Here is a 113,341-nt window from a genome sequence, read left to right as displayed (position 1 = left end):
AGCGGCGGATCTCCGGCAGGTCGTACGCCACCCGCTTGGCCTCGGGAAAGTTCGGCGGCCAGTCGCCGGCGTCCGGGTCGTGCCAGGCGTGCCAGGCCAGGAAGGCGATCTTCGAGGGCCGGAAGCCGTAGCGCAGCACGTGGAAGAGCGTGAAGTCGTGCAGCGCGTACGGGCCGATCTTCGACTCCGTCGACTGCATCTCCTCGCCCGGGACCAGTTCCGGGCTGATCTCGGTGTCGAGGATCGCGGCGAGCGTCCGGCCGGTCTCCTCGCCGAACTGGTCGCTGCTGATGACCCAGCGGATCAGATGCTGGATCAGCGTCTTCGGCACACCGGAGTTGACGTTGTAGTGGCTCATCTGGTCGCCGACGCCGTACGTCGACCAGCCGAGCGCCAGCTCCGAGAGGTCACCGGTGCCGAGCACGATGCCGCCGCGCTGGTTGGCCAGCCGGAACAGGTAGTCCGTGCGCAGACCCGCCTGCACGTTCTCGAAGGTGACGTCGTACACCGGCTCCCCGGAGGCGAACGGGTGGCCCATCTCCTGCAGCATCAGCCGCGCGGTCGGTGTGATGTCCAGCTCGGCGGCGGTGACCCCGAGCGACTCCATCAGCTTGTGCGCGTTGTCCTTGGTGTGGTCGCTGGTGGCGAAGCCGGGCAGGGTCCAGGCCAGGATGTCGCTGCGCGGGCGGCCCGCGCGGTCCATCGCGCGGGCGGCGACGATCAGGGCGTGCGTGGAGTCCAGGCCGCCGGACACCCCGATGACCACCTTGGGGCCGCCGATCGCCCCCAGCCGCTGCTGGAGGCCCTCGACCTGGATGTTGTACGCCTCGTAGCAGTCCTGGGCGAGGCGGTCGGCGTCGGCCGGGACGAACGGGAGACGTTCGAGGCGGCGGCGCAGGCCCAGGTCGGTGAGGGGCGGGTCGAGTTCGAAGGCGACGGTCCGGAAGTCGTCGGTGCGCGCCTTGTGCGTACGGCGGTTGTCGTCGAACGTCCCCATCCGCTGCCGCTCCTGCCGCAGCAGGTCGAGGTCCACGTCGGCCACCGCGTAGCTGTCGCCGAGCGGGAACCGCTCGGTCTCGGCCAGCAGCGCGCCGTTCTCGTAGACCATCGCCTGGCCGTCCCAGGACAGGTCGGTGGTCGACTCGCCGAGACCGGCCGCCGCGTAGACGTACGCGGCCAGGCAGCGGGAGGACGCCGAGCGGCACAGCAGCTTGCGGTCTTCCGCCCGGCCCACCGTGATCGGGCTGCCCGAGAGGTTGACGAGGACGGTCGCGCCGGCGAGGGCGGCCTCCGCGCTGGGCGGCACCGGCACCCACATGTCCTCGCAGATCTCGGCGTGCAGCACCAGACCGGGCACGTCCCCGGCCGCGAACAGCAGGTCCACGCCGAACGGCACGCTCTCGCCGTCGAGCCGGAGCGACCCGCCGCGCTCGTCGGCGCCGTCGCCGATCTGCCGGCGCTCGTAGAACTCCCGGTAGTTCGGCGGGTACGACTTGGGCACGGCACCGAGGATCCGGCCGCGGTGCACGACGACCGCGCAGTTGTAGACGCGGTTGCGGTGGCGCAGCGGGGCGCCGACGACCAGGACCGGCAGCAGGTCCGCCGACCCGGCCACCACCTCCTGGAGCGCCTCCTCGACCTGGTCCAGCAGCACGTCCTGGAGGAGCAGGTCCTCGATGGAATAGCCGCACAGCGCCATCTCCGGGAAGACGGCCACGGCGACGCCCTCCTCGGCGCACCGGCGCGCGTGGCGCAGGACCGCTTCGGCGTTGGCGTGCGGGTCCGCGATGACGGTGTGACCCGTGCACGCGGCAACCCGTGCGAAGCCATGCTGATAGATCGACCAGAAGTTCAACGGAGGCACGCGCCCAGTGTAATCGTCAGAGCGACACGATGGGGGGTGCGGGGGTGCGTGCCGTGCCCGCGGACGACGGAGGGGCGTGGGGTGCACGCACCCCACGCCCCTCCTACCGGGTCAGCGGATCAGTGACGCCGGTACGACTGGACGTAGCCGTTCGCGGGCGAACCCACGCCGGTGACGTCGTCGTAACCCTTCACCGCGGACAGCGAGCTGTCCTTGCCGAGGCTGCGGACCGAGGTCGCGAGGCCGTCGGCGGCGTCGAATCCGTTCACGAAGTCGATCCGGGCGACCGCCAGGCCGGAGCCCGTCGGGTTGTCCGTGACGTCGTGGAAGACACCGTTCTTGCCGTACTTCGCGTAGATCGCCGGGTTGGCGAAGCCGAGCGCCTTGCCGCCGCGCGCCTCCTGGGCCAGGGCCTGGACCGCCGCGATCACCGGAGCGGCCAGCGAGGTGCCGCCGATGCGGTACTGGCTGTACCGCTCGGTGCCGTCGGGGAAGGTCTGGGTCTGGCCGACCAGGAAGCCGGTGTTCGGGTCGGCGATGGCCGCGATGTCCGGGACGACGCGGTTGCCGGCGGCGTTGTTGGCCGTGGCGAGCGTCTTCGGGACGACGTTCTTCTGGTAGTACGGCTGCGGCACGGTCTTGCTGGTGCCGCCGCCCGCGCCCGAGGTGTACGCGCCGGGGAAGTTCGTCCAGCTCTTGCCGTCGGCCGACAGGGTCGCCTTCTCGGTGCCCCAGCCGGTCTCCCACTGGTACTTGTCGCCCTTGCCGACGGCCAGCGAGGTACCGCCGACCGCGGTCACCCAGGAGGAGTTGGCGGGGGTGTCGACCTGCTTCACACCGGTGTTGGCGACCTCGTCGCCGTTGTCACCGGAGGAGAAGTAGAAGCCGATGCCCTGCACCGCGCCGAGCTGGAACACCTGGTCGTAGGCGGCCAGGAGGTCCGGCGTCTGGTTGGCCTCGATGTCGCCCCACGAGTTGGAGACGATGTCGGCCAGGTGACCGTCGACGATCTTGCTGAGCGAGTCCAGCAGGTCGTCGTCGTAGCAGGACGCGGCGCCCACGTACGTGACGTCGGCGGCCGGGGCGACCGCGTGCACGGCCTCGACGTCGAGGGTCTCCTCGCCGTACCAGCCGGCCGCGCCGCACTCCTCGGTCTTGGTGTAGTTCTTCGGCAGCACCTGGTGGAGCTGGCCGGTCTTCCAGGCCGCGTCACCGTTCTTCACCGCGTACTTGCCCGCGTCGAAGGCGATGGTCGGCGAGGCGTACGCGTCGGTGATGGCGATGCGCACGTGCTTGCCGGTGTAGCCGCCGGCGCCGTAGGCGGAGCGCAGCTGCTTGCCGGTGTAGCCCTTGATCGCGTACGGGACCTTCTGGCCGTACGCGTCCGGCAGCGTGCTCGCGATCTTCGAGCCGTAGTACGAGGAGAACGGCCCGGAGTTCTTGAACACGGCGTCCGGCGGCGGAAGCTGGTCCTTGTGGTGCGCCTTGTGCGGGGCGTTGTCGAGACCCGTGACGGTCAGGACGGCACCCTGCAGGCCGGCCGGCGCGGACGCGGTCGTCGCCGGGGCACGGTAGGTCTTCGAGCCCTTGGCGAAGTTGTGGAACTGGGTGCCGAACGCCTTCTCGGCGGCGGCCACGTCACCGGAGACGGCGACGTAGTGCGAGGTGACCTCGGTGACCGTCAGGCCGGCCGACTTCAGCCAGGACTTGACGGCGGCCACCTGGGCCTTGGTGGCCCCGAAGCGGGCCTGCGCCTTCTTGGCGCTCAGGAACTTGCCGTACAGCGGCGAGTTCGGGTCGGACACGGCCTTGGCGTAGGCCGACAGACCGGCCGCGTCCCGTCCCGCCAGATATACCCGGGCCTTGACCTGGGCGTCGTTCGAGGTGGCACCCTTGTCCGCCTTGGCGGTGGCCCAAGCGGGCCTGGTGCCCTTCAGCGCGTCACGGGCCGGGCCGTCCGCGGCGTGCGCCGTGGGTATGCCCAGCGCCAGCGCGCCGGCGATCATGGGCAGCGTCGCTGCCATGCTCACGCCGGCGCGCACCTTGGCGCGGTTGGATCTCATAGAACCCCCTGCGATGCGGTTCGCATGCACGTAGTGGCTGGTACGTCGTGGAGGTGCGCACCAGACCCGCGGCGGTTCGGGCCGGTGAATGGATCACACGACGATGGCCACTCTTGCGATGAACCGTTCATGCCAGGGGAACGCGAAGGTCAAGAGAAGCTCAAAGAACCTTCATTCAGGGCGATTTGAGGTTTTTACGATGAGAATCCTGATGATGACGCTATGAACGCGGCTGTGCGCCACGCTCCTTGAGCATTCCGGCCATCAGCTCGATCTCCGACCGCTGCGCCTCGACCATGCCCTGCGCGAGCCGCTTCTCCACCCCGACCGTGCACTTGGCGGCACAGCCCTGGGCCATGTGCACACCGCCCTTGTGATGGTCCGTCATGAGCTGGAGGTAGAAGACCTCCGCCTGCTTCCCGTCGAGCGTGCCGAGCTTCTTCAGCTCGGAGTTGGTCGCCATCCCCGGCATCAGCGCCCCGTCCTTGCCGGCGGGCATGTCACCCATGCCCATCCAGGTCATCGGCGGGTCGGCGGACACCTTCGGCAGCCCCCACAGGTCCAGCCAGCCCAGCAGCATGCCGCGCTGGTTGGCCTGGGTCTGCGCGATGTCGTAGGCGAGGCGGCGCACCTCCTCGTTCTTCGTGCGGTCCCGCACGATGTACGACATCTCGACGGCCTGCTGGTGGTGGACGGCCATGTCCCGCGCGAACCCGGCGTCGGCGGAGTCGGCCGCCGGCGTCGCCGGGCCGGTCCCGCCGGTGTCCTCGGCCACCGCGTAGGTGATGGCGCCGGCCGCGACGAGCACCGCCGCGGCCGCGCCGGCCGCCCAGCCGACGTGCTGCCGCCTCACTTCATCGCCCCACCGGTGCAGGAGGCGCCCGGCTCGGGCGTCTGCTTGCCCTGCACGTACGTGGCGAAGAACTTGTCCACCTCGGGGTCGCTCGCGCTCTTCACGGTCACCTGGTGGCCCCACGCGGACAGGATGATCGGCGCGGCCTGGTTCTCGTACGGGCTCATCAGCGAGTACGGCGTCTTCTTCACCTTCGCCGCGAGCGCGCCGACGTCCGCCTTGGCGGCCTTGCCGGTGTACGTCACCCAGACCGCGCCGTGCTCCAGCGCGTGCACGGCGTTCTCGTCCTGAACCGGGTCCGTGTAGACGTCGCCGTTGCAGTTGAGCCACATCGGGTTGTGGTTGCCGCCGACCGGCGGGTGCATCGGGTACGACACCTTGCTGGTGACGTGCGTCCGCGACAGCTTCCCGGACCAGGTCCGCACCCCGTCCGGGCCGGTGGTGAAGTGCCCCGAGTCCCCGGCGTTCTTGGCGTCCCCGCTCGCCGCCGAGTCCTTCTTGCCGGACTGCGACTTCACCAGCACCACACCGCCGACGGCGAGGCCGGCGACGACCACCACGCTGGCGGCGACGGTGAGCACCCGGTTGCGGCGCGCGCGGGCCTGCTCGGCGCGCCGCATCTCCTCGATGCGTGCCTTGCGCGCGGCGCTGCTGTTCTTGGCGGAACCCATGAGGCGTGTCCTTCTGGGGAAAGGGGCGTGGACGATGGGGCTCGCCGATCGTAGTGCGCCCGCGGTCCCGTTCCGCAGCGAGGGCACGTGAACCGAATAATTTGAACGCGCGATGCGCATTACCTACCCTCGTGACATGCGGCTGCTGCGCTCCACCGACCTGGCCCTTCGGGTCCTCATGCGACTCACCGTCGCCGACGCGACCAGCCCCACGACACGTCAGGTCGCGGGGGACATGGACGTGCCCTACACCCACGCGGCCAAGGTCGTCGCCGAACTCCAGCACATGGGGCTGGTCGACGCCCGCCGCGGCCGGGGCGGCGGCCTGAGTCTGACCGAAAAGGGTCGCACGGCGTCGGTGGGCGCCGTGGTGCGCGCCTTCGAGGGCGACGGCGACGTCGTCGACTGCGAGGGCGCCGGCCAGGGCGTCGCACCCTGCCCGCTGAACACGGGCTGCCGGCTGCGGGGCGCGCTGCGCCGGGCCCAGGAGGCGTTCTACGCGGCGCTGGACCCGGTGACGGTGCAGGACATCGTCGTCGACCCGACGGCTCCGCTGCTGCTGGAGATCGGCCGGGCGCCGCAGCCCCTGTGACGGAGCCCCCCGTGGCAGGGGGAGCGGGCGCCGTACCCGGTGACACGGAAGGGCGCCCCGCCGGACCGGTGGGGTCCCGCGGGGCGCCCTTCGCGCTCGTCCGGGTCAGGCGGCGGAGGCGAGCCAGAGGTCCGGTCCGAACACCTCGTAGTGGATGTCGGCGGGGGCCACACCCTTCTCGACGAGCTGGGCGCGCACCGCGCGCATGAAGGGCAGCGGACCGCAGAGGTAGGCGTGCGTTCCGGCCGGGACGTCGACGTCCGTCAGGTCGACCAGGCCGGGCCGCCCGGCACCCACCGTGTCCTCGTCGTACCGCTCGTAGAAGAAGACCGGCTCGGCGTCGGGCAGCTTCGCCGTGTACGCCTCGTGGTCGGAGCGCAGGGCGTGCGCGGCGGGGGAGCGGTCGGCGTGCACCACGGTCACCGGGGCCCGGTGCCCGGTGAGGGCGAGCTGCTCCAGCATGGCGATCATCGGGGTGACGCCGATACCGGCGGAGGCGAGCAGCAGCGGCGCCTCGGTGTCCTCCAGGACCAGGTCGCCGTAGGGGGCGGAGAGCTGGAGCACGTCACCCTCGCGCACGTGGGCGTGCAGGTGGTTGGAGACCTCGCCGTCGGGCGCGGTGCCGTCGCCGGTCACCCGCTTGACGGCGAACTGCCGCTCCGGCGAGCCGGGGGCCGCGGTCAGGCTGTACTGGCGGATCTGCCGGGCGCCGTCCGCGAGGGTGACACGGACCGAGACGTACTGGCCGGCGCGGTAGCCGGGCACCGGGCCGTCGTCCGCCGGCCGGAGCCGGAAGCTCGCGACGTCGGCGGTCTCCTCGGTCCGCTCGACGACCTTCCACGCGCGCCAGCCGCGCTGCTCGCTCCGCGCGTAGAGCCGCCTCTCGATGGCGATGAGGGCGTTGGCCATCAGCCAGTAGACGTCGGTCCAGGCGGCGGCGACCTCGGGTGTGACCGCGTCGCCCAGGATCTCGGCGATGGCGGCGAACAGGTGCTCGTGTACGACCGGGTACTGCTCCGGGACGATGCCCAGCGAGGCGTGCTTGTGGGCGATGCGCTCGAGCATCGCGTCGGGCCGCTGCCCGGGGTCGTCCACGAGGTGGGTGGCGAAGGCGGCGATGGAGCCCGCCAGGGCCTGCTTCTGGATGCCGGCGGCCTGGTTGCCGCGGTTGAACAGATCCCGCAGCAGTTCCGGGTGGGCCTCGAACAGCCGGGCGTAGAAGCGCTCGGTGATCTCGCCGATGGCGGCGCCGACGGCGGGCAGGGTGGCGCGGACGGTGGCTGCTGACTGCTCGGACAGCATCAGGACTCCTCGATGGGCTCGATCGCTTCGACTCGCTCGATCGCTCGGCTGATCAGAACGCTAGTTAAACTTGCATCTGAGATGCAAATTAAAGGCCCGTGGTGTCGGTCACGCCCGCGGGGCACCGGTCATGGAAGGGGACCGGCCATTACGGATGCCGCCCCGGGCAGGCAAGATGGGCGGCAGCGCGGTACACCTGCCGTATGTGAGGCGTTCAGGCCGAGGACGCCCGGGCGATCAAGGTCCGCAACGCACGTGAAACGGTGTTGTGGTGTGATGCTCAGGTGCCCGACCGCCTGCCCCCGCGATGCGGGAACCCGGGCGGCCTGACCAGCAAGGATGGGGAAGCGGAAGATGGACAAGCAGCAGGAGTTCGTGCTCCGGACGTTGGAGGAGCGCGACATCCGGTTCGTACGCCTGTGGTTCACGGACGTGCTGGGCTTCCTGAAGTCCGTGGCCGTGGCTCCGGCCGAGCTGGAGCAGGCCTTCGACGAGGGCATCGGCTTCGACGGCTCCGCCATCGAGGGCTTCGCCCGGGTCTACGAGTCCGACATGATCGCCAAGCCGGACCCCTCCACCTTCCAGATCCTGCCCTGGCGCGCCGAGGCCCCCGGCACCGCCCGGATGTTCTGCGACATCCTGATGCCCGACGGCTCCCCGTCCTTCGCCGACCCGCGCTACGTCCTCAAGCGCGCCCTGGCCAAGACCTCCGACCTGGGCTTCACCTTCTACACGCACCCCGAGATCGAGTTCTACCTGCTCAAGGACAAGCCCGTCGACGGCTCCCGGCCGACCCCGGCCGACAACTCGGGCTACTTCGACCACACCCCGCAGAACGTGGGCATGGACTTCCGCCGGCAGGCGATCACCATGCTGGAGTCGATGGGCATCTCGGTGGAGTTCTCCCACCACGAGGGCGCCCCCGGCCAGCAGGAGATCGACCTGCGCTACGCCGACGCCCTGTCCACGGCGGACAACATCATGACGTTCCGCCTGGTCATGAAGCAGGTGGCGCTGGAGCAGGGGGTCCAGGCGACCTTCATGCCGAAGCCGTTCTCGGAGTTCCCCGGCTCCGGCATGCACACCCACCTGTCCCTCTTCGAGGGCGACCGCAACGCGTTCTACGAGTCGGGCGCCGAGTACCAGCTCTCCAAGGTCGGCCGCTCCTTCATCGCGGGCCTGCTGCGGCACGCGGCGGAGATCTCCGCGGTCACCAACCAGTGGGTGAACTCCTACAAGCGCATCTGGGGCGGCTCGGAGCGCACGGCGGGCGCCGGCGGCGAGGCCCCCTCCTACATCTGCTGGGGCCACAACAACCGCTCCGCCCTGGTCCGCGTGCCCATGTACAAGCCCGGCAAGACCGGCTCCGCGCGCGTGGAGGTCCGCTCCCTGGACTCCGGCACCAACCCCTACCTGGCGTACGCCGTGCTCCTGGCGGCGGGTCTGAAGGGCATCGAGGAGGGCTACGAGCTCCCGCCGGGCGCCGAGGACGACGTCTGGGCCCTGTCCAACGCCGAGCGCCGCGCGATGGGCATCGAGCCCCTCCCGCAGAACCTCGGCGAGGCCCTGACCCTCATGGAGAGCAGCGACCTGGTCGCCGAGACCCTCGGCGAGCACGTCTTCGACTTCTTCCTGCGCAACAAGAAGTCGGAGTGGGAGGAGTACCGGTCCGAGGTGACGGCGTTCGAGCTGCGGAAGAACCTGCCGGTGCTGTAAGGGCGGATCATCGCCGATTCGTGGGGCCGACGGTCGCGGACCGTCGGCCCCTTGTTTCTGCGGTCGGACGAGCTCTACCAGTAGGTCAGATCGGCCAGTAGGTCGCAGTGCGGGTCGTCCGGGGCTGGGCGCCGGTACTGCTCCTCCCCGATGAGGGAGGGCAGGGAGGCGAGGAGGGCGGTCGTCGGCGTCCCGGTCAACCGGATGTCGACCCCGATGATGCCCGGCTGGTCGGGGCGCTGCACGTACAGGCGGATCAGGCCGTCGCCGCGCATGAGGAAGCCGATCAGGAAAGGGTTCTCGTCGTCTCCGGGATCGGAGAGGGCGCGTACGGCGGTGAGCGCCTCGCCTTGCTCGGTCTCCGGAGTCGGGGTGATCTCCTGCGGACGAAGGCGGATGAGCGTCATCCCCATGACCTCGTCGACGTCGCTGCTGCTGTAGATCTGGGGCCCGGTCAGGACGGTGCGCAGCAGGCCGGGGATGTAGTACGGCGTCACCGAGTCGTGGGGGATCTCGTACAGGAAGCTCATGGCGTGCTCGTCCTTCCCGGCGCGAACGGCGATCCGTACGGCGCCGGGGGCGGGGAGGACACCGCGCAGATGGCAGTAGTCGGCGATGGGGGCGTTCAGGTAGTACAGCAGCAGGCGGGTGACGTCTGCCTGCTGCTCGCGGTCTTCGGGGTCTGTCACGGATCCATCCATGCGGGGCCGCTCCTCGTCGTGCGCAGGAGTGGGCGGGAAAGGTTCACCATTTCGTCCGGTGGTGGCGGGCCCACGCATTCACCAGGCTCGTCGTCTCGGCCCGGGACAGGCCCATGCGGCGGGCCACCTCCATGCGTTCCTCCCATTTGCGTATCGGGCGCAGGGCCACGTACCGGAATCCCGTGCAGAACCCGGTGAAGGTGATGAGGAGTACGGCGCCCCAGAGGTCCAGCCAGGCGATGTCGCGGGCCGGGTCGCCGGCCTTCCCGGCCGACCAGCCGATGGTGGCGCACAGCAGGACCGACGCGGCGGTGACGATGAACGCCCACAGGACGTAGAGGAAGTTGAGCATCCTGTCGAGGTGGGCGCGGAGCATCCGGTAGATCCGCACCGCACTGCGTACCGCGACCCTTCGCGGTGCCGGGATCTCGGCCCCGGTCCGGTGCGCCACGGCGCTCTCGCGGATCTCGTCCGCGAACATCAGGCGCAGCTTCTGCTTCTCCGCGGCCGCGGTCCGCTGTGTCCTCGCCGCCTCGACCGCGCTCACCAGCAGGATGGCGCCGAGCAGGGAACACAGGATCGCCGCGTAGTCCTGGGACATGCGCAGCTCGTGCGGGTCGCTGGTGATCAGATGAACGATCCGGCTCGACATCGACTCACCCTCCCCTGAGCGCGCCGTGCCGAGCGTATCCTCCCGGCGCGGCAGAGGGCGGTCGCTGCCGGTGGACGGGAAATCACTGTTCCGGCTCCGGGGCCCGGTGATAGACAGCCGCAGTGGAAAACAATCTGGAGTTCTCCGGCCTGCTGCGGCTGATCGACGAACGGTCGGCGGCCTTCCGGGCCGCGGTCGCCGCCGCGCCCGGCCTCGACGCGCGGGTTCCCTCCTGCCCCGAGTGGACGCTGTTCGACCTGGTGCAGCACCTGGGCGGGGGAGACCGCTTCTGGGCAGCCGTCGTCGGCGCGGGTCCGGCCGACGCGCCCCCGGCCGAGGCCGTCGCCGAGCGGGCGGCCGTCGCCTGCGGCGCCGCCGTGGCCGCGCCGCTCGAGCGCGAGGCCCTGCTGGTCTGGCTGGCCGAGTCGACGGAGCTGCTGCTGAGCGCGCTGCGCGAGGCGGGCCCGGACCGCGGCTGCTGGACGTGGTGGGGGACCTCGCAGTCGCCGCGGACCTCCGGCGGCGTCGCCCGGCACCGGGTCCAGGAGTCCGCGGTGCACACCTACGACGTCCAGCTCACCCTGGGCGCCCCGCGGCCGCTGCCGGACGAGGTGGCCCTCGACGGTGCCGAGGAGTTCCTGTCCTCCTGCTGCGCGACGACCAGCGCCTGGCCGCACAAGCCCGCCGTCTTCGACTTCCACGCCACCGAGGGCCGCTCCTGGCGCCTCGCGACCGACGGTGACGGCGCACGGTTCACCCGCCTGCCCGCCACCGGCGCGGACCCGGAGACGGCCGGCGTCTCCGTCCGGGGCACGGCCGGTGAGCTGGTCCTCTACTTCTACGACCGGATCCCGGCCGACTCCCTGCGGATCGACGGGGACGCCGGCCTCCTCGACCTGCTCCGGGCCTGGGAGCCGGAGGACTAGGGAACTCCCGCAGGCAGGTCAGCAGTTGACGGGCGGGTTGCCGGAGGCGACCCGGCAGAAGTCCGCTCCGGGCCCACCGTCGACCAAGCCGGCGTTCGGGCCCACGAACAGGGAGTCGCCGCCGTCGCCGCCGAGGATCCTCCCGCTCGACGTGGTGCCCGAGTTGGCCGTGACGGAGTCACCGCCGGCGCCACCGTCGACGGTGCCGGCGACGACGCCGTTGACGGCGATGTAGTCGCTCCCGCCCAGGCCGTTGACGCTGTCGCCCGGGGCGAGGGCACCGCAGCTGATGTAGTCGGAACCGGCCGTACCGTTGACGGTCGTGCCGGACACGGGAACGCCGTTGACCGTGCACGACGTCAGGGCCTGAGCGGGCGTCGCGGTCAGGGCGAGGGGGGCGGCCGCGAGGGCGGCGGCGCAGAGCGTGCGCATCACGTGTCTGATCATGCAATGAATGGGTTCACGGGGGCCGCATGATCGCAATCCGGCACGGCCGGTGACGCCACCGTCCGGGGCGGTCCGCCGCCCGGACGGGCCACCGGTGGCCGGTGGCCCGTCGCGCGGGTCATCTGCCCCGGGCCCCCTGCGCGGGGCGCTGCCGGTGCCGGGAGATGCGCTGGCGCGGCGGCCGGGTCAGGGTGACCTGCTGAACCAGTTGCTGGAAGCAGGTCAGGGCGGCGAGGGCCGGCAGGACGGCCGCGGCCACCCCGGTGAAGGACCGTTCGGCCTCGGCCACGCAGAGCGTCATCGCGACGGAGGAGAACAGCAGCACCACGCACCAGGAGTGCAGGGCGCGCCGCCGGTGCAGCGCGGTCCGCAGGATGGAGAGCGAGGCCACCATCCAGGGGCCGTAGACGAGCAGCGGCCACCAGTGCAGCGGGCCGCTCCGGGTCCTGGCCGCGATGTGCTGGAGCGGCGCGTAGGCGGCCAGGCCGCCGAACACGCTCACCATCGCCACGATGGCGGCGGCGAGCGCCGCGATCAGGAAGCTGACCGTCTGCAGCCACGTGAAGCGCAGCAGTCTGCGCGTGCGCACCTTCCGGTGCCCGACGGGATGGCGCCGGATGGGCGGCAGTTCGCTGGTGATCCGCGCAAGGTTCTCCATCGGGTCGCCGGGGCCGCGCTCGGTGCCGTACGGCGGCTCGGCCCCGGTGCCGTACGACGGCTCACCTCCGTAGGCCGGCTCGCTCCCGTAGGCCGGCTCGGCCGCGAACGGCGGCTCCGTTTCGTACGACGGCTCGGCCCCGTACAACGGCTGTCCCCCGTAGGCCGGTTCGCCTCCGTACGCGGTCCCGGTGCCGTACGTCGGGTCGCCCCCGTACACGGTGCCCGAGCCGTAGGCCGGTTCACCCCCGTACGCGGTCCCCGTGCCGTAGGCCGGTTCGGCCCCGTACCCCGCCCCCGTGCCGTACACCGGCTCGGTGCCGTAGGGCTGTCCGTTGCGCGGGGGCGGCACGGGGGCCGCGTGCTGGGCCGCCTGCGTGCTCGCGGCGTCCTGCAGCAGATAGGTGAGTTCCTCGACCGGGTCCCAGCTCTCCTCCAGGGGGGCCGTCGAATAGAAATCCGCGTATTCGTTGTTCACGGAAAAAGACCCGCCCCCGTCAGCCGGCCGCGTGGCAGCCGGAGCGTCCCTGGTCGTTCCGGCGCAGACCGAGGTCCCCCTGGGCCGCATCGCGTACCCTCAAGCGCCTTGCTTTCGTCATATTCCGCTAACGCGGCCGAACTCCTCCGGATGCGCGGCATTCGAGTGAGTCTGATCCGGACGGAGCAGTGGCGACGTCATTTCTGATGAAGAGTCGAATACTCCGTTAAAAAGGCGTTCAACGCGAGAATACGGGGGACAGACCCGCCGTCAGCAGGCGCCGCGGGGTGCCGGTCCCGTCCGCCGGGACCGTGTAGAGGTCGGCCCCGTAGTCGCCCGGCAGCGCGTACACCACCGTGTGGTCGTCCCGCCACAGCGCCTGGTCGTCCACGCTCCGGGTCTCCGCCAGCGGCGTCTCGCGCATCGTGCGCAGGTCCAGGACGTACAGGCGCCAGGGGGCGTCCTTGGGCAGGCCCCTGACCCGCTTCTTGTAGGCGACGCGGGTGCCGTCGGGGGAGAGGGACGGGCACTCGACGTCGGTGTGCAGGGTGGTGACCGTGCGCGCGCGGAGATCGCCGCGCACCAGACGGGTGCTGCCGCCCGTCGCCAGCGTCGCGTAGAACGTGCGGTCGTCGGCGGCGAACGTCACGCCCCAGAAGTTGACGTCGGCCGCCCGGTAGGGGTGCCCGTCCTTGACGATCCGGAAGGACTCCAGGGTCGGGATCAGCCTGCCGGTACGGGTGTCGACGATCGCCGCCCGGGTGGAGAAGTCGGTGCCCGCGTACGAGTCGCCGCCCACGAACGCCGTCCAGGCGGCGAAGTGCCCGGTGGGGGAGACCCGGGCCCGCGAGGGGATGCCGGGCACGTCGTAGCGCGCCCGTTCCTTCAGGCGCGCGTCCAGGATCAGCGCGCGGTAGGTGTCCGAGACCGGGCCGTGCACGGCCTGCAGACAGACCCCGGTGCCTGCGGCGGCGTGGAAGCGCAGGCACTTGACGCCCGAGGCGGTGCGCGGTCCGGCCGGGTCGGCGGCCGGGACCGTGGTCAGCTCGTCGCGGTGCGGGCCCCACGCCATGTTGCGGAAGACCATCCGGCCGTGGCCGGTCAGCGTCACCGGGCCCGGTGCGACCGCGGGGCCGCCGGCCTGCGCGTGGTCGCGGCGGTCCGCGCGCGCCGACGCGTGGAGCACGGACGCCAGGGCGACCGCGGCCAGCACCGCGACGGCCGTGAGCAGGATCAGGACGCGGGTACGTGCGGTCATGCGGTCGTGGTGCCTTCCGGTGTGCCCGGGACGCGGGGGGTGCCGCCGGGACGCAGGGTGAGGGAGAACGCCGCGCACCCGGCCAGCGCGACCGTGGCGCCGGCCAGTGCCGCGCGGTCGCCCCACACCGTCCAGGCCGCGCCGAACAGCAGCGAGCAGGCGAAGCGGGCCAGCGCCTGCCCGGTCTGCACCACGGCCAGGCCCGAGGAGCGCAGCGCCTCCGGTACGCCGTCCGAGGCCGCCGCCATCAGCACCCCGTCGGTGGCCGCGTAGAAGGCGCCGTGCAGGGCCAGGACGAGGTACGGCAGGGCGGTCCCGTGCCAGGAGGTGAGCAGCAGGACGTAGCACAGGAGCAGAGCCGCGTGGCCGGCCAGGAAGACCGCCCAGCGGCCCACCCGGTCCGCCAGCCGGCCCAGCCCCGTCGCCAGCAGCAGGAACGCGGCGGCGGTGCCGAGCGGCAGCAGCGCGAACCAGCGGTCGGGCACGCCGAGACGGCGCTGCAGCAGCAGGTAGACGAAGGAGTCGCCGACCGTGGCCAGGCCGAGCAGCAGCGCGCAGACGGTGACGCGGCGCAGGTCGCGGCGGCGCAGCAGGGCCAGCGCCGCGCGCACCGTGGGACGTTGGGCCGCGGCCGGGGCCGCTCCCGCGGGGCCGTCCGGCACGAACAGTACGAGCACCAGCACGCCGGTCACCGCCACGCAGAAGCTGACCGTGAACACCGCGTCGTAGCCGTCCACCGTGGCCCGCAGGATCAGGAAGGCCGCCAGCGGGCCGAGCAGGGCGCCGGCGGTGTCCATCGCGCGGTGCACCCCGAACGCCCGGCCGCGGGTCTCCGGTGTGCTGGACAGCGAGATCAGCGCGTCCCGGGGAGCGGTGCGCAGCCCCTTGCCGGTGCGGTCGGCGGCCAGGACGATCCCGATCGGGGTGAGCGAGTGCGCCACCAGCAGCAGGGGCTTGCACAGCGCCGAGACGCCGTAGCCCAGTCCCGCCACCCACTTGTGCCGGCCGCCGCCCCGGTCGGCCAGGTGACCGCCCACCAGCCGTACGAGGGCGGAGAAGCCGTTGTGGATGCCGTCGAGCAGTCCGAAGCCCAGCGGGGACAGGCCGAGCCCGGACACCAGGTACAGCGGCAGCACCGCCGTGACCATCTCGGACGACACGTCGGTGACCAGGCTGACCGTGCCGAGGGCGAGCACCGTGGGGGCCACCGCGGCACGGCGCCGCCCGGCCACCGGCCGGACGGCGCCTTCCGCGGACGCCGGCGTACCGGCGCGGCTGTCCGCTACGTACACGTCAGGACGCCCAGACGCCGGTGATGTCCTTGGCGGAGGCCGCGTTGCCCGCGTGCGTGCTCAGGCCCTGGGTGTCCTCCAGGGTGCGCAGCAGGTCGTAGTGGTTGTAGGTGGTGGCGGACGAGGCCCCGGGGGTGACCGGCTGTCCGTACAGGACCGTCGGGATGCGGTTGCCGCTGAGCCGGTTGTCCTCGTCGAAGGTGACGACGAGCAGGCTGTTGTGGGTCTTGGCCCAGGTCGCGTACGCGCCCAGGTTGTTCTGCAGCCAGGTGTCACCCGTCGACACCGAGCAGTCGTGCATGTCGCTGCACAGGTTGGGGATCACGAACGAGATCTGGGGCAGGGCCGAGTAGTCCGCCGGGAACTGCGCGAAGGTCCTGGCGCTCGACGTCGGTACGTTGCTGAAGCCGAACCACGGGTTGTGCTTGCGCGCGTACTTGCCGCTGCTGCACGTGGTCGAACCCTGGCTCGGCAGCGTCTCGTTGTAGCTGGCCCAGCTCCGGCCGGCGGCGATCGTCTCCGAGGCCAGGTTCGGCGCGGACGAGAAGCCCGGGGTGTAGCAGCTGTCGTCCGTGACGCCCTGCGTCGAACCGGAGAACAGGGCGAAGTAGTTGGGCTGGCTCGGGTGGGTCTCGCCGTACGCCTGGCTCAGGTTGGCGCCGCCGGACTTGAGCGAGTTGATGTACGGGGCGCTGGAGGAGCCGATGACCTGGCTGTAGGCGTGGTTCTCGAAGACCACGACGACCACGTGGTCCGGGCTCGGCACGGCGCCCGCGGCATGCGCGGACTCACCGCCGAGCCCGGTCCACAGACCGATCGCGGCCGCGGCGAGAGCGGTCACCGAGGCCACGAGCGTACGGGCACGGCGGTACACGGGACTGCCGGACACATCAACCTCCGGTAGGGGGTGCGGGGCTGGCGGTGCGGACAGAGCATGCACACGCCAATATGCCCGTGGCCCACGGGCCCGAACCCCGCGGATGAAGAGCGGGTGAACTGCTGGGTGCCGCCCTCGTCGGCGCGGGCACCGGGGCCGTCCGCATCAGGCGGGGCCGGCCCCTGTGCGGTTAGGCTCGGCGCAGGACGAGGTGGACTGATCGCAGGGGAGGCCGGGCATGACGCCGGGGCGCAGAAGCAGTACCTTCACGCGGCTGCTGCGGCACGGCTTCACCGATCCGTCCGACGCCGAGCGGCTGCTGGACAGCGGCGAGCTGGCGGCGGTGCGCGACGACCCGGTGCTGCTGGAGGCCCTCGGCGCCACCGCCGATCCCGACCTCGCCCTGCACGGACTGGTCCGGCTCCTGGAGGCGCAGCCCGCCCCGACCGCCCGCCGCGAGCTGCTGGACACCCTGACCGCGTCCAAGCCGCTGCGCGACCGCCTGCTCGGCGTCCTCGGCGCCTCCGCCGCCCTCGCCGACCACCTCGCCCGGCACGCCGGCGACTGGCAGGCCCTGGTCACCTACGAGCCCCGGGACCTGCACCGAGGGGTGGAGGAGTTCGAGCGGGGCCTCGCGGAGGCCACCGACCCCGTCTCCCTCCGGGTGGCCTACCGCCGCTGTCTGCTCTCCATCGCCGCCCGGGACGTCTGCGGCACCATCGACGTCGCCGACACCGCCGCCGAGCTGGCCGACCTCGCCACCGCCACCCTGCGCGCCGCCCTGTCCCAGGCCCGCAAGGACGCCCCCGGGGACGCCGCCGCCTGCCGCCTCGCGGTGATCGCGATGGGCAAGTGCGGCGGACACGAGCTGAACTACGTCTCCGACGTGGACGTGATCTTCGTGGCCGAGGCGGCCGACGGCGCGGACGAGGACAAGGCGCTCAGATCCGCCACCAAGCTCGCCTCGCACATGATGCGGATCTGCTCGGAGACCACCGTCGAGGGCTCCATCTGGCCCGTCGACGCCAACCTCCGCCCCGAGGGCCGCAACGGCCCCCTGGTGCGCACCCTCAGCAGCCACCTCGCCTACTACCAGCGCTGGGCCAAGACCTGGGAGTTCCAGGCGCTGCTCAAGGCCCGCCCGGTCGCCGGCGACGCCGAGCTGGGCAAGGCCTACACCGACGCCCTCGGCCCCCTGGTCTGGCAGGCCGCCGAGCGGGAGAACTTCGTCGCCGACGTGCAGCGCATGCGCCGCCGCGTCATCGAGAACATCCCCGCCGCCGAGCTCGACCGCCAGCTCAAGCTCGGCCCGGGCGGGCTGCGGGACGTCGAGTTCGCCGTACAGCTGCTGCAGCTCGTGCACGGCCGCACCGACGCCACCCTGCGCAGCGGCACCACCCTGGACGCGCTGCGGGCCCTCGCCTCCGGCGGCTACGTGGGCCGCGAGGACGCCGCCCGCCTCGACGAGGCCTACCGCTTCCTGCGCTCCATGGAGCACCGCATCCAGCTCTACCGGCTGCGCCGCACCCATCTCGTCCCCGAGGCGGAGGCCGACCTGCGCCGCCTCGGCCGCTCACTGGGCCTGCGCACCGACCCGGTGACCGGCCTGCGGCGCGAGTGGAAGCGGCACTCCGGCGTCGTACGTCGGCTGCACGAGAAGCTCTTCTACCGCCCGCTGCTCGACGCGGTCGCCCAGCTCGCGCCCGGCGAGGCCCGGCTCAGCGCCGAGGCGGCCCGCGAGCGCATGGTCGCCCTCGGCTACGCCGACCCGGCCGCCGCCCTGCGCCACCTGGAGGCCCTCGCCTCCGGAGTGACCCGCAAGGCGGCCATCCAGCGCACCCTGCTGCCCGTCCTGCTCGGCTGGTTCGCCGACTCCGCCGACCCGGACGCCGGCCTGCTCAACTTCCGCAAGGTCTCCGACGCGCTCGGCAAGACCCCCTGGTACCTGCGGCTGCTGCGGGACGAGGGCGCGGCCGCCGAGAACCTGGCCCGCGTCCTGTCGGCCGGCCGCCTCGCCCCCGACCTGCTGATGCGCGCCCCCGAGGCGGTGGCGCTGCTCGGCGACGGCGACCGCGGCGGCGGCCTGGAGCCCCGCGAGCGCGGCCAGCTCGAGCAGGAGGTGCTCGCCGCCGTGCGCCGCGCGGAGAACGCCGCCCAGGGCGTCACCGCGGCCCGCGGCGTCCGCCGCCGCGAGCTGTTCCGCACGGCCGCCGCGGACATCGTCGGCTCCTACGGCACCGAGACCAGCGCCGCCGAGGCCGACCAGGGCGCCCTGGTGGACCGGGTCGGCGCCGCCGTCTCCGACCTGACCGCCGCCACCCTGGCCGGCACCCTGCGCGCGGTGGTCCGCGAGGGCTGGGGCGACACCCTGCCGACCCGGTTCGCGATCATCGCCATGGGCCGCTTCGGCGGGAACGAGCTGGGCTACGGCTCCGACGCCGACGTGCTGTTCGTGCACGAGCCGCGGGACGGCGTCGACGAGCAGGAGGCCGCGGCGGCCGCCAACAAGGTCGTCGCCGAGATGCGCCGGCTGCTGCAGCTCCCCAGCGCCGACCCGCCGCTGCTCATCGACGCCGGGCTGCGCCCCGAGGGCAAGTCCGGGCCGCTGGTGCGCACCCTGAAGTCGTACGAGGCCTACTACCGCCGCTGGTCGCTGGTCTGGGAGTCGCAGGCGCTGCTGCGGGCCGAGCCGGTCGCCGGGGACGCCGATCTCGGCCGCCGCTTCACCGAGCTGATCGACCCGCTGCGCCATCCGCAGGCGGGGCTCGGCGAGGACGAGGTCCGCGAGATCCGCCGGCTCAAGGCCCGCATGGAGTCCGAGCGGCTCCCGCGCGGCGCCGACCCCAAGCTGCACACCAAGCTCGGTCCCGGCGGCCTCTCCGACGTGGAGTGGACCGTGCAACTGCTCCAGCTCCGGTACGGCGCGCGCGAGCCCGGTCTGCGCACCACCCGCACCCGCGCGGCCCTGGCCGCCGCCCAGGAGGCCGGGCTGCTCTCCGCCGAGGACACCGCCGTGCTGGACGAGGCGTGGGTGCTGGCCACCCGGGTGCGCAACGCGGTCATGCTGGTCCGGGGCCGGGCCGGGGACACCTTCCCCACCGAGCCGCGCGAACTGGCCGCCGTCGGGCGCTACCTCGGCTACGGCTCCGGTCATGCCGGGGACATGCTGGACGCGTACCGCCGCACCACCCGCAGGGCGCGCACGGTCGTGGAGCAGCAGTTCTACGCGGACGGTGCCTGAGCCCGCGCCGCGGTCCGCGAGGGCACCAGCCTCGGCAGCGCGTACGGCAGGCCGCCGTACCAGAGCCGGGCCACCGTGAAGCCGAAGGCCAGGCAGACCGCCCCGCCCACCGCGTCCAGCCAGAAGTGGTTGGCGGTGGCGACGATCACCAGCAGGGTCGCCGCCGGGTACACCAGTCCCAGCACCCGGACCCAGGGCACCGACGCCAGCGCGAAGACCGTCAGGCCGCACCACAGCGACCAGCCGATGTGCATCGACGGCATCGCCGCGTACTGGTTCGACATGTGCTTCAGGTCGCCCGAGGCCATCGAACCCCAGGTGTGGTGCGCCGAGACCGTGTCGACGAAGCGGCCGCCGTTCATCAGCCGGGGCGGGGCCAGCGGGAACAGGTAGTAGCCGGCCAGGGCCGCACCCGTGGTCGCGAACAGCGTCAGCCGGGTCGCCGCGTAGCGCCCGGGATGCCAGTGGTAGAGCCACACCAGGACCGCGATGGTGATCACGAAGTGCAGCGTGGCGTAGTAGTAGTTCATCCCGACGATCAGCCAAGTCACCGCATTGGCGGCATGGTTGACGGACTGCTCGACGGCGACGCCCGCCTGGTGCTCGGCCCGCCAGACCCAGTCGGCGTTGCGCAGCGCCTTCGCCCGCTGCTCCGGGACCGCGTTGCGGATCATGGAGTACGTCCAGTAACTCACCGCGATCAGCAGGATCTCGAACCAGAGCCGGGGCCGGCGCGGGCTGCGCAGGCGGTGCAGACGGCCCCGACTGTCCTCGCCCGTGACGGCCCGCGGAACGGCCACCTCCTCGCGACCTTCCGGCTCTGTCACGGTCGAGTCACTCATAGCCACGCAGTCTGCCAGAAAAGACTTCTCCGACAGATCATCCCAAGCCCGGTTCCGGGCCGCACGTCCTACGGCGCGCGCCCGGCTCCCGTCCGCGGTCCCGGGCGGGCCGTCACGCGTGCCCGCACCGGCTCAGCCGCGGGCGCGGTCCCCCGGGGCGGAGGCGGTCGAACCGCGCACCACCAGCTCCGGCATGAACACGAACTCGCTGTGCGGCGCGGGCGTCCCGCCGATGTCCTCCAGCAGCGTGCGCACGGCCGCCTGCCCCATCGCCGGGACGGGCTTGCGGACCGTGGTCAGCGGCGGGTCGGTGAACGCGATCAGCGGGGAGTCGTCGAAGCCCACCACCGAGATGTCCCGCGGCACCTCCAGGCCGAGCTGCCGGGCGGCCCGTATGGCGCCGAGCGCCATCATGTCGCTCGCGCAGACCACCGCCGTGCAGTCCCGCCCGATCAGTGCCGTCGCGGCCGCCTGGCCACCCTCCAGCGTGTACAGCGAGTGCTGGATCAGCTCGGTCTCCACCGTCTGCGCGGCGAGTCCCAGCTGCTCCTGCACCGCCCGTACGAAGCCCTCGATCTTGCGCTGCACCGGTACGAACCGCTTCGGGCCGAGCGCCAGCCCGATCCGGGTGTGCCCCAGCGACGCCAGGTGCGTCACCGCCAGCGACATCGCGGCCCGGTCGTCCGGCGAGATGAACGGCGCCTCGACCTTCGGCGAGAACCCGTCCACCAGCACGAACGGGACGCCCTGCGCCCGCAGCCGCTCGTAGCGCTGCATGTCGGCGGTGGTGTCCGCGTGCAGCCCCGAGACGTAGATGATCCCCGCCACCCCGCGGTCCACGAGCATCTCGGTCAGCTCGTCCTCCGTCGACCCGCCCGGGGTCTGGGTGGCGAGCACCGGGGTGTAGCCCTGCCGGGTGAGGGCCTGGCCGATGACCTGGGCCAGGGCCGGGAATATCGGGTTCTCCAGCTCGGGGGTGATCAGCCCCACGAGCCCCTCGCTGCGCTGGCGCAGCCGCACCGGGCGCTCGTAGCCGAGCACGTCCAGCGCGGCCAGCACGGACTGGCGGGTGGTGGCCGCGACGCCCGGCTTGCCGTTGAGAACGCGGCTGACGGTCGCTTCGCTCACCCCCGCCTGCGCAGCGATGTCCGCAAGCCTTGTGGTCACGGCACCGGACTGTACCGGCCGGACCCCGCCTTGCACACCGACGGGACGCCGTGCGCGGGCGGCCGAACGGCCTGCCGGGGATTGCTGCCTCATCGCGCTCCTCGTCCTTCGCGGTCCCTTGTGAGGTCCTTGTCGAGCCGGTGTCCGCTCGCAAGGGGATGATTCCGGCGACGGAGGCGGATGGCAAGGCCTTGCAGAGTCTTGCACAAGTGTCCGTCAACCCGTGTACCGGCGGCGAAACAGGGTTTCGGTGGGATCTAGCGCAGGTCACGGCGAGGTAACCGTCGTGTTCTCTTGCACTTTTTTGCTGCAAGGTCTTTCGCGGGGCTTACATCGCTGTTACGTTCCTGGTCGCCCGGCCGCGGCAACGGCGCAGTCGGCAAGACAGCAGGGCCGGCGGACGGGACCGCCCCTGCATCACACGGGCTTTAACCCTCAAGGAGAACTCATGCGGCGTGGCATAGCGGCCTCCGCGCTGGTGGCGTCCCTCGCCCTGGCGGCGACGGCGTGCGGCGGTGGCGACAGCGACAGCAAGTCGGACGGCCCGGTCACCATCACCTGGTGGGACACCTCCAACGCCACCAACGAGGCACCGACGTACAAGGCCTTGGTCCAGCAGTTCGAGGCCGCCAACAAGGACGTCAAGGTCAAGTACGTCAACGTGCCCTTCGACCAGGCGCAGAACAAGTTCGACACCGCGGCCGGGTCCAAGGGTGCCCCGGACCTGCTGCGCTCCGAGGTCGGCTGGACCCCGGCCTTCGCCAAGAAGGGCTACTTCCTGCCGCTGGACGGCACCGAGGCCCTCGCCGACCAGGCCAAGTTCGAGCCGAACCTGATCAAGCAGGCCCAGTACGAGGGCAAGACCTACGGCGTGCCGCTGGTCACCGACACCCTCGCCCTGGTCTACAACAAGGCCCTCTTCAAGAAGGCCGGCATCACCGAGGCCCCCAAGACCTGGGACGAGCTGAAGTCCGACGCCGCCAAGGTCCAGGCCAAGGCGGGCGTGAGCGGCTACTGGGGCTCCACCCAGGCCTACTACGCCCAGTCCTTCCTGTACGGCGAGGGCACCGACACCGTCGACGCCGCCGCCAAGAAGGTCACGGTGAACTCGGCCGCCGCCAAGAAGGCCTACGGCACCTGGCTGAGCCTGTTCTCCGGCAAGGGTCTGCACAAGGCCGACACCACCGCCGACGCCTACGCCCACATCCAGGACGCGTTCGTCAACGGCAAGGTCGCCGCGATCATCCAGGGCCCCTGGGAGATCACGAACTTCTACAAGGGCAGCGCCTTCAAGGACAAGTCCAACCTCGGCATCGCCACCGTCCCGGCCGGCTCGGCCGGCAAGGCGGGCGCTCCGACCGGCGGCCACAACCTCTCGGTCTACGCCGGCTCCGACAAGGCCCACCAGGCCGCGGCGCTGAAGTTCGTGAAGTTCATGACCTCGGCGAAGTCCCAGGAGACCATCGCCCTGAAGAACTCCACCCTGCCGACCCGCGGTGACGCCTACACCGCCCAGGTCAAGGCCGACCCCGGCATCGCCGGCTACCAGGGCGTCCTCTCCGCCGCCCAGCCCCGCCCGGCGCTGCCCGAGTACAGCTCCCTGTGGGGTCCGCTGGACACCGAGCTGCCCAAGATCGCGGGTGGCAAGGAGTCGCTGGACAAGGGCCTGAGCAACGCCGAGCTGGCCGTCGCCAAGCTGGTGCCCGACTTCAGCAAGTGAGCCCGAGTGGCCGCCGGATCCTCTCCTGAAAGGGGGGGAGGGATCCGGTGGCCACCGCCCTGTGCCCGGCCCAACCCTGATCTTCCAGAAGGTGTCGAACCATGACAGTCGCCATCGACCGCGCGACCGGCAAGCGCCGCGGTGACCGCGCGCCTCGGCCCGGGCTGGGCCGGCGCATCAAGAGTGGCTACCAGAAACACTGGTACGCGTACGCGATGATCGCCCCGGTGGCGGTCGTGCTGGGCGCGCTGGTGATCTACCCGCTGGTGTACGGCCTGTACCTGACGCTCACCGACGCCAACAGCCTGAACACCGCCCGCACCATCGGCGTCAACCACATCGACGCCACCTACAAGTTCATCGGGCTCGACAACTACAAGGACATCCTGTTCGGCCCGACGGCGTACGACCGCTTCTGGTCGCACTTCATCTGGACGATCGCCTGGACCGCCCTCTGTGTCGCGCTGCACTACTGCATCGGCCTGGGCCTCGCCCTGCTGCTCAACCAGAAGCTGCGCGGCCGCACCTTCTACCGGCTGATCCTCATCCTGCCGTGGGCCGTGCCCACCTTCGTCACCGTCTTCGGCTGGCGCTTCATGCTCGCCGACGGGGGCATCATCAACTCGGCGCTCGACGCGCTGCACCTGCCGGCCCCGCTGTGGCTCGAGGACACCTTCTGGCAGCGCTTCGCCGCCATCATGGTCAACACCTGGTGCGGTGTGCCCTTCATGATGGTCTCCCTGCTCGGCGGCCTGCAGTCCATCGACTCCTCGCTCTACGAGGCGGCCGAGATGGACGGCGCGAACGCCTGGCAGCGCTTCCGGTACGTCACCCTGCCGGGCCTGCGGTCGGTCAGCTCCACCGTCGTGCTGCTGGGCATCATCTGGACGTTCAACCAGTTCGCGGTCATCTTCCTGCTCTTCGGCAACACGGCGCCGGACGCACAGATCCTCGTCACCTGGGCCTACTACCTGGGCTTCGGACAGCAGCCGCGTGACTTCGCGCAGTCGGCCGCCTACGGCATCCTGCTGCTGGCCATCCTGATCGTCTTCACCTCGTTCTACCGCCGCTGGCTGAACCGCAACGAGCAGCAGCTCGCGATCTGAGGCAGGAGTCCCCATGAGCACCACGACACCTCCCGAGGCCACCGCCCAGAAGCCGGTGACCCCCCAGGTCCTGGAGGCCCTGAACCGCGGCCCGGCGTCCCGCAAGGGCAAGCGCCGCCCGCTGGCCTCCCTGGCCTCCCACGGCATCCTCACCGTCGCGAGCCTGATCGCCCTGTTCCCGATCGCCTGGCTGATCTTCCTCTCCCTCGGCCCGGACAAGGACGACTACCTGCACCCGGGCGGCATCTGGCACAAGATGACGTTCAGCAACTACTCGTTCGTCCTGCAGCACACCGGCTTCTTCGACTGGATGAAGAGCTCGCTGATCGTCTCGCTGGGCACCACCGTCGTCGGCGTCTTCGTCGCGGCCACCACCGGCTACGCCGTGTCCCGGATGCGCTTCCCCGGCTACAAGAAGTTCATGTGGGTGCTGCTGGTCACCCAGATGTTCCCGATCGCCGTGCTCATCGTGCCGATGTACCAGATCCTCTCGGACCTGCAGCTCATCGACAGCTACCTCGGCCTGATCCTGGTCTACTGCTCGACCGCGGTGCCCTACAGCGCCTGGCTGCTCAAGGGCTACTTCGACACGATCCCGTTCGAGATCGACGAGGCGGGACGGGTCGACGGCCTCACCCCGTTCGGCACCTTCTTCCGGCTGATCCTGCCGCTCGCCAAGCCGGGCCTGGCGGTCGCCGCCTTCTACAACTTCATCACCGCGTTCGGTGAGGTCGCCTTCGCCTCGACGTTCATGCTCGACGACAGCAAGTACACCTTCGCCGTCGGTCTGCAGAGCTTCGTCAGCGAGCACGACGCCCAGCGCAACCTCATGGCGGCCACCGCCGTGCTGGTCGCGATACCCGTGTCCGCGTTCTTCTACCTCGTGCAGAAGAACCTCGTCACCGGCCTCACCGCCGGCGGCACCAAGGGCTGACGCCCGCCGGAGGAATGCTCCCGCGCGCCGCAGTGCGCGCGGGTAGGCGGCCGCGGTGTCCATCCGACCCCGCCGGCACCGCGGCCGCCTCGCAAGCACCGGTCCCCGCCGCCGTACACACGCCCATCACTGACCCTTCCCTTCGTGCCCGGCCCCGCCCGGGCGGGGGGACCCCCACCGCATCAAGGACGCCATGAGCCAGCAGAATTCTGCAGCCCCGGCCACCGACTCCGCCGTCGCCACCGTCGCCGCCAGCCGTGACTGGTGGCGGGACGCGGTCATCTACCAGGTCTACCCGCGCAGCTTCGCCGACAGCAACGGCGACGGCATGGGCGACCTGGAGGGCGTGCGCTCCCGCCTCCCGTACCTGCGCGACCTCGGTGTCGACGCCGTGTGGCTCAGCCCCTTCTACGCCTCCCCGCAGGCGGACGCCGGCTACGACGTCGCGGACTACCGCGCCGTCGACCCCATGTTCGGCAACCTGCTCGACGCCGACGCACTGATCCGCGACGCCCGCGGGCTGGGCCTGCGGGTCATCGTCGACCTGGTCCCCAACCACTCCTCCGACCAGCACGAGTGGTTCAAGCGCGCTCTCGCCGAGGGCCCCGGCTCCCCGCTGCGCGAGCGCTACCACTTCCGCCCCGGCAAGGGCACGGACGGCGAACTGCCGCCCAACGACTGGGAGTCCATCTTCGGCGGCCCGGCGTGGACCCGGGTGACCGAGCCGGACGGCACCCCGGGCGAGTGGTACCTGCACCTGTTCGCCCCCGAGCAGCCGGACTTCAACTGGGAGCACCCGGCCGTCGGCGACGAGTTCCGCTCCATCCTGCGCTTCTGGCTGGACATGGGCGTGGACGGCTTCCGCATCGACGTGGCCCACGGTCTGGTGAAGGCCGACGGCCTGCCCGACCTCGGCTCCCACGACCAGCTGAAGCTGCTGGGCAACGATGTCATGCCGTTCTTCGACCAGGACGGCGTGCACGAGATCTACCGCCAGTGGCGCACCGTCCTCGACGAGTACGCGGGCGAGCGGATCTTCGTCGCCGAGGCGTGGACGCCGACCGTCGAGCGCACCGCCAACTACGTCCGCCCGGACGAGCTGCACCAGGCGTTCAACTTCCAGTACCTGGGCACCGAGTGGGACGCGGCGGAGCTGCGCACGGTCATCGACCGCACCCTGGAGGCGATGCGCCCGGTCGGCGCCCCGGCCACCTGGGTCCTGTCCAACCACGACGTCACCCGGCACGCCACCCGCTTCGCCAACCCGCCCGGCCTCGGCACCCAGATCCGCACCGCCGGCGACCGCGACCTCGGCCTGCGCCGGGCCCGCGCGGCCTCCCTGCTGATGCTCGCCCTGCCCGGCTCGGCGTACATCTACCAGGGCGAGGAACTGGGCCTGCCGGACGTGGTGGACCTCCCCGACGAGGTGCGCCAGGACCCCGCGTACTTCCGGGGCGCCGGCCAGGACGGCTTCCGCGACGGCTGCCGGGTGCCGATCCCGTGGACCCGCGAGGGCTCCAGCTACGGCTTCGGCGACGGCGGGAGCTGGCTGCCGCAGCCGGCTAGCTGGGCCGAGCTGAGCGTGGAGGCGCAGACCGGCGTGGCCGGTTCGACGCTGGAGCTGTACCGCTCCGCGCTCGGCCTGCGCCGCTCCCACCCCGGTCTGGGCGCGGGCGAGGCGGTGGAGTGGCTGCGGGCCCCGGAGGGCGTGGTGGCCTTCCGGCGCGGCGAGTTCGTGTGCGTCGCCAACACCACCGGCGAGTCGGTGACCATGCCGGCGTACGGCCGGGTCCTGCTCGCCAGCGGTGAGGTGACCGAGGCGGGCGGCGAGGCCAAGGTGCCGGCGGACACCACCGTCTGGTGGACCGCGGCGGACTGACGCCCCCGCTGAAATTTCTTGCATCAACTTCACACCGGCCCGCTGCCTTTCAGGCAGCGGGCCTTTAACATCTGCGTCACCGCAAGTTTGCTGAAACATTTCAGCAAGCGCCATCGGCGGTACCCCACACCCTTCGATGAAGAAGGAACCCCACATGGCACGCAGAACCCTCTCCGGCGCGGTCGCCCTCACGGCCGCCGCCCTTGTCATGACCCCGACGAGCGCACAGGCCTCCCCGCCCGGCACCAAGGACGTCACGGCGGTGCTCTTCGAGTGGAACTACGCCTCGGTGGCCCGCGAGTGCACCAGCACGCTCGGCCCCGCCGGCTACGGCTACGTCCAGGTCTCCCCGCCCGCCGAGCACATACAGGGCTCGCAGTGGTGGACCTCGTACCAGCCCGTCAGCTACAAGATCGCAGGCCGCCTCGGTGACCGCTCCGCGTTCCAGAACATGGTGAACACCTGCCACTCGGCGGGCGTGAAGGTCGTCGTCGACACGGTGATCAACCACATGTCGGCGGGCAGCGGCACCGGCACCGGCGGCTCGTCGTACACGAAGTACAACTACCCGGGCCTGTACTCGTCCTACGACTTCGACGACTGCACCTCCCAGGTCAGCAACTACCAGGACCGCTGGAACGTCCAGCACTGCGAACTGGTCGGCCTGGCCGACCTCGACACCGGCGAGGAGTACGTCCGCAAGGCCATCGCCGGTTACATGAACGACCTGCTCACCCTGGGCGTCGACGGCTTCCGCATCGACGCGGCCAAGCACATCGACAGCGCCGATCTCGCCAACATCAAGTCGCGGCTGACGAACCCCGGGGCCTACTGGAAGCAGGAGGTCATCTACGGCGCGGGCGAGGCCGTCCAGCCCACCGAGTACACCGGCAACGGGGACGTCCAGGAGTTCCGCTACGCCTACGACCTCAAGCGGGTCTTCAACAACGAGAAGCTGGCCTACCTCACCAACTACGGCGAGGGCTGGGGCTACCTGAGCAGCTCCAAGGCCGGCGTCTTCGTCGACAACCACGACACCGAGCGCAACGGCTCCACCCTCAACTACAAGAGCGGCGCCAACTACACCCTGGCCAACGTCTTCATGCTGGCCTGGCCCTACGGCGCCCCCGACATCAACTCCGGCTACGAGTGGTCCGACGCGGACGCCGGCCCGCCCAACGGCGGCCAGGTGAACGCGTGCTGGCAGGACGGCTGGAAGTGCCAGCACAAGTGGGCCGAGATCGTCGGCATGGTCCCCTTCCGCAACGCCACCCGGGGCCAGTCGGTCACCAACTGGTGGGACAACGGCAACAACGCGATCGCCTTCGGCCGGGGCAGCAAGGGCTACGTGGCCATCAACCACGAGTCCTCCTCGCTGACCCGCACCTACCAGACCTCGCTGCCCGCGGGCACCTACTGCAACGTCCAGAACAACACCACGGTGACGGTGAACTCCAGCGGCCAGTTCTCGGCCACCCTCGGTTCGAACACGGCCCTGGCCATCTACGCCGGCAAGTCGAGCTGCTGACGCGATGAGGCCCGTGCCGCCGCCCCCCCCGGCGGCACGGGCCAACTCGGTTGAAATTGCTTACCGATGCTTTCAAGCCTCTTGCTGCAACCCTTTCGCGGGCGATACGGTCGCGCGGGCGCCCGGCATCGGAGCCGAGCCGCGGCGTGGGGTCGGACCCAGAAGAGCCGTAATCGCTAGGAGTTCCCGCCTGTGATACCGAGATGGCCGGCGCCCTCGAGGCGTCGTACCCCGTACCGGCGGAGGGCCGCGGTCGTGACCGCCGCCGCTCTCGCCGCCGCCCTCGTGCAGCCGCTGTCCGCCCACGCGGACACGCCGCCCGCGCCCCCTTCGGACGCCGCTCTCGCCGCCCAGGCCGCACGGCACGACGACACGCGCGAGCAGTTCTACTTCGTCATGCCGGACCGTTTCGCCAACGGGGACACCTCCAACGACAGGGGCGGCCTCACCGGCTCGCGCCTGAGCACCGGCTACGACCCCACCGACAAGGGGTTCTACCAGGGCGGTGACCTCAAGGGCCTGACCAAGCGGCTCGACTACATCAAGGGACTCGGCACCACCTCCATCTGGATGGCGCCGATCTTCAAGAACCGCCCCGTGCAGGGGACCGGCGACAACGCCTCGGCCGGCTACCACGGTTACTGGATCACCGACTTCACCCAGGTCGACCCGCACTTCGGGACCAACAAGGACCTGTCGACCCTCATCTCCAAGGCGCACGCCAAGGGCATGAAGGTCTTCTTCGACGTCATCACCAACCACACCGCGGACGTCGTGGACTACCAGGAGAAGTCCTACGGCTACCTGTCCAAGGGCGCCTTCCCGTACCTGACGAGGGACGGCAGGCCCTTCGACGACAGCGACTACGCCGGCGGCACGAAGAAGTTCCCGGCCACCGACGCCGGCTCCTTCCCGTACACGCCGCGGGTCACCAGCCGGAGCAAGGTCCCGGCCTGGCTCAACGACCCGACGATGTACCACAACCGGGGCGACTCGACCTATGCCGGCGAGTCCACCACCTACGGCGACTTCTCCGGCCTCGACGACCTGTGGACCGAACGTCCCGAGGTCGTGAAGGGCATGGAGAAGATCTACCAGCGGTGGGTCGGCGACTACGGCATCGACGGTTTCCGCATCGACACCGTCAAGCACGTCGACATGGACTTCTGGACGCAGTGGGCGACCGCGCTGGACACCTATGCGGCCGCGCACGGGCGGAAGAACTTCTTCATGTTCGGCGAGGTCTACTCCGCCGACACCTCCGTCACCTCCCCGTACGTCACCCAGGGCCGGCTGGACGCCACCCTCGACTTCCCCTTCCAGGACGCGGCCCGCGCCTACGCCTCCCAGGGCGGCAGCGCGCAGAAGCTGGCGGGCGTCTTCGGTGACGACTACAAGTACACGTCCGGCAAGGCCAACGCGTACGAGCAGGTCACCTTCCTCGGCAACCACGACATGGGCCGCATCGGGTACTTCCTCAAGCAGGACAACCCCAAGGCCACCGACGCCGAGATCCTCCAGAAGGACAAGCTCGCCAACGAGCTGATGTTCCTCAGCCGCGGCAACCCGGTCGTCTACTACGGCGACGAGCAGGGCTTCACCGGCGCCGGCGGCGACAAGGACGCCCGCCAGACGATGTTCGCCTCGAAGGTCGCCGACTACCTCGACGACGACGAGATCGGCACCGACCGCACCCACGCGAGCGACGCCTACGACACCCGGGCCCCGCTGTACCGGCAGATCGCCGCGCTCGCGAAGCTCCGCAGGACCGACCCGGCGCTCACCGACGGGGTCCAGACCGAGCGCTACGCCGCCGACGGCGCCGGGATCTACGCGTTCACCCGCACCGACGCGAAGACCGGCCAGGAATACGTCGTCGCCCTCAACAACGCCGGCGAGGCGAAGACGGCGACCTTCGCGACCGGTTCGGCCGGCATGTCCTACCGGGGCCTCTACGGGGCCGGCGACACCCGCTCCTCCGACGCGGACCGCAGGCTCACCGTCACCGTCCCGGCCGGCACCGCCGTCGTCTACAAGGCCGCGGGCACCCTCGCCAAGCCCGCCACCGAGCCGACGATCACCCTGCAGGCACCGGCCGCCGGCGCCACCGGGACCGTCGAGCCGAGCGCGGACGTCGAGGGCGGGCGGCTCAACCGCGTCGTCTTCGCCGCCCAGGTCGGCAACGGCAAGTGGCGCATGCTCGGGTCCGCCGACCACGCCCCCTACAAGGTCACCCAGGCCATCGGCGAGGACGTGCCGGCCGGCACCGCCCTGCGCTACAAGGCGGTCGTGATCGACTCGGCCGGGCACACCGCGAGCGCCACGGCGAGCAGCACCACCGGCACCCCGGCGGCCCCCGAGGTCCCCACCGCCTCCTCCCGCGACTACGCGGTCGTCCACTACAAGCGCACGGACGGCGACTACGCCGACTGGGGCCTGTACGCCTGGGGCGACCTCGCCGACGGGGAGGCGACGAACTGGCCCGCCAGCCACCCCTTCGTCGGCCGCGACGCCTACGGCGCCTTCGCCTACGTCAAGCTCAAGCCCGGTGCCTCCAACGTCGGCTTCCTGGTCATCGACAAGGACGGCAACAAGGACGTCTCCGCCGACCGGTCCATCGACGTCACCAGGACGGGTGAGGTCTGGATCGAGCAGGGCAAGGACGGCGTGCAGACCGAGAAGCCCGACTACCCGGCCCAGGACACCGCCAAGGCGGTCCTGCACTACCACCGCGCCGACGGCGACTACGACGGCTGGGGCCTGCACGTCTGGACGGGCGCCGCGAACCCCACCGACTGGTCGAACCCCCTGAAGCCGGTGAAGACTGATGCCTATGGCGCGGTCTTCGAGGTACCGCTCACCGAGGGTGCCACCAGCCTCAGCTACATCATCCACAAGGGCGACGACAAGGATCTCCCGACCGACCAGTCCCTGGACCTCAAGGCCGACGGGCACGAGGTGTGGCTGTTGAACGGCCAGGTGCAGTACCTCCTGCCGCAGCCCGCGGGCAGCGCGGCCGCCCTCGACCTGACCACCTCCAAGGCGATCTGGATCGACCGGGACACCGTCGCCTGGAACGGCGTCGACGGTGCCGCCTCCACCCAGCTCCTGTACTCCCCGGACGGCTCCATCGCCGTCAAGGACGGCGCGCTGACCAGCGACGACGAGCACTGGCTGCGCCTGACCAAGACGGCGCTCACCGACGCCCAGAAGGCGAAGTTCCCGCACCTGAGGAACTACACCGCCTGGTCCGTCGACCCGCGTGACCGGGACCGGGTGCGCGCCGCCCTGAACGGGCAGCTCGTGGCCTCGCAGCGGGCCGCCAACGGCGCCGTGCTGGCCGCGACCGGCGTGCAGATCGCCGGGGTGCTGGACGACGTCTACGACGCCACCGGCGCCAGGCTCGGACCGGTGTTCCACGACGGCAGGCCCACGCTCGCCGTCTGGGCGCCCACCGCCCACTCCGTGCGGCTCGAACTGGACGGCCGCACGGTGCCCATGCACCGCAGCGCGGCCACCGGCGTCTGGTCCGTCACCGGCCCGGCGTCCTGGAAGGGCAAGCCCTACCGGTACGTCGTGAAGGTGTGGGCGCCCAGCGTCCGCAAGATGGTCACCAACAAGGTCACCGACCCCTACTCGGTCGCCCTCACCGCCGACTCCGAGCGCAGCCTCGTCGTCGACCTGAACGACCGGGCCCTGGCGCCCGGCGGCTGGTCGGGCCTGCGCAAGCCCACGGCCGTGCCGCTGAAGGACGCGCAGATCCAGGAGCTGCACATCCGGGACTACTCGGTCGCCGACAAGACCGTCCCGGCCAAGGACCAGGGCACCTACCTGGCCTTCACCGACAAGAACAGCGACGGCTCCAGGCACCTGCGCGCGCTGGCGAAGTCCGGCACCTCGTACGTGCACCTGCTGCCGGCCTTCGACATCGCCACCATCCCCGAGAAGAAGGCCGACCGCGCGAGCACCGACTGCGACCTGGCCTCCTACCCGGCCGACTCCGACAAGCAGCAGGAGTGCGTGGCGAAGACCGCCGCCAAGGACGCCTACAACTGGGGCTACGACCCCTACCACTACACGGTCCCCGAGGGCTCGTACGCCACCGACCCCGACGGCACCGCCCGTACGGTCCAGTTCCGGAAGATGGTGCAGGCGCTCAACCAGGACGGCCTCCGGGTCGTCATGGACGTCGTCTACAACCACACGGCCGCCAGCGGCCAGGCCGACACCAGCGTGCTGGACCGCATCGTGCCCGGCTACTACCAGCGGCTCCTCGCCGACGGCTCGGTCGCCAACAGCACCTGCTGCGCCAACACCGCGACCGAGAACGCGATGATGGGCAAGCTGGTCGTGGACTCGATCGTCACCTGGGCCAAGGAGTACAAGGTCGACGGCTTCCGCTTCGACCTCATGGGCCACCACCCGAAGGCCAACATCCTCGCGGTCCGCAAGGCCCTCGACGCGCTGACCCTGAAGAAGGACGGCGTCGACGGCAAGAAGATCATCCTGTACGGGGAGGGCTGGAACTTCGGCGAGGTCGCGGACGACGCGCGCTTCGTGCAGGCCACGCAGAAGAACATGGCCGGCACCGGCATCGCCACCTTCTCCGACCGGGCCCGTGACGCGGTGCGCGGCGGCAGCCCCTTCGACTCCGACCCCGGCGTCCAGGGCTTCGCGTCCGGGCTGTACACCGACCCCAACTCCTCCACCGCCAACGGCACCGAGGCGGAGCAGAAGGCCCGGCTGCTGCACTACCAGGACCTGATCAAGGTCGGTCTGAGCGGCAACCTCGCCAAGTACCGGTTCACCGACTCGGCCGGCAAGGAGGTCACCGGCGCCGAGATCGACTACAACGGCGCCCCGGCCGGTTACGCGGACGCGCCCGGCGACGCCCTCGCCTACGTGGACGCGCACGACAACGAGTCGCTGTTCGACGCCCTGACCTACAAGCTCCCCAAGGACACCTCCGCGTCCGACCGGGCCCGCATGCAGGTCCTGGCGATGGCCACGGCCGCCCTCTCGCAGGGGCCGGCGCTCTCCCAGGCGGGCACCGACCTGCTGCGCTCGAAGTCGCTGGACCGCAACTCCTTCGACAGCGGCGACTGGTTCAACGCCATCCACTGGAACTGCGCCGACGGCAACGGCTTCGGGCGCGGACTGCCCATGGCGGCCGACAACGAGTCCAAGTGGCCGTACGCCAGGCCGCTGCTGAGCACGGTGAAGGTGGGCTGCCCGCAGATCACCGGCGCCTCGGCCGCCTACCGGGACCTGCTGCGCATCCGTACCTCGGAGAAGGCCTTCTCCCTCGGCACGGCCGCGCGGGTGCAGGACCGGCTGTCCTTCCCGCTGTCGGGCAAGGACGAGACGCCCGGCGTGATCACCATGCGACTCGGTGACCTGGTCGTGGTCTTCAACGCCACCCCGCAGCGCCAGGAGCAGCGGATCGGCGCCCTCGCCGGTACGCACTTCCGGCTCCACCCGGTGCAGGCGACGGGCACCGACCCGGTGGTGAAGTCCGCCTCCTACGCGGCCGGTTCGGGCACGTTCACCGTCCCGGCGCGGACCGTGGCGGTGTTCAGCCGAGGCGCGTGACCTGAGCGACGGCCGGTGCCCCGGCCAGGGCTCAAGAGGGGCGGACCGTGCACACGGTCCGCCCCTCGCCTCATCGTGAGCGCCCCCGGTCCCGTCGCTTCAGGGCGCGGACGGCGACGTCGTAGGCCATGCTGCCGAGCACCAGCGCGACCAGCGGCCAGACGACGGGGGAGTCGGCGGGGATTCCGCCCTGGAGCAGCACCCCGCTGAGAGTGCCGGCCCCGACCACGCCCGTGCCGACGGGTGGACGGAAGCTGGGCACGGGGAAGTGGATGCGCACTTCCTTGCGGGGCCGCTGGTCATCGTTGTGCTGAGGCGGGGCCGCGTCGGTGAGGCCCGCGCGCTTGGGGGACATGGTTCCTCCTGCTGGCGGTCGAGGGTCAGGTCAGCCTGCCGCCGGGCGCTTTCGTGTGGCTGTCGGCGGCGAAGGGTCGCGCTGACGCGTCGCCGGCCTCGGCGGCAGCCGTGGTCCCGGGGAGCCGCTGGACCCCTCGTTCCGGCTATTTGCCGATTACTGAGGGTGCTGATGTGCTGATGTTCGGTAATATGTGCCCTCGCTCGCGCGGGCAGCGACAGCCGATCGTCAGTGAATCGGCAGCGCCACTGCATACACATGGCAGCGTCAGGTCCTCCCGACGCGACGTTCCATGCCTGGGGGGCAGGAGGAGGGGAACGCGCGTGGAAATCCGTATTCTGGGCTCGGTCGAGGCACGGGGGCCCGACGGGACCATCTCCATGCGGGGGAAGACGGCGGCATTACTGGGAGTGCTCGCACTGCAGTCCCCGCGACCGGTGGAGAAGCAGCGGCTGCACGACATCATCTGGTCGGGTCAGGGGCGGCTCAACGTCGTCGAGGGCAAAGTACGGGTGGTGCGCGACAAGCTAGGGCTCGGCACGAACGAGGTCATCAGCACGCGGGGTTCCGCCTACCAACTCGAGGCTGACACCGACATTCAGCGCTTCCACGACCTGGTGCGACTCGCGGAGAACCACAGCGCGGCCGCGGAGCTGCGCAGCGCGGCCGAGACCTACGCACGGGCACTTGAACTGTGGCGGGGAGACATACTGCCCGAGCTGACCGATGAGCTCATTCGCAGTGAGATCACTGCCCTGGAACACCAGCGTCGCGCTACGCACCTGCGGCGGATGCGAACACTTCTGGACCTGGGCGCGCACGGTGAGGTGCTGGGCGCCGCGGAACAACTGCTCGTGGAGGACCCCTACTGGGAGGAGGTCCTTCACCTCAAGGTCCAGGCGCTATACCAGGTCCGAGGGAGCCACGCAGCCTCCGCGTTGATGCGGCAGTTCGGCGAAGACCTGGCCGAACAGGGGCTCGACCCGTCCCCGGAGTGGAAGGCACTGGCCTTACGAGTCCTCAATCACGAGCTACCGGTCGTGCCCTCGGTCGCACAAGGACCGTATACCGGCCCGTCCGAACCGGTGTCGACGACCATGCCCGGCGGCGGTCTGCCGCTCGACAACATCCCACCGGCGACGTACGCGAAGTTCGTCATGAGAGAGCGGGTCTGGGCACGCCTCGAGGAGGCCGTCGGCCAAGGGCTGCCCGTGATCAGCCTGATCGGCATCGGAGGGTCCGGGAAGTCCACGATCGCGCGTGAGTTCGCGGTGCGGCAACTTTACGAAGCTTCACGGTTCAAGGGTGCCGTCTGGATCTCGGACGGGGAGCAGGCCGGCTCGACCACCCTGAGCAAGGTGCTCGACACCATTGCGCTGACTGCGGACTACTCCGGCCTGATCGCTCTGGAACTGACGCAGAAGAAGCTCCAGGTGCGCCGTCTGTTGCGGCGTGTCCCGGTGCTGCTCATCGTGGACAATCACGAGACCATCGAAGATCCGGAACTCGACGAATGGCTGCTCACAGTTCCGGAGCCGAGCAAGGTGCTGGTGACCAGCATCACGCACGCGAGCGCCCTGAGCGCGCACGCCTTTCAGGTCGAGATGACGGGGCTGACGGCAGAGGAGGCTGACGACTTCTACGCGCAGTGTCTCAACCGCATCGGATTACACGACCTTCTCGGCAAGCGCAAGGAACTCGACAATCTGTGGCGGGTCGCTCAGGGTAATCCGCGGCTCATCGAATGGGGCATCGGACAGGTCAAGCGCCGTGGCCGCTCGCTGGGCGAGGTGGCCGAGGAGATCGGCAACGCACCCGGCGGTGATCGCAGCGGCGACGTTGTCCTGCGTGACCTGTTCCGGGAGAGCTGGACGTCTCTGAGCGTGCCCGCCCGGCGCGTCCTCGGCACACTCGCCTGTTTCCCGTACGGCGCGGAGCGCGAGACGCTGCGCCAGGTGTCCGGCTGCAGCGGCAATCTGGAAGACGCACTGGCCGAACTCACCGACTACTGCTTCGTCTCCCGTCAGGTGAACAACGGCTGCACGGAACCGCACTACGTCGCCTACCCCTTAGCGGCCAATAGGCTAGCCACACTCCAGAGCCCGCCGATGACCGCCATCAGGGAACGCTGGTTGAGCTACTTCGTCGAACTCACCCGCGCTATCGGCTTCTGTCCGGACGACGTCGGCCGACTACGACGGTTGGACGTACCCGGCCGCCGTCAGAACATGGAGTTCGCCCTGACGTGGGCGGCTGAGCACCAATGCAGCCAAGAAGTGATCGACATCGCTAAGGGCGCCCGCTACTACTACTACGTACGTGGTCTGTGGGCGACTCAACCGGACATCCACATGCTGCGTGCGGAAGCCGCCCGGGATATCGCGGACCCGGCGGAGGAGTTCGACGCGCTCGTCTACCACCTGAACATCGCCGCCAAGCAGGAGAACCAGGCCCGGGCCCAATCGCTGCTGCCCCGCGTACAGGAACTGTTGAGAGAACATCCCGACCGCCTCAATGAGAGGAAAGTCGGCGAGTACCGGCACGCGATGGCCCTTCACCTGCTCGCGCAGTACCGGTTTGTCGAAGCCGAACGGCATTGGCGTGCCAACCTTTTGAGCCCGGAGGCGCTCGGTCCGGCGAATTACAGCGCCAACCTGCGCTGGCTTGCCGTCTGCCTGGCACGCACGGGCACCCGCAGCGAGGAAGCGCTCGACCTGTTCGAGCGGGCGCGGGCACACGCACGGTGCCACGGTTACCGGCGAGCGGAACTGCTTGTCGACCTGCAGGTCGCCGAACTGCGCCTGGCCATGGACAGCAGCCCGGAAGTCACCAGGGAAGTCCTCGGCGATCTCGATGAGCGGACCGCGCAACTCGACCACATCGCGGACCAGCGCTACCAGGCCGACCACAAATGGTTGCTTGGCCAGGCCCACCACCGACTGGAGAACTTTCGTGCGGCTGGCGCCCTCCTCCGGCAAGCGGCTGATCTCTACAGCAAGATCGGTCTCGTCGAACGTGCCGCCCAAGCTCGGTCCCTGGAAGTCACCTGCACAACTCCCCCAAGGAGGCAGTCGTGAGAATGCTGCGGGATCCGGATGCCACCCAACGTGAGATCGTCGGGCATCTACGCACCACTGAACACCTGCTGGCTCAGGTGGCCACCCTGCTGTCCGGTCATGACTGCGACGCAGAAATCATTCCGATGCCTGATCTCGGGCTGCCGCACAATGTGCGCAGGATCCACGGGGGCTTCTTCACGGGCGCCTACTATCGGTGGGAAACTACGGTGCCCTTGGTTCCGGTCGATGCCACCGTCAACCTGTGCGGTGTAACGCTCTTCCGGATTGAGGACGACTTCGCCGACGAGCAGGATTTCCGGCAGCGTGTGGAGGCGGCCCGGACCGTTCTGGTCGAGAAGTCCAGTTATGTCTGGAACTTCACAACCGGTAATCACTTCGTGATACTCGCGGAGAACCGCACTCCGGGGGTGTTGCCGCAAGGGCGCTACCTGGTCCTCCACGCGTCTGCTGCGGAGTTCAAGAACCAGTACAACGGTCTGTACCCCGCCCTCGGGAACTGGTACCACGACGAAGTGCGCGTCCTCTCCGGGAAAAACGGCCGGTACCTGCGGTATCTGAGTGGAAAAGCCGCCGAACGCTTCGCGCACATGGTCGCGATGATCGAGCATTACCAACATGAACGGCAACGAATGTGCGCGGCTCTGATTCTGGGCGCGGAAGCCAGGATCACGGAGGAGGTCTGCTCCGTCCTTCACTACGGGATGCCGGACACGTCGTCCGTCGCCATCGGCTGTCAGTGGCTGCCCGACGACGAGCCGCGGTCCCTTCTGCTCACCCGCCCTGGCGCCCCGCTCTACCTGATTCGCGCCGAGACGGGCGGCGCCAACCGGACCAGTACGTCGAACGGCCCCGTGACGCTGACGCCGCACGGCCTAGGTGTCCGGGCTCTGGAACCGCTGGAGCTTGCCTACGGCGACGACCACCTCGTCCTGGGCGGCCGGCGTCTGTCGCTGGACCAGTCCCTCGCCGGACAGGATTTCGTCGCCATCCGGGACTTCGACCGGGACACCGACCTGCCACGGATCTTCGGCGACTGTCCGGGCTCTGTGGAGGCGGAGCTTCACCAGGTGTACTCCTACCACCGCACCCAAGAGGAACGATGAACACGCTCGATCCCCAAGCCCAGGCACTCCTCGACGCGGCGGCGGCCAGTGGTCTGCCGCCCGTACATACACTGCCGCACCAAGAAGCGCGAGAGAGGATGCGAGCCGCCTTCATCCAGGGCGAACCCGAACCCATCCACAAGACCGAAGACCTGCGCATCCCCGCCGAACACGGCGCCATCTCAGCGCGTCTGTACCGTCCCGCCCCCGCTGAGCCTCTGCCGCTCGTGCTCTTCTTCCACGGTGGCGGCTGGACCGTCAACGACCTCGACACACACGACAGACTCTGCTCCCTGCTGGCCAACGGATCGCACAGCGCCGTCCTCGCCGTCGACTACCGGCGCGCACCTGAGCACAAATATCCCGCCGCCGCAGACGACGCGTGGACCGCCCTTCTGTGGGCGGTCGGCAGCCATCATCAATTGGCTGTGGACCCCGGCAGGATCGCGGTGGCCGGTGACAGCTCGGGAGGGACCCTCGCCGCGGCGCTGGCACTGCGCGCTCGTGACCAGGGCGGTCCCGCGCTGACCCAGCAAGTCTTGTTCTACCCCGTCACCGACTACCTCGATCCGCCGACGGCCTCGTACGTCTCGTGCGCGACCGGCTACTCGCTCAATCTCCCCTTCATGCAGTGGTCGTGGCGCAATTACTTGCCGGCGACCTGGTCCCGGGACGACGCCCACTTGTTTCCGCTTCGCGCCCCCAGCCTGGTGGGTCTGCCGCCGGCGCTCGTGCTCACCGCCGAGTTCGACCCTCTGCGAGACGAGGGCATCGCCTACGCCAAACGACTCGAGGCGGCGGGAGTGCCAACGGATCACTGGCATTTCGCCGACCAGATGCACGGTTTCGCCATGCAGACCAGGGCCATCGCGCGGGCGAGGGAGGCGGTCGGGGACGTGGCGGCCCACCTCGCCGAAGGCTTCCAGGCGAAGCTGGGGGACCACTCATGACCGCTCGTCCGCTCACTGTGGTGCGTCACGCCCCCACGGAGTCCAACGGCGCTCACGTCTTCATGGGCAGCAGGGATGTGCCGGCGACGGCGGAGGGGCTCCAGTTGGCTGCAGCCGGCTCGGCCGAATTCAGCGCACTGGGCTGCACATCGATCTTCGCCTCGCCGCTGCAGCGGGCCTCGGCGACGGCGCGTGCGCTCTTCCCCGATGCACACGTCCGAACGGACGCCAGACTCGCCGAACGGGATCTCGGAGAGTGGGCCGGCCAGTCCCAGGAGCGGGTGCGAGCCGACTATCCCGCGGCGTTCCTCGACAACGGCGTCCTGGACCCGCGTTTTACCCCGCCCGGCGGTGAGGACCTGGCCGCATTCGAGAGGCGCATCCGCTCCTTCCTCGGAGACATGGGCTCCAGTCAGGACAGCAGTCCCGCCGCGGTGAGCCACAACGGATGGATCCGGACGGCTATGTACGTCCTGGGTCGCATCGCTGTCGAGGAGATCTTCACCGAGGGAGTTCCCTTCCTGCAGCCGATCCATCTCGATCTGCGCCCCCTCATGGCCGGTCGGATTCCATCGTCATGAGAAAGGAGATGGCCGCCTACGAGCGCGGCCACCATTCACCGCAACCGCTCTACCAGGCGCATCAGGCCTGTCGGCGAGCTGAGTTCCGTGTTCTCCGCCTTGTGGCCGGCTCGGTGCGGACCGGATCACACAGCTGGCACCTGCTGCAGGACCGTCTCGCCCGTACCTCGTCGATCGGTCTCGACCTGGAGATGAGGTCTTGGTTCTACAGCCGCACGTTGCCCCGCTGCGGTGACCTGCTGTGCGTTTTCCCGGACGTCACCATGCACTACCCGCTGAACATCCGGGTCGGCGCGGAGGTCTTCATCAACCGAGGGGTGAACATCACCGCGCCAGCTCCGGTCACCCTCGGTGACCACTGCCTCATCGGTCCCTACACCGTCATCAACAGTGGTAACCATAGGTTCGCGGACGCCAAGCGGCGCATTCGCGACCAGGGGCACGACCTGGCACCGATCACCATCGGCAGGGATGTCTGGCTAGGTGCGCATGTCACCGTCCTGGCCGGGACGAGGGTCGGTGAAGGGGCGGTGGTCGGGGCCGGTGCCGTGGTTACCCGTGACATACCAGCTCACAGTGTGGCCGTGGGAGTGCCGGCACGCGTGATCGGACACAGGTCGTAAGGTGAGGCCGACGCCTTGGAACAGGAGTGCTCATGCCGCAGATCACCGTCGACTACTCCCACACCATGGAGGCCGCCTTCGACCGCGCCGGCTTCGCGCGGGAGCTGCACGAGGCGACCGCCGGGATCGCGGCGGCGAAGCCGGAGGCCTGCAAGACGCAGTTCCGGCCGAGCGCGTACACGGTGTTCGGCACCGAGGACCCGACGGCACAGCGGGACGCCGTCGTGCACGTGACCATCGGGCTCCTCGCCGGCCGCAGCGACGAGACGAAGGCACGGCTCACCGAGGCCGTGCTGGAACTGCTCCAGAAGTACGTCGGCGAGGCGGACCTGAGCGTGCACGGGTCCGCCGAGATCCGCGACCTGGACGCGTCCTACCGGAAGTTCGACCGGTAGGCGTCTAGGAAGCCAGGGCGATGAGCCGGCCGACGAGCTCCGCGAAGGGGCCGTCGGCCGGCTCGTTCCGTACCATCGAGCGCAGCAGCAGCGCCATGTCCGGGTCGTGGGCGGCGCTGACCGCGGCCAGGGCCGCGAAGTCGTGCACGAGCTGGACCTCCAGTTCGGCACGCGGGACGCGCCGGCCGTCCAGCCAGATCAGTGCCGTCGACTCGGCCAGCGAGATCCAGCTCCGGACGACCAGTTCCAGGCGCGGGGGAGCGTCGGTGACGCCCAGGTGCGCGAGCATCTGCTCGTAGGCGGCCTGGCGCACCGAGTCGATCAGCGCGTTGGTGGTGGAGGAGCCGACCGCCGGGCCGCCGCGCATCAGCGCCGAGAAGCCGGGCCCGTGCTCGTCCACGAAGTCGAAGTAGCGGCGCATCACCCGCAGCAGCCGGGCCCCGAGCGGGCCTTCGTGCGGCTCGGCGAAGCGACTCGCCAGATCCTCCGAGGCACGCTTCAACGCGGCCTCGTACAGGCTGAGTTTGCCGGGGAAGTAGTGGTAGACCAGCGGGCGCGAGATGCCCGCGGCGGCCGCTATCTCGTCGATGGAGACCTCGTCCGGCGAACGCCTGCTGAACAGGTCCAGGGCGACACCGATCAGCTGCTGCCGCCGCTCCTCCACGCCCATCCTGCGGCGAACCCCGGTAGTCATACGAACACCTTACCGATCGAATTCGGCCGTCGGCGTTCACATGTCGAGCACCAGCCGGTCGCTCCTGGCCCGCGACACACAGATCAGCATCGAGTCGGCACGCTCCGCGTCCGTCAGCAGCTCGTCCCGGTGATCCACCTCGCCCTCCACGACCCGCTGTTGGCAGGTTCCGCAGAAGCCCTGCTCGCAGGAGTAGGCGGTGTCCGGCAGTTCGCTCCGCACGGCGGCCAGCACGGAGGAGCCGGCCGGGACCGTCAACGTCCGCCCGCTGCGCCGCAGCTCCAGCTCGAACCCGGTGTCCCCCGCGGCGGACGTGACGGCGGCGAACCGCTCCAGGTGCAGCGTGGCACCCTCCGGCAGCCGTGCCTCCACGGCGGCCGTCAGCCCCTCGGGCCCGCAGCAGTACACGGCCGTGCCCTCGGGCAGACGGGCGAACAGCGCGTCCAGGTCCGGGCGCCCGTCCTCGTCCTCCGCGACGAGTGTCAGCCGGTCACCGGCCAGTTCCCGCACCTGCTCCAGATACGGCATCGAGGCCCGGGTCCGCCCGCCGTACAGCAGCCGCCACTCGGTGCCGTCCGGCAGGGCGCGCAGCATCGGCAGGATCGGCGTGATGCCGATACCGCCCGCGACGAACACGTACGAGGGCGCTGGGCGGAGCGGGAAGCGGTTCCGGGGCCCGCGCACCTCCAGTTCCATCCCCTCGGCGAGCTGCTCGTGCACCTCGCGCGAGCCGCCCCGCCCGTCCGCCACCAGCCGGGTGGCCAGCGTGTACGAGGAGGTGTCCGCCGGGTCGCCGCACAGCGAGTACTGCCGCACCAGCCCCGACGGCAGCACCAGGTCCAGATGCGCGCCGGGCTCCCAGCGCGGCAGGCCGGGGCCCTCCAGGCGGAGTTGCACGACCCCCTCGGCGATCGTCTCCAGCCCGGTGAGCAGCGGCCGCCGGGTCCGGGCACGCGGGCGGCCGGAGACGGGCGGGTCCAGGGCGGGCAGCGGCCACAGCGGTGAGGCCCGCACCCGGCGGCGCAGCGCCCGCCGGGTCAGCAGGGCGGCGCCCGCGACCAGTGCGACGGTCAGCGGCTTCGGCATCACGACCCGTCCTTCCGTGCGGCCGACGCGGCGGGGGAGGCGGCCAGGTAGGCGACGGCCTGGGCCGTGGAGCCCTCCTGCGAGGGATGGTAGGAGCGGCTGAGATAGCGGGGGATGGAACGCAGCATGGCACCGGTGGTGGGCAGCGTGCCGCGCCGGCCGCTGCGGTGGAACTCCGCGAAGGTGGCCCGGCCGTCCACGAGGGTGGGGTCGTTCTCCATGAAGAAGCGCGCCCCCCGCTGCCAGAGGAACACCAGGGCGCCGAAGGCCGCCGCCCAGGTGCGCGCCCGGCGCCGGTAGCCGCCGTCCAGGTGCTGGAAGAGGTCGAAAGCCACCGAGCGGTGCTCGACCTCCTCGGCACCGTGCCAGCGCAGCAGGTCCAGCATGGTCGGATCGGCGCCCCGCCGGTCCAGTTCAGCGGCGTTGAGCACCCAGTCGCCGAGGAAGGCCGTGTAGTGCTCGATGGCCGCGATGAGCGCGACCCGCTCCAGCAGCCACCACCGGCGCGCCCGGCCCGGCGGCAGGGTGCGGTCTCCGAGCAGCTTCTCGAAGAACCAGTCGACCTGCGCGGTGTACGGGGTCGGGTCGAGCCCCTGCTCCCTGAGGTGCGGCAGGACCTCGTCGTGGGCCTGGGAGTGCATGGCCTCCTGCCCGATGAAGCCGATGACGTCCTCGCGGAGCCGGTCGTCCCGGATCAGCGGCAGCACCTGCTTGTACACGTGCACGAACCACCGCTCACCCGCGGGCAAGAGCAGGTGCAGCACGTTGATGGTGTGCGTGGTGAACGGGTCGCCGGGCACCCAGTGCAGCGGTGTGTCCTTCCAGGAGAAGGACACGTCGCGGGCCTTGAGCGGTATCCGCTCGGACTCCACCGGCCGGGCCTGCTTGTTGGACATGGCGTCAATGTACTGACGGGTAGGCCCGCTGAGAACCCCTCTGCGCCGCCTTGTTGACGCCAGTGTCAGCTAGACCCGTGGCGCACGTCCGGCTAGCGCAGTCCGCCGATCGTCCTGCCGTCCTTCAGTGTCCCCTTCAGATCGGCCCGCGTGCCCTGACCGGCCTTGACCGCCATCAGCGGCCCCTGGCCGGCCGCGGTGATCCCGCCGCTCGCCCGGATCCCGGTGACGTCCGGGCCACCCGCGGCCAGCAGGTACCAGTCCCCGGTCCTCGCCTTCCACAGCACCCCGGCCAGCACCTGCGAATCCCGGGGACCGCAGGCCGCCACGTCGGCGCCCTTGGCGACGACCGCCCCGGCGGTCCCGCCCGGCGTCCGGAACTGGGCCAGCGCGGCCGTGCCGCCGCCGCGCCAGGTCTCCGCCCTGGTGCACGCCCACTGGCCCGCACCGCTGCCGTCGGGCAGCGGCTGCTGGGCGAACCCCCAGGCGTTGACGCCGCGCACCCCCACCGAGCGCTGCGTGGCCAGCGAGCAGGCGAACGGCGCCCAGGTCCGCAGCCCCTCGGTCCCGGCCGCCTCGGCGGGGGCGCCCGGACGCCCTGCGGTGAGATGGGCGGGCACCAGCTCGCCCAGATCGGTGTGGAGCTGGTCGCCCGAGGGGCCGGTGAGCTGGAGCACGTTCCACGAGGTGCAACTGCCGGTCCGCAGGGCCGGGCTGGCCAGCGGCGCGGTGACACCGTCGGTGACGGGCAGCGGCAGCGGGGCCGCGTCCGGCTTCATCAGGTCCCGCTGGGCGGCCCTGCGCACCCAGGGAGCGGTCAGATAGCGCACGTTGCCGTCGGAGCGGCCCAGCACCAGCGCGCTCGCCTCCGTGCCGGTCGCGCCGTCGACCCGGGCGAAGTCCAGGGCCGCGCCCACCGTGCCGTCCCTGGGCTCGGCGTAGCGGGCGATGCGCAGGCCGTCGTAGAGGATCACCACGCGCGCGCTGTCCACGTCGCCCGCGTACAGCAGCTGGGGCGGCCCCGCCGGGCCGCCGGTCTGGGTGCCCGGGGTCGCCGAGACGCGGACCGTCTCGCCGGGCCGGGCCCAGACGGCGAGGGCGCGGCGCAGCAGCGCCCGGTCGCCGGTGAGCGTGCCCCGCGCCGGCCACACGGAGAAGTCGGTGCGGGCGGCGGACCGCCAGGCGGCCGGGGCGATCCGGACCAGCTTGCCGGGGTCCAGGGCCGCCTCGGCCGCCGGGTTCCCGGCGTAGAGCGGTGCGGCGGCGCCGTCGGGGCCCCAGCCGCCGCCCGGCAGGGTCACCAGCGCCCCGCACACCGCGAGCGCGGCCGCCGCGGCGAGCGCCGCCTTGGAGTGCTGGCGGCGGCGCACCAGGTCGGTGGGCCGGGCCTGCAGCGAGCAGGGGTCGAACTCCGGGGAGCAGAGCAGGGCGTCCTGCGCGGGCACCCCGTTGGCCTCGGAGAGCGCCGCCTCGGGCCGGACGACCCCGGCGGACGTGAGGATCCCGCGGACGCCGGAGTCCGGCAGCCGCTCCAGGCCGCGCAGCACGTACACGGCGCGGGCCGGACCGGACAGCACGGACAGCCGCTGCTCCAGGGCGAGTTCGTCGGCCCCGCCGGAACGTGGGAACAGCCGCAGGCCCCACACGCGGGGGAGCAGCGGGGGCGGTGACGGCCACGGACGGCCCCGGCGGGTACGGGCGGCCGCCAGCGCGGTGCGCACGACCTCCTGGCGGACGAACGCGTACCCCGGGTCGCCGTCCCGGCCCGCGGACTGGGCGGGGATCACGGACTTGCGCCGGCGGCCCCGGGGCAGGGCGCGCTGGACGAGGGCGTGTGCCGTCAGCACCCGGCGGCCGCGGCCGAGGTCGGGTGGCAGGACCAGGTAGGCGAGCCGGACCAGCCGCGGGTAGTGCTCGACGAGCGCGGCCTCGGCCTGGTCGACGCCGACGTCCCGACCGGCGGCGGTTTTCGAGTGACGGTGGGCTACATCCTGTGACTGCACATCCCGGTGAACGAGCGAGCCGTCCGCAGGTCACCGCCGGGCGGGCGGCTCACACCGGGCGGCTCACCCCTCCGGTTCGACCAGCAGGCGGGCGTAGTTGGCCATCGACCGCTGGTAGCGGGGCAGATGCGGGGCGAGGGCGCCGAGCACCAGGGACAGGCCCTCGCGGTCGCGGCCCAGGCTGGACAGGCACAGGGCGAGGCAGGCCCGCACCGCGTCGTCCAACTCGTCCGAGGGGGCGTCGAGTTCGGGGGTGAGCAGGGCGACGCCCTCCGCGGCCCGCCCGGTGTTGCGCAGCGAGCTGGAGAGCTGGATCCGCGCCCGGCGGCCCTTGTAGCCGTCGAGGCCACGCGCCAGCGCCTCCCGGTACAGCGGTACCGCCCGGTCCGAGTGGCCGGTGGAGTCCCAGGCGCAGGCCTGCTCGAACGGGCCGAGCGCGCTGCCCTCCGGCAGCTCGGCCACGAGTTTGTCGATCAGGTCGCGGAACTCCTGCGCGCGCTCCTCCGGATAGTCGTCGAAGGAGGCCCAGGCGGCGGTCACGCGGTCTTCCCAGTCTTGGTTCACCGGGTCACCCTCGCACACCTGTGCCCGCCACCGCCGTGGATTTGAGCGCACCGCGCCCCGCGCCCGTATCCGTTGGACGGGGTCCCGTCCAGGGGCTCCACGCGGCATGCTGGGGCGTACCAGGACCGGAGGAACGATGAGGTTGACACGTGCGGTGCTCGGCGCCGCGGCCGTACTGGCGCTGGCGGGCTGCGGTGCGGGCGGGGAGGGCGAGAAGGTGCCGCCCACCGCGTCCGGCAGTCTGGAGAGCCTGGCCGCCGAGGTGCGATGCAAGCCGAACATGCAGACCGACGCCGACGAGATCCGCCAGGCGATCTGCCGCAACGGCGACGGGAAGTTCATCCTCGCCACCTTCGCCACCGACCGCGGCCAGCGCGAGTGGATCAACGACGCCAAGGACTACGGCGGCCACTACCTCGTCGGCCGCAAGTGGGTCGCCGTCGGGGACGACGGCGTCGTCCAGGCGCTGCGCGGCACGCTCGGCGGTGACGTGGAGACCGGCACGGACCACCACGCGCACAGCGGCTGAGCCGCCGCGCGGACACGGCGAAGGCCGGTGGCGGGAGGGACCCGCCACCGGCCTTCTGCCGTTCGTGCGTCTCAGAAGATCACGCGCAGTTCTGGCCGCGGTTGACGCAGTTGGCGATCTTGTTGGCCAGTCCGCCGGTGGTGACGCTGATGAAGTCGTCGTGGTCGGTGGCGGCCTTGTGCAACTGCTCGGGGAAGCCGTCCACCGCGTAGGCGTTCTTCACCTGGCCGTTCTGCACGGTCGGCGGGGTGATGTTGTACACGAGGCGCATCGTGAGCTGCGGAATGGCCTTGAAGCCGTTCTGGCAGTTCCCGTTGGCATCGGCGAAGGCCACGTGCGTGCGGTGGTTGGCGCTGTCGACGTTCTGCCCGTCCCAGCAGCTCTGGAAGGCGAACGTGCGCACCACCTTGCTGCCCTGCGGGCAGATCGGGTACTGCGTGGTCAGCTGCACCTTGTTCTCGAAGCCGGTGCAGCTCCAGTGCGCGTTGGCGTTGGCCAGACCGTTGGTGGTGGTCTTGGCGTCACCGGTGATGATCCGCAGGAACTGCGGCATCGCGACGACCTTGGAGGTGGGGCTGCCCACGTACTTGATCTGGGCCTGCGCCGGCACCAGGATCTTGCCGACGTTGCCCTCCTTGCCACCGCCGTCCGCGTTCTGGTCGAAGTCCTGCGAACCGTCCTGGATCCGGACCACGGGCCAGTAGTACGACGACAGGTCGTTCCTGTTCTGGCAGCTCGTGCCGCCCTGGAGGAACGTGTTGTTGCTGGAGAACGCGTTGACCTTCTGGTTGCCGACGTAGTCGTGCAGGTGGTGGGCGCCGTTGGTCACGCCGGGCGCCACGATCACGTTGTCGGTGTTGTGGTTCTTGTTCGCGTTCACCCCGCAGCGCGTGGTGAACGTGCCGGTCGACGCGTTGCCGGACCTGCGGGGCTTGGCCCGCACGTTCGCCTGCACCTTGGTGATGTCGACGAAGTCGGCCGCGGCCGGGCCGTTGCCGGCCTGCCCGCCGTTGTTCTGCTGCTGGCCGCCCTGCTGCTGACCGCCTTGCTGCTGACCGCCGTTCTGCTGCTGGCCGCCCTGCTGCTGGCCGCCTTGCTGCTGTTGCCCGCCCTGCTGCTGGCCGCCGTTCTGCTGCTGACCGCCCTGCTGCTGTTGACCGCCGTTCTGCTGCTGTCCGCCGGTGGTCTGGTTGGCGTTCTGGGCCGTGCAGGTGGCCAAGGTGTTCAGGTCGCCGGGCGCGGTCCCGCCGACGCGGGTGATCTCCAGCCTGATCCGGTCCAGGATGGCCTTGCGCCGGTCCTGGAGCGGCTGCAGGATCGAGTTCTGGACGAAGCTCGTGTCTCTGGCCTGCGCGTCCCGCGTGGTCGCCAGACGCTGGTAGGCGTCGGTGATCTGGCGGTCGAGGTTGGACAGCTCGCCGGCGACCTCGCCCCGGGCCTGGTTCGGCACGTTGGTCAGCTTCTGGCCCACGTCCGGACAGGAGATCGTCGCGACCTGCGCCGTCGCGGCCTTCGTCTGGTTGCCTCCCCACGACTGGTGGTTCGACTCGTGCGCCGAGGCGTAGAAGTTCGCCCAGATCAGCCCGCCCCCACCGAGCGCTAGGGCCGCCGATGCGGCAATGGCCTTGGTGGCCAGCGGCGTACGGCGTTTTCGTGTGTTGCGTCCCATGGAACTCCTCTGACTTCCTTGCGGGGCAGCATCGAGGCGCCCGACAGGAGTGAAGCGGCGTCCTTCCATACGGACGCCGCCCCGGAGGTGTTCAGCCGTCTGTCGAACCGGTCGGCGGAACGCCGTGCGTCACAGGCCTCAAATGGCCCTTGACCAGCGTTAGTTGAGTTTCGAATCAGCGGCCGCGGTCGAGGTACGCCAGCACCGCCAGGACGCGCCGATTGTCATCGTCCGACACCTCGAGGCCCAGTTTGGTGAAGATGTTGGAGGTGTGTTTGGCGATGGCCCGTTCCGTCACCACGAGCTGCCCGGCGATCGCCGCGTTCGAGCGGCCCTGCGCCATCAGCTCCAGCACCTCCAGCTCGCGCGGGGTGAGATGCCCGAGCGGCCGGTCGTCGGCCGCCCGCCGGGACAGCAGCTGCTGGATCACCTGCGGGTCCATCGCCGTACCGCCGGCGGCCACCCGCCGTACCGCGTCCACGAACTGGTCGGCGTCGAAGACCCGGTCCTTCAGCAGATAGCCCACCGCGCCGCTGCCGTCGGCCAGCAGCTCACGCGCGTAGAGCTGCTCGACGTGCTGGGACAGGACCAGCACCGGCAGCCCGGGCCGCTCCCGCCGGGCCCGCAGCGCGCACTGCAGGCCCTCGTCGGTGTGCGTGGGCGGCAGACGCACGTCGACGACGGCGACGTCCGGCTTCAGCTCCGCGAGGGCGCGGTCGAGTTCGGGCCCGGACTCGACGGCCGCCACGATCTCGAAGCCGTAGGCCTCCAGCAGCCGGACCAGTCCGTCGCGCAGCAGGAAGAGGTCTTCGGCTAGGACAACGCGCACGGCAGCTCCATGGTGACCAGGGTGGGACCGCCGGCGGGACTGCTGACGGCCAGGACGCCGTCGAATGTACCCAGCCGCCGCTCCACCCCGGCCAGCCCGGACCCCGCGCCGATCACCGCGCCGCCCCTGCCGTTGTCGGTGACCGTGATCCGCAGCATCCCGTCGGCGTGGTGCAGGTCGACCCAGAGCCGGTCCGCACCGGAGTGCTTGACGGCGTTGGTGAGCACCTCGCTGACCGCGAAGTAGGCGGCGGACTCCACCGGCGCGTCCGGCCGGCCGGACAGCTCCACGGCCACCTCGCCCGGCACCGGCAGCCGCAGCGCCAACGCCCGCACCGCGTCCCCGAGTCCGCGCTCGGCCAGCACCGGCGGATGGATGCCCCGCACCAGGTCGCGCAGTTCCTCCAGGGCCTCCACGGAGTTGCGCCGGGCCTGGGTGAGGAGCCGTCTGGCCTGCTCCGGGTCCTTGTCGAGCAGCATCTCGACGGTCCCGAGATCCATGCCCATCGCGACCAGCCGGGCCTGGGCGCCGTCGTGCAGGTCCCGTTCGATGCGGCGCAGTTCGGCGGCCGAGGTGTCCACGGCGTCGCGCCGGGTCTCGGTCAGCACCCGGACCCGCTCGGTGAGTTCGCCCCGGTCCGCGCCGAGGACGTTCCGGGTGAGGCGGAAGTGGGCGGTCAGCAGCCGCGGGGCGAGGTGGTAGGCGGCGACCAGCAGGACCGCCGCGGTGGCGGCGGCGCCGAGCGCGCTCGGCTGGTCGGTGACCGGTACGAAGCCGTACCAGTAGGTCCCGCCGGACGCCAGCACCCGCCACAGCCCGGCGGCGGCGGCGAAGCCCTCGAACGGATAGAGGCACAGCACCGCGGGCAGCAGCGCCGTGGCGAACCCCGCCGTCATGTCCACCGGCAGCCACAGCAGGTCCCGCCGCACCTGGCGGTCCCGGAGCATCGTGAAGGTGCGCGTCCAGGGGTTGGCGCCGGCGGGCACGGGCCGGTACGCCGCCGGGATCGGCACCCCGCCCCACTCGGCCGCGAGCCGGCGCCGGGTGTCCGCGACGTTCCGCACCCCACCGAGGATCCAGGGGGTCGTGACGATGCCGATGCCGATCGGTACGAGCGCGATGGAGACGAGGCTCAGCGTGAGACACAGCACCGCGACGGGCAGCGCCGTCACGGCCAGTACGAGCCCCCGTACGGCGGCGAGTGCGGCGTCCCGTGCCCGCGCGCGCACCGCGCCGCCCTTCGTGTCGGTAGTCATGCGGCCAGTCTGGCCGAGCCCCGGGCGGCGGTCACTCGCCCGGAGCCCCGGTCAGGGGGTGGTGCCAGGTACACCCCGGGCCGCCGCGAGCACCTTTTCCTCCACCCGCGGATCCACCCCCACCGAGGTCCGGTCGGGCCGCTGCGGTGCGGTGCCCCCGATGTCGGTCAGCCACCGCCAGGTGTCCGCCACGGTCTCGCCCGCGGAACGGCACACCAGACCCGTGGCCAGGGCCCGGGAGACGTCCGAGCGGTGCACGGCGTCGTACATCTCGCCGTCCGGCGGCACCCACACCGGCAGCCCGGTCCACGGCTCGATCCCGGCGTCCAGGATCAACCGCGGTTCGGTCCAGCACAGTTCGGCGTCCGCGCCGGTCACCCGGACGCAGGCCTCGAGCAGCTCGCCCATGGTGGCCGTACCCGGCGGGCCGACCAGGTCGTAGGGGCCGCTCAGCGACCGCTCCACCGCCCCGAGCAGCCAGCCGGCGAGGTCGCGTACGTCGATGTACTGCACGGCCAGATCACGCGGCCCCGGCGCGAGGACCGGGCCGCCGCGGGCGATCCGGTTCAGCCACCAGGGCAGCCGGCCCACGTTCTCGTACGGGCCGAGGATCAGCCCCGCCCGGACCAGCAGCGAGTCCCCGGCGCCGAAGGCCTCCACGGCCGCGAGTTCGCCGCCCCGCTTGTCCCGCGCGTAGTCGGTCGCCCCGGCGTCGGCGGCGGCGCCCTCGACCAGCGGGGCGTCCTCGCGGGCTCCCCCGGGCCAGGGCCAGGCGTACACGGACCGGCTGGAGACGTAGACGTACCGGCCGGCGCGGCCGCGCAGCAGCCGCGCCGCGTCCCGGACCGCGACGGGCGCGGCCGACCAGGTGTCGACCACCGCGTCCCAGGTGCCGTCGTCGCCGGCGAGGGCGGCGAGCCCGTCGGGCGCGGTGCGGTCGCCGTGCAGGGACCGCACCCCCGCGGGCGGCGCGTGCCGTCCCCGGTGGAAGACGGTCACCTCCCAGCCGCGCGCGAGCGCGGCCTCCACGACGGTCCTGCCCACGAACTCCGTACCGCCCAGCACCAGAAGTCTCATGCCGGTGAGGGTGCCCGGTACCGGCCCGGGGAGGGAAGGGCTGTCTGCCGAGGGCAGACGGCCCGGCTCAGTCCCCGGTCGGCGGGGTGTACTTGTAGCCGACCCGGCGCACCGTCTGGATCGACCGGCGGTGCCGCTCGCCCAGCTTCCGGCGCAGCCGGGCGATGTGGACGTCGACGGTACGGCCGTCGCCGACGTGGCCGTAGCCCCACACCGTGGTCACGAGCCGGTCGCGGGTGTGCACCTGGTTCGGGTGCGCCACTAGATGGGCCAGCAGCTCGAACTCCAGGTAGGTGAGGTCGAGTTCGCGGCCGTCGACACTGACGGTGCGCTGTACGGCGTCGATCCGCACCAGCGGGTCGCCGCCCGTCCCGGCCGCCGGTCCGTCCGCCGCCCCGGGGCCGTCCGGCAGTGTGACCGGCAGGAACGGCGGCCGCTGGTCGGCGGGGACCAGCACCAGGTAGCCGACCATGGGCGGCTGTCCGGGGAGGCTGGGCAGGGTGTGCTGCGGCGCGGGCAGCCAGGTGGCGCCCGGCGGCAGGAAGTCCGCGACGTCCACGACCTCGTCCCGGTCGACGGCCCGCAGCCGGTGCCGGGAGCCGCTCTGGGAGGGGGCGGGAAGGGTGGCGGTGGAGAGGGAACGAGTGGTCGCCATGAGAGGTCAGCTCTTTCGCGCGAGGAGTTCGTCGGAAGGTGCGGCGGCCGCGATTCGTGGTCGGGCGCGCCGGGAGACGTACGTCGTTCCGCGCTGGCCGAAGGCCTGGGTGTACGGCTTTAGAGGGCCCGCGCGTTCGCCGCGCGGCAACACACCCGGTCGAAGTCGTGGTGCTGACGGGAGGGCCAGAACGGCTCGAGGTCGTGACGACCCGTCGCGGTGAGGTTCTGGAGGCTGGCCATGACCCCATTGAAGCAGACGCGGGCCCCCGGCAGGACCCCTCTCTCACAGCTTGGACGCCGCCCGGCCCGGAGCGGAGCCCGCGCGCGTGACCGGGGACGCCGAAGGGGCGCCCGCCGTCCCGGCGGGCGCCCCTTCGGGGAAGCGGTGCGGATCAGACCTGGCCGGCCTTCTCCAGCGCGGAGCAGCAGGTGTCCACCAGCAGGCGGGTCACCACGTACGGGTCCACGTTGGCGTTCGGGCGGCGGTCCTCGATGTAGCCCTTGCCGTCCTTCTCGACCTGCCACGGGATGCGGACCGAGGCGCCGCGGTCGGACACGCCGTACGAGTACTCGTTCCACGGGGCGGTCTCGTGCAGGCCGGTGAGGCGGTCGTCGATGCCGGCGCCGTAGTTCTTGACGTGGTCCAGCGGCTTGGAGCCCTCACCGAGCGACTCGCACGCGGTGATGATCGCGTCGTAGCCCTCGCGCATCGCCTTGGTGGAGAAGTTGGTGTGCGCGCCGGCGCCGTTCCAGTCGCCCTTGACCGGCTTGGGGTCCAGGGTCGCGGAGACGCCGAAGTCCTCGGCGGTGCGGTACAGCAGCCAGCGGGCCACCCAGAGCTGGTCGGAGACCTCCAGCGGGGCGAGCGGGCCGACCTGGAACTCCCACTGGCCGGGCATGACCTCGGCGTTGATGCCGGAGATGCCCAGGCCCGCCTTCAGGCAGTTCTCCAGGTGCGCCTCGACCACGTCACGGCCGAAGATCTCGTCGGCGCCGACACCGCAGTAGTAGCCGCCCTGCGGGGCCGGGAAGCCGTTCTCCGGGAAGCCGAGCGGGCGGGTGCCGTCGAAGAAGGTGTACTCCTGCTCGATGCCGAAGATCGGCTCCTGCGCGGCGTACCGCCCGGCGACCTCGGCCAGCGCGGCACGGGTGTTGGACCGGTGCGGGGTCATGTCGATGTCGAGGACCTCGCACAGCACGAGGATGTCGTCGCCGCCGCGGATCGGGTCCGGGCAGGTGAAGACCGGCTTGAGCACGCGGTCGGAGGAGTGGCCCTCGGCCTGGTTGGTGGAGGAGCCGTCGAAGCCCCAGATCGGCAGCGACTCGAGACCGGCCTGGGCACCCGTGATGATCTTCGTCTTGGAACGCAGCTTGGCCGTCGGCTCGGTGCCGTCGATCCAGATGTACTCAGCCTTGAAGGTCACGGGGCAACATCCTTCGGGGGTGGGTCGGGCGCACTCGCGGGTGCTCGCGGCGCTGCGGCACCGGAGCACCGCGTCGATCTGCCCGGCAGCCTGTCAACAGGCGATTTCCCGCCCATTGCTCGAATGTGAACCCCGTGTTACCCGGTCGTTCTGTGTCCGGACTCACGCTGTGAGGCGGCGCGCGGTTGCGTACGACGGGGTGCCGGCGAAACGGCGGCGGGCCGCGACGCGCCGGCCGGGCCGGGTACGCCGCCTGTTCCTCCTGCACCCGGCTCCTGCTCCGCCGGGTGCAAGGCGGCGTACCCGTCGCCCTGCCGGTGCCGTCGCGGCCCGCCCCTCACCGGCCGGCCCTCACCCCACCTTCTCGATGAGCGCGCGGCGGATGAGGAACTTGCCCGGCTCCCGGACCTGTTCGAAGGCGGCGTTGTTCAGCAGCGCGCAACTGCCGGAGACCGAGGTGACCTTCACCGTCGTGGACTTGTTGTTGTCCAGGTTGGTGACCTTCAGGGTCGTGCCGGCCGGGAACTGGTTGCTGGACGCGGCCGGCGCGCCGCCCTCACCGGAGAGCGTGACGGTCGAGCCCTTGCACACCTGCTGGCCCGAGGCCGCGGCCCCGCCGGCGTCGTTCCCGCCGGCCGCCGGGGCCGAGGGCTGCGCGGACTGCTGCGCCCCGCCGGCCTGTGCGCCGGCGCCCTGCTGCGCGCCGGCCCCCTGCTGCCCGTCGCCCTGCTGGCCGCCCTGCGCCGCCTGGGAGTCCTGAGCCGACTCCCCAACGGTGCATCCGGCGGCCTTCTGCTGGACCTCGATCTGCTTGATGACCGCCTCGCGGTTGGCGATCCGGGCCGCCGACTGCGCGTCCGGGTTCGCCTTCTGGTCCGCGATGAACTTGTCGTTGTTGCCGTGGGCCGTGGCCAGCCCCTGGCAGACCGTCGAGTCCCCGGCGGACAGCGTCCGGGCGTTCTGCGGGCTCTGTGCGGCGTTCGAGGTGGACGCCAGCGCGAAGGCTCCGCCGCCCGCCACCGCCGCGGCGCTGACGAGCAGCGCGAGCTTCTTCTTCGTGCCGAGAGTTCTCCTGCGCGACATGCGCGCCTCCTGAAGAGGTAGGGGAGCGTACGCCGCTATGTACGAGATCCCGAACAGGGTTACTCAGCGGTCACCGGGATTCCTCCAAGTAACCTGCGTCACAGCGTGGTTGGGCCTCGTTCAGCTCCTGCTCCGGGACACCGCCTCCCGCACGGCCTCCTCGGAGCGGCCCACCAGGGCGGTCCCGTCGTCCGCCGTGATGATCGGCCGCTGGATCAGCTTCGGGTGCTCGGCCAGGGCCGTGATCCACCGGTCCCGCGTGCTCTCGTCCCGCGCCCAGTCCTTCAGCCCCAGCTCCTTGGCGTCGGCCTCCTGGGTGCGGGTGATGTCCCACGGCTCCAGCCCGAGCCGGCCGAGCACGGCCCTGATCTCGTCCTCGCTCGGCACGTCCTCCAGATAGCGGCGGACGGTGTAGTCGGCCCCCTCGGTGTCGAGCAGGCCGATGGCGCCGCGGCACTTGGAACAGGCCGGGTTGATCCAGATCTCCATGCGGCACACCGTACGCGAGAAACGGGCCGGCACCCGCTCCGGGGGCGGCCTCGGAGCGGCGAGTCTGTTCGAATTTCCGATGCCTCACCAGCACCTCCCGAACCTGCCGTGACGTAGCGGCAACTCCCTTCTTCACCTGCGTATTTGAGGCTCGTTCGGGCTGCCTGAATGTCAGTGCCCGGCAGTAGAATGGGAGCAGTGTTCGAGGGAGTCGCCGGAGGCCTTCCGGTGGATGCCCTGACCGCGACAGGAGGATGCCCGTGCCCGCTGCCGCCCTGAAGTCCAAGCCGCTGCCGACCCAGTCCACCGCCAAGCGCTCCGTCCGGCTCGACTCGCCCTACGCACCGATGGAGAAGCGCCCGCTGCCGGCCGGGCGGCCCCGCGAGTGGTACGTCAGCCACAACCGGCGCCTGAAGGCCATGCGCCTCGCCATAGCCATGCTCGACACCGGCGTCTACCTGCCGAACCAGGCCCACGACGAGGCGATCCGCGGCACCGCCGAGCGGATCGGCGTGCACCCGCCGTCGGCCACGACGTGCCACATGGTGCGGGCGCTGATGCGATACACCCGGTGAGAACAGGTTCCGGGTGCCCCGGGCCGGCGCGGGGCACCCGGACCGTCAGGCCGAGAGCTCCCGCTCCAGCGGGGTGCGGAACCGCGGGGTGACCCTCGTCGTGCCCAGCCACCCCCGCAGCCGCTCCGCCTCGGTCGCCACCGCCGGCTCCGCCTCCCGGCGGACGCCGGCGTCCGGAATCCGCCAGGCGATCCGGCCGTCCGCGCGCTGGGCCCAGCCGCCCACCACCCGGCCGTTCCACCACACGGTCGGGCCCACGTTGCCGCTGCGGTCGAAGAGCTCCGGGCGCAGCGCCTCGGACAGGTACCAGTCGCGCCGCTGCCAGGCCATGGCCGTCGGGTCCAGCGCCGGCAGCAGGGCCGCCCAGGGGCGCTCGGGAGCCGCCACCGGGTCCACGTCACCGGCCGCCACGAACCCCGTGCCCTCCTCCAGGGCGACCTCGTGTGCGCCGATCGCGGCCAGGGCGCGGCGGACCTCCGTCACCCGCCAGCCGGTCCACCACTTCAGGTCCGCCTCCGTCGCGGGCCCGCAGGCCCGCAGCCAGCGCTCCAGCAGGCCGGCCTGAGCCGCCGCCGGGTCCAGCTCCGGGTGCGGCGGGGCGGGCGCCCAGCGGAACTGGCTGGACGTCCAGGAGCCGAGCGGACGGCCCCGGACCACCTTGCCCTCCACGCCGAGCACCCGCAGCAGACGCGAGGAGACCGTGTGGACCCCCTCGTAGCTCTTGCCCGCCGCGTACACGAACTGCTCGCGCAGCCGCGGCTCGTCCGCCGTCAGCTCCGCCGCCGTCGCCTGCCCGCGCCGGCCCAGCGCCGCCAGCGCGGACGCCTCCACCTCCGCCAGCCACGCGGCGTCCGGGGCCCCCGCCTTCGCCATGTCCTTGACCAGCGAGGCGCGTTCCCGCGCGGCCACCGTGAGCCCCGTCGACGCGTGCACCACGGCGGTCAGCTCCGCGGGGAACACGAACACCGTGTGCCGCATGCCGTGCATACGGACCAGCGTCCGGTCCTCGTACAGCGCCCGTTCCGTCTCCGGCACCGCCTTCGCCGCGTCGGCGAGCCGCGTCGCCACCGCCAGGTACACCGTCGCCGGGTCCGTGCCGTGCAGGGCCACCAGGGCGGCGGCCACCTCCTCCGGGGCCGCCGCCCGCGCCGCGTCCGCGAGGCGGTGGCGCAGCGCCAGCCGCGCCCACCGCTCCGCCGTACCGATGTGCCGCCGTCCGTCGCCCATGCCGGCCTCCCCGTCGCTCGCCGTGCCGTACCCAGCATGCCCGCCGAAACCACCGGCGGACGCCGTCCGGCGCCCGTGGGTCAGCCGTACCGCTCCATCAGCCCGCCCACGTAGGCCGTCAGCCGCTCGCCCAGCACCTCGGGCGTCAGATCGGTGCGGCCCAGCTCGCGCCAGGGCCCGGCCAGCTTCGCCGCGTCGGGGGAGTAGGCCAGCGCGTCGAGCAGCCGCCAGTACAGATGGTCCGGGCCGTCCGCCAGACCGTGGCCGCCGTGCCGCTCGTAGCGGTCCCGGAAGGCCAGCCCGTGCCCGGGGCCGTGCAGCAGCGCCAGCGCCGTGGAGCAGTGGGCGACGTCCAGGTCGGCCGGCCCCCACGAGGTCTCCACCCAGTCGACGACCCCGCTCACCCGGAGCCCGTCCCCGGCCCCGGTGAACAGCACGTTGCCGGGGTGGTAGTCCCGGTGCAGGAACCGCCCCCGGTACGGCGGAGGGTCGCGCCGGATGACGTCCACCGCGCGCTCCCACAACGCGCCCCCCGGCGTACGCACCTGCCCGGGCGAGGTCCACGCCTGGTACGGACGCGGCCGCTCCGCCGGCTCGACCGCGTGGATGCGGACCAGCTGGGCGGCGAGCAGGTCCAGCCGCCGGTCCAGGAACTCCCCGTCCTCGTCGTCCACCCGCACCAGACCCGGCATCCGGGTCATCAGCAGGCTGGGGTGGTCGCAGTGCTCCGCGGTGGCGTCGACGCCGACCAGGGCCGGGGCCGGAACGCCCTCCTGCCCGGCGAGCAGACCGAGCACCGCCGCCTCCCGGGACAGCAGCCCCGGGGCGTGCCGCCGGAAGAACGGCCGCACGAACGTGCGCAGCACCAGTTCCTCCCCGTCGTCCAGCGTGAGTGCCCGCATCTGCGCGGACCAGCCCCCGGACAGCGGACGGGAGTCCACGACCCCGCGGCCCGGCGGCAGCCGCCCGGCCACCCAGTCCCGGGTCGCCGCCCAGGCACCGTCCCCGAGACCGCCCAGCAGCGCGGCCGCCAGGGCGCGCCGGTCCCCGGGGTGGTCCTGGAGCCACAGCCCCAACCGGTGCCCGGCGTCCGGGAGTTCGAGCCTGGTGTAGTGGGCGCGTGCCGACAGCGCGTCCTGCACCGCCTCCGTCACCTCCGGCGGGATCACGTCGTCCGTGCCCGGTACGGCGAGCACCGCCCGCCCCGCGAACGCGCGCAGCACCTCCAGCGCCGGGGAGGTACGCCAGCTTCCGGGCCTGCGGATGACCGTGCTGAACCGCCGGCTGCCGTCACCGAAGGGCTCGTCCCAGGCCTCCGGCGCGTACACGGCGGGCGCGCACAGGCCCACCGCCACGACCCGGCGCGCGTAGTGGCGGACCAGATCCGCGACCGTCTGCCCGCTCATGCTGAACCCCACCAGCACCAGCGGATCGTCCGCCGGGGCGTGCGCGTCGATCACCGCGACCGCCTGCGCGAACCGCCGCCGCAGGCTCGACTCCGCGAGCGCGCCGGTGCTCTCACCGTGCCCGGAGAAGTCGAAGGCCAGGGCGTGCGCGCCGCGGCCGGCGAACTCGGCGAGCAGCGGCAGCAGCCGTTCCTTGCTGCCGTTCCCCGCGCCGTGCAGGAGCACGGCCGTCACCCGTCCGGGTGGACCGGCGCTCACCCCGCTGATCCGCTCACCGTCGCACGCGTACCCGAAGTCCTTGTACTCGCCTTCGAACGCGGGGAGTTCGCCCATGCACGCCATTCACTCACACGCGCCGGACCGCGCGGAAAACGAGGTGCGCGGCGGGATGCGGCCTCCCTACCCTGAACAAACGGCGCGAAGCCGACACCCGCCCCCGCTCACCTCATGGAGGAGGTCCGTCATGCGTGGCATCGTCAGCACCGGGACCGTCGTCCTGGTGATCCTCGGATTCGGGAACCACACCTGGTGGCTCGCCGCCGGCGTGCTGCTCTACCTGTACGCGAAGTACGGACGGGGCGCGCCCGCCGCACCCCCGCCGGCCGGCGCGGGCCCGGCGCCCGACTCCTACCGGGCGTACCGCGAGCGCCGTGACCGCCAGGCCAAGTGGGAGCGCCGCTACCGTCGCGAGCGCCCCTTCGAGACCCGTCGCCAGGCGCGCGAGAAGAGCAGGTGAGCCGAGGCGTGCCCGGTCGTCACAGACCGGGCGCGCCCCACACCGGGAACCACCGGCCGAGATCCGGCTCGATCCGCAGATCACTCGAGAGCGCCGCCTTCACCCGCAGCTCCAGCGCGCTGTCCCGGCGCTCGGCGGTGCCGGGGAGCGGGGCGAAGGGGAAGAAGGTGCCCCGCTTGTACAGGTAGACGAGGGCCAGCCGCCGGCCGGTGCCGTTCGTGAAGGTGGTCAGTGAGCACAGCAGCTGGGGGCCGAAGCCGTTGGCCTCCAGGGAGGTGTTCACCGCGTGCAGGTCGTTGACCAGCTCGGGGAGCTGCTCGGGCGGCCGGCGGGAGATCAGCCAGGAGTAGCCGTAGCCGTCCTGGGTGAGCTCCACCGGGTTCCCCGACCGGCCGGCGTCCGCGTCGAGCAGTTCCTGGATCTCGCGGTGGGTCTGCTCGAAGGCCGCGCCCTCGACCGTGGCGAAGCACACCGCGCCGACGCCGGCCGGCGTGAACCCGGCCGCCGCCTCGAGCGTGATCGCGGCCGAGGGCAGCGCGAACAGCCGGTCCAGGTCGGGTGCGACCGGTTTCGTGCGGCCGAGCAGGATGTCCAGCAGCCCCATGCTCAGCCCGCCTTGCCCGGAGCGGCCGCCTCGCCCAGCTCCGCGGAGATCCGCCCGAGCTGGTCGAGCCGCTGCTGCAGGGTCGGGTGGGTGGAGAAGAACCGCTCGATGCCGGGCTCCTTGCCGGTCGCCGGGGTGAAGTAGAAGGCGTTGAAGGCCTGCGCCGTGCGCAGGTCCTCGGTCGGGATCCGGGCGATGTCCCCGGAGACCTTGGTGAGTGCCGACGCCAGCGCCGAGGGCCGGCCGGTCAGGTGCGCGGCGGCCCGGTCGGCCGCCAGTTCCCGGTACCTCGACAGTGCCCGGATCAGCAGGAAGCTGATCGCGTACACGGCCGCGGAGACGGCCATCACGGCGGCGAAGACGGCGGCCGTGTTCTGGTCCCTGCGGCCGCCGCCGAGCACCTGCGAGTAGAAGGCGAACCGCACGATCAGTCCCGCGATCACGCCGAGGAACGACGCGATGGTGATCACGGCGACGTCCTTGTGCGCCACGTGCGACAGCTCGTGCGCGAGCACGCCCTCCAGCTCGGCGGGCTCCAGCCGGCGCAGCAGCCCGGTGGTCACGCAGACCACGGCGTGGTCGGGGCTGCGCCCGGTCGCGAACGCGTTCGGCATGCCCATCTCGGAGACGGCGATCACCGGTTTCGGCATGTCCGCGATCGCGCACAGCCGGTCGACCACGGCGTGCAGTTCGGGATACTCCTCCCGCTCCACGACCCGCCCGCGCATGGCGAACATCGCGATCCGGTCGGAGAACCAGAACTGCGCGACGAACATCGCCCCGACCACCACGACGACCAGCAGCCAGGACTTCAGCAACACGATCAACGCGGCGACGAAGGCCACGTACAGCAGTCCGAGCAGGAACAGCGTGACCGACATCCGCACGGTCAGCCGCCGATCGCTCCGGAAGCGGCTCTGCATCTTGCACCACCCCACGGTCAGGCACTCGTCCCGCTGTCCAGTGTGCACCTGCGGGTACCCCTGCGGGGGACCCTGGACGGGCCGTTCACCGGGAGTGACGGACTAGGTCGTGTCCGCGAAGTCACGCCTGCGTCGCGGCGCCCGGCACGCACTCTCGCCGCACCGGCCGGAAGCCCGAGTACACCCGGCACGAGGGCATCCGGCCGGCACGCCGAGAGCACGCACCGGACGCCGCAACGCCCGCCCTGCGGGCGAACGACGCGACTTTGCGGACACGACCTAGTACGGCGAGTGCATCTGCGCGTAGCCGAGCAGGACGATCACCGCGGCGACGCAGCCGAGGACCACGGCCGTCGATATCCACGAGGACCGGCGCGGCGCCGTGCGCTCCGGGTCGGCACGGAAGGGCGCCGGGTCCGGCGGGTTCTCCTTCCAGCGGGCGGCGAGCATCCGGGCGCGGGCCGAAGGCTCTTTGTGCTCAGCCGAGTTCGCCCACTTGTGATCGAACTCTTTCTCCCAGTCGTGCTGTTCGGACATCCCCGTTCAACCTCTCTCGTCGGACAGAGCCAGGGCGATGATCTCCCGAGAATAGGAGCCGTGGGAAGCGGCAAAGGTTGCCCAGGATGCTGGGTGACCAGCGGACGGCTAGCATCGAGAGGAGAAGCCGCACTGCGGGCTGCGTCATGGTGACACCCCGCTACGACATTCGTGCGGCCCCCTACGACCGCGCCGGACTCTCGCTCCGAGGCCGCGGCCATCCGACTCGTGCCCGGAAAGCCGCACGAGGGGTGGAAGGAAGGTGGATCCATGAAAGCACATCGCGCGAGGCGTCTCGCCGCAGTGTCCGCCGTCGGCGTCCTGATGGCAGGCGGAGCCGTCGCAACCTCGGCGGCCGGCGCATCGGCGGCCACCCCGAGCCACGTCACGCAGGTCAGCACCAACCGGGGCTGCGACTGGTGGGGCAACTGCTTCGACCGCTTCAACCGCTTCGACCGGGGCGACTTCTTCCGCAACAACTTCAACAACGGCGGAGTACCGGTCGTCATCGTCGTGGTGAGCTGACAGACGGCACGGCGGAGGGCCGCCACCCGGACACGTTCCGGGTGGCGGCCCTCCGCACGGGACCCCCGGGACCTCCCGGTCCCGGGGGCACCTGTCACACGTCGAAGTACAGCTCGAACTCGTGCGGGTGCGGACGGAGCTGCAGCGGCGCGATCTCGTTCGTGCGCTTGTAGTCGATCCACGTCTCGATCAGGTCCGGCGTGAAGACGTCGCCCTGGAGCAGGAACTCGTGGTCGGCCTCGAGGCGGTCGAGAACGGCGCCGAGCGAGGTCGGGACCTGGGCCACGTTGGCGTGCTCCTCGGGAGCCAGCTCGTAGAGGTCCTTGTCGATCGGCTCGGCCGGCTCGATCTTGTTCTTGATGCCGTCCAGGCCCGCGAGCAGCAGCGCGGAGAACGCCAGGTACGGGTTGCCGGAGGAGTCCGGGGCGCGGAACTCGACGCGCTTGGCCTTCGGGTTCGAGCCGGTGATCGGGATACGCATCGCGGCGGAGCGGTTGCGCTGCGAGTACACCAGGTTGATCGGCGCCTCGAAGCCCGGCACCAGGCGGTGGTAGGAGTTCACCGTCGGGTTGGTGAAGGCCAGCAGCGACGGGGCGTGCTTGAGGATGCCGCCGATGTAGTAGCGGGCCGTGTCCGACAGGCCCGCGTAACCGGCCTCGTCGTAGAACAGCGGGTCGCCGTTGCTCCAGAGCGACTGGTGCACGTGCATGCCCGAGCCGTTGTCACCGAAGATCGGCTTCGGCATGAAGGTCGCGGTCTTGCCGTTCTTCCAGGCCACGTTCTTCACGATGTACTTGAAGAGCATGAGGTCGTCGGCGGCGGCGAGCAGCGTGTTGAACTTGTAGTTGATCTCGGCCTGGCCGGCGGTGCCCACCTCGTGGTGCTGGCGCTCGACCTTCAGGCCGGACCGCTCCAGCTCCAGGGAGATCTCGGCGCGCAGGTCGGCGAAGTGGTCGACCGGCGGGACCGGGAAGTAGCCGCCCTTGTAGCGGACCTTGTAACCACGGTTGTTCTCCATGGCGCCGGTGTTCCAGGCACCCGCCTCGGAGTCGATGTGGTAGAAGGACTCGTTCGCGCCCGTCGCGAAGCGGACGGAGTCGAAGACGTAGAACTCGGCCTCGGGACCGAAGTACGCGGTGTCCGCGATACCGGTCGACGCGAGGTAGGCCTCGGCCTTCTTCGCCACGTTGCGCGGGTCACGGGAGTACTGCTCGCCCGTGATCGGGTCGTGGATGAAGAAGTTGATGTTGAGCGTCTTGTCCCGGCGGAAGGGGTCGACGCGCGCGGTGGACAGGTCGGGACGCAGGGACATGTCCGACTCGTGGATGGCCTGGAAACCGCGGATCGACGACCCGTCGAAGGCCTGCTCGTCGTCGGGGTCGAACGCCTCGGCGGGCAACGTGAAGTGCTGCATGACGCCCGGCAGGTCGCAGAACCGGACGTCGACGAACTTGACGTCCTCGTCCGCGATGAACTTCTTGGCCTCGTCGGCGTTCTGGAACATCCAGCTCCTCCTACTCCCGACCATCCCGCCGGGGTGGTAGATCGTTCGTGCGGCCCGTGCGGTGGCACACGCTGCCCTCGACCCTAGGGACGGGTGATTTCTCGGGCGTGACCCATTTGTTTCGCAGAAGTTAACCGGCTACCCCACCACCCTAGCCCCGACACACCCCTGTGCGCCCTGCCCGAATCCGGGCGCAGTACCGTGGACGGGTGGACAACAGGCAAGCAATGGGATCGTGGCTCTCCGGGCCGCGCGCGGCGCTGGAAGACGCCGGCGCCGACTTCGGATACCGGGGCGAGCAGCTCGGACTGCCCGAGGAGGGGCCGAACTCGATCGCCCGGCCCGGCAGGCGCCTGGGCGCGCTGGCCGTGGACTGGGGTCTGAGCGTCTTGATCGCATACGGCCTGATCACGCACGGCGACAGCCCCGCGACCAGCAACTGGGCCCTGCTCGTCTTCTTCGTGATGAGCGTCCTGACCGTCGGCACGATCGGCTTCACGCCCGGCAAACGCCTCTTCGGCATCCGGGTCGTGGCCCTGGAGACCGGCACCGTGCACCCGGGGCGCGCGCTGCTGCGCTCGGTGCTGCTCTGCCTCGCGGTCCCCGCGCTGATCTGGGACCGGGACGGCCGCGGCCTGCACGACCGGCTCGCCAGGACCGTCGAGGTCCGCCTGTAGCGCCCGCGTCACGCCGTCACGTCGGCGGCGGCACGCCGTCACGACGAAGGGGGCGCCCGGACCAGGTCCGGGCGCCCCCTTTCTCGTACGAGGAGTTCTAGCGGGCCTTGGGGCCGCCCTTCGGCATCCGCATGCCCTTCGGCATCGGGCCCTTGGGCAGCGGCATGTTGCTCATCAGGTCGCCGAGGGCGCGCAGCCGGTCGTTGGTGGCCGTGACCTGCGGGCCGGTCAGCACGCGCGGGTACTTCAGCAGGGTCGTGCGCAGCTTCTTCAGCTCGACCTGGCCCTCGCCGGTACCGACGATCACGTCGTGCACCGGGACGTCCGCGACGATGCGGTTCATCTTCTTCTTCTCGGCGGCCAGCAGGACCTTCACCCGGTTCGGGTTGCCCTCCGCGACCAGCACGATGCCCGCCTTGCCGACCGCCCGGTGCACCACGTCCTGGCTGCGGTTCATCGCCACCGCCGGAGTCGTCGTCCAGCCCCGGCCGATGTTGTCCAGCACGGCCGCGGCGGCGCCCGGCTGGCCCTCCATCTGCCCGAAGGCGGCCCGCTCGGCCCGGCGGCCGAACACGATCGCCGTGGCCAGGAATCCGAGCAGCAGGCCCAGGACGCCCAGGTAGTACGGGTGGCCGATCAAGAAACCGATCGCGAGGAAGACACCGAAGGTGCCGATACCGACAGCCGCGAGTACAAGACCGAGCTTCTTGTCGGCCTTGCGGGTCATCTTGTACGTGAGGGCGATCTGCTTCAGTCGCCCTGCGTTCGCGGCGTCCGCCGCGTTTTCCTTCCTCGCCATGCCACGAAGTCTACGTGGCCCCGGGAGCGCCCACGACGGCAGTGCCCGCGGGGAAGGAGGTTCAGGGGCGGCCGGCGGCCTGCTCGAGCACGCGCTGCGCCTCGAACCGGTCCTTGGCGCGGCGGCGGTCCTCCAGGACGGAGTTCCAGGCGTTGCGGCGGGCGGTGCGCTGCCCACTGCTCATGAGCAGGGACTCGACGGCGCGGAGCGCGTCGGTGAAGGACGGAATGGGTGTGGCGCGAACGGGCGCGGCCTGCATGATCGGTGTCCCCTTCGTCACTGGTGGGATACGGGGCGTGATAACAGAGTCACTGATTGGTGTTACCAGGGCGTGACCGGCCGGTCAAACGCCCGTGAAGCCTCGGTGTGGAACCCCGGAACGCCGACGCGGCCCCGGCGACGCCCTCATCAGCGAGGACGGCCGGGACCGCGTCGACTCGGCCATTACTGGCCAGTAGTAACTTGTGCGTGAATTCACACGCTCGGCTCACATGGCCTGGGCGGCGATGTAGGAGCCCCGCTTCTCGACGGCCATCTGGTACAGGCGCCCCGCGCGGTACGACGACCGCACCAGCGGGCCGGACATCACGCCGGAGAAGCCGATCTGCTCGGCCTCCTCCTTGAGCTCCACGAACTCGTGCGGCTTCACCCAGCGCTCCACCGGGTGGTGGCGCACGGAGGGGCGCAGGTACTGGGTGATGGTGACCAGCTCGCAGCCGGCGTCGTGGAGCTGCTTCAGCGCCTCGCCGACCTCCTCGCGGGTCTCGCCCATGCCGAGGATCAGGTTGGACTTGGTGACCAGACCGAAGTCGCGGGCCTCGGTGATGACCTTCAGGGAGCGCTCGTAGCGGAAGCCGGGGCGGATGCGCTTGAAGATCCGCGGCACCGTCTCGACGTTGTGCGCGAACACCTCCGGCCGGGACTCGAAGACCTCGGCGAGCTGCTCCGGGACCGCGTTGAAGTCGGGCGCGAGCAGCTCGACCTTGGTCCGGCCGGCCTCGCGCTCCGCCGTCTGCGCGTGGATCTGGCGCACGGTCTCCGCGTACAGCCAGGCGCCGCCGTCCTCCAGGTCGTCGCGGGCGACGCCGGTGATGGTGGCGTAGTTCAGGTCCATGGTGACCACGGACTCGCCCACGCGGCGCGGCTCGTCACGGTCGAGCGCCTCGGGCTTGCCGGTGTCGATCTGGCAGAAGTCGCAGCGCCGGGTGCACTGGTCGCCGCCGATGAGGAAGGTCGCCTCGCGGTCCTCCCAGCACTCGTAGATGTTCGGGCAGCCGGCTTCCTGGCAGACCGTGTGCAGGCCCTCGCTCTTCACGAGGTTCTGCATCTTCGTGTACTCGGGACCCATTTTCGCCCGGGTCTTGATCCACTCGGGCTTGCGCTCGATGGGGGTCTGGCTGTTGCGGACCTCCAGGCGCAGCATCTTGCGTCCGTCGGGTGCGACTGCGGACACGACCGGCTCCCTGTGACTTCGATTCCTCGGCGTACACCAGGGTACGCCCGTATTTACTGAGCCCTGCCGCCGAGGCCAACCCCGGGGCCGCAGGGCGCATTCCCGGATCAGGCGGAGGCCTTCTCCACCAATCGCGGCTTGAGGTCCGCGTTCTGCAGCACGTCCCGCAGGTGCCGCTCGACCACCGGCAGGACGTCCTCGACCGTGATGTCCCGGCCCAGCTCCGCGGCCAGCGAGGCCACGCCGGCGTCCCGGATGCCGCACGGGATGATCCGGTCGAACCACTTGTTGTCGGGGTTCACGTTCAGCGCGAACCCGTGCATCGTGACGCCCTTGGCCACCCGGATGCCGATGGCGGCGATCTTGCGGTCCTCGCGGCGCTGGCCGGCGTTGGAGGGAGCGTACTCGGGGCCGTTCAGCCGGGGGTCGAACTCCTCGTCCGTCAGCCGCGGGTCGAAGTCGAGGGAGAGCCCTCCGAGCGCCGGCCGCTGTTCGACCGGGTCGCCGAGCACCCACACCCCGCTGCGGCCCTCGACCCGGGTGGTCTCCAGGCCGAACTCGGCGCAGGTGCGGATCAGGGCCTCCTCGAGGCGGCGCACGTGGGCGACGACGTCCACCGGGCGGGGCAGCTTCTGGATCGGGTAGCCCACGAGCTGGCCGGGTCCGTGCCAGGTGATCTTGCCGCCGCGGTCCACGTCGACCACCGGGGTCCCGTCCAGCGGGCGCTCGCTGTCCTCGGTGCGGCGGCCCGCGGTGTAGACCGGCGGGTGCTCCAGCAGGATGACGGTGTCCGGGACCTCGTCGGCGAACCGGGCCGCGTGCACCCGGCGCTGCTCGTCCCACGCCTCCTGGTACTCGACGGCGTCCGCGCCGAACCCCATGTGGACGAACCGCAACTCACTCACGGCAAGCGCCTCCCTCAGCGAACCGGTGTCAGGCGCGTGGCGCGCCCACGCCACTGTACGACCGTCCGGCGTACGTCAGCCCGGAGAGCAATCCTCACACGATCGGATGAATGAACCGGGAACGGTGCGATCGTCTGCTCACTCTCCGCTACATTCGCGCCGTCCACGAGGCCATAAGGGCTGCTCACCGGCAATCCGGGCACGACAGCAGAGCCGTAAGGCAGGAGAACGCACCGCAGATGACGGACCGACCCGCGCAGCGCACCCCCAACCGCCAGCTCGCCGCGCTCATCGCAGAAGCGGGGTTCTCCAACGCGGGTCTGGCCCGTCGCGTCGACCAGCTCGGCCTGGAGCACGGGCTGGACCTCAGATACGACAAGACCTCGGTCACCCGCTGGCTGCGCGGCCAGCAGCCCCGGGGTACCACGCCCGCGCTCATCGCCGAGGTGTTCACCCGCCGGCTCGGGCGCCGGCTCACGGCCCAGGATCTCGGCCTGGACGCCTGTGCGCCGGTGTACGCAGGGCTCGAGTTCGCGGCCACTCCGGAGGAGGCCGTCGACATCGTCAGCGGGCTGTGGCGCAAGGACTCCGGCAGCCACGCCGAGCTGCGCAAGATCGCCTTCACCCCGGCCGGTCTCGTCGTGCCCAGCCGGGACTGGCTGATCGGCAAGGCCGACGACCGGGTGGCCCGCGACCCGGTGGCCCGGGTGCCGGCCCAGGGCAGGCCGGCCGCCGTCAGGAGCCGGCTCGAGGCGGTGACCGCCCCGGCGGCCCGGCCCCGCGGCCAGGCCGAGCGGGCGCCCGGCCACCGGGTCACCGGCGGTGACATCGCCGCGCTGCGCTCGGTCGCCGAGCTCTTCCGCACCCTCGACGACGCCTACGGCGGCGGCCACGCCCGGCAGGCCCTCGTGCGCTACCTGGAGCACGAGTGCGAGCCGCTGCTGCGCGGCGCCTACGACGAGCAGACCGGGCGGCGCCTGTTCGCGGCGTCCGCCGACCTCACCCGGCTCGCCGGCTGGACCTCTTACGACATCGCCGCACACGGGCTCGCCCAGCGCTACTACGTGCAGGCCCTGCGGCTCGCCCAGGCGGCCGGCGACCGGTCCTACGGCTCCTACGTGCTCGTCACCATGAGCCGTCAGGCCGTCTACCTCGGGCACGGCAGGGAGGCCGTGCAGCTCGCGCGGGTGGCGCAGCAGGGCGTCGGGACCGCCGCCCCGCCGGTGGTGCAGGCGCTGCTGCACGCCGCCGAGGCCCGCGCGCACGGGGTGCTGGGCGAGGTACGGGCGTGCACCGGGGCACTGGTACGGGCCGAGCGCGCCCTGGAGGCGGCCCGGCCCGGGGACGAGGTGCCGTACTGGGCCCGGTTCTTCGACGAGGCGCAGCTCGCCGACGAGTTCGGGCACTGCCACCGCGACCTCCAGCAGTTCCGGGCGGCGGCGCAGCACGCCGAGCGTTCCCTGCAACTGCGCGCCCCCGCCTACGCCCGCAGCCGCCTGTTCTGCCGGGTCGTCCTCGCCACCGCCCGGCTCGGCCTCGGCGAACTCGACCAGGCGTGCGCGCTGGCGGCGGAGGCCGCCGGCCAGGCGGCCCAGATGCGGTCCGCGCGGGCCGTCGAGTACGTCAGGGACTTCGAGCGGCGCCTGGAGCCGTACCGGGACGCGGCTCCCGTGCGGGGCTACCGCGAGAAGGTGGCCGCGCTCGGCTAGGGGGCGGCTCAGGCGGCCCTCGGCAGGGTCGGCGCGGGATCCGACCGGTGCATCGACCCCGCCGCGCCCAGGTCCGCGAGGACGGCCGCCGCCGCCCGGTGGGCCGAGTGCAGGGCGCCCTGGACGGTGCTGGTGTCGCGGTGGTCGCCGCAGACGTACAGGCCGGCCAGCAGCCGTACCGGGCGGCGCAGGTCGTGCGGGGGGCGCATGGCCGGCACCGCCTCCGGGGTGTGGTGCACCGCCAGCGTCTCCCAGCGCCGGGTCGAGGTGCCGTACAGCCGGGACAGATGGATGCGCACGGCCGTGTCGATCCCGTCGGACGGGGTGCCCAGCACGGTCGAGGAGATCAGCACCCGCCCCGCCGGTGCCCGGCTCGGGTCGACGTTGCTGAGCACCGCCGTGTGCGCGACCGGTCCGCCGCGGTCGGCGTCCAGCAGCAGCGAGGTGCCGGTGGCGAAGGCCGCCGCCGGGTCGTCCGTGGTGTGGTGCAGGACCGTCACCGGGTGGAAGTCCGGCACCCTGAGGCCCGGCAGCAGCTCCGCCGCGGCCCGCGCGTCGGTCGCCAGCAGCACCGCGCGGCAGCGGATCTCGCCGTGCTCGGCGGTGGTCACCGAGGTCGTGGAGACCGAGGTGACCCGTACCCCGGTGCGCACGGTGCCGGACGGCAGCGTCTGGGCCAGCAGCTCCGGCAGCGCCTCGGCGCCGCCCTCCGGCACGCACAGCCGGCCGCTGGCGAAGGCGCGCAGCGCCAGGTCCGCGCACCGGCTGGACGTGGACAGTTCCGGGTCGCAGAGCAGCGCGGCGAGCAGCGGGCGCAGGAAGCCCTCGATGGTGCGCGCGGGCACCCCCCGGGCCGCGAGCGCCTGCGCCGCGGGCAGCTCCGGCCGGGACAGCAGGCGCTCGACCGGGGTGACGGCGATCCGGCCCAGAGCGGTGCCGAGCCGGGCCTGGTCGACCGCGCCGCCGACCGGAGCGCCGGTCCGGCCGGGTGGGGCCGCCGGACCCCGGGGGGCGCTCGCCAGGGCGCGCACCACGTGAAGTGCGCCCCTTGCGCTCCCCGCGGCCGCCGGTGCGCCCGCGCGGTGCGTGCGCCCGTCGCGATGCAGCAGCACGCCCGGCGCGAACCGGCGCAGGGTGAGCGCACCGAGCCCCGGCGTCAGGCGGAGTTCGGGATACGACGTGGACAGCAGCTGTCCTATGCGGTCGAGCCGGAAGCCGTCGACCTTCTCGGTCGACATGCGGCCGCCCACGCAGGGGGCGGCCTCCAGGACTGCGGTGGTTACTCCTGCGCTGGTGAGCCGGTGGGCCGCCGAGAGTCCGGCGATCCCGGCTCCCACGATGACGACGTCCACCTGGTACGCGGGCTCAAGCACGAGGCCCCTCCTGTGGTTGCGCGGCCGGTGGAGACGTCATGCCCCCAACTGGCTCCAGGGATACCCGAGTTCGGCTCGAGGTTAGGTCCCTGGCCGGTCAGGGGCAGTCAGCGCATCGACAGAGCACGGTCGCACGGCGGTCGCATTCGGTCACAAGAGAACTCAACAGATCACACGAGGGCTCAGGAGATGCCGACGGGGCACCTGACCGCCGGTCAGGCCGCGCGGATCGCGTCCTCGATGCCCGGGAACGCGAACGTGAACCCCGACTCCAGCAGCCGCTTCGGGAGCACCCGCTGACTGCCCAGCACGTCCCCGGCCATCTCGCCCAGCGCCGCCCGCAGCACCGGCTCCGGCACCGCGAACACCGTCGGCCGGTGCAGCACCCGGCCCATCGCCTCCGTGACCTCACGGTTCGTCAGCGGCTGCGGCGCGGTCAGGTTGAACGGCCCGGAGGCGGTGTCGTCGTCGATGAGGTGCCGGATCGCGGCGACCTCGTCGTGCAGCGCGATGTACGACCAGTACTGCCGCCCGCTCCCCAGACGCCCCCCGAGCCCCGCCTTGAACAGCGGGAACAGCCGGCCCCACGCCCCGCCGCCCCGCGCGACCACCAGACCCGTGCGCAGGAACACCGTCCGCACCCCCGCCTCCTGCACGGGCGCCGCGGCCTCCTCCCACTCCACGCACAGCGAGGGCAGGAAACCCTCACCGGGCGGCTCGTCCTCGTCCACCGCGCGGTCCCCGGTGTCGCCGTAGATGCCCATGGCGCTGCCGCTCACATAGACCCGCGGCGGGGTGTCCAGCGAGGCCACCGCCTCCGCCAGCGCGGCCGTGCCGAGCACCCGGCTGTCCCGGATCAGCCGCTTGTACTCCGGCGTCCAGCGCCGGTCCCCGATGCCCGCACCGGCGAGGTTGACCACCGCGTCGCAGCCGGCCAGCCCGGCCGCGTCCACCTGCTGCCGCTCCGGGTCCCAGCGGACCTCGTCTCCGTTCCGGGGCGCGCGGCGGACCAGGCGCACCACCTCGTGCCCGTCGGCGGTCAGGGACCGCACCAGGGCGCTGCCGATGAGACCGGACGCACCGGCCACCGCGATTCGCGAACGTTCCATGCGCCCATCCTTCCCCGCCGCGGCCGTTCCTCTCCGCCCTGCCTAAGGTGACCTGCATGCCGTCCATACGCATGGCCCTGCCCGCCGACGAGGAGGAGCTGGCCCTCCTCGACCGGGCCGCCTGGTCCCCGCTGCACGCCGTACTGCCCGCACCGCGGCCGCCGTACCCGCCCTTCTTCGACGAGCGGCACCGGCCGGAGGACTACCTCGTCGCCGAAGTGGACGGACGCGTCGCCGGCTACATCCGCCTCGTCCTGCCCACCGCGCTGGCCGCCAACGCCCACGTCCGCCAGATCCAGGGCCTGGTCGTCTCCGACGAGGTCCGGGGCAAGGGCGTCGGCGGGGCGCTGGTCCGGGCCGCCGTCGAGGAGGCGCGGGCGCGGGGCGCGCGCCGCCTGACCCTGCGCGTGCTCGGGCACAACACCCCGGCCCGGCGGCTCTACGAGTCCCAGGGCTTCGCGGTCGAGGGCGTGCTGCCGGGGGAGTGGCTGATCGAGGGCGCCTTCGTCGACGACGTGCTCATGGGACGCGCCCTCTGAGGCCCGTACCCCCGGAGCGTTCCGTGGCCACGCGCCCTACGACGTGACGAGGTGGCCGGTGTCGACCGGTGCCGTGGCCGCGGCCCCGGCCGAGGCGTCGCGCGCCACCTCGTCCGCCGTCAGCGCGTACCCCGTCTCGGCGTCCGAGGTGGAGCGGGCGAAGACCACGCCGAACACCCGGCCGTCGGACGACAGCAGCGGGCCCCCGGAGTTGCCGGGCCGCACCGTCGAGCGGATCGAGTAGATCTCCCGGGTGACCGTCCGGGTGCTGTAGATGTTCTGGCCCCGTGCCCGCACCCGGTTCGCCACCGTGGCCGCCTGCAGGTCGAGGCCGCCGTCCTGCGGATAGCCCGCGACCACCGCCGGCGCGCCGCGCACCGCGCTGTGGTCGAACCGCAGCACCGGGGCGCGCAGCCGGGGCACGTACAGCACCGCCACGTCCCGGTCCGGGTCGAAGAGCACCACGCGGGCCCGGTACGCCGGCCCGATCCCGCCCACCCGCACGTTCGGGTGGTCGATGCCCGCCACCACGTGCGCGTTGGTCATCACGTGCCGGGCCGAGAACACGAAGCCGCTGCCCTCGCGGCCCTCGGTGCCGAAGGCCCCCTCGATCTTCACCGAGCTGCGCCTGGCCGCGCTCGCCGCCGCGGACGTGACGCTGTCCCCGGTGGGCCGGGCCACCTGGGCCGTCGACTCGTTCTCGAAGGGGTTGAAGACCTGCGGGAACCCCGCCTCCGTCAGCGCGGAGGTGGCCCGCGAGAACCACACCGGGGTGGTCTCCGGCATCGCCCGCTGCACCGCGCCCAGTACCGCCGAGTTCCGGATCGCCGTGGTCACGGTCTGCGAGGAGGAGGCGCCCAGCACGCTCGCCGCGACCCAGGCCACGATCAGCACGGCGACCGAGTTCGCCACCGCGCCCCCCGTACCGTCCGCCACCCGCAGCGGGCCCCGGCCGTCCCCGTCCAGCCGGCGCCGCAGCCGCAGCGCCGGCCGGGCCGCCAGCTCGTGCCCCACCACGCCCGGCACCAGCACGGTCAGCACCGCCAGCACGGTCGCCGCCGCCGATCCGCGCGCGGCGAGGCCGGTCACCCACGGCAGCGCCCACACCCCGACCGCCGCGCCGCCCAGGAACCCGGCCAGGGACAGGCAGCCGGCCACCAGCCCGCGCCGGTAACCGGACACCGCGTAGACGGCGACCACCAGTGCGAGCACCAGGTCGAGCAGGTCCACGGAGCCGCCTTTCTCTCGGACCCCCTGAGATACGGGCCGGGCGGCCCCGGTGATCAGTCACGCGCGCGCGTGAACGGCCACCCGGACCACGAACCGGCCACGTGTGCGTATATCCCCAGAAACGGCCTGGACAAGGACGATGGTTCCACCAGGTGGCACACCCCACATCGCGGGCCCGGCGCGGCGAGCCGACAGTGGGACCATGCGCGTCCTGCGAAGAACGCCGGGCACACGCGGGCGGCGGCCCGCCCGCGTCCCCGGTGCCCTGCTGGTGCTGCTCGGCTGCCTCCCCGGCCTGACCGCCGTCCTGGCGCTGGCCCTGTGCGCCCGGGGCGTCGAGAGCGCCGCCCCGGCCCGCCTCGCCCGGCCCGGCGCGGACCGGGAGGCCCCGGCCCACCACGCGCCCCGGCCGCGCATCCTGTCCCGCTCCGTCTGGCTGGACCGGGCCGCCGTTCCGCGCGGCCAGCCGCCCCCGCGCTACGACGACAAGGTGATCGCCGTCTTCGTCCACCACACCGACTCGCCCAACCGGTACGACTGCGCCGACACGCCCCGCATCATCCGGGCCCTGTACGCCGGCCAGACCGGCGCGCGGAGCTGGGACGACATCGGCTACAACTTCCTCGTCGACCGCTGCGGCACCATCTACGAGGGCCGCGCCGGAGGTGTCGAGCGGCCGGTGACCGGCGCCCACACCCAGGGCTTCAACCACCGCACCGCGGGCATCGCCGCCCTCGGCACCTTCACCGCCGGCGTGCCCGTGCCGCGGGCCATGACCGACGCGATCGCCGCCCTCGCCGCCTGGAAGCTCGGCCTCGCCGACGTCGACCCCCGGGCCCCGGCCCACCTGGTCTCCAGCAACGGCCACAGCCGCTTCAAGGCGGGCACCGCCACCACCCTGCCCGCCGTGGCCGGCCACAACGAGGGCTTCATGACCACCTGCCCCGGCGCCGCCCTGACCGCCCGGCTGCCGGAGATCAGGCTGACGGCGGCCCGGCTCCAGGGCAGGACGCCCACAGGGAGGTCATAGCCGCCCCGCAGCCCGCTACGAGCCGCCCGCCCTACCGTCGGGGCACGGCACGGGACGCACGCCGCGCACCGCGCGGCCCGCCCCGCACGGCAGGGCACGGGACGAGACGCCGGGGAGCGGCGGCCGACGAGCGGAGGCGGGGACCATGAGCGGCGGGCACGGGCGGTTCACGAGGCGGGCGGAACGGGCGCGGCCGGCCCGCGGACCCTGGGCGGCGATGTGCGCGGTCGCGACCGTCGTGCTCGGCCCGGCCGCCGTCACCGCCTCCGCCCTCGACCGGGCGAACGCCGCGCCCCCGCACCATCCGGCCGGGACCGACACGGCCGCCCGGCCGCCGTCGGACCCCGCCCGCGGGCGCGCGGGCGCATGAGCACGGGGCGGCCCGCCGCCGCCCCCGCGCCGGGCCCGGCTACTCCTTGAAGCGCTCCCACAGACGCGGATAGCGCTCGGCCAGCGCCCGCTCGTTCTCGAAGGCGATCGCGGTGCCCTCCGGCTCGGCCGGCGCCGGGGCGATGCCGAGGTCCGGGGCGACGGTGCCGGTGAGCTGCTCGTACGCCTCGTCCGCCGCGTAGCCCAGCTCCTCGCCGTCCCCGTCGATCTCCTCGTCGAAGTCCTCGAGCAGGTCGGCCAGGGAGTCCGGGTCGTGCAGGGCGCCCTCGAAGACCTCCCGGCCCTGGCCGATCAGCCAGCACCGGAAGTAGTCGAACGCGTCGTCGCTGGCGCCGTCCAGCAGGACCCAGGCGGCACCCCACAGGTCCCAGTGGTAGGCCCGGTTGTACCGGGCCTCGAAGTGACGGGCGAAGTCCAGGACCAGCTCCGGGTCCAACTGGAGCAGCCGTTCCACGAGCAGGTCCGCCTGCTCCTCGGGGTCGCCCTCGGCGGCCTCGCGGGCGGCGTCGATCAGCTCCCAGAACTCCGTCTCGTCCATCACGGCACCAGCATCGGGCCTTCACCCGCGGGGCGCACGTGGAGTGTGGCGGATCGTTATGCGCCGTCCGCGCGCCCGTAGCGCGCCGCGAGCCGGGCCGCGTCCGCCGCGAACCGCTCCCGCAGACCCGCCGGCGCCAGTACCTCGGCCTCCGGACCCAGCGCCGTCAGCTGTTCGTGGGCCACGTCCTGGGACTCCACCGGCACGGTCACCGTCACCCACCCCTCGCCGTCCGGCTCGCCCGCGTCCGCGAGCGCCTCGCGCGCGGCGGCCGGATCCACGGCGTACGGCAGCCTGCGCGCGCCCTCGGGGGACAGCCGTACGACGACCGCGGCGCGCAGGATCGACCGGGCGAACCGCTCGGCCTGCCCGGCCCAGAAGGCCGCCAGATCGAAGTCCGGCAGCCGGTCGAAGCGCTCCTCCCGGACGTCCACCTCGCCGAACCGGTCGATCCGGTACGTCCGGAAGGCGCCGTCGCCGGTCACCCGCGCGCACAGGTACCAGACGCCGGCCTTCAGTACGAGCCCGTACGGCTCCAGCTCCCGCTCCACCGGGCGCTCCCCGCGCCGGTACACCGCGCCGATCCGCCGGTCGGCCCACACCGCCTCGGCGATCACCGGCAGCCGCGCCGGCGTCTCGGGCTCCTGGAACCAGGCGGGCGCGTCCAGATGGAACCGCCGGGCGGCGCTGTCCGGGGCGTCCCGCAGCGAGGGCAGCAGCGCGGCGGACACCTTCAGCCGGGCGGCGGAGGCGGCGTCCTGCAGCCCCATCTCCCGCAGCGCACCCGGCACCCCGCTCAGGAACAGCGCCTCGGCCTCGGTGCGCGCCAGCCCCGTCAGGCGCGTCCGGTACCCGCCGACCAGCCGGTACCCGCCGGCCCGCCCCCGGTCCGCGTACACCGGCACCCCCGCCTCCGACAGCGCCTGGGCGTCCCGGGTCACCGTCCGCTCCGACACCTCCAGCTCCCGCGCCAGCTCGGCGGCGGTCATGGAGGGCCGGGACTGCAGCAGGAGCACCATCTTGATGAGGCGGGCGGCGCGCATGGCCTCATGATGCCGGGGTGCACTGACAACGGAAGGGGTACGGCGACCGCCGTACCCCTTCCGGAACCTGCCGGTGCCTACAGCCCGTACTTCTCCCGGGCCTCCTTCACCGCCGTCGCCTTGACCTCGCCGCGCTTGGCGAGCTGGGCGAGCGCGGCGACGACGATCGACTCGGCGTCGACGCCGAAGTGGCGGCGGGCGGCCTCACGGGTGTCGGAGAGGCCGAAGCCGTCCGCGCCCAGCGAGGACCAGTCCTGCTCCACCCACTGCGCGATCTGGTCCGGGACCTGGCGCATGTAGTCGGAGACGGCCAGCACCGGGCCCTCGGCGCCCTGCAGCGCCTGCCGCACGTACGGCACCCGCTCCTCGCCGCGCAGCAGGGCCGCGTCGGCGTCCAGCGCGTCGCGGCGCAGCTCGCCCCAGGAGGTCGCGGACCACACGTCGGCGGCCACGCCCCAGTCCTCGGCGAGCAGCTTCTGGGCGTCGAGCGCCCAGTGGATCGCCGTGCCCGAGCCGAGGAGCTGGATGCGCGGGGCGTTGGCCGGGGCGGTCACGCCCGCGGACTCCGCCGTGTTGAAGCGGTACAGGCCCTTGACGATGCCCTCGTCGATGCCGGGGGCGGCCGGCTTGGCCGGCTGCGGCAGCGGCTCGTTGTAGACGGTCAGGTAGTAGAAGACGTCCCTGTCCTCGCCCGGCTTGGCCTCGCCGTACATCCGGCGCAGACCCTCGCGGACGATCACCGCGACCTCGTAGGCGAAGGCCGGGTCGTAGCTGAGCGCGGCCGGGTTGGTGGCCGCGATCACCGGGGAGTGGCCGTCGGCGTGCTGCAGGCCCTCTCCGGTCAGCGTCGTACGGCCCGCCGTGGCACCCACCAGGAAGCCGCGGCCGAGCTGGTCGCCGAGCTGCCACATCTGGTCGGCGGTGCGCTGCCAGCCGAACATCGAGTAGAAGATGTAGAACGGGATCATCGCCTCGCCGTGCGTCGCGTACGCGCTGGACGCGGCGATGAAGTCGGCCATCGAACCGGCCTCGGTGATCCCCTCGTTGAGGATCTGGCCGTTCTTGGCCTCCTTGTAGTACATGAGCTGGTCGCGGTCTACCGGCTCGTACGTCTGGCCCTTCGGCGAGTAGATGCCGAGGGAGGGGAAGAGGCTCTCCATGCCGAAGGTGCGCGCCTCGTCCGGGACGATCGGCACCCAGCGCCTGCCGGTTTCCTTGTCGCGGACCAGGTCCTTGACCAGGCGGACGAACGCCATGGTGGTGGCGACGTTCTGGGAGCCGGAGCCCTTGTCGAAGGCGGTGAAGGCCTTGGCGGCGGGGGCGGGCAGCGGGGCCAGCGGGTGGACGCGGCGGGCCGGGGCCGGACCGCCGAGGGCCGCGCGGCGCTCCTGGAGGTAGCGGACCTCGGGGGAGTCGGCGCCCGGGTGGCCGTAGGGGACCACGCCGTCGGTGAAGTCGCTGTCCTTGATCGGCAGTCCGAGCAGGTCGCGCATCGCCTTGAACTCGTCCACCGAGAGCTTCTTCATCTGGTGGTTGGCGTTCTTCGACGCGAAGCCGCTGCCAAGGGTGTGGCCCTTGACCGTCTGGGCCAGGATCACGGTCGGCGCGCCCTTGTGCTCGACGGCCGCCTTGTACGCGGCGTAGACCTTGCGGGCCTCGTGACCGCCGCGCGACAGGTGGAAGCACTCGAGGATCTTGTCGTCGCTCAGCAGCTTCGCCATCTCCACCAGCGCCGGGTCGGCGCCGAAGAAGTCCTGGCGGATGTAGGCGGCGTCGCGGGTCTGGTACGTCTGCACCTGGGCGTCCGGCACCTGGCGCAGCCGGCGTACCAGCGCGCCAGTGGTGTCGAGGGCGAACAGCTCGTCCCAGGCCGAACCCCAGAGCGTCTTGACGACGTTCCAGCCGGCGCCGCGGAACTGGGCCTCCAGCTCCTGCACGATCTTGAAGTTGGCGCGGACCGGGCCGTCGAGGCGCTGCAGGTTGCAGTTGATGACGAAGGTGAGGTTGTCCAGTTCCTCACGGGCGGCCAGCGCGAGAGCGGCCGTCGACTCGGGCTCGTCCATCTCGCCGTCGCCCAGGAAGGCCCAGACGTGGGAGGCGGAGACATCCTTGACGCCGCGGTTGGTGAGGTAACGGTTGAAGCGCGCCTGGTAGATCGCGGAGAGCGGGCCGAGGCCCATCGACACCGTCGGGAACTCCCACAGCCAGGGCAGCCGGCGCGGGTGCGGGTACGAGGGCAGGCCGTTGCCGCCGGACTCCTGGCGGAAGTTGTCGAGGTGTCCCTCGTTCAGCCGGCCGTCGAGGAAGGCGCGGGCGTAGATGCCGGGGGAGGCGTGGCCCTGGATGTAGAGCTGGTCGCCGGAGCCGTCCTGCTCCTTGCCCCGGAAGAAGTGGTTGAAGCCCGTCTCGTAGAGCCAGGCCGCGGAGGCGAAGGTGGCGATGTGGCCGCCGACGCCGTGCTTCGCGCCGCGGGTCACCATGGCGGCCGCGTTCCAGCGGTTCCAGGCGGTGATCCGGGCCTCCATCTCCGGGTCACCGGGCAGGCCCGGCTCGGCGGAGGTGGGGATGGTGTTGACGTAGTCCGTCTCGAGGAGCTTCGGCAGCGCGACGCCGCCCGCCTCGGCACGCTCCAGCGTGCGCCGCATCAGGTAGGCGGCGCGGTGCGGCCCGGCCTCCCTGGCCACGGCGTCCAGGGAGGCCTGCCATTCGGCGGTCTCCTCCGGGTCGCGGTCCGGGAGCTGGTCGAGCGCGCTCGGCTGGATGGCGTTGGGGTCGGTCATGTCGCCGCCTTCCTCAGTCGAAGGGGGTTCCCTCATCGTGAAGGGTTCGGGGTTGCCCTTGGTCTTTGGCAGGACAGGGCAGGCGGACCTCGGTGGAGGTCCGCCGGAGACTCTAACTCCGTGATCGATGATCGATCAAAGGTTGGAGGGGGAAAACTTCTCGATATCGAGAAAGTCGGCACGCGGTGCCTCGGGCGGGGGCACCGAGTGTCGTGATCGGGGAGGGTTTTCGCAGGTGGGACGGCGATTGAGCGGGGGTGCGCTCGACTGCGTCAGGCGCGCGGGGCGCAGCCCAGGACGTGGGCCTTCACCAGCTCGGCGATCCGGGGATCACGGCGCTTGAACGCCTGCACCAGCTCCTCGTGCTCCTCCGCGTAGCTCTGCTGGACCGTGCCCAGCCAGCGGATGGACAGCGCCGTGAACACCTCGATGCCCAGGCCCTCCCAGGTGTGCAGCAGCACCGAGTTGTCCGCCGCGCGGACCAGTTCCCGGTGGAAGCCCACCGTGTGGCGCACCTGGCCCGTGCCGTCGGCCGCGCGGTCGGCCTCGTAGAGGGCCAGGACGTGCGGCTCCAGGGCCGAGCAGTCCCCGGCGAGGCGGTCGGCCGCCAGTTCCGCCGCGATGGCCTCCAGGCCCGCCCGGACGGGGTAGCTCTCCTCCAGGTCCGCGGCGGTGAGGTTGCGGACCCGCACGCCCTTGTTGGGGGCCGACTCGATCAGGCGCAGGGACTCCAGCTCGCGCAGGGCCTCCCGCACCGGCGTCTGGCTGACCTCGAGCTCGGTGGCGATCCGCCGCTCCACGATGCGCTCGCCCGGCTGCCAGCGCCCGCTGACGATTCCCTCCACGATGTGCTCGCGGATCTGTTCGCGCAGCGAGTGGACGACGGGCGCGGTCATGGGGGGCTCCTCCCAGGGGCTGACGTTTAGACAATACGGCGGGTTCGCGTCGCGGATACGGCGCGCGGGGGTGCTTTGACGCAGGTGAGACGAGGCTTACACGGCGCGCACCCCGACAAACGCGAACACCCCGCCCGGAACGTTCCGGACGGGGTGCCGCACTGCCTGATCAGGGAGATCAGAGGCCGAGCTCGACCTCGAACTCGCCCGCCTCCAGGATCGCCTTGACCGCCGACAGGTAGCGGGCCGCGTCGGCGCCGTCCACCAGGCGGTGGTCGTAGGAGAGGGTCAGGTAGGTCATGTCGCGGACGCCGATGACCGTGCCCTCCTCGGTCTCGATGACGGCCGGACGCTTGACCGTGGCACCGATGCCGAGGATCGCGACCTGGTTCGGCGGCACGATGATCGTGTCGAACAGCGCGCCGCGCGAGCCGGTGTTGGAGATGGTGAAGGTCGCGCCGGACAGCTCGTCCGGGGTGATCTTGTTGGCGCGGACCTTGCCCGCCAGGTCGGCCGTGGCCTTGGCGATACCCGCGATGTTGAGGTCGCCGGCGCCCTTGATGACCGGGGTCATCAGGCCCTTCTCCGAGTCCACCGCGATGCCGATGTTCTCGGCGTCGAAGTAGGTGATGGTGCCCTCGGCCTCGTTGATCCGGGCGTTGATGACCGGGTGGGCCTTCAGCGCCTGGGCGGCGGCCTTGACGAAGAACGGCATCGGGGAGAGCTTGACGCCCTCACGGGCGGCGAAGGAGTCCTTCGCCTTGCCGCGCAGCTTCATCAGACGGGTGACGTCGACCTCGACGACCGACGAGAGCTGGGCCTGCTCGTGCAGGGCCTTGACCATGTTGTCGCCGATGACCTTGCGGATGCGGGTCATCTTGACGGTCTGGCCGCGCAGCGGGGAGACCTCGAGCGCCGGGGCCTTCTTCGCGGCGGCCGGGGCGGCGGCGGGGGCCGGCGCGGAGGCGGCCTTCGCGGCCTCGGCGGCGGCGAGGACGTCCTGCTTGCGGATACGGCCGCCGACACCGGTGCCCTTGACGTCCGCCAGGTCGACGCCGTTCTCGGCGGCGAGCTTGCGCACCAGCGGGGTCACGTAGGCGCCCTCGTCGGTCGCCTGGGTGGCGGTCGGCGCGCTCGGCGCGGCCGCCGGGGTGACCGGAGCCGGGGCCGGGGCGGCCGGGGCGGGGGCCGGAGCCGCGGGCTGGGCCGGGGCCGGAGCGGCGGCGGCTGGGGCCGCGGGGGCGGCGGGGGCCGGGGCCGGAGCCGCCGGAGCCGGGGCCGGGGCGGCCGGGGCCGGGGCAGCGGCGGCGGGCTCCGGGGCCGGGGCGGCCGGAGCCGGAGCGGCGGCCGGAGCGGCACCCGGGGCGCCGATGACGGCGAGCTTGGCGCCGACCTCGGCGGTCTCGTCCTCGTTCACCACGATCTCGAGCAGCACGCCCGCGGCGGGCGCCGGGATCTCGGTGTCGACCTTGTCCGTGGAGACCTCGAGCAGCGGCTCGTCGGCCTCGACGGAGTCGCCGACCGACTTCAGCCAGCGGGTGACGGTGCCCTCGGTGACGGACTCACCGAGCGCGGGCAGGACCACGTCGGTGCCCTCGGCGGAACCGCCGCCGGAGGTGGCCTCGGCGGTCGGGGCCGGGGCGGGGGCCGCCTGCTCGGTGGAGGGGGCGGCGGCCTGCGGAGCGGGCTCGGGCTCGGGGGCCGGAGCGGGCTCGGCGGCCGGGGCCGGAGCGGCCGCGGGGGCGCCGGAGCCGTCGTCGATGACGGCCAGCTCGGCGCCGACCTCGACGGTCTCGTCCTCGGCGACCTTGATGGAGGCCAGCACGCCGGCGGCGGGCGAGGGGATCTCGGTGTCGACCTTGTCGGTCGAGACCTCGAGCAGCGGCTCGTCGGCCTCGACGCGCTCGCCCTCGGCCTTCAGCCAGCGGGTGACAGTGCCCTCGGTGACGCTCTCACCGAGCGCCGGAAGGGTTACGGAAACCGCCATGGTTTCGGTTGCTCCTTACGAATTGCGGAAAGTCTGTGTCGTCGCGCCCGTTGACCGAAGGCTCAGTCGTGGGAGTGCAGCGGCTTGCCGGCCAGCGCCAGGTGCGCCTCGCCGAGGGCCTCGTTCTGCGTCGGGTGGGCGTGGATGAGCTGGGCGACCTCGGCCGGCAGCGCCTCCCAGTTGTAGATCAGCTGGGCCTCGCCGACCTGCTCACCCATGCGGTCGCCGACCATGTGGACGCCGACCACGGCACCGTCCTTCACCTGGACGAGCTTGATCTCGCCCGCGGTGTTGAGGATCTTGCTCTTTCCGTTGCCCGCCAGGTTGTACTTCAGAGCGACGACCTTGTCCGCGCCGTAGATCTCCTTGGCCTTGGCCTCGGTGATACCGACGGAGGCGACCTCCGGGTGGCAGTACGTCACCCGCGGGACACCGTCGTAGTCGATCGGGACGGTCTTCAGACCGGCCAGACGCTCCGCCACCAGGATGCCCTCGGCGAAGCCGACGTGCGCGAGCTGGAGCGTCGGGACCAGGTCACCGACGGCGGAGATGGTCGGAACGTTGGTGCGCATGTACTCGTCGACCAGGACGTAGCCGCGGTCCATGGCGACGCCCTGCTCCTCGTAGCCCAGGCCCTGGGAGACCGGGCCGCGGCCGACGGCGACGAGCAGAACCTCGGCCTCGAACTCCTTGCCGTCGGCGAGGGTGATCTTCACGCCGTCCTGGGTGTACTCGGCCTTCTGGAAGAAGGTGCCCAGGTTGAACTTGATGCCGCGCTTGCGGAAGGCGCGCTCGAGCAGCTTCGAGCTGTTCTCGTCCTCGACCGGGACGAGGTGCTTCAGGCCCTCGACGACCGTGACGTCGGAGCCGAAGGACTTCCACGCCGAGGCGAACTCGACACCGATGACACCGCCGCCCAGGATGATCGCGGACTTCGGCACGCGGTCCAGGACGAGGGCGTGGTCGGAGGAGATGATCCGGTCGCCGTCGATCTCCAGGCCCGGCAGCGACTTCGGCACGGAGCCGGTCGCCAGCAGGACGTGGCGGCCCTGGATCCGCTGACCGTTCACGTCGACGGAGGTGGGGGAGGACAGCCGGCCCTCACCCTCGATGTACGTCACCTTGCGGGAGGCGACGAGGCCCTGCAGGCCCTTGTACAGGCCGGAGATGACACCGTCCTTGTACTTGTGGACCCCGGCGATGTCGATGCCCTCGAAGGTGGCCTTGACGCCGAACTGCGCGCTCTCGCGGGCCTGGTCGGCGACCTCGCCCGCGTGCAGCAGGGCCTTGGTGGGGATGCAACCCCGGTGCAGGCAGGTGCCGCCGACCTTGTCCTTCTCGATCAGGGCGACGTCCAGGCCCAGCTGCGCCCCGCGCAGGGCCGCGGCGTAACCACCGCTACCACCGCCGAGGATCACTAGGTCGAAAACGGTGCTGGCGTCGTTCGCCACGTCACGTCCTCCATGCATGTGCGCCTTGCGCCGATCTCCGATGACCGGCGGGCGGCTGGTGTCCGGCCGCTTGATGCTTCGGCCCTTCGGTGGGGGCCCTGTCCTGCCGGGCTCCATCTTTGCACTTGTTCGAGGCGGACGAGACGCGGGGCCCGAGTGTGAGACACCCCACGTACCCCCGCAAACGAAGGCGCGCAGGGGGGGCGGGCGCGGGGACCGTGCGTACGGTCCCCGCGCTCCGGAGGCCACCCCGCCGGGGGGCGGCCAGGGCTACCGGGCGTTCATCAGCCCAGGTCACCCGCGGCGGTCAGCTCGGCGAGCCGCACCAGCGTGCGGACGGCGGAACCGGTGCCGCCCTTCGGGGTGTAGCCGAACGGGCCGCCCTCGTTGAAGGCCGGACCCGCGATGTCGAGGTGCGCCCAGGTGATCCCCTCGCCCACGAACTCGCGCAGGAAGAGGCCGGCGACCAGTCCGCCGCCCATGCGCTCACCCATGTTGGCGATGTCGGCGACGGACGAGTCCATGCCCTTGCGCAGGTGCTCGGGGAGCGGCATCTGCCACGCGGGCTCGCCCACCTCCTCGGCCGCCTCGTGCAGCGCGGAGCGGAACGCGTCGTCGTTGGCCATGATGCCGAACGTCCGGCTGCCCAGGGCCAGCACCATCGCGCCGGTCAGCGTGGCGACGTCCACGATCGCGTCCGGCGCCTCCTGCGAGGCCGCCCACAGCGCGTCGGCGAGCACCAGCCGGCCCTCGGCGTCGGTGTTGAGCACCTCGACCGTCTTGCCGCTGTACATGTTCAGCACGTCGCCGGGGCGGACGGCGGAACCCGAGGGCATGTTCTCGGCCAGCGCCAGCCAGCCGGTGACGTTGACCCGCAGGCCCAGCCGGGCGGCGGCGACGACCGCGGCGAACACGGCGGCGGCACCGCTCATGTCGCACTTCATCGTCTCGTTGTGGCCGGCCGGCTTCAGCGAGATGCCGCCCGAGTCGTAGGTGATGCCCTTGCCGACGAGGGCGAGGTGCTTGTCCGCCTTCGGGTGCGAGTAGGACAGCTTGACCAGCCGCGGGGTCGCCGCCGAGCCGCCGCCGACGCCCAGGATGCCGCCGTAGCCGCCCTTGACGAGCGCCTTCTCGTCGAGCACCTGGATCTTGAGGCCGTGCTCCTTGGCCGCGCTCTGCGCGACCCCGGCGAACGCCTGCGGGGTGAGGTCGTTCGGCGGCATGTTGATCAGGTCGCGGGCGCGGTTCAGCTCCTCGCAGACCGCGACGGCACGGGCCACGGCACCCTTGTGGGCGGCGTCGCGCGGCTTGCCGCCGAGCAGCACGGCCTCGGCCAGCGGGGCCTTGCCGTTCTTGGCCCGCGCGTCCTTGGCGCTCTCCTTGTACGTGTCGAAGGCGTACGCGCCGAGCAGCACGCCCTCACCGGTCGCGCCGAGGGCACCGGGGCCGTCGACGGGCAGCGCGAACGCGGCCTTGCGGGCCCCGGTCAGGGCCCGGGCGGCCACACCGGCGGCCTTGCGCAGGGCCTCGGCGTCGTACCCGGCGTCCTTGTCGGGCTCCGCGCCCAGGCCCACCGCCACCACGAGCGGCGCCTTGAAGCCGGCCGGGGCGGGCAGCTTCGTCAGCTCGCCCTCGGCACCGGAGGCACCGAGGGTCTCCAGGACGCCGGCCAGCTTGCCGTCGTAAGCCTTGTCCACGGCCTCGGCGCCCGGCGCGACGACGGGCCCCTTGGCACCCTTGGCGACACCGATCACGATCGCGTCGGCCCGCAGGCCGGGCGCCGCGGCGGTGCTGAGAGTCAGAGCAGTCACGGTGGTGAGATCTCGCTTCCGATGTGAAGTTGCTGTGGCCGAAAAGGGGTGGGTCGACCGGGCCCGACAGCCGACCCTAGGCCCAGGCCTGGGGGCAGGTGGCAACCGGGGCCTTCACCCTGCCGGCGAACACCCGCGGACGAGACTACGCGCGTGTGCCCGTTCCCTCAGCCCTGCGGGTGGTCCCCGGGCCATGCCCTGGGGTAATCCCTCGGCCATGCCGTCGGGTAATCCCTATCCCCGCGATCCCCGGTGCGCGGGGCCACCGCGGCGACCGAGGTGCCGGCCAGGCGGTCGGCGAGGGAGCGGCGGCCGGGGGAGAGCACCGGGAGCGCGTTCACCAGGAAGAGGGCCACGGCGGCCGCCCACACCAGCACGGACAGCAGGAACTGACCCTCGATCAGCAGCACGCAGGCCAGGGCGTACACGGCGACGTCGGCGGCGGTGGTGACGGCGGCCCGGCGCACCGCCCGGCGGGACAGGCGCGGGGTGACCCGCAGGCCGAGCAGGCCCTTGCCGAGGGTGCGGCCGAGCAGCGCGAGACAGGCCCACTGGTAGAGGAAGGCGGCGAGCACGAGCGCCCCGAAGGCCTCCTCGACGGCCAGCACCGCCTCGTTCCACAGCGACAGGCCGACCGTCTCGGAGGCGTCGAGGACGTCACCGCGCGAGGTGAGCAGGTCGAAGCCGCCGCGGGTGGCCAGGTCCGGCACGTCGGTGACGAGCGCGGTGATCCGGTGGAAGGTGAGCGCGGCCAGCAGCCAGGCCGCCGTCAGCACCAGTGCGAAGTCGATGAACCAGGCCAGGGCGCGGCGCATGGTGAGCACGGATGATCCCCCGATCGATCCCGTCCGTCCGTGTACGGGCGAAGAGACTAGCGACCGAGGGCCAGCACCACGAGGGCGCTCGTCGCGGCCGTCTCCGCGAGGGCGCCGAACACGTCGCCGGTGACCCCGCCGAAGCGCCTGGTGCAGTGGCGCAGCAGGAGTTCGGCGGCGGCCAGGGCGAGTGCCACGGCCGCCGCGGCGCGCAGAGCCCCGTACGGGCCGAGGGCCGCGCCCCACGCGGCCGAGACGACCGTGACGGCGGCCGCCACGGCCAGCGCGCCCGGCACCGGCACCACCCCGGCGACCGCCGCGCCCAGCCCCTCCGGGCGGGCGGCGGGCACCCCGGCCCGCGCGGCCAGGGTGAGCGCCAGCCTGGCCGCGACCGCCGAGGTCAGCGCGGCGGTGGCGCCCCGGGTCCAGGAGTCGCCGTAGAGCTGCGCCAGCGCGGCCACCTGGGCCAGCAGGACGAGCAGGAGGGTGATGACGCCGAACGGCCCGATGTCCGACCGCTTCATGATCCGCAGCGCGTCCTCGGCCGGCTTGCCGCTGCCCAGCCCGTCGGCGGTGTCGGCGAGCCCGTCGAGGTGCAGTCCACGGGTCAGCGCGGCGGGTACGGCCACCGAGGCCACGGCGGCGAGCAGCGGGCCCGCGCCCAGCAGGAGCAGCAGCAGCCCGAGTCCGGCCGCGCCCGCGCCGACGGCCAGTCCGGCCACGGGGGCGTTCAGCATGCCCCGGCGGGCGGCCTCCCGGTCCCAGCGGTGCACCCGGACGGGCAGCACGGTGAGCGTGCCGAAGGCGAAGCGGAGGCCGGGGAGGGAGGAGGTGCTGGACACCGGCGCAGGGTACCGGGCACCCGGCCGGCGCCCGGCGGGGTGATCGGGCGAACGGCACTGAGCGATGGGGTAATTCCGGGTAATGTGCGCACATGGGGCACTGGTGGGAGCGGAACATCCTGGAGCCGGGCAAGCTCCCTCTGCTGCTCGCCCTCTCCGCCTTCGTGCTGACCTTCGTCGTCACCCGGGTCATCACGCGGCTGATCCGGGCCGGCAGGGGCCCGTTCGGGAACGTCGAGGCGGGCGGGCTGCACATCCACCACGTGGTCCCCGGGGTGGTGCTCACCGTCGTCGGCGGCTTCGGCGCGGTCGCCGGCTACCGGAACAGCACCGGCGGGGCGATCGCCGCCGTGGTCTTCGGGGTGGGCGCGGGGCTCGTCCTGGACGAGTTCGCGCTGATCCTGCACCTCGACGACGTCTACTGGACGGCCGAGGGCCGCAAGAGCGTCGAGGCGGTCGTCCTCACCGCCGCCCTGGTGGGCCTGCTGCTCGCCGGCTTCGTGCCGTTCGGCGTCAACGACCTGTCCGAGCAGGAGCTGCAGGACCGGGGGAGCGTCATCAGCACCATCGCCATGAACTTCCTCTTCGCGCTGATCGCCCTGAGCAAGGGCAAGGCCCGCATCGCGGTCTTCGGCGTGATCGTGCCGCTGGTCGCGCTCGTCGGCGCGGTCCGGCTGGCCCGCCCCGGCTCCCTGTGGGCCCGCCGCTTCTACCGCCGCCGCCCCCGCGCCCGCGCCAAGGCCGCCCTGCGCGCCTACCGCCACGACCGCCGCTGGTCCGGCCCGCGCCGCGCCGTCCAGGACTGGATCGGCGGCAAACCCGACCCCCGCCCGACCCGCCTGCCCGGTCCGCACTGAGCGCCTCGCGCGCGAAACGGGACGCGGCCCGGTGACCGCCGGGACGTTCGCCGCCGGCCGGGGTCCGGCGCGGTGTTCAGGGGCGGAGCGGGGGCGGGGCGGCGCCGGGCTCGGGGGGTGCGGCGGGCAGGAGGCGGCCGGCGCGGCGGTGGCGCAGGGCCGCGGCCAGGCAGAGGGCGCCGACGCCCATCAGCGCGGCCAGGTGCTCCTTGCCGGCCAGGTTCTCCTTCAGCAGCACCTCGACCACCATCGCCGAGGTCACCGCGCCGACCGTGACATGGGCGCCGTACCGCCAGGCCACGTACACGGCGAGGCCGACCACGGCCGCCGAGGGGCCGGTGTCCACCACCAGGGCGTCCGAGGCGGGCAGACCGAACGGCGCGTGCGGGCCCAGGGCGATGCCGATCCGCGCGTACAGCGTCCCGGCGAGCGTGGCGACGTACGCGACCGCGAGCGCGCGCCACCGGCCGAGACAGATCTCGGCGATCCCGAACACGAACAGGACCTGCGCGAGCGCCCCCCATACGGGCAGGTCCAGGGCCGGCACGAACAGCGACAGCGGGGTGCGTGACAGCGCCTGCCACAGCGGGTCCTCCGCCCGCACCGCGCCCGCGTCCTGAACCAGCCGGTAGCCCCACGGCTGGTTCTGCGCGTACTGCAGCAGCGCGGTCAGGCACACCGCCCCCGCCGTCATCGGCGCCGCCCGCAGCCGCCGTTCGCGCACGCGGGCGCGCACGGCGGCGTACAGCGGCCCCCACTCGGCGCGGGCCCAGCGGGCGAGCCTCTCCATCAGGCGTTCCTCATCGGTGCGTCTCCAGATGCCTGCGGTGCAGCCACTTCGGCAGCCCCGGCGGTGCCTCCAGAAACCCCTCCGCGCGCGCCGACGCGAGGCCGATGCGCAGCAGGTCCGCGCTCTTCTCGAAGAGCAGGAACCGCGGTTCCCAGATGGGCCGGTACTTGGCGTTGGCGCGGTACAGCGACTCGATCTGCCACCAGCGGGAGAAGAAGCTGAGCAGCGACCGCCACAGCCTCAGCACCGGACCGGCACCGAGGCGCGCGCCACGTTCGAAGACCGAGCGGAACATCGCGAAGTTCAGCGAGACCTGGGTGATCCCGATCTCCCGGGACCGCCGCAGCAGCTCGATGACCATGAACTCCATCAGCCCGTTGTCGGAGTCCCGGTCCCGCCGCATGAGGTCGAGGGACAGCCCGTGCGGTCCCCAGGGCACGAAGGAGAGCACCGCCCGCAGCCCGCCCTCGGCGTCCGTGCACTCCAGCATCACGCACCGGCCGTCCTCGGGGTCCGCGAGCCGTCCCAGCGCCATGCTGAAACCCCGTTCGGTGGCCCCGTCCCGCCAGTCGTCGGCACGCTCCACGAGGTACGCCATCTCCGCCGCCGGGATGTCCTCGTGCCGCCGGATCCGCACCCGGTACCCGGCCCGCCGCACCCGGTTGTACGCCTGCCGGACGGTGCGCATCGCCCGCCCCTCCAGGGTGAACTCGGCGACCTCCACGATCGCCTCGTCACCGAGTTCCAGCGCGTCCAGGCCGTGCCGGGCGTAGACCGTCCCCGCCTCCTCGCTCGCCCCCATCACGGCCGGGATCCACCCGTGCGCCCGCGCCTCGGTCAGCCACGGCGCGATGGCGCCGGGCCACGCCTCCGGATCGCCGAGCGGATCGCCGGAGGCGAGGCTCACCCCGCCGACGACGCGATAGGCCACGGCCGCCTTCCCGGTCGGCGACCACACCACGCTCTTCTCCCGGCGCAGCGCGAAGTAGCCGAGCGAGTCCCGCTCCCCGTGCCGCTCCAGCAGCGCCCGCAGCCGCTTCTCGTCGTCCTCGGTGAGCGGGTCCACGGCCCGCCGGGAGCGGAAGGCGGCGTAGAAGACGGCCAGGACCAGCACCGTGCTGAGCACGTTGACCGCCACGTTGGCCCAGTTGGGCGGGTCGATCCCGGGGAAGCGGCTCTCGTCGGCGGCCACCGAGATCAGCCGCAGGGTGCCGTAGTGCCAGCGCTCCAGGAACGTCGAACGGGCCGCGTCCGGGGCCTGATTGGTGACCGTGACCAGTGCTCCGGCCAGCAGCGAGGCCAGCAGGCCGCCGCCCACCGCCACGGTGGCGGCCAGCCGCGGGTTCGACCGGTCACCCTTGGCGTAGAACTCCCGCCGGCCGGCCAGCAGGGCCCCGGTGAAGACGGCCGTGAGCCCCAGGGAGATCCAGTTCTGCGCGTACCGCCGGATCTCCGGGAACGCCATGGCGAAGGCGAACAGGGCCAGGAACGAACCGCTCAGCACCAGGTTCAGGATCCAGGCGGCCCGCTTGCGCCGCCGCATGGTGATGGCCAGGAACGTGGTGAACACGCCCGAGGCGAAGCCCGCGGTGAGCAGGTACGGCGTGAAGAGGTTCTCCTGGTTGTGCCGGCGCACGTCCTGCCCCAGCGAAACCCACACCGCGCTCAGGAAGTTGACGAAGGCGACGGCCCGCAGGTACCAGACGGCGAACGCGGCGGCCCGACGGGAGGCACCGCCGTACCGTCGCCCCGGCTCGGCCTGCTGCTCCACGGCATTTCGGGCATCTCCCATGAGAGGGGATCATATGTGTGCCCTTGTCGCGAACCGTGCAGCCGACCGCGCCCGGCTACTCCTTCTCCGGCCCCGTCTTCGCGTCCGCCTCCGACTCGGCCTTCGTGTCCGCCTCCGACTCCTCCGGCTCGGCCTTCTCGTCCGTCTCCGGCTCCGCCTTCTCGGGCAGCTCGGCGGCCAGCGCGGCGGCGGCCCGGACCAGCGGCAGCGACAGCAGCGCCCCCACCCCTTCGCCGACCTTCACGCCCTGCTCCAGCAGCGGCTCCAGTGCCATCCGGTCCAGCGCCTTGGCCTGCCCCGGCTCCCCGCTGTCGTGCCCGGCCAGCCACCAGTCCGGCGCGCGGAACGCGACCCGCTGGGCGACCAGCGCGCACGCGGCGGACACCACGCCGTCCAGGATCACCGGCAGCTTGCGCACGGCGCACTGCAGCAGGAACCCGGTCATCGCGGCCAGATCGGCGCCGCCGACGGCGGCGAGGAGCTGCAACTGGTCCCCGAGGACCGGCCGGGCCCGCCGCAGCGCGTCCCGGATCGCCGCGCACTTGCGCATCCACGCCAGGTCGTCGACCGCCAGCCCGCCCCGCCCGGTCACCACGGAGGCGTCGGTCCCGCACAGCGCCGCGATCAGCACCGCGGCGGCCGTGGTCCCGCCCACGCTCACGTCGCCGAGCACCACCAGATCGGTCCCCGAGTCTGCCTCCTCGTCGGCGACCGCCACACCCGCCCGGAACGCCGCCTCCGCCTCGTCCGCGGTGAGCGCGTCCTCGATGTCGATGCGTCCGCTGCCGCGCCGCACCCGGTGCCGCACGACGTCGGCCGGGAAGGCCTCCGGCGGGCAGTCCAGCGCCATGTCCACCACGCGCACCGGGACGTCCAGCCGGCGCGCGAGCACCGCCACCGGGCTGCCGCCCTCCAGCACCGCCCGCACCAGCTCCTCGGCGCCGCCCGCCGGCCGTGCGGAGACGCCGAGTTCCGCGACTCCGTGATCACCGGCGAAGAGCACCACGCGCGGCCGCTCCACCGGCCGTACCGGGACGGTGCCCTGCGCGGCGGACAGCCACTCGCCCAGCTCGTCCAGCCGCCCGAGCGCCCCGGGCGGCACGATCTGGCGCTCGCGCCGGGCCTCGGCGTCACGGCGAACGCCCCCGTCCGGGCGCTCGATCAGATCGGTGAAGTCGTCCAGTTCAAGGCTGCTCATTCGCCGAACAGTACCGGCAGCGGACGAACACTCAGGCGCCACATCGCCACCACGCGGTGACGACGTCTTTGCACCCGGGATCGGTATCCCATACGTTCCGGTTTGCCGCGGAATGTCGCCCTGGGAGCCGTCCATGCAGCCCTCGCTCTCCACCACGCAGGTCACCGAGCCCAACGACCCCTTCCTGGAACCACGCCGCGAGGACTGCCCCTGGTGCGGTTCCCGGCACCTGCGGACCCGGGTGCGCGCCCCCGACCCGCTGCGGCACCGGCCGGGCAGCCACACCCTCGACGAGTGCGGCGACTGCGCGCACGTCTTCCAGAACCCCCGGCTCACGGCGGAGGGCTTCGTCTTCTACCACCGGGACTTCTACGAGCGGCAGCTCGAGGAGTTCGCCGGGCGCCTGCGCTCCACCCGCACCGTCCGCCGCCGCCACCGCGCCGCGGCCCGCGCGCTGTCGGCGCTGCCCGACCCGGAGAGCTGGCTCGACGTGGGCACGGGACACGCCCATTTCCCCGAGGCGGCCAGGGAGTTCTTCCCCTACACCAGCTTCGACGGCCTGGACCCGACCGCCCGCGTCGAACAGGCCCTGCTGGACGGCCGGGTCGAGGAGGCCCACCGCGGCTACCTGAGCACCCCCGGCACGGCGGCCCGCCTGCGCGCCCGCTACGACGTGGTCAGCATGTTCCACCACCTGCAGCACGCCCCGGAGCCGCGCGCGGAACTCCGCGCCGCCCTCACCGTCCTGCGTCCCGGCGGTCACCTCGTCGTCGAAGTACCGGATCCGCGCTGCGTGTTCGCCGCGCTCCTCGGCCGCTGGTGGTGGTCCTACGGCCAGCCCCGCCACCTGCACCTGCTGCCCCTGGCCAACCTCCGCACGGAACTGGAACGGCAGGGCTGCACGGTCCTCGTCACCGATCGCAGCGCCCCCCACGCCCCCTACGACCTGTCAGCGGCCCTCACCCTGGCCGCGTCCCACAGCCACCCCCTGCTGCGAGCCGCGGCGGCCCCGCTGACCGACCTGGCCTGGGCCCTGGACCACACCCTCGCCCCGCTGACCCGCCACACCCCCTTCTCCAACGCCTACCGCCTCGTGGCGCGCAAGAACGGGTAGCCCCGTCGCCGCGGGGCACGCACGCCCGCCCCGCGGCCACGGCCGCTCAGCCCCGGAGCACCAGAGCCTGTCCGGCCACGACCAGCAGAACCTGCTCGCACTCACCGGCGAACGCCGCGTTCAGCCGGCCCAGTTCATCCCGGTACCGCCGCCCGGAGGCGGTCGCCGGCACGATCCCCGACCCCACCTCGTTGGACACCGCGACCACGGTCCGCCGGGCGCCCCGCACCGCCGCCGTCAGCTCCCGCACCCGCTCCCGCAACGCCTTCTCCCCGCCCCCGGCCCACTCCGCGTCGTCCCACGCCCCGACGGAGTCCATGACGTCCGTCAGCCACAGCGACAGACAGTCGATCAGCACCGGCGGCCCGTCCTCGGCCAGCAGCGGCAGCAGGTCCGTCGTCTCCGCCGTACGCCACGAGCCCGGCCGCCGCTCCCGGTGCACGGCCACCCGCGCCGCCCACTCGGTGTCCCCGCCGCGCGTCCCGCCCGTGGCCACGTAGAGCACGTCGGGAAAGGCCTCCAGACGCCGTTCGGCCTCCACCGACTTGCCCGAGCGCGCCCCGCCGAGCACCAGCGTCCGGCGTGGCACGTCCGGCACCTCCTCGTAGGCCCCGACCATCAGCGTCGTACCGTCCGGGACCGCCCGCGCCCCCGCCGCCGCGAGTCGCCGCCGCAGCTCGGCGCCCTGCGGCACGTCGTGGTCGAGGTGCACGGCGACGACGTCCGTCGTCGGGTCCACGGAGCCCACCGCCCGCAGCCGGGCCAGCGCGTCCGGGCGTCCCACGACGTCGGCGAGGACCATCTGGTACGACTCCGCCGTCGCCTCCTCCAGACCGGCCGGAGCCCCGCCCGGCGGCAGGTACAGCAGCCGCTGCCCGTCCGGACCGGTCACCGCGTAGCCGGTGCCGCCCGCGTCCATCGCCACGGCCCGCACCCGATGCCCCGTCAGCAGCGCCAACTCCCGCCCGTCCGGCACCCGGCCGGGCTGCGGCACCCCGGCCGGCACCTCCACCGCCGGTCCGTCGTGCGGGTGCGACAGCAGCACCTGCCGCACCCCGCCCAGCGAATGCCCGGAGCGCGCGGCCGCGAACGCCGCGCCGGGTGTCAGGTCGAGCAGCAGGGCCCCGTCCACGAGCAGCGCGGTGGCCGCCCGCGCGTCAGGGCCCAGCGCGGTCGCGCAGACGGCGCAGGGGCAGTCGGGGCGGGGCAGCCCCGCCGGGGTACCGGTGCCGAGCAGAGTGACTTCCACGGACCGATTTTCACCCGTCCCAGCAGGTCTTGCGCTTCCGGCTAGTCTTCCGGGGCAGAGTTGGATCAGAGGAGGCCCATATGACGGCATGGACGTGGCGGTTCGAGAAGGCCGACGGGACGGAGGTCCAGCCCGCGGTGCAGCCGGAGGAGTTCACCACCCAGGGGGACGCCGAGTCCTGGATCGGTGAGCACTGGAAGGCCCTGGAGGAGGGCGGCGCCGACCAGGTACGCCTGTTCGAGGAGACCAGCGAGATCTACGGCCCGATGAGCCTGCACGCCGAGGCGTCGTAAGCCGGCCGGGGAGTGAGGAGGGACCTGCCGCCACCCTCCTCACTGCTCACCCAGTGTCACCTCCACGGTCTTCGCCGCGCCGTCGCGCTGGAAGGTCACCGGGGTGCGCTGCCCCGGCCGCCGGGCCGCCAGGGCTTCGGCGAGCTCGGTGGCGGAGGTGACCGGGGTGCGGTCCACCCGGGTGATCACGTCGCCGGGCCGCAGACCCGCCCGCGCGGCCGCGCCGCCGTCGCCCACGGTCACCACCGCGACCCCGGCGGGCCGGTAGCCGTCGTCCACGACGCCCCGCACGGTGACGCCCAGCGCGGCCCGCCCCGAGTCGACGACCTTGCCGTGCCTGACGATCTGGTCGGCGACGGTGCGCACCATCGACGCGGGGATGGCGAAACCGATACCGGGGGCCGCGCCGCCACCGAGGTCCGGATCGGACGCGGCGAGCGTCGGGATACCGATGACCTGCCCGTCGAGATTCACCAGCGCGCCACCGCTGTTGCCCGGATTGATGGCGGCCGACGTCTGCACCATGTTCGCGATGGTGGCGCCCGTACCGCCGTCCGAGCCGCCCTCGCTGACGGTCCGTCCGGTCGCCGAGACGATGCCCTGGGTCACGCTGGACGACAGCCCGAGCGGCGAGCCCATGGCCAGCACCATGTGGCCGACCCGCACCGTCCCGGAGTCCCCGAACACCGCCGCCCGCAGCCCGGCCGGCACCCGGTCCAGCCTGATCACCGCGAGGTCCTGCTCGGGATAGGAGTACACCAGGCTCGCGGTGAGCGGCTCCTCGCTGTTGGCCGTGGTCACCCGGAAGGTCTTCTCGGACCCGACCACGTGCGCGTTGGTGACGATGTGCCCCTGGCCGTCGTACACCACCCCGGAACCCAGATCACGGCTCGCCCGGATCTGCACGACCGACGGCAGGACCTCCTGGATCACCTTCAGGTACCGGCCCTGCACGTCGTCCAGCGCCAGCGGGAGTGCCGCCCGGTCGGACGCGCCGGGCCGCTCCGCCGGCGTCGCGGACGCCGTGCACCCGGCCACGAGCAGCACCGCACAGACCAGCACGGGGACACGCGCGCCCCTTCGACGGGCACGGGCAAGGGAACCGTCCATGCACCGAGTGTTCCCACGGGGAACGCCCCGGGCGCGCCCGATACGCCCGAACGGACCCCGACACCGCCGGCGGTGACGGCCGTGTCCTGCCCTGGGGGGCGTCTCCCCTGGGTCGTGTCCGCAAAGTCACGCCTGCGTTGCGGGCGAACGACGCGACTTTGCGGACACGACCTAGCCGCGCACCCCGCACAGATGCAGCAGCGCCGCGACCGAGCGGTAGGGATCGGTGCGCCCGGCCCGTTCCTCGGCCGCCAGCAGGCTCTGCAGGTCGTCCGGTATCTCCGCGTCGTCCGCCGCCGTGTCGGTGAAGACCCGTACGCCGTACCAGGCGTGCAGCGGGGCGGCGATGCCGGCCAGGGTGGCGGTGAGGGCCGACAGCCGGTCGGCCCGTACGTCGAGGCCGAAGCGGATGGGGGTCCCCCCGTTCGAGTCAGTTCGAGCACGGGGGCGGTGGGAGGTGGCGCCGAAGGCGGCCACCGCGCCCTGCCAGTCGCCGGACAGACCCGGCCGCATGGCGAGCGCGTCGCCGTTGCGCACCAGGAGCGACAGCAGTCCGCCGGGCGCCAGCATCCGGGCCAGGCCCGCCACCAGCGGATCGGGCTCCTCCACGTACATCAGTACGCCGTGGCACAGCACCACGTCGAAGCTGCCGGGCAGGAAGTGCACCCCGGTGTCCCGGCCGTCGCCCTGCACCAGACGGACCCGCTCGCGGATGCCCTCGGGCTCCCCCGCCAGGGACCGGCGCGCGGCCGCGATCATCGTCGCGTCCTGCTCGACCCCCGTCACCTGGTGACCGAGCCGGGCCAGCCGCAGCGCCTGCGTGCCCTGGCCCATCCCCACGTCGAGCACCCGCAGCCGCTGCCCGACCGGGAACCGCCCGGCTATCTGCTCGTCGAGCTGCCGGGCGACCAGCTCCTGTCGTACGACATCACGCAGCCCGCCCAGCTTGTTCAGCCGGGCCTCGGCCGCACCCCCGGTGAAGGCGTCTGCGCTCAGGGCCGCTCTCCGCGCTTGACCTGCGGCTTCGGCAGCCGGAGCCGGCGCATCTGGAGCGAGCGCATCAGACCGTAGGCCACCGCGCCCCGGCGGTTCTGGTCGGGGAAGCGCTCGGCGAGCCGCTTCTTCAGCCGGAAGCCGCTGATCACCGCGTCCACCACGATCAGCACGATCACCACGGCCCACAGCCACAGCGCCAGCGCCTGGATCGACGGCACCCGCACCACGCTCAGCACCAGGATCACCACGGCGAACGGGAGGAAGAACTCCGCCATGTTGAACCGCGAGTCCACCCAGTCGCGCGCGAACCGGCGGACCGGGCCCTTGTCGCGGGCCGGCAGGTAGCGCTCGTCACCGCCGGCCAGGGCCTGGCGCTGCCGGTCCAGCGCCTGGCGGCGCTCCTCGCGCTGACGCTTGGCGGCGTCCTTGCGGGTCGTCGGCGTGTTGGCGACGCTGCGGCGCTGGGACTGGGCCTCACTGCGCTTGGGAGTGGGCCTGCCCTTGGGGGCCTGCGGGTCACGGGGCTGCTTGGAGAAGTTCACGGCCGCCTTGTCGGCGGACGCCTTCTCTTCCTTGGCACGGCTACGGAACACAAAACCCAAGGGTACGGGCTGCACCGGCATGGACCCCAGCCCGGCCGGGAACGATCCGGCAACACCGGACGTCTGTAGGGGGACAGAGGGGACGACGCGGACGCTACACCAGGAGGTCACCGGAAGGGCCCGAGCGGCCCGCCCCGGGGATCACCTACTCCTCACGCCGGAGTGGCGGGGCCCGCAGTCGTCCTTGGGGATGAGCGCATCGGTCCCCGAACAGTGCGGTAATGGAGTCAGGGCCCGTACTGTGGGTTCTGTCGCTGGATCGGTGAGCTGGAGTCCGTCAGAAGGGGGCGCGCGAAGCCCATGAGCGGTGTCATGAAGCGTATGGGGATGATCTTCCGCGCGAAGGCGAACAAGGCCCTTGACCGGGCCGAGGACCCGCGCGAGACCCTCGATTACTCGTACCAGAAGCAGCTCGAGCTGCTGCAGAAGGTGCGCCGCGGGGTCGCCGACGTCGCGACCTCCCGCAAGCGCCTGGAACTCCAGCTCAACCAGCTGCAGCAGCAGTCCACCAAGCTGGAGGACCAGGGCCGCAAGGCGCTCGCGCTCGGCCGTGAGGACCTGGCCCGCGAGGCGCTGTCCCGCCGCGCCGCCCTCCAGCAGCAGGTCACCGACCTCGAGACGCAGCACTCCACCCTCCAGGGCGAGGAGGAGAAGCTCACCCTCGCGGCCCAGCGGCTGCAGGCCAAGGTGGACGCCTTCCGTACGAAGAAGGAGACCATCAAGGCCACCTACACCGCCGCCCAGGCCCAGACCCGCATCGGTGAGGCGTTCTCGGGCATCTCCGAGGAGATGGGCGACGTCGGCCTCGCCATCCAGCGCGCCGAGGACAAGACCGCCCAGCTCCAGGCCCGGGCCGGCGCCATCGACGAACTGCTCGCCTCGGGCGCCCTCGACGACCCGTCCGGCATGGCCAAGGACGACATCCAGGCCGAGCTGGACCGGCTCTCCGGTGGTACGGATGTAGAGCTGGAACTGCAGCGCATGAAGGCCGAGCTGGCCGGCGGCTCCCCGCAGCAGGCCATCGAGGGCGGCACCGGCCAGGCGCAGTCCCAGCAGCAGCCGCAGGACACCCCGCGCTTCGACAAGCAGTAGTCCGGCGCCGGGACCCCGAGCCGAGGAGGCCGACGTGATCGTACGGATCATGGGGGAGGGGCAGGTGAAGCTGGACGACGTCCACTTCGCCGAGCTGAACAAGCTGGACGACGAACTGCTCGCGGAGATGCAGGGCGGCGACGAGGCGGGCTTCCGCCGCACGCTCTCCACCCTGCTGGACGCCGTCCGCCGCCTCGGCGCACCGCTCCCGGACGATGCCCTGGAACCCTCGGACCTGATCCTCCCGTCCCCGGACGCCACGCTGGAGGAGGTCCGGGACCTGCTCGGCGACGACGGCCTGATCCCGGGCTGAACCCGCTCGCGTGCCGGCCGGTGGCGGCCCCGGGCAGCGGAGAGCCCCGGGGCCGGGAGCCCCGGGGCCGGTCCGCACCGGTCAGCCCAGCGGGAACCAGGTGGAGCGGGACTTCTGCCACTCCGGGTGGGTGAGGTCCTTCGCCTCGGTGCCGTCGCCGTAGAGATCGGCGGACCCGTCGTCGGTGATCAGCTGCACCCGGGCGCCGGAGGCGTCCAGGTCGGGCACCGACACGACGGACTCCCAGCCGCCCGCGTCCGAGGTGGGCAGGTCCAGCTTCTTCACCGGTTGGTGCCCGGCCACGCCGTCCCAGGTGTACAGGGCGTACGGGTCGCTGTTGTCGTCGGCCGCCCAGGAGCCGGCCAGGACCAGGAACCGCCCCTTGTCGTCGCGGCGCAGGTCCCGCACGGACAGACCGCCGAAGTCCAGTTCGATCGGCGTGCCGACGGTCGCCCGGGCGCCCTTGACCACCTGGTCCATGTTGGTCACCGGCACGATCAGCGCCCTGCCGCCCGACACCGGCGGCACCAGCGGGGCGCGGAAGCCGACGTAGGCGGTGGTGGTGGAGCCCGGCGCGAACTCCAGGCCCTCCACGTTGAAGCCGTCCACCTGCTTCGGGGTCTGCCCGTCCGCCGTGGCCGCGGCGAAGCCGTACCGGTCGCCGTTCGCCCGGTCCCAGGCCACCAGGTCGTCGCGCAGCCGGTGCCCGGCGGTGCCGAAGGTGAGCCGGGTGGCGGCGCCCGACCCGGAGACGGTGGTGGTGAAGACGGTGTCGCGGTCCGCCTTGTACACGCCGTCCTTGTTGTTGCCCAGCGAACCCGTCCAGTAGACCGTGTCGCCGACGCGCGCCGCGCCCTCGATGTCGACCTCCTTGTCCGCGCCCAGCGCACCGCCGAGGTCCCAGGTCCGCACCGGGGCGCCGGAGGCCGAGCCGTCGTACAGGCGCAGCGTGTTGTCCTCGTCGTTGCCCACCACGACGTAGCCGCCGCCGACGTCCACGGCGGCGGAGGCGTCCGAGGCACCGGTCAGGTAGCGGGTGTCGGCCGGGCGCTGGACGGCGGGGGAGGCCGCGTAGTGCAGGGTCGTGGTGGCCGTCCTGCCGCCGAGCCCCGTCACCTTCAGCGTGAGGTCGGCGTAGCCCTGCGCGTGCGCGGTGACCGAGAGGGTGCGGGCGGCGCCGCTGCCCGTGACCCGCACGTCGGAGGTGGCCGCCACGGCGGTGCGGCTGCTCTTCGTGGCCGTCACCGTCAGCGCGGAGGCGTCCGCGCCGCTCTGCGCGACGGTCACCGCGACCGTCGGGTCACCCGTGGCGCCGACCGCGCCGGACAGGTGGGCGGACGACAGTCCGATGGTGGGCGTGCCGTAGGTGACGGCCTGCGCGGGCGTGACCGGGGCCGCGGCCGAGGCGAGGGCGAGGGCCGCGGCGGGCCAGAGCGAGGAAGCGCGCACAGCGGGCTGCCTTTCGTCGACAGGAGGCATCCGGCCGGGCCGGCGGGAATGCCGTCGAGAAGGTTGATCATGTACGGCCAACGCCGGGCGTCCGGCCGTCGTACACGCCGCGAACACCTGTCGACGGCCGGCGGCGGGTGAGCCGCGCCTCGCCGTGTTCCGGCCCTCCGTCCGGCCCCGTACTGTTCAGCGGGTGAGCACACTCGAACGGGCCCGGTGCAGCCTCAAGGCCCACCCCCTCGCGCTGGACGCGGCCATCGCGGCGGGCGTGCTGGCGTGCATGATCGCCGGCTCCTTCGCGGTGCCCCACGGCGCGAACGGCGTCACCTGGGGCGTCCGCACCCCGGACCCGCTCGGCCTGGTCCTGATGTTCCTCGCCGCCGCCGCGCTGGTCCTGCGCCGCCGCTTCCCGAAGGGCGTCCTCGCCGTCACCGGCACCATCTCCCTGGTCGAGTGTCTCACCGGAGACCCGCGCGCCCCGGTCGCGATGGCCGCCGTGGTCGCCCTGTACACGGTCGCCGCGACCACCGACCGCACCACCACCTTGCGCGTCGGCCTGCTCACCATGACCGTGCTGACCGCCGCCGCGATGCTCGCCGGCCCCCTGCCCTGGTACGCCCAGGAGAACCTCGGCCTGCTCGCCTGGACCGGCATCGGCGCCACCGCCGGGGACGCTGTGCGCAGCCGTCGCGCGGTCGTGCAGGCGATCCGGGAGCGCGCCGAACGCGCCGAGCGGACGCGTGAGGAGGAGGCCCGCCGCCGGGTCGCCGAGGAGCGGCTGCGCATCGCCCGCGACCTGCACGACGTCGTCGCCCACCACATCGCGCTGGTCAACGTGCAGGCCGGCGTCGCCGCGCACGTCATGGACCGGCGGCCCGACCAGGCCAAGGAGGCGCTCGCCCACGTCCGCGAGGCCAGCCGCAGCGCGCTCGACGAACTGCGCGCCACCGTCGGTCTGCTGCGCCAGTCCGGCGACCCCGAGGCACCCACCGAGCCCGCCCCCGGCCTCAGCCGGCTCGACGAACTCGCCGGCACCTTCCGCAGCGCCGGACTCCCGGTGGAGGTCGCCCGCACCGACCACGGCACCGAACTCCCGGCCGCCGTGGACCTCGCCGCCTACCGGTGCATCCAGGAGGCCCTGACCAACGTCCGCAAGCACGCGGGCACCGAGGTCAGGGCCGAGGTCAGCGTCGTACGCGTCGGCGGGAACATCGAGGTCACCGTGGTCGACGACGGCGCCGGCGCGGGCGGTGCGCCCGGGGACGGCGGCGGCCACGGGCTGCTCGGCATGCGGGAGCGGGTCACCGCCGTCGGCGGCACCCTCACCACCGGGCCCCGCTACGGCGGCGGCTTCCGCGTCCATGCGATCCTGCCGGTCGCGACCCGCACGACGGCTACGGGGGAGACCGCATGACGATCCGTGTCCTGCTCGCCGACGACCAGGCGCTGCTGCGCAGCGCGTTCCGCGTGCTGGTCGACTCCGAGCCCGACATGGAGGTGGTGGGCGAGGCCTCCGACGGCGCCGAGGCGGTCCGGCTGGCCAAGGAGCGCGGCGCCGACGTCGTCCTCATGGACATCCGCATGCCCGGCACCGACGGCCTCGCCGCCACCCGCCTGATCAGCGCCGACCCCGCCCTCACCCAGGTCCGCGTGGTCATACTGACCACCTTCGAGGTCGACGACTACGTGGTGCAGTCGCTGCGCGCCGGCGCCTCCGGCTTCCTCGGCAAGGGCAGCGAACCCGAGGAACTGCTGAACGCGATCCGGGTCGCCGCGGGCGGCGAGGCGCTGCTCTCCCCGGCCGCCACCAAGGGCCTGATCGCCCGCTTCCTCGCCCAGGGCGACGACGACGGCCGCGACCCCGCCCGCTCCGAGCGGCTCGCCGCGCTCACCGGCCGGGAGCGCGAGGTCCTGGTGCAGGTCGCCGGCGGCCACTCCAACGACGAGATCGCCGAACGCCTCGAGGTCAGCCCGCTGACCGTGAAGACGCACGTCAACCGGGCCATGGCCAAGCTGGGCGCGCGGGACCGGGCGCAGCTCGTCGTCATCGCGTACGAGTCGGGCCTGGTACGTCCGAGGACGGACTGATCTCCACCCGCGTGTACTGCGCGGGGAGTAGGCACCGGATAAGGAAATGGACCTGGGGGTTACGGAACCGGCGTCCGGCATGGCCCAAGGTGGTGGGGTGGCGTTCATCCGCGCCCCGCAGCAGCTTCTGCCGCTCACAGAAGAGAGACCCCTGACCCATGTCCTGGCTGTCGAGATTCAGCCTCGCCCAACGGGCCCTGATCGGCCTGATGTCGCTCATCGCGCTCGTCTTCGGGCTGATCGCGATACCGCAGATCAAGCAGCAACTGCTGCCCACCATCGAACTGCCCATGGTGTCGGTGATCGCGCCGTACCAGGGTGCCTCGCCCGACGTCGTCGAGAAGCAGGTCGTCGAGCCCATCGAGAACAACCTCCAGGGCGTCGACGGTGTCACCGCAGTCACCTCCACCGCCAGCGAGGGCAACGCCGTGATCATGGCGTCCTTCGACTACGGCAACGACACCAAGCGGCTCGTCTCCGACGTCCAGCAGGCCGTCAACCGGGCCCGTAACCAGCTCCCGGACGACGTCGACCCGCAGGTCGTCTCCGGCTCCACGGACGACATGCCGACCGTGGTCCTCGCCGTCACCTCCGGCAAGGACCAGCAGGCCCTCGCCGACCAGCTCGACACCACCGTCGTACCGGCCCTGAAGGACATCGACGGCGTCGGCCGCGTCCAGGTCACCGGCGCGCGGGACCTGCAGGTCGCCGTCACCCCGAACGACGCGAAGCTGGCGAAGGCGGGGCTCACCTCCGCCGCCCTCGGCCAGGCCCTGCAGGCGGGCGGCGCGACCGTGCCGGCCGGCTCCTTCGACGAGGACGGCGCCAACCGCACCGTCCAGGTCGGCGGCGGCTTCACCTCGCTGAAGCAGATCCAGGACCTCAGGGTCGGCGGCGAGGGCGTGGACGAGTCCGTGCGCCTCGCAGACGTGGCCACCGTGAAGCAGCGGCCGGCCCCGGCGGACTCCATCACCCGCACCGACGGCCGGCCCAGCCTCGCCGTCAACGTCACCATGGACCACGACGGCAGCGCGGTCTCCATCTCGAACGCGGTCCAGGACAAGCTGCCCGGCCTGCGGGCGGACCTCGGCTCGGGTGCCGAGCTCACCGTCGTCAGCGACCAGGGCCCGGCCGTGTCCAAGTCCATCAAGGGCCTGACGACGGAGGGCGCGCTGGGACTGCTCTTCGCGGTCCTGATCATCCTGGTGTTCCTGGCGTCGGTCCGCTCGACGCTGGTCACGGCGGTGTCCATCCCGCTGTCGGTGGTCCTCGCGCTCATCGTGCTGTGGACGCGCGGCCTGTCGCTGAACATGCTCACGCTCGGCGCGCTGACCATCGCCATCGGCCGGGTCGTCGACGACTCGATCGTGGTCCTGGAGAACATCAAGCGGCACCTCGGCTACGGCGAGGAGCGCCGGGAGGCCATCCTCGACGCGGTGCGCGAGGTGGCCGGCGCGGTCACCTCCTCGACCCTCACCACGGTCGCCGTGTTCCTGCCGATCGGCCTGGTCGGCGGCATGGTGGGTGCCCTGTTCGGCTCGTTCAGCATCACCGTGACGGCGGCCCTGCTCGCCTCGCTGCTGGTGTCGCTGACGGTCGTGCCGGTGCTGTCGTTCTGGTTCCTGCGCGCGCCCAAGGGCACGCCCGAGGACGCCGACGAGGCGCGCCGGCTGGCCGAGGAGAAGGAGGCGAAGAGCCGCCTCCAGCGCTTCTACGTCCCCGTCCTGCGCTTCGCCACCCGCCGCCGGCTCACCAGCGTGCTGATCGCGGTGGCCGTCCTGGTCGTCACGTTCGGCATGTCCGGACTGCTGAAGACGAACTTCTTCGACCAGGGCGAGCAGGAGGTGCTGACGGTCAAGCAGAAGCTGAAGCCGGGCACCAGCCTCGCGGCCACGGACGCGCAGGCGAGGAAGCTGGAGAAGCTGCTCGCCGCCACCGACGGCGTCAAGGACTACCAGGTCACCGTCGGCTCCTCCGGCTTCATGGCGGCCTTCGGCGGCGGCACCGACACCAACCAGGCGTCGTACCAGGTCATGCTGAAGGACTCGGCGTCCTACGCCGACGTGCAGAAGCACCTCGAGGACGGCCTGAAGAAGCTCGACGGCATCGGTACGACCACGGTGTCCGCCGGTGACGGCTTCGGCAGCCAGGACCTCCGCGTCGTGGTGAAGGCCTCCGACGCCGGGGCGCTGCGCGAGGCCGCCGACCGGGTCCGCTCCACCGTGGCCGGTCTGGACGACGTCACCGACGTCACCAGCGACCTGGCCCAGAGCGTGCCGCGGATCTCGGTCACGGCCGACTCCAGGGCGGCGGCGGCCGGGTTCGACGACCAGAAGCTGGGCGCCGCCGTGGCACAGGCGGTGCGCGGCACGACGGCCGCCAAGGCGGTCCTCGACGACACCGAGCGCGACGTCGTCGTGAGGTCGGCGAAGCCCGCCACCACCCTCGCCCAGCTCAAGGCGCTGCGCCTCGGCCCGGTGAAGCTCGGTGACATCGCCACCGTGAAGGTGGTGGACGGCCCGGTGTCGATGACCCGCATCGACGGTCAGCGCGCCGCGACCGTCACGGCCCGGCCGACCGGGGACAACACCGGCGCGGTCAGCGCCCAGCTCCAGTCGCGGATCAAGGACCTGAAGCTCCCGGCGGGCGCGAGGGCCGAGATCGGCGGTGTCTCCTCCGACCAGGACGACGCGTTCAAGAACCTGGGCCTGGCCATGCTGGCGGCGATCGCGATCGTCTTCATGCTGCTGGTGGCGACGTTCCGCTCGCTGGTCCAGCCGCTGATCCTGCTGGTGTCGGTCCCGTTCGCGGCCACGGGCGCGATCGGCCTGCTGGTGGCCACGGGCACCCCGATGGGCGTCCCGGCCATGATCGGCATGCTGATGCTGATCGGCATCGTGGTGACGAACGCGATCGTGCTGATCGACCTGATCAACCAGTACCGCAGGCAGGGCCACGGGGTCGTGGAGGCCGTGATCGAGGGTGGCCGGCACCGGCTGCGCCCGATCCTCATGACGGCGCTGGCGACCATCTTCGCCCTGCTCCCGATGGCCCTGGGCGTCACCGGCGAGGGCGGCTTCATCGCCCAGCCGCTGGCGGTGGTCGTCATCGGCGGCCTGATCAGCTCGACCCTGCTGACCCTCCTCCTGGTCCCGACGCTCTACGCGATGCTCGAACTCCGCAAGGAGCGGCGCGCGCGGAAGAAGGCGGCCAAGCGGGAGCCCGAGCCCGAGGCGCTGGAGCCCGCGGGCGTGTGAGCGAACGGCGGGGCCCGGTCCACGTACTCCGTGGACCGGGCCCCGCCGTGTTTCCGGTGAACCGTTACGGCAGCGCCAGCATCCGCTCCAGGGCGAGCTTGGCGAACGCCTCCGTCTCCTGGTCGACCTCGATCCGGTTGACCAGGTTGCCCTCCGCCAGGGACTCCAGGGCCCAGACCAGGTGGGGCAGGTCGATGCGGTTCATGGTCGAGCAGAAGCAGACCGTCTTGTCGAGGAAGACGATCTCCTTGCCCTCGGGAGCGAAACGGTTCGCCAGGCGGCGGACCAGGTTCAGCTCGGTGCCGATGGCCCACTTGGAACCGGCGGGAGCGGCCTCCAGGGCCTTGATGATGTACTCCGTCGAGCCGACGTGGTCGGCCGCGGCCACGACCTCGTGCCGGCACTCGGGGTGGACCAGGACGTTCACGCCCGGGATGCGCTCGCGCACGTCGTTCACCGAGTCCAGGCTGAAGCGGCCGTGCACCGAGCAGTGACCGCGCCACAGGATCATCTTCGCGGCGCGCAGCTCCTCGGCGGTCAGCCCGCCGTTCGGCTTGTGCGGGTTGTAGAGCACGCAGTCGTCCAGGGACATGCCCATGTCCCGTACCGCGGTGTTGCGGCCCAGGTGCTGGTCCGGCAGGAAGAGCACCTTCTCGCCCTGCTCGAAGGCCCAGTCCAGGGCCCGCTTGGCGTTGGACGAGGTGCAGATGGTGCCGCCGTGCCTGCCGGTGAACGCCTTGATGTCCGCCGAGGAGTTCATGTACGAGACGGGCACCACCTGGTCGGCCACGCCCGCCTCGGTCAGCACGTCCCAGCACTCGGCGACCTGCTCGGCGGTGGCCATGTCGGCCATGGAGCAGCCGGCCGCCAGGTCGGGCAGGACCACCTTCTGGTCGTCGGACGTCAGGATGTCCGCCGACTCGGCCATGAAGTGCACACCGCAGAAGACGATGTACTCGGCCTCCGGGCGCGCGGCCGCGTCGCGGGCCAGCTTGAAGGAGTCGCCCGTGACGTCCGCGAACTGGATGACCTCGTCGCGCTGGTAGTGGTGGCCGAGCACGAAGACCTTGTCCCCGAGCTTCTCCTTGGCCGCGCGGGCACGCGCCACCAGGTCCGGGTCGGACGGCGAGGGCAGGTCGCCGGGGCACTCGACACCCCGCTCGCTCTTCGGGTCGGCCTCGCGGCCGAGCAGCAGCAGGGCGAGCGGAGTCGGCTGTACGTCGAGCTCCTGGGTCTGGGCGGTGGTCACGACACGCACCCTTTCTACTTTTCGTCTAACTGACGCTATCTATCATAGCCGCTTCACGTCACTTTGACGACGGCCATAGTGTCCATGTGACGTGAATCCCGCCCGGGTCGCTCCACGGGCCGCTGTCCGTGTCCACGCGCGTGTGCGAGCATGAAGAGACAACCAGAAACGCGACCACGCGAATGCCCGGCCCGGAATGAATCCGCGGAAACGCCGGTTGCACTCGTCGGCAAGCAGTCTCCGTACAACCCGGGAGAGATGTAGATGTCCGTATCGGACGAGACCACCACCGTCACCGACGGCATCATCCTGACCGACGCCGCCGCGTCGAAGGTCAAGGCCCTGCTCGACCAGGAAGGCCGCGACGACCTCGCCCTGCGTGTCGCCGTCCAGCCCGGCGGCTGCTCCGGCCTGCGCTACCAGCTCTTCTTCGACGAGCGCTCGCTCGACGGCGACGTGGTGAAGGACTTCGGCGGGGTCAAGGTCGTCACCGACCGCATGAGCGCTCCGTACCTCGGCGGCGCCACCGTCGACTTCGTGGACACGATCGAGAAGCAGGGCTTCACGATCGACAACCCGAACGCGACGGGCTCCTGCGCCTGCGGCGACTCCTTCAGCTGAACCGGCCACGGCCTGACGGACGAAGCGGCGGCCCCCTCCGCGGGGGGCCGCCGCTTCGTGCGTGTCCGTGGCGTGCGGGGTCCTAGCGGGCGTCCGTGCCCGGCTCCGCCCGCTTCACCTCGGGGAGCCGCCGGCCGTCGGCGCCGACCACCTCGCGGCCGCCGAGCGGCGCGTCGAGACGCACGGTCTTCGCGTACAGCTTGCCCATGGCGACGCACATCTCGCCCTTGCGCGAGCTCTCCGTCACCGTCACCGTCACCCGGCCCGCGCTCTCCTTCGCCGCCGCCCGGTACTGCGAGCACACCCCGCCCGTGAAGCGCACAGTCAGCTCACGGCCGTCGACGCGGTAGCCGTCCGCCTTCACGTTCCTGGTCGTCGTGCCCGGCTTCGGGGGCACCGACCCGCCCGGCGAGTCCGGTGAGTCCGGCGCGCCGGGTTCGACGGCCGGCGACTGTTCCACCAGGTACTTCGGGTCGACGGCCGGGTACGCCACCGTGAACGCACCGCCCGCGGTCGAGCCCCGCACCTCGAACAGCCACGCCGGCACCAGCACCTGACGGCCGCCGGACGAGCGGGCGGCCAGCCCGAACACCGCCTTCTCCACCTTCACCCGGTCCGCCGCCCCGGGCACCGACGTCGACCCGCCGCACGGCTGCTCGTCACGGTCCTTCAGCGGCATCGGGCTGGCGCAGCCGCCGATCCCCATGCGGTGCGTGCTCTTCGGCCCCCTGTTCATCAGCTCCAGCGTCCCGGCCGCGCCCAGCACCGGGTACGTGTCGCCCTTGACCGGCGTCGCCAGCTGCCCGTGACCGCCGGCCAGTCCGCCCTTGGCGTCCACCGTCAGGCCGGTCGTGAGCCCGTAGGTGGGCAGACCGCCCACCACCGGATCGGCGTCGACCACCCGCTGCGCGCCCATGACCCGGCTCGCGTCGATCTTCGCGTCGTCCTGGCCGAGCGCCTTCAGCACCGGCGCGGCGGCCTTCTCGGCGGCGGCCACGCTCACCGGGTCGGCGGCCGGAGCGGCCGGATCGTGGGCGCAGACGGTCACCTTCCGGCAGTCGTCGGTGCCGGGCGCGTACCGGCTGAAGGTCCAGTCGCCCGGCGCGTCCCGGTTCACCCGCAGCACCGGCCCGGTTCCGTCCTTCCCGCCGACCCGCCAGGCGCGGCCCTCGGCCACCGCCGCTCCGTCGACGCCGAGCGCCGCGGCCAGCCGGGCCACCCGCTCCCTGCCGACCTCACCCCCGGGGTCGTACACCGGGGCCGACCCGGGGCCGTCCGGCAGGTCGCCCACCGCCACGTAGGTCGCGCCGTACGGATTCGGCTCGCCGGGCGCGATGCCCCCCGTACCGCCCCGCGTCCAGCCGTCCAGCCGGAGCGGGGAGGGGGTCGCGCCCCCGCCGGAAGCGCCGGCGTCCGCGCGGTGGCCGGAACCGGCGCCGGCGGCGGCGAGGTAAGCGCCCCCGCCACCGGCCAGCAGAACCGCCGCGGCCACCGAGACGATCACCACCCGCGAACGGCTCCGCCGGGCCCATTCGCCGCCGTCCCCGCCGGCCGCCGGGTCCGCTTCACCGGCGTCCGCGCCGGGCTCCGTACGGGCGTCACCGGTGTCCGCGCCGGCCGCGGCGCGGGTCTCACCGGCCGCGCCGTCCGCCGCCTCGCCGGTCCCGGCCGTCCCGCCACCGGAGACCTCCGGCTCGGCGGAGTCCCTCGGGTCCTCGGGGTTCTCGGGTCGCTCGGTGTTCACCGCATCGCTCCTCGCTGGCTCGTGTCCCGCGTCCCCCGCAGGGGGAACGCCGATGGGACGTGCCAGGGGAGCGCACGGTTCCCGCCCGCGCGCCCCGGCTCAGTCGCCGTAGTCCGACATCGCGTCCAGCAGCCGCGCGGAGCGCGCCGGTACCGTCACCCCGTGGATCCGCGACGGCGGCACCGGACGGGAGCCGGCGTGCCGCGGCGGCGCCCAGTGCGGGGCCATCCGGGCGCAGTCCCCGCGCAGCGAGGCGAGATCACCTTCGAAGTCGGCCGGAGCGGACGTGTGGACCTTGAGGTTCGTCATGGCGGCACCGTATGCACGTGGGAGCGACGAAGAAAGACCTACTATCAGGTAGTTTTGCCTGCTTCAGCGACCCGCGCCAACCGGGTAGCGTGAACTGTCAGCCTCTTCCAACGAGCGCTATCGCGCGCCCCCTCTTAACTCCACAGGAGAGTCCACGCCGTGCGCATCGCAGTCACCGGCTCCATCGCCACCGACCACCTCATGACCTTCCCCGGCCGTTTCGCCGACCAGTTCGTCGCGGACCAGCTGCACACGGTCTCGCTCTCCTTCCTGGTCGACAACCTGGACGTCCGCCGGGGCGGCGTCGGCGCCAACATCGCCTTCGGCATGGGCCAGCTCGGCACGAGGCCGATCCTCGCCGGTGCCGCCGGCTTCGACTTCGACGAGTACCGGTCCTGGCTGGACCGCCACGGCGTGGACACCGAGTCGGTCCGGATCTCCGAGACCCTGCACACCGCCCGCTTCGTGTGCACCACCGACGCCGACCACAACCAGATCGGCTCCTTCTACACCGGCGCGATGAGCGAGGCCCGGCTCATCGAGCTGAAGACCGTCGCCGACCGCGTGGGCGGCCTCGACCTGGTCCTGATCGGCGCCGACGACCCGGAGGCCATGCTCCGCCACACGGAGGAGTGCCGGTCCCGGAACATCCCGTTCGCCGCCGACTTCTCCCAGCAGATCGCCCGCATGGAGGGCGAGGAGATCCGGATACTGCTGGACGGCGCGACGTACCTGTTCTCCAACGAGTACGAGAAGGGCCTGATCGAGTCCAAGACGGGCTGGTCGGACGCGGAGATCCTGGCCAAGGTCGGCCACCGCATCACCACCCTCGGTTCGCGCGGCGTCCGCGTCGAGCGGGCCGGCGAGGACCCGATCGAGGTCGGCTGCGCGGAGGAGGAGCGCAAGGCCGACCCCACGGGCGTCGGCGACGCCTTCCGGGCCGGCTTCCTGTCCGGTCTGGCCTGGGGTGTCTCCATGGAGCGCGCGGCGCAGGTCGGCTGCATGCTGGCGACGCTCGTCATCGAGACGGTCGGCACCCAGGAGTACCAGCTCCGCCGGGGCCACTTCATGGACCGCTTCACCAAGGCGTACGGGCACGACGCGGCCGAAGAGGTGCGCGCCCACCTGAGCTGAGCGCCCACCTGAGCTGAGCGCCCACCGGAGAGGGGGCGGGCCGCCCGCCCCCTCGTCAGCTCACCCGGCGGACCAGATAGGCCGAGCCCCGTTCCGCGGGCTCCTCGCCCAGGTACTCCTGGCCCCGCATCTCGCACCACGCCGGAATGTCCAGGCGGGCCGCCTCGTCGTCCGACAGGACCCGGACCGTCCCGCCCACCGGCACGCCGCCGAAGGCCCTCGCCAGGTCGATGACCGGGATCGGGCAGCGCCTGCCGAGGGAGTCGACGACCAGTTCCTCGGCCCGTACGGCCGTCGCGGGCGCGGCCGCCGGGGCCCCCAGCTTCTCCCTGACGCCCGCCACCACGCCGGGCAGCACCTCCAGGAACCGCTCCACGTCCTCCTCCGCCGTGCCCGCCGGCAGCGACACGCGCACGTTCCCCTCGCTCAGCACGCCCATCGCCCTCAGCACATGGCTGGGCGTCAGCGTGCTGCTGGTGCAGGAGGACCCGGACGACACCGAGAAGCCCTCCCGGTCCAACTCGTGCAGCAGGGCCTCTCCGTCGACATACAGACAAGAGAAGGTGACGATCCCGGGCAGCCGCGCCTCCGGATCGCCCACCACCTCCACGTCCGGCACCAGCCCCGGCACCCGGGCCCGGATCCGCTCCGTCAGCTCCCGCAGCCGCAGCGCCTCCTGGGCCGCCTCGGCCCGCACCGCCCGCAGGGAGGCCGCGGCCGCCACGATTGCCGGCAGGTTCTCGAACCCGGGCGCCCGCCCCGATTCCCGTTCGTCCACCGGCCCTTGCGGCGCGAACCGCACCCCCTTGCGCACGGCCAGCAGCCCGACGCCCGGGGGCCCGCCCCACTTGTGCGCGCTGCCCGCCAGCAGCGACCAGTCGCCCTCGACCGGCCCCCACGCCAGCGACTGCGCCGCGTCCACCAGCAACGGCACCCCGGTCGCCCGGCAGGCCTCGGCCACCTCCGCCACCGGCTGCACGGTCCCGACCTCGTGGTTGGCCGACTGGAGGCAGGCCAGAGCGGTGTCCGGCCGGAGCGCGGCGGCGTAGGCCGACGGATCCACCGCCCCGGCCCGGTTCACGGCCACCCGGTGGACCGAGCCGCCCGCCGCCTCGAACGCGTCAGCCGAATGGAGGACCGAAGAGTGTTCGACGGCTGACACGATCAGGTGGCGCCCCACCCGCCGCCGCCCGGCCAACGCCCCGGCCGCACCCGTGTGTACGGCCCATGTCCCGGAGGACCCGAACACCACCTCGTCGGCCCGGCACCCCAGGGCCTCGGCCACCGCCTCCCGGGCCGCGTCGAGCAGCATCCGCGCCTTCCGCCCCTCCCGGTGGAGCCGGGCCGGATCGGCCCACCCGTCATCGAGGGAGGCCAACAGCGCCTGCCGGGCGACGGGGTGGAGGGGAGCGGCGGAGGCCGCGTCGAAGTAAGCCACACGGCAACGGTAGAACGCCGGCCGGCGGACCGGGGGGCGCGGGACGGTGTCCGTCCGCGGCTGCGCCGCGCTGCGCGACCAGCCACGACGTACCCGCACCCGCCGGCCAAACCGCGACAACCCGAGCCAATAGGCACCCGTTCCCGACCTGAAGGAGTGACCGGCGGCGCGTATGGCACCCTCCCCGCGAACCCTCGGAGAGCGTCGGCTAGGGTTTGGTCCGCATAAACATCCAAACCCCTGCCCGACGCAGGGCGGCGACCGACCAGCGAGAAGGCCGCAGCCGTACAGCGCGGGCGAGACTCTCGGGAAGGCGCTACGTGAGTCCCAACGGCTCCGACCGCTCGCCGCGGCGCCCGATGCGGCGGAAGCTGCTGCAGGCACTGACCGCGGGCCTGGTCCTGGCGACAGCCACCGGTTGCTCGTACAACTGGGAAGACTTCCCCCGCCTTGGTATGCCCACCCCGACCACGGAAGAGGCTCCGCGGATCCTCTCCCTGTGGCAGGGTTCCTGGGCGGCTGCGCTCGCCGTCGGCGTGCTGGTGTGGGGCCTGATCCTGTGGAGCGCCATGTTCCACCGGCGCAGCCGCACCAAGGTCGAGGTTCCTCCGCAGACCCGGTACAACATGCCGATCGAGGCCCTTTACACGGTGGTCCCGATCATCATCATCTCGGTGCTGTTCTACTTCACGGCCCGGGACGAGACGAAGCTCCTCAGTCTCTCCAAGAAGCCCGACGTCACGGTCAACGTGGTCGGCTTCCAGTGGAGCTGGGGCTTCAACTACATCGAGAACGTTCCCGGCTCGTCCGGCAACGCCAAGACCGACCCGAACCTGTCCGCCATTCCGGACCGGTTCAAGGACGCCTTCCCGGCCAACGCCGGCGGTGTCTACGACGTCGGTACCCCGGGCACCCGGAACCCGCAGACGGGCAACCCCGGCCCGACCCTCTGGCTCCCCAAGGGGCAGAAGGTTCGCTTCGTCCTGACCTCGCGTGACGTCATCCACTCCTTCTGGGTGGTGCCGTTCCTGATGAAGCAGGACGTCATCCCGGGCCACACCAACGCCTTCGAGGTGACCCCCAACAAGGAGGGCACCTTCCTCGGCAAGTGCGCGGAGCTCTGCGGCGTCGACCACTCCCGGATGCTGTTCAACGTGAAGGTCGTCTCCCCCGAGCGCTACCAGCAGCACCTCAAGGACCTCGCCAAGAAGGGGCAGACCGGTTACATTCCCGCCGGCATCGCGCAGACGAGCCACGAGAAGAACCGGGAGACGAACAACCTGTGAGCATCCTCAACGAACCCCAGGGTGCCGCGGCAGCTGAGGACTCGTACGAGAACGAGCTGCCGGTCAGGCGCAAGCAGCCCGGTAACGTCGTGATCAAGTGGCTGACGACCACGGACCACAAGACGATCGGCACGCTCTATCTGGTCACCTCGTTCGCGTTCTTCCTGATCGGCGGCGTGATGGCGCTGCTGATGCGCGCCGAGCTGGCCCGTCCGGGCCTGCAGATCATGTCGAACGAGCAGTTC

99 protein-coding genes and 1 pseudogene (1 of these 100 cut by a window edge) are annotated in these 113,341 nt (G+C 72.0%); 37 read left to right on the top strand and 63 right to left on the bottom strand.

All coding sequences use genetic code 11. From position 1 onward, the window contains the following. The 4 genes from ACWCPN_RS00500 to ACWCPN_RS00485 all read right to left on the bottom strand — a co-directional run. A protein-coding gene (locus ACWCPN_RS00500) for an NAD(+) synthase (protein ID WP_451201454.1) crosses the window boundary here: on the bottom strand, positions 1–1,864 show its 5' portion. 185 nt of this gene lie to the left of the window's left edge; only the first 1,864 of its 2,049 coding nucleotides appear in the window; its start codon is at positions 1,862–1,864; its stop codon lies off the left edge, out of view. A gap of 119 nt (positions 1,865–1,983) precedes the next feature. Beyond that, the gene (locus ACWCPN_RS00495) at positions 1,984–3,927 is read right to left on the bottom strand and encodes a S53 family peptidase (protein WP_451201451.1); all 1,944 of its coding nucleotides are present in this window, start codon (positions 3,925–3,927) and stop codon (positions 1,984–1,986) included. Between the two features lie 220 nt (positions 3,928–4,147). Next, positions 4,148–4,780 (bottom strand): DUF305 domain-containing protein, encoded by a 633-nt coding sequence (locus tag ACWCPN_RS00490; protein WP_451201449.1) that lies wholly within the window; start codon positions 4,778–4,780, stop codon positions 4,148–4,150. Beyond that, positions 4,777–5,451 (bottom strand): DUF3105 domain-containing protein, encoded by a 675-nt coding sequence (locus ACWCPN_RS00485; protein WP_199210304.1) that lies wholly within the window; start codon positions 5,449–5,451, stop codon positions 4,777–4,779. The genes ACWCPN_RS00490 and ACWCPN_RS00485 overlap by 4 nt, the downstream gene beginning before the upstream one ends. Positions 5,452–5,587: 136 nt before the next feature. On the opposite strand from ACWCPN_RS00485, the gene ACWCPN_RS00480 reads away from it, so the two are divergent. After that, positions 5,588–6,043: an RrF2 family transcriptional regulator gene (locus ACWCPN_RS00480; RefSeq protein ID WP_392291392.1), complete on the top strand. Its 456-nt coding sequence runs from the start codon at positions 5,588–5,590 to the stop codon at positions 6,041–6,043. A 105-nt stretch (positions 6,044–6,148) separates the two neighbouring features. Here ACWCPN_RS00480 and ACWCPN_RS00475 read toward each other — a convergent pair whose 3' ends face one another. Continuing rightward, positions 6,149–7,345: a globin domain-containing protein gene (locus ACWCPN_RS00475; protein WP_451201446.1), complete on the bottom strand. Its 1,197-nt coding sequence runs from the start codon at positions 7,343–7,345 to the stop codon at positions 6,149–6,151. Between the two features lie 354 nt (positions 7,346–7,699). On the opposite strand from ACWCPN_RS00475, the gene glnA (ACWCPN_RS00470) reads away from it, so the two are divergent. Continuing rightward, positions 7,700–9,061: a type I glutamate--ammonia ligase gene (gene glnA / locus ACWCPN_RS00470; RefSeq protein WP_199210301.1), complete on the top strand. Its 1,362-nt coding sequence runs from the start codon at positions 7,700–7,702 to the stop codon at positions 9,059–9,061. Between the two features lie 74 nt (positions 9,062–9,135). Here glnA (ACWCPN_RS00470) and ACWCPN_RS00465 read toward each other — a convergent pair whose 3' ends face one another. Together ACWCPN_RS00465 and ACWCPN_RS00460 are read right to left on the bottom strand one after the other, a co-directional pair. After that, positions 9,136–9,750, bottom strand: coding sequence for a hypothetical protein (locus tag ACWCPN_RS00465; RefSeq protein ID WP_451201445.1), 615 nt, complete (start codon positions 9,748–9,750; stop codon positions 9,136–9,138). Between the two features lie 55 nt (positions 9,751–9,805). Beyond that, positions 9,806–10,414 carry a hypothetical protein gene (locus ACWCPN_RS00460; protein WP_451201443.1) on the bottom strand — a complete coding sequence of 203 codons (609 nt, stop codon included), beginning with the start codon at positions 10,412–10,414 and terminating at the stop codon, positions 9,806–9,808. A 122-nt stretch (positions 10,415–10,536) separates the two neighbouring features. Here ACWCPN_RS00460 and ACWCPN_RS00455 point away from each other — a divergent pair, with 122 nt between their 5' ends. Continuing rightward, positions 10,537–11,340, top strand: coding sequence for a maleylpyruvate isomerase family mycothiol-dependent enzyme (locus ACWCPN_RS00455; RefSeq protein ID WP_451201440.1), 804 nt, complete (start codon positions 10,537–10,539; stop codon positions 11,338–11,340). Between the two features lie 18 nt (positions 11,341–11,358). Here the strand turns inward: ACWCPN_RS00455 and ACWCPN_RS00450 are convergent, their stop codons facing one another. The 5 genes from ACWCPN_RS00450 to ACWCPN_RS00430 all read right to left on the bottom strand — a co-directional run bounded on the left by ACWCPN_RS00450 (position 11,359) and on the right by ACWCPN_RS00430 (position 16,361). After that, positions 11,359–11,787 (bottom strand): hypothetical protein, encoded by a 429-nt coding sequence (locus ACWCPN_RS00450; RefSeq protein WP_451201439.1) that lies wholly within the window; start codon positions 11,785–11,787, stop codon positions 11,359–11,361. A 118-nt stretch (positions 11,788–11,905) separates the two neighbouring features. Then, positions 11,906–12,922, bottom strand: a complete 1,017-nt coding sequence (locus ACWCPN_RS00445; protein ID WP_451201438.1) for a DUF2637 domain-containing protein — start codon at positions 12,920–12,922, stop codon at positions 11,906–11,908. 238 nt (positions 12,923–13,160) lie between these two features. Continuing rightward, positions 13,161–14,180, bottom strand: a complete 1,020-nt coding sequence (locus ACWCPN_RS00440) for a TolB family protein (RefSeq protein WP_451201435.1) — start codon at positions 14,178–14,180, stop codon at positions 13,161–13,163. After that, the gene (locus ACWCPN_RS00435; RefSeq protein ID WP_451201434.1) at positions 14,177–15,472 is read right to left on the bottom strand and encodes an MFS transporter; all 1,296 of its coding nucleotides are present in this window, start codon (positions 15,470–15,472) and stop codon (positions 14,177–14,179) included. Before ACWCPN_RS00435 ends, ACWCPN_RS00440 begins: the two co-directional genes overlap by 4 nt. 1 nt (position 15,473) lies before the next feature. Further along, on the bottom strand, positions 15,474–16,361 hold the full coding sequence (locus ACWCPN_RS00430; protein ID WP_451201432.1) for an alkaline phosphatase family protein: 888 nt from the start codon (positions 16,359–16,361) through the stop codon (positions 15,474–15,476). Positions 16,362–16,587: 226 nt separating this feature from the next. On the opposite strand from ACWCPN_RS00430, the gene ACWCPN_RS00425 reads away from it, so the two are divergent. Next, complete coding sequence (locus ACWCPN_RS00425) at positions 16,588–19,590, top strand: bifunctional [glutamine synthetase] adenylyltransferase/[glutamine synthetase]-adenylyl-L-tyrosine phosphorylase (protein ID WP_451201429.1); 3,003 nt, start codon at positions 16,588–16,590, stop codon at positions 19,588–19,590. Here the strand turns inward: ACWCPN_RS00425 and ACWCPN_RS00420 are convergent. Both ACWCPN_RS00420 and ACWCPN_RS00415 read right to left on the bottom strand, forming a co-directional pair. Further along, positions 19,572–20,432: a phosphatase PAP2 family protein gene (locus ACWCPN_RS00420; protein WP_451201428.1), complete on the bottom strand. Its 861-nt coding sequence runs from the start codon at positions 20,430–20,432 to the stop codon at positions 19,572–19,574. The two genes, ACWCPN_RS00425 and ACWCPN_RS00420, sit on opposite strands and share 19 nt — an antisense overlap. A gap of 132 nt (positions 20,433–20,564) precedes the next feature. After that, the gene (locus ACWCPN_RS00415) at positions 20,565–21,599 is read right to left on the bottom strand and encodes a LacI family DNA-binding transcriptional regulator (RefSeq protein ID WP_365123146.1); all 1,035 of its coding nucleotides are present in this window, start codon (positions 21,597–21,599) and stop codon (positions 20,565–20,567) included. 448 nt (positions 21,600–22,047) lie between these two features. Between ACWCPN_RS00415 and ACWCPN_RS00410 the strand changes: the two genes are divergently transcribed. The 6 genes from ACWCPN_RS00410 (at position 22,048) to pulA (ending at position 34,358) form a co-directional block, all read left to right on the top strand. Next, complete coding sequence (locus ACWCPN_RS00410) at positions 22,048–23,319, top strand: extracellular solute-binding protein (RefSeq protein ID WP_451201425.1); 1,272 nt, start codon at positions 22,048–22,050, stop codon at positions 23,317–23,319. 101 nt (positions 23,320–23,420) lie between these two features. Next, positions 23,421–24,425: a carbohydrate ABC transporter permease gene (locus tag ACWCPN_RS00405; RefSeq protein WP_365123142.1), complete on the top strand. Its 1,005-nt coding sequence runs from the start codon at positions 23,421–23,423 to the stop codon at positions 24,423–24,425. Between the two features lie 13 nt (positions 24,426–24,438). Then, positions 24,439–25,359, top strand: coding sequence for a sugar ABC transporter permease (locus tag ACWCPN_RS00400; protein ID WP_451201422.1), 921 nt, complete (start codon positions 24,439–24,441; stop codon positions 25,357–25,359). A 193-nt stretch (positions 25,360–25,552) separates the two neighbouring features. After that, complete coding sequence (locus ACWCPN_RS00395) at positions 25,553–27,238, top strand: glycoside hydrolase family 13 protein (protein WP_451201420.1); 1,686 nt, start codon at positions 25,553–25,555, stop codon at positions 27,236–27,238. A gap of 154 nt (positions 27,239–27,392) precedes the next feature. Continuing rightward, positions 27,393–28,766 carry an alpha-amylase gene (locus ACWCPN_RS00390; protein ID WP_451201418.1) on the top strand — a complete coding sequence of 458 codons (1,374 nt, stop codon included), beginning with the start codon at positions 27,393–27,395 and terminating at the stop codon, positions 28,764–28,766. 192 nt (positions 28,767–28,958) lie between these two features. Then, positions 28,959–34,358 carry a pullulanase-type alpha-1,6-glucosidase gene (gene pulA, locus ACWCPN_RS00385; RefSeq protein ID WP_451201415.1) on the top strand — a complete coding sequence of 1,800 codons (5,400 nt, stop codon included), beginning with the start codon at positions 28,959–28,961 and terminating at the stop codon, positions 34,356–34,358. A gap of 70 nt (positions 34,359–34,428) precedes the next feature. Here the strand turns inward: pulA and ACWCPN_RS00380 are convergent, their stop codons facing one another. Then, positions 34,429–34,713: a hypothetical protein gene (locus ACWCPN_RS00380; protein ID WP_451201412.1), complete on the bottom strand. Its 285-nt coding sequence runs from the start codon at positions 34,711–34,713 to the stop codon at positions 34,429–34,431. A gap of 323 nt (positions 34,714–35,036) precedes the next feature. Between ACWCPN_RS00380 and ACWCPN_RS00375 the strand changes: the two genes are divergently transcribed. From ACWCPN_RS00375 to ACWCPN_RS00350, 6 genes are read left to right on the top strand one after another with little or no spacing between them, the layout of a single operon-like run. Next, entirely contained in the window at positions 35,037–37,790 is a 2,754-nt protein-coding gene (locus ACWCPN_RS00375) for a BTAD domain-containing putative transcriptional regulator (protein WP_451201410.1), read from the top strand. Beyond that, on the top strand, positions 37,787–38,896 hold the full coding sequence (locus ACWCPN_RS00370) for a hypothetical protein (protein WP_451201409.1): 1,110 nt from the start codon (positions 37,787–37,789) through the stop codon (positions 38,894–38,896). The genes ACWCPN_RS00375 and ACWCPN_RS00370 overlap by 4 nt, the downstream gene beginning before the upstream one ends. Further along, positions 38,893–39,846 carry an alpha/beta hydrolase gene (locus ACWCPN_RS00365; RefSeq protein WP_451201406.1) on the top strand — a complete coding sequence of 318 codons (954 nt, stop codon included), beginning with the start codon at positions 38,893–38,895 and terminating at the stop codon, positions 39,844–39,846. Before ACWCPN_RS00370 ends, ACWCPN_RS00365 begins: the two co-directional genes overlap by 4 nt. Beyond that, complete coding sequence (locus ACWCPN_RS00360; protein WP_451201403.1) at positions 39,843–40,427, top strand: histidine phosphatase family protein; 585 nt, start codon at positions 39,843–39,845, stop codon at positions 40,425–40,427. Before ACWCPN_RS00365 ends, ACWCPN_RS00360 begins: the two co-directional genes overlap by 4 nt. A gap of 8 nt (positions 40,428–40,435) precedes the next feature. After that, positions 40,436–41,050: an acyltransferase gene (locus ACWCPN_RS00355; RefSeq protein WP_451201401.1), complete on the top strand. Its 615-nt coding sequence runs from the start codon at positions 40,436–40,438 to the stop codon at positions 41,048–41,050. 32 nt (positions 41,051–41,082) lie between these two features. Beyond that, positions 41,083–41,445, top strand: a complete 363-nt coding sequence (locus tag ACWCPN_RS00350; protein WP_451201399.1) for a 5-carboxymethyl-2-hydroxymuconate Delta-isomerase — start codon at positions 41,083–41,085, stop codon at positions 41,443–41,445. Between the two features lie 4 nt (positions 41,446–41,449). Here the strand turns inward: ACWCPN_RS00350 and ACWCPN_RS00345 are convergent, their stop codons facing one another. The 5 genes from ACWCPN_RS00345 to ACWCPN_RS00325 form a co-directional block, all read right to left on the bottom strand. Continuing rightward, positions 41,450–42,139 carry a TetR/AcrR family transcriptional regulator gene (locus ACWCPN_RS00345; protein WP_199210289.1) on the bottom strand — a complete coding sequence of 230 codons (690 nt, stop codon included), beginning with the start codon at positions 42,137–42,139 and terminating at the stop codon, positions 41,450–41,452. A gap of 36 nt (positions 42,140–42,175) precedes the next feature. Further along, positions 42,176–43,225, bottom strand: coding sequence for a PDR/VanB family oxidoreductase (locus tag ACWCPN_RS00340; protein ID WP_451201398.1), 1,050 nt, complete (start codon positions 43,223–43,225; stop codon positions 42,176–42,178). Further along, the gene (locus ACWCPN_RS00335; RefSeq protein ID WP_451201397.1) at positions 43,225–44,121 is read right to left on the bottom strand and encodes a metal-dependent hydrolase; all 897 of its coding nucleotides are present in this window, start codon (positions 44,119–44,121) and stop codon (positions 43,225–43,227) included. The genes ACWCPN_RS00340 and ACWCPN_RS00335 overlap by 1 nt, the downstream gene beginning before the upstream one ends. Positions 44,122–44,213: 92 nt before the next feature. Further along, positions 44,214–46,124, bottom strand: a complete 1,911-nt coding sequence (locus ACWCPN_RS00330) for a hypothetical protein (protein WP_451201395.1) — start codon at positions 46,122–46,124, stop codon at positions 44,214–44,216. Positions 46,125–46,187: 63 nt separating this feature from the next. Further along, positions 46,188–46,706, bottom strand: coding sequence for a tetratricopeptide repeat protein (locus ACWCPN_RS00325; RefSeq protein ID WP_451201394.1), 519 nt, complete (start codon positions 46,704–46,706; stop codon positions 46,188–46,190). A 118-nt stretch (positions 46,707–46,824) separates the two neighbouring features. On the opposite strand from ACWCPN_RS00325, the gene ACWCPN_RS00320 reads away from it, so the two are divergent. Further along, positions 46,825–47,217, top strand: a complete 393-nt coding sequence (locus tag ACWCPN_RS00320; protein ID WP_365123118.1) for a hypothetical protein — start codon at positions 46,825–46,827, stop codon at positions 47,215–47,217. Between the two features lie 79 nt (positions 47,218–47,296). Here ACWCPN_RS00320 and ACWCPN_RS00315 read toward each other — a convergent pair whose 3' ends face one another. The 9 genes from ACWCPN_RS00315 to ACWCPN_RS00275 form a co-directional block, all read right to left on the bottom strand. After that, positions 47,297–48,886 carry a DUF1996 domain-containing protein gene (locus tag ACWCPN_RS00315; protein ID WP_451201391.1) on the bottom strand — a complete coding sequence of 530 codons (1,590 nt, stop codon included), beginning with the start codon at positions 48,884–48,886 and terminating at the stop codon, positions 47,297–47,299. 175 nt (positions 48,887–49,061) lie between these two features. Next, positions 49,062–49,715 (bottom strand): response regulator transcription factor, encoded by a 654-nt coding sequence (locus ACWCPN_RS00310; RefSeq protein WP_392291372.1) that lies wholly within the window; start codon positions 49,713–49,715, stop codon positions 49,062–49,064. Then, positions 49,700–50,971, bottom strand: a complete 1,272-nt coding sequence (locus ACWCPN_RS00305) for a sensor histidine kinase (RefSeq protein WP_451201388.1) — start codon at positions 50,969–50,971, stop codon at positions 49,700–49,702. Before ACWCPN_RS00305 ends, ACWCPN_RS00310 begins: the two co-directional genes overlap by 16 nt. Before the next feature lie 51 nt (positions 50,972–51,022). After that, positions 51,023–52,048, bottom strand: coding sequence for an NAD-dependent epimerase/dehydratase family protein (locus tag ACWCPN_RS00300; protein ID WP_451201386.1), 1,026 nt, complete (start codon positions 52,046–52,048; stop codon positions 51,023–51,025). Between the two features lie 67 nt (positions 52,049–52,115). Next, entirely contained in the window at positions 52,116–52,703 is a 588-nt protein-coding gene (locus ACWCPN_RS00295) for a winged helix-turn-helix domain-containing protein (protein ID WP_392291370.1), read from the bottom strand. Between the two features lie 119 nt (positions 52,704–52,822). Next, on the bottom strand, positions 52,823–52,945 hold the full coding sequence (locus ACWCPN_RS00290; protein WP_451201385.1) for a hypothetical protein: 123 nt from the start codon (positions 52,943–52,945) through the stop codon (positions 52,823–52,825). A gap of 152 nt (positions 52,946–53,097) precedes the next feature. After that, complete coding sequence (gene glnII, locus ACWCPN_RS00285; RefSeq protein WP_451201382.1) at positions 53,098–54,129, bottom strand: glutamine synthetase; 1,032 nt, start codon at positions 54,127–54,129, stop codon at positions 53,098–53,100. A 351-nt stretch (positions 54,130–54,480) separates the two neighbouring features. Beyond that, complete coding sequence (locus ACWCPN_RS00280) at positions 54,481–55,212, bottom strand: hypothetical protein (RefSeq protein ID WP_451201379.1); 732 nt, start codon at positions 55,210–55,212, stop codon at positions 54,481–54,483. A 120-nt stretch (positions 55,213–55,332) separates the two neighbouring features. Continuing rightward, entirely contained in the window at positions 55,333–55,701 is a 369-nt protein-coding gene (locus ACWCPN_RS00275; RefSeq protein ID WP_451201377.1) for an arsenate reductase family protein, read from the bottom strand. Positions 55,702–55,961: 260 nt separating this feature from the next. Here ACWCPN_RS00275 and ACWCPN_RS00270 point away from each other — a divergent pair, with 260 nt between their 5' ends. Beyond that, positions 55,962–56,276: a hypothetical protein gene (locus tag ACWCPN_RS00270; protein WP_451201375.1), complete on the top strand. Its 315-nt coding sequence runs from the start codon at positions 55,962–55,964 to the stop codon at positions 56,274–56,276. 45 nt (positions 56,277–56,321) lie between these two features. On the opposite strand, the gene ACWCPN_RS00265 is transcribed toward ACWCPN_RS00270, so the two are convergent. Both ACWCPN_RS00265 and ACWCPN_RS00260 read right to left on the bottom strand, forming a co-directional pair. After that, positions 56,322–57,503 carry a winged helix DNA-binding domain-containing protein gene (locus ACWCPN_RS00265; protein ID WP_451201373.1) on the bottom strand — a complete coding sequence of 394 codons (1,182 nt, stop codon included), beginning with the start codon at positions 57,501–57,503 and terminating at the stop codon, positions 56,322–56,324. A gap of 80 nt (positions 57,504–57,583) precedes the next feature. After that, positions 57,584–59,242 carry an alpha/beta fold hydrolase gene (locus ACWCPN_RS00260; RefSeq protein ID WP_451201370.1) on the bottom strand — a complete coding sequence of 553 codons (1,659 nt, stop codon included), beginning with the start codon at positions 59,240–59,242 and terminating at the stop codon, positions 57,584–57,586. Between the two features lie 130 nt (positions 59,243–59,372). On the opposite strand from ACWCPN_RS00260, the gene ACWCPN_RS00255 reads away from it, so the two are divergent. Continuing rightward, complete coding sequence (locus ACWCPN_RS00255) at positions 59,373–59,645, top strand: hypothetical protein (protein WP_365123095.1); 273 nt, start codon at positions 59,373–59,375, stop codon at positions 59,643–59,645. A 19-nt stretch (positions 59,646–59,664) separates the two neighbouring features. Here ACWCPN_RS00255 and pspAB read toward each other — a convergent pair whose 3' ends face one another. From pspAB to ACWCPN_RS00240, 3 genes are all read right to left on the bottom strand, one after another. Beyond that, positions 59,665–60,249 (bottom strand): PspA-associated protein PspAB, encoded by a 585-nt coding sequence (gene pspAB / locus ACWCPN_RS00250; protein ID WP_451201367.1) that lies wholly within the window; start codon positions 60,247–60,249, stop codon positions 59,665–59,667. 2 nt (positions 60,250–60,251) lie between these two features. After that, positions 60,252–61,172, bottom strand: coding sequence for a zinc metalloprotease HtpX (htpX, locus tag ACWCPN_RS00245; protein ID WP_451202261.1), 921 nt, complete (start codon positions 61,170–61,172; stop codon positions 60,252–60,254). Positions 61,173–61,451: 279 nt separating this feature from the next. Then, positions 61,452–61,709, bottom strand: coding sequence for an SCO2583/SCO2584 N-terminal domain-containing protein (locus tag ACWCPN_RS00240; protein WP_392291363.1), 258 nt, complete (start codon positions 61,707–61,709; stop codon positions 61,452–61,454). Between the two features lie 270 nt (positions 61,710–61,979). On the opposite strand from ACWCPN_RS00240, the gene ACWCPN_RS00235 reads away from it, so the two are divergent. Then, positions 61,980–62,234: a hypothetical protein gene (locus tag ACWCPN_RS00235; RefSeq protein WP_199210276.1), complete on the top strand. Its 255-nt coding sequence runs from the start codon at positions 61,980–61,982 to the stop codon at positions 62,232–62,234. Between the two features lie 94 nt (positions 62,235–62,328). On the opposite strand, the gene glnA (ACWCPN_RS00230) is transcribed toward ACWCPN_RS00235, so the two are convergent. Next, a complete protein-coding gene (gene glnA, locus ACWCPN_RS00230) occupies positions 62,329–63,738 on the bottom strand; it encodes a type I glutamate--ammonia ligase (RefSeq protein ID WP_451201364.1) in 1,410 nt (469 codons plus the stop codon). Positions 63,739–63,947: 209 nt separating this feature from the next. Between glnA (ACWCPN_RS00230) and ACWCPN_RS00225 the strand changes: the two genes are divergently transcribed. After that, positions 63,948–64,415 (top strand): RDD family protein, encoded by a 468-nt coding sequence (locus ACWCPN_RS00225; RefSeq protein ID WP_451201362.1) that lies wholly within the window; start codon positions 63,948–63,950, stop codon positions 64,413–64,415. Positions 64,416–64,512: 97 nt separating this feature from the next. Here the strand turns inward: ACWCPN_RS00225 and ACWCPN_RS00220 are convergent, their stop codons facing one another. The 4 genes from ACWCPN_RS00220 to lipB form a co-directional block, all read right to left on the bottom strand. Then, complete coding sequence (locus ACWCPN_RS00220) at positions 64,513–65,214, bottom strand: DUF4191 domain-containing protein (protein ID WP_199213501.1); 702 nt, start codon at positions 65,212–65,214, stop codon at positions 64,513–64,515. Between the two features lie 61 nt (positions 65,215–65,275). Further along, positions 65,276–65,473, bottom strand: a complete 198-nt coding sequence (locus ACWCPN_RS00215; protein ID WP_365130575.1) for an SCO2195 family GlnR-regulated protein — start codon at positions 65,471–65,473, stop codon at positions 65,276–65,278. A 228-nt stretch (positions 65,474–65,701) separates the two neighbouring features. Beyond that, positions 65,702–66,667: a lipoyl synthase gene (gene lipA, locus ACWCPN_RS00210; protein WP_199210273.1), complete on the bottom strand. Its 966-nt coding sequence runs from the start codon at positions 66,665–66,667 to the stop codon at positions 65,702–65,704. Between the two features lie 107 nt (positions 66,668–66,774). Beyond that, positions 66,775–67,572, bottom strand: a complete 798-nt coding sequence (lipB, locus tag ACWCPN_RS00205; RefSeq protein ID WP_451201359.1) for a lipoyl(octanoyl) transferase LipB — start codon at positions 67,570–67,572, stop codon at positions 66,775–66,777. A gap of 239 nt (positions 67,573–67,811) precedes the next feature. Between lipB and ACWCPN_RS00200 the strand changes: the two genes are divergently transcribed. Continuing rightward, a complete protein-coding gene (locus ACWCPN_RS00200; RefSeq protein ID WP_451201357.1) occupies positions 67,812–69,281 on the top strand; it encodes a regulator in 1,470 nt (489 codons plus the stop codon). 8 nt (positions 69,282–69,289) lie between these two features. On the opposite strand, the gene ACWCPN_RS00195 is transcribed toward ACWCPN_RS00200, so the two are convergent. Together ACWCPN_RS00195 and ACWCPN_RS00190 are read right to left on the bottom strand one after the other, a co-directional pair. Further along, positions 69,290–70,654, bottom strand: a complete 1,365-nt coding sequence (locus tag ACWCPN_RS00195; RefSeq protein ID WP_451201354.1) for an NAD(P)/FAD-dependent oxidoreductase — start codon at positions 70,652–70,654, stop codon at positions 69,290–69,292. A 215-nt stretch (positions 70,655–70,869) separates the two neighbouring features. Continuing rightward, complete coding sequence (locus ACWCPN_RS00190; RefSeq protein WP_451201352.1) at positions 70,870–71,763, bottom strand: TIGR01777 family oxidoreductase; 894 nt, start codon at positions 71,761–71,763, stop codon at positions 70,870–70,872. Between the two features lie 56 nt (positions 71,764–71,819). Here ACWCPN_RS00190 and ACWCPN_RS00185 point away from each other — a divergent pair, with 56 nt between their 5' ends. Further along, complete coding sequence (locus tag ACWCPN_RS00185; protein WP_451201350.1) at positions 71,820–72,302, top strand: N-acetyltransferase family protein; 483 nt, start codon at positions 71,820–71,822, stop codon at positions 72,300–72,302. Positions 72,303–72,338: 36 nt separating this feature from the next. Here the strand turns inward: ACWCPN_RS00185 and ACWCPN_RS00180 are convergent, their stop codons facing one another. Beyond that, the gene (locus tag ACWCPN_RS00180; RefSeq protein WP_451201348.1) at positions 72,339–73,532 is read right to left on the bottom strand and encodes a MarP family serine protease; all 1,194 of its coding nucleotides are present in this window, start codon (positions 73,530–73,532) and stop codon (positions 72,339–72,341) included. A gap of 202 nt (positions 73,533–73,734) precedes the next feature. Here ACWCPN_RS00180 and ACWCPN_RS00175 point away from each other — a divergent pair, with 202 nt between their 5' ends. Both ACWCPN_RS00175 and ACWCPN_RS00170 read left to right on the top strand, forming a co-directional pair. Continuing rightward, positions 73,735–74,562: a peptidoglycan recognition protein family protein gene (locus ACWCPN_RS00175; protein WP_451201345.1), complete on the top strand. Its 828-nt coding sequence runs from the start codon at positions 73,735–73,737 to the stop codon at positions 74,560–74,562. Positions 74,563–74,707: 145 nt separating this feature from the next. Next, a complete protein-coding gene (locus tag ACWCPN_RS00170) occupies positions 74,708–74,932 on the top strand; it encodes a hypothetical protein (RefSeq protein ID WP_451201343.1) in 225 nt (74 codons plus the stop codon). A 39-nt stretch (positions 74,933–74,971) separates the two neighbouring features. Here ACWCPN_RS00170 and ACWCPN_RS00165 read toward each other — a convergent pair whose 3' ends face one another. The 9 genes from ACWCPN_RS00165 to ACWCPN_RS00125 form a co-directional block, all read right to left on the bottom strand. Beyond that, positions 74,972–75,490 (bottom strand): DUF4240 domain-containing protein, encoded by a 519-nt coding sequence (locus ACWCPN_RS00165; RefSeq protein WP_199213500.1) that lies wholly within the window; start codon positions 75,488–75,490, stop codon positions 74,972–74,974. 56 nt (positions 75,491–75,546) lie between these two features. Beyond that, a complete protein-coding gene (locus ACWCPN_RS00160) occupies positions 75,547–76,533 on the bottom strand; it encodes a helix-turn-helix transcriptional regulator (RefSeq protein ID WP_451201341.1) in 987 nt (328 codons plus the stop codon). A gap of 77 nt (positions 76,534–76,610) precedes the next feature. Then, on the bottom strand, positions 76,611–79,313 hold the full coding sequence (gene aceE / locus ACWCPN_RS00155) for a pyruvate dehydrogenase (acetyl-transferring), homodimeric type (protein ID WP_451201339.1): 2,703 nt from the start codon (positions 79,311–79,313) through the stop codon (positions 76,611–76,613). 272 nt (positions 79,314–79,585) lie between these two features. Continuing rightward, positions 79,586–80,209 carry a GntR family transcriptional regulator gene (locus ACWCPN_RS00150; protein ID WP_199210268.1) on the bottom strand — a complete coding sequence of 208 codons (624 nt, stop codon included), beginning with the start codon at positions 80,207–80,209 and terminating at the stop codon, positions 79,586–79,588. Positions 80,210–80,387: 178 nt separating this feature from the next. After that, positions 80,388–82,196, bottom strand: coding sequence for a 2-oxoglutarate dehydrogenase, E2 component, dihydrolipoamide succinyltransferase (gene sucB / locus ACWCPN_RS00145; protein WP_451201337.1), 1,809 nt, complete (start codon positions 82,194–82,196; stop codon positions 80,388–80,390). A 62-nt stretch (positions 82,197–82,258) separates the two neighbouring features. Then, complete coding sequence (lpdA, locus tag ACWCPN_RS00140; RefSeq protein ID WP_451201335.1) at positions 82,259–83,647, bottom strand: dihydrolipoyl dehydrogenase; 1,389 nt, start codon at positions 83,645–83,647, stop codon at positions 82,259–82,261. A gap of 284 nt (positions 83,648–83,931) precedes the next feature. Beyond that, positions 83,932–85,458 (bottom strand): leucyl aminopeptidase, encoded by a 1,527-nt coding sequence (locus ACWCPN_RS00135; protein WP_199210266.1) that lies wholly within the window; start codon positions 85,456–85,458, stop codon positions 83,932–83,934. Between the two features lie 167 nt (positions 85,459–85,625). Next, the gene (locus tag ACWCPN_RS00130; RefSeq protein ID WP_451202259.1) at positions 85,626–86,273 is read right to left on the bottom strand and encodes an RDD family protein; all 648 of its coding nucleotides are present in this window, start codon (positions 86,271–86,273) and stop codon (positions 85,626–85,628) included. A gap of 56 nt (positions 86,274–86,329) precedes the next feature. Continuing rightward, a complete protein-coding gene (locus ACWCPN_RS00125) occupies positions 86,330–87,115 on the bottom strand; it encodes an adenosylcobinamide-GDP ribazoletransferase (RefSeq protein WP_451201332.1) in 786 nt (261 codons plus the stop codon). 92 nt (positions 87,116–87,207) lie between these two features. On the opposite strand from ACWCPN_RS00125, the gene ACWCPN_RS00120 reads away from it, so the two are divergent. Then, the gene (locus ACWCPN_RS00120) at positions 87,208–87,972 is read left to right on the top strand and encodes a hypothetical protein (protein WP_451201330.1); all 765 of its coding nucleotides are present in this window, start codon (positions 87,208–87,210) and stop codon (positions 87,970–87,972) included. 76 nt (positions 87,973–88,048) lie between these two features. On the opposite strand, the gene ACWCPN_RS00115 is transcribed toward ACWCPN_RS00120, so the two are convergent. Genes ACWCPN_RS00115 through cobT form a run of 3 tightly spaced genes read right to left on the bottom strand, consistent with a single transcriptional unit; the run spans position 88,049 to position 91,752 of the window. After that, positions 88,049–88,762, bottom strand: a complete 714-nt coding sequence (locus ACWCPN_RS00115; RefSeq protein ID WP_451201328.1) for a hypothetical protein — start codon at positions 88,760–88,762, stop codon at positions 88,049–88,051. A 10-nt stretch (positions 88,763–88,772) separates the two neighbouring features. Further along, positions 88,773–90,554 carry a phosphatidylglycerol lysyltransferase domain-containing protein gene (locus ACWCPN_RS00110; RefSeq protein ID WP_451201326.1) on the bottom strand — a complete coding sequence of 594 codons (1,782 nt, stop codon included), beginning with the start codon at positions 90,552–90,554 and terminating at the stop codon, positions 88,773–88,775. A 55-nt stretch (positions 90,555–90,609) separates the two neighbouring features. After that, the gene (gene cobT / locus ACWCPN_RS00105) at positions 90,610–91,752 is read right to left on the bottom strand and encodes a nicotinate-nucleotide--dimethylbenzimidazole phosphoribosyltransferase (RefSeq protein ID WP_451201325.1); all 1,143 of its coding nucleotides are present in this window, start codon (positions 91,750–91,752) and stop codon (positions 90,610–90,612) included. A 133-nt stretch (positions 91,753–91,885) separates the two neighbouring features. Between cobT and ACWCPN_RS00100 the strand changes: the two genes are divergently transcribed. Next, a complete protein-coding gene (locus ACWCPN_RS00100; protein ID WP_451201323.1) occupies positions 91,886–92,866 on the top strand; it encodes a class I SAM-dependent methyltransferase in 981 nt (326 codons plus the stop codon). A 46-nt stretch (positions 92,867–92,912) separates the two neighbouring features. Here the strand turns inward: ACWCPN_RS00100 and ACWCPN_RS00095 are convergent, their stop codons facing one another. After that, positions 92,913–94,115 carry a bifunctional adenosylcobinamide kinase/adenosylcobinamide-phosphate guanylyltransferase gene (locus ACWCPN_RS00095; protein WP_451201321.1) on the bottom strand — a complete coding sequence of 401 codons (1,203 nt, stop codon included), beginning with the start codon at positions 94,113–94,115 and terminating at the stop codon, positions 92,913–92,915. Positions 94,116–94,195: 80 nt separating this feature from the next. Here ACWCPN_RS00095 and ACWCPN_RS00090 point away from each other — a divergent pair, with 80 nt between their 5' ends. Continuing rightward, positions 94,196–94,408, top strand: coding sequence for a hypothetical protein (locus ACWCPN_RS00090; protein ID WP_199210263.1), 213 nt, complete (start codon positions 94,196–94,198; stop codon positions 94,406–94,408). Between the two features lie 39 nt (positions 94,409–94,447). Here ACWCPN_RS00090 and ACWCPN_RS00085 read toward each other — a convergent pair whose 3' ends face one another. The 3 genes from ACWCPN_RS00085 to ACWCPN_RS00075 all read right to left on the bottom strand — a co-directional run bounded on the left by ACWCPN_RS00085 (position 94,448) and on the right by ACWCPN_RS00075 (position 97,137). Beyond that, a complete protein-coding gene (locus ACWCPN_RS00085; protein WP_451201319.1) occupies positions 94,448–95,518 on the bottom strand; it encodes a S1C family serine protease in 1,071 nt (356 codons plus the stop codon). 171 nt (positions 95,519–95,689) lie between these two features. Continuing rightward, on the bottom strand, positions 95,690–96,430 hold the full coding sequence (locus ACWCPN_RS00080; protein ID WP_451202257.1) for a class I SAM-dependent methyltransferase: 741 nt from the start codon (positions 96,428–96,430) through the stop codon (positions 95,690–95,692). Between the two features lie 80 nt (positions 96,431–96,510). Continuing rightward, complete coding sequence (locus tag ACWCPN_RS00075; RefSeq protein WP_199210261.1) at positions 96,511–97,137, bottom strand: DUF3043 domain-containing protein; 627 nt, start codon at positions 97,135–97,137, stop codon at positions 96,511–96,513. A 279-nt stretch (positions 97,138–97,416) separates the two neighbouring features. On the opposite strand from ACWCPN_RS00075, the gene ACWCPN_RS00070 reads away from it, so the two are divergent. Together ACWCPN_RS00070 and pspAA are read left to right on the top strand one after the other, a co-directional pair. Continuing rightward, positions 97,417–98,208 (top strand): PspA/IM30 family protein, encoded by a 792-nt coding sequence (locus tag ACWCPN_RS00070; protein ID WP_199210260.1) that lies wholly within the window; start codon positions 97,417–97,419, stop codon positions 98,206–98,208. Between the two features lie 34 nt (positions 98,209–98,242). Then, entirely contained in the window at positions 98,243–98,521 is a 279-nt protein-coding gene (gene pspAA / locus ACWCPN_RS00065; RefSeq protein ID WP_451201317.1) for a PspA-associated protein PspAA, read from the top strand. An 81-nt stretch (positions 98,522–98,602) separates the two neighbouring features. On the opposite strand, the gene ACWCPN_RS00060 is transcribed toward pspAA, so the two are convergent. Beyond that, complete coding sequence (locus ACWCPN_RS00060) at positions 98,603–99,970, bottom strand: hypothetical protein (protein WP_451201315.1); 1,368 nt, start codon at positions 99,968–99,970, stop codon at positions 98,603–98,605. 193 nt (positions 99,971–100,163) lie between these two features. Between ACWCPN_RS00060 and ACWCPN_RS00055 the strand changes: the two genes are divergently transcribed. From ACWCPN_RS00055 to ACWCPN_RS00045, 3 genes are all read left to right on the top strand, one after another. After that, positions 100,164–101,384: a sensor histidine kinase gene (locus ACWCPN_RS00055; RefSeq protein WP_365130536.1), complete on the top strand. Its 1,221-nt coding sequence runs from the start codon at positions 100,164–100,166 to the stop codon at positions 101,382–101,384. Next, positions 101,381–102,058 carry a response regulator gene (locus ACWCPN_RS00050; RefSeq protein ID WP_451201313.1) on the top strand — a complete coding sequence of 226 codons (678 nt, stop codon included), beginning with the start codon at positions 101,381–101,383 and terminating at the stop codon, positions 102,056–102,058. Before ACWCPN_RS00055 ends, ACWCPN_RS00050 begins: the two co-directional genes overlap by 4 nt. Before the next feature lie 158 nt (positions 102,059–102,216). Next, entirely contained in the window at positions 102,217–105,315 is a 3,099-nt protein-coding gene (locus tag ACWCPN_RS00045) for an efflux RND transporter permease subunit (protein WP_451201311.1), read from the top strand. Between the two features lie 64 nt (positions 105,316–105,379). Here the strand turns inward: ACWCPN_RS00045 and nadA are convergent, their stop codons facing one another. Next, entirely contained in the window at positions 105,380–106,564 is a 1,185-nt protein-coding gene (nadA, locus tag ACWCPN_RS00040; RefSeq protein WP_451201310.1) for a quinolinate synthase NadA, read from the bottom strand. Positions 106,565–106,828: 264 nt separating this feature from the next. Here nadA and ACWCPN_RS00035 point away from each other — a divergent pair, with 264 nt between their 5' ends. Beyond that, positions 106,829–107,185, top strand: a complete 357-nt coding sequence (locus ACWCPN_RS00035; protein WP_061919812.1) for a HesB/IscA family protein — start codon at positions 106,829–106,831, stop codon at positions 107,183–107,185. A gap of 82 nt (positions 107,186–107,267) precedes the next feature. Here the strand turns inward: ACWCPN_RS00035 and ACWCPN_RS00030 are convergent, their stop codons facing one another. Next, positions 107,268–108,929, bottom strand: a complete 1,662-nt coding sequence (locus tag ACWCPN_RS00030; RefSeq protein WP_451201309.1) for a hypothetical protein — start codon at positions 108,927–108,929, stop codon at positions 107,268–107,270. 99 nt (positions 108,930–109,028) lie between these two features. Continuing rightward, positions 109,029–109,238 carry a hypothetical protein gene (locus ACWCPN_RS00025; protein ID WP_451201308.1) on the bottom strand — a complete coding sequence of 70 codons (210 nt, stop codon included), beginning with the start codon at positions 109,236–109,238 and terminating at the stop codon, positions 109,029–109,031. Positions 109,239–109,397: 159 nt separating this feature from the next. Between ACWCPN_RS00025 and ACWCPN_RS00020 the strand changes: the two genes are divergently transcribed. Further along, positions 109,398–110,372 carry a carbohydrate kinase family protein gene (locus tag ACWCPN_RS00020; protein WP_199210252.1) on the top strand — a complete coding sequence of 325 codons (975 nt, stop codon included), beginning with the start codon at positions 109,398–109,400 and terminating at the stop codon, positions 110,370–110,372. 55 nt (positions 110,373–110,427) lie between these two features. On the opposite strand, the gene ACWCPN_RS00015 is transcribed toward ACWCPN_RS00020, so the two are convergent. Next, complete coding sequence (locus tag ACWCPN_RS00015; protein WP_451201306.1) at positions 110,428–111,810, bottom strand: aminotransferase class V-fold PLP-dependent enzyme; 1,383 nt, start codon at positions 111,808–111,810, stop codon at positions 110,428–110,430. Positions 111,811–112,130: 320 nt separating this feature from the next. Between ACWCPN_RS00015 and ctaC the strand changes: the two genes are divergently transcribed. Then, positions 112,131–113,096, top strand: a complete 966-nt coding sequence (ctaC, locus tag ACWCPN_RS00010) for an aa3-type cytochrome oxidase subunit II (protein WP_451201304.1) — start codon at positions 112,131–112,133, stop codon at positions 113,094–113,096. Beyond that, a pseudogene (locus ACWCPN_RS00005) lies at positions 113,093–113,341 on the top strand (cytochrome ubiquinol oxidase subunit I); the annotation flags it as partial. The gene ctaC and the pseudogene ACWCPN_RS00005, both read left to right, overlap by 4 nt.

The sequence above is a fragment of the Streptomyces sp. NPDC002386 genome (assembly GCF_053593175.1).
Note: the sequence above shows the minus strand (reverse complement) of the source record. Positions and strands in the feature narration are given on the sequence as shown.

What these genes read in the sequence shown, in the direction of transcription:
- ACWCPN_RS00090 (WP_199210263.1), top strand. Translation starts at nt 94,196, where the DNA reads ATGACGGCATGGACGTGGCGGTTCGAGAAGGCCGACGGGACGGAGGTC.
- ACWCPN_RS00400 (WP_451201422.1), top strand. Translation starts at nt 24,439, where the DNA reads ATGAGCACCACGACACCTCCCGAGGCCACCGCCCAGAAGCCGGTGACC.
- ACWCPN_RS00215 (WP_365130575.1), bottom strand. Translation starts at nt 65,473, where the DNA reads ATGCAGGCCGCGCCCGTTCGCGCCACACCCATTCCGTCCTTCACCGAC.
- ACWCPN_RS00110 (WP_451201326.1), bottom strand. Translation starts at nt 90,554, where the DNA reads ATGGGAGATGCCCGAAATGCCGTGGAGCAGCAGGCCGAGCCGGGGCGA.
- ACWCPN_RS00130 (WP_451202259.1), bottom strand. Translation starts at nt 86,273, where the DNA reads ATGCGCCGCGCCCTGGCCTGGTTCATCGACTTCGCACTGGTGCTGACG.
- cobT (WP_451201325.1), bottom strand. Translation starts at nt 91,752, where the DNA reads ATGAGCAGCCTTGAACTGGACGACTTCACCGATCTGATCGAGCGCCCG.
- ACWCPN_RS00355 (WP_451201401.1), top strand. Translation starts at nt 40,436, where the DNA reads ATGGCCGCCTACGAGCGCGGCCACCATTCACCGCAACCGCTCTACCAG.
- ACWCPN_RS00170 (WP_451201343.1), top strand. Translation starts at nt 74,708, where the DNA reads ATGAGCGGCGGGCACGGGCGGTTCACGAGGCGGGCGGAACGGGCGCGG.
- ACWCPN_RS00185 (WP_451201350.1), top strand. Translation starts at nt 71,820, where the DNA reads ATGCCGTCCATACGCATGGCCCTGCCCGCCGACGAGGAGGAGCTGGCC.
- ACWCPN_RS00340 (WP_451201398.1), bottom strand. Translation starts at nt 43,225, where the DNA reads ATGCCGAAGCCGCTGACCGTCGCACTGGTCGCGGGCGCCGCCCTGCTG.
- ACWCPN_RS00035 (WP_061919812.1), top strand. Translation starts at nt 106,829, where the DNA reads ATGTCCGTATCGGACGAGACCACCACCGTCACCGACGGCATCATCCTG.
- ACWCPN_RS00120 (WP_451201330.1), top strand. Translation starts at nt 87,208, where the DNA reads ATGGGGCACTGGTGGGAGCGGAACATCCTGGAGCCGGGCAAGCTCCCT.
- ACWCPN_RS00305 (WP_451201388.1), bottom strand. Translation starts at nt 50,971, where the DNA reads ATGACTACCGACACGAAGGGCGGCGCGGTGCGCGCGCGGGCACGGGAC.
- ACWCPN_RS00160 (WP_451201341.1), bottom strand. Translation starts at nt 76,533, where the DNA reads ATGCGCGCCGCCCGCCTCATCAAGATGGTGCTCCTGCTGCAGTCCCGG.
- ACWCPN_RS00425 (WP_451201429.1), top strand. Translation starts at nt 16,588, where the DNA reads ATGACGCCGGGGCGCAGAAGCAGTACCTTCACGCGGCTGCTGCGGCAC.
- ACWCPN_RS00475 (WP_451201446.1), bottom strand. Translation starts at nt 7,345, where the DNA reads ATGCTGTCCGAGCAGTCAGCAGCCACCGTCCGCGCCACCCTGCCCGCC.
- ACWCPN_RS00440 (WP_451201435.1), bottom strand. Translation starts at nt 14,180, where the DNA reads ATGACCGCACGTACCCGCGTCCTGATCCTGCTCACGGCCGTCGCGGTG.
- ACWCPN_RS00190 (WP_451201352.1), bottom strand. Translation starts at nt 71,763, where the DNA reads ATGGAACGTTCGCGAATCGCGGTGGCCGGTGCGTCCGGTCTCATCGGC.
- ACWCPN_RS00255 (WP_365123095.1), top strand. Translation starts at nt 59,373, where the DNA reads ATGCGTGGCATCGTCAGCACCGGGACCGTCGTCCTGGTGATCCTCGGA.
- ACWCPN_RS00405 (WP_365123142.1), top strand. Translation starts at nt 23,421, where the DNA reads ATGACAGTCGCCATCGACCGCGCGACCGGCAAGCGCCGCGGTGACCGC.
- sucB (WP_451201337.1), bottom strand. Translation starts at nt 82,196, where the DNA reads ATGGCGGTTTCCGTAACCCTTCCGGCGCTCGGTGAGAGCGTCACCGAG.
- ACWCPN_RS00335 (WP_451201397.1), bottom strand. Translation starts at nt 44,121, where the DNA reads ATGTCCAACAAGCAGGCCCGGCCGGTGGAGTCCGAGCGGATACCGCTC.
- ACWCPN_RS00395 (WP_451201420.1), top strand. Translation starts at nt 25,553, where the DNA reads ATGAGCCAGCAGAATTCTGCAGCCCCGGCCACCGACTCCGCCGTCGCC.
- ACWCPN_RS00320 (WP_365123118.1), top strand. Translation starts at nt 46,825, where the DNA reads ATGAGGTTGACACGTGCGGTGCTCGGCGCCGCGGCCGTACTGGCGCTG.
- ACWCPN_RS00050 (WP_451201313.1), top strand. Translation starts at nt 101,381, where the DNA reads ATGACGATCCGTGTCCTGCTCGCCGACGACCAGGCGCTGCTGCGCAGC.
- ACWCPN_RS00485 (WP_199210304.1), bottom strand. Translation starts at nt 5,451, where the DNA reads ATGGGTTCCGCCAAGAACAGCAGCGCCGCGCGCAAGGCACGCATCGAG.
- ACWCPN_RS00295 (WP_392291370.1), bottom strand. Translation starts at nt 52,703, where the DNA reads ATGGCGACCACTCGTTCCCTCTCCACCGCCACCCTTCCCGCCCCCTCC.
- ACWCPN_RS00220 (WP_199213501.1), bottom strand. Translation starts at nt 65,214, where the DNA reads ATGGCGAGGAAGGAAAACGCGGCGGACGCCGCGAACGCAGGGCGACTG.
- ACWCPN_RS00290 (WP_451201385.1), bottom strand. Translation starts at nt 52,945, where the DNA reads ATGGCCAGCCTCCAGAACCTCACCGCGACGGGTCGTCACGACCTCGAG.
- ACWCPN_RS00235 (WP_199210276.1), top strand. Translation starts at nt 61,980, where the DNA reads ATGAAAGCACATCGCGCGAGGCGTCTCGCCGCAGTGTCCGCCGTCGGC.
- ACWCPN_RS00360 (WP_451201403.1), top strand. Translation starts at nt 39,843, where the DNA reads ATGACCGCTCGTCCGCTCACTGTGGTGCGTCACGCCCCCACGGAGTCC.
- ACWCPN_RS00495 (WP_451201451.1), bottom strand. Translation starts at nt 3,927, where the DNA reads ATGAGATCCAACCGCGCCAAGGTGCGCGCCGGCGTGAGCATGGCAGCG.
- ACWCPN_RS00275 (WP_451201377.1), bottom strand. Translation starts at nt 55,701, where the DNA reads ATGGAGATCTGGATCAACCCGGCCTGTTCCAAGTGCCGCGGCGCCATC.
- ACWCPN_RS00265 (WP_451201373.1), bottom strand. Translation starts at nt 57,503, where the DNA reads ATGGGCGACGGACGGCGGCACATCGGTACGGCGGAGCGGTGGGCGCGG.
- aceE (WP_451201339.1), bottom strand. Translation starts at nt 79,313, where the DNA reads ATGACCGACCCCAACGCCATCCAGCCGAGCGCGCTCGACCAGCTCCCG.
- ACWCPN_RS00070 (WP_199210260.1), top strand. Translation starts at nt 97,417, where the DNA reads ATGAGCGGTGTCATGAAGCGTATGGGGATGATCTTCCGCGCGAAGGCG.
- ACWCPN_RS00115 (WP_451201328.1), bottom strand. Translation starts at nt 88,762, where the DNA reads ATGGAGAGGCTCGCCCGCTGGGCCCGCGCCGAGTGGGGGCCGCTGTAC.
- ACWCPN_RS00075 (WP_199210261.1), bottom strand. Translation starts at nt 97,137, where the DNA reads ATGCCGGTGCAGCCCGTACCCTTGGGTTTTGTGTTCCGTAGCCGTGCC.
- ACWCPN_RS00150 (WP_199210268.1), bottom strand. Translation starts at nt 80,209, where the DNA reads ATGACCGCGCCCGTCGTCCACTCGCTGCGCGAACAGATCCGCGAGCAC.
- glnA (WP_451201364.1), bottom strand. Translation starts at nt 63,738, where the DNA reads ATGTTCCAGAACGCCGACGAGGCCAAGAAGTTCATCGCGGACGAGGAC.
- htpX (WP_451202261.1), bottom strand. Translation starts at nt 61,172, where the DNA reads ATGCAGAGCCGCTTCCGGAGCGATCGGCGGCTGACCGTGCGGATGTCG.
- ACWCPN_RS00240 (WP_392291363.1), bottom strand. Translation starts at nt 61,709, where the DNA reads ATGTCCGAACAGCACGACTGGGAGAAAGAGTTCGATCACAAGTGGGCG.
- ACWCPN_RS00390 (WP_451201418.1), top strand. Translation starts at nt 27,393, where the DNA reads ATGGCACGCAGAACCCTCTCCGGCGCGGTCGCCCTCACGGCCGCCGCC.
- ACWCPN_RS00480 (WP_392291392.1), top strand. Translation starts at nt 5,588, where the DNA reads ATGCGGCTGCTGCGCTCCACCGACCTGGCCCTTCGGGTCCTCATGCGA.
- glnA (WP_199210301.1), top strand. Translation starts at nt 7,700, where the DNA reads ATGGACAAGCAGCAGGAGTTCGTGCTCCGGACGTTGGAGGAGCGCGAC.
- ACWCPN_RS00450 (WP_451201439.1), bottom strand. Translation starts at nt 11,787, where the DNA reads ATGATCAGACACGTGATGCGCACGCTCTGCGCCGCCGCCCTCGCGGCC.
- ACWCPN_RS00045 (WP_451201311.1), top strand. Translation starts at nt 102,217, where the DNA reads ATGTCCTGGCTGTCGAGATTCAGCCTCGCCCAACGGGCCCTGATCGGC.
- ACWCPN_RS00300 (WP_451201386.1), bottom strand. Translation starts at nt 52,048, where the DNA reads ATGAGACTTCTGGTGCTGGGCGGTACGGAGTTCGTGGGCAGGACCGTC.
- ACWCPN_RS00280 (WP_451201379.1), bottom strand. Translation starts at nt 55,212, where the DNA reads ATGTCGCGCAGGAGAACTCTCGGCACGAAGAAGAAGCTCGCGCTGCTC.
- ACWCPN_RS00365 (WP_451201406.1), top strand. Translation starts at nt 38,893, where the DNA reads ATGAACACGCTCGATCCCCAAGCCCAGGCACTCCTCGACGCGGCGGCG.
- ACWCPN_RS00315 (WP_451201391.1), bottom strand. Translation starts at nt 48,886, where the DNA reads ATGGGACGCAACACACGAAAACGCCGTACGCCGCTGGCCACCAAGGCC.
- ACWCPN_RS00025 (WP_451201308.1), bottom strand. Translation starts at nt 109,238, where the DNA reads ATGACGAACCTCAAGGTCCACACGTCCGCTCCGGCCGACTTCGAAGGT.
- ACWCPN_RS00420 (WP_451201428.1), bottom strand. Translation starts at nt 20,432, where the DNA reads ATGAGTGACTCGACCGTGACAGAGCCGGAAGGTCGCGAGGAGGTGGCC.
- ACWCPN_RS00460 (WP_451201443.1), bottom strand. Translation starts at nt 10,414, where the DNA reads ATGTCGAGCCGGATCGTTCATCTGATCACCAGCGACCCGCACGAGCTG.
- ACWCPN_RS00165 (WP_199213500.1), bottom strand. Translation starts at nt 75,490, where the DNA reads ATGGACGAGACGGAGTTCTGGGAGCTGATCGACGCCGCCCGCGAGGCC.
- ACWCPN_RS00085 (WP_451201319.1), bottom strand. Translation starts at nt 95,518, where the DNA reads ATGGACGGTTCCCTTGCCCGTGCCCGTCGAAGGGGCGCGCGTGTCCCC.
- ACWCPN_RS00345 (WP_199210289.1), bottom strand. Translation starts at nt 42,139, where the DNA reads ATGACTACCGGGGTTCGCCGCAGGATGGGCGTGGAGGAGCGGCGGCAG.
- ACWCPN_RS00350 (WP_451201399.1), top strand. Translation starts at nt 41,083, where the DNA reads ATGCCGCAGATCACCGTCGACTACTCCCACACCATGGAGGCCGCCTTC.
- ACWCPN_RS00410 (WP_451201425.1), top strand. Translation starts at nt 22,048, where the DNA reads ATGCGGCGTGGCATAGCGGCCTCCGCGCTGGTGGCGTCCCTCGCCCTG.
- ACWCPN_RS00200 (WP_451201357.1), top strand. Translation starts at nt 67,812, where the DNA reads ATGACGGACCGACCCGCGCAGCGCACCCCCAACCGCCAGCTCGCCGCG.
- ACWCPN_RS00260 (WP_451201370.1), bottom strand. Translation starts at nt 59,242, where the DNA reads ATGGGCGAACTCCCCGCGTTCGAAGGCGAGTACAAGGACTTCGGGTAC.
- pspAB (WP_451201367.1), bottom strand. Translation starts at nt 60,249, where the DNA reads ATGGGGCTGCTGGACATCCTGCTCGGCCGCACGAAACCGGTCGCACCC.
- ACWCPN_RS00175 (WP_451201345.1), top strand. Translation starts at nt 73,735, where the DNA reads ATGCGCGTCCTGCGAAGAACGCCGGGCACACGCGGGCGGCGGCCCGCC.
- ACWCPN_RS00100 (WP_451201323.1), top strand. Translation starts at nt 91,886, where the DNA reads ATGCAGCCCTCGCTCTCCACCACGCAGGTCACCGAGCCCAACGACCCC.
- ACWCPN_RS00380 (WP_451201412.1), bottom strand. Translation starts at nt 34,713, where the DNA reads ATGTCCCCCAAGCGCGCGGGCCTCACCGACGCGGCCCCGCCTCAGCAC.